At 61.8% G+C, this 115,343-nt stretch carries 102 protein-coding genes, 2 tRNA genes and 3 pseudogenes (2 of these 107 running past the window's edge); 44 read left to right on the forward strand and 63 right to left on the reverse strand.

Annotated features, from left to right (window positions below; genetic code table 11):
* Both CI41S_RS13505 and CI41S_RS13510 read left to right on the forward strand, forming a co-directional pair.
* A protein-coding gene (locus tag CI41S_RS13505) for a glycosyltransferase family 4 protein (RefSeq protein ID WP_139859581.1) crosses the window boundary here: on the forward strand, positions 1-539 show its 3' portion. It extends 652 nt beyond the left edge of the window; only the last 539 of its 1,191 coding nucleotides appear in the window; its start codon lies off the left edge, out of view; the stop codon is at positions 537-539.
* Positions 540-555: 16 nt separating this feature from the next.
* Positions 556-2,112 carry a glucosamine inositolphosphorylceramide transferase family protein gene (locus tag CI41S_RS13510; RefSeq protein ID WP_139859584.1) on the forward strand — a complete coding sequence of 519 codons (1,557 nt, stop codon included), beginning with the start codon at positions 556-558 and terminating at the stop codon, positions 2,110-2,112.
* Between the two features lie 11 nt (positions 2,113-2,123).
* Here the strand turns inward: CI41S_RS13510 and CI41S_RS13515 are convergent, their stop codons facing one another.
* The 13 genes from CI41S_RS13515 to CI41S_RS13575 form a co-directional block, all read right to left on the reverse strand.
* Positions 2,124-2,849, reverse strand: coding sequence for a hypothetical protein (locus tag CI41S_RS13515; protein WP_139859587.1), 726 nt, complete (start codon positions 2,847-2,849; stop codon positions 2,124-2,126).
* Between the two features lie 7 nt (positions 2,850-2,856).
* Positions 2,857-4,056, reverse strand: a complete 1,200-nt coding sequence (locus CI41S_RS13520; RefSeq protein WP_139482184.1) for an ABC transporter substrate-binding protein — start codon at positions 4,054-4,056, stop codon at positions 2,857-2,859.
* A 53-nt stretch (positions 4,057-4,109) separates the two neighbouring features.
* Positions 4,110-4,811 carry an SDR family NAD(P)-dependent oxidoreductase gene (locus tag CI41S_RS13525; RefSeq protein WP_139859590.1) on the reverse strand — a complete coding sequence of 234 codons (702 nt, stop codon included), beginning with the start codon at positions 4,809-4,811 and terminating at the stop codon, positions 4,110-4,112.
* A gap of 36 nt (positions 4,812-4,847) precedes the next feature.
* Entirely contained in the window at positions 4,848-5,654 is an 807-nt protein-coding gene (locus CI41S_RS13530; protein ID WP_139859593.1) for a glutathione S-transferase family protein, read from the reverse strand.
* 24 nt (positions 5,655-5,678) lie between these two features.
* Positions 5,679-6,839, reverse strand: a complete 1,161-nt coding sequence (locus CI41S_RS13535; protein ID WP_139859596.1) for an iron-containing alcohol dehydrogenase — start codon at positions 6,837-6,839, stop codon at positions 5,679-5,681.
* 46 nt (positions 6,840-6,885) lie between these two features.
* Positions 6,886-7,653: an enoyl-CoA hydratase-related protein gene (locus CI41S_RS13540; RefSeq protein WP_139859598.1), complete on the reverse strand. Its 768-nt coding sequence runs from the start codon at positions 7,651-7,653 to the stop codon at positions 6,886-6,888.
* Positions 7,654-7,664: 11 nt separating this feature from the next.
* Entirely contained in the window at positions 7,665-8,675 is a 1,011-nt protein-coding gene (locus CI41S_RS13545) for an NAD(P)H-dependent flavin oxidoreductase (RefSeq protein WP_139859601.1), read from the reverse strand.
* A 23-nt stretch (positions 8,676-8,698) separates the two neighbouring features.
* Complete coding sequence (locus tag CI41S_RS13550; RefSeq protein ID WP_139859604.1) at positions 8,699-9,889, reverse strand: acetyl-CoA C-acyltransferase; 1,191 nt, start codon at positions 9,887-9,889, stop codon at positions 8,699-8,701.
* A gap of 15 nt (positions 9,890-9,904) precedes the next feature.
* Positions 9,905-11,035, reverse strand: a complete 1,131-nt coding sequence (locus tag CI41S_RS13555; RefSeq protein WP_139482191.1) for an acyl-CoA dehydrogenase family protein — start codon at positions 11,033-11,035, stop codon at positions 9,905-9,907.
* Positions 11,036-11,112: 77 nt separating this feature from the next.
* On the reverse strand, positions 11,113-12,294 hold the full coding sequence (locus CI41S_RS13560) for an acyl-CoA dehydrogenase family protein (RefSeq protein ID WP_139859607.1): 1,182 nt from the start codon (positions 12,292-12,294) through the stop codon (positions 11,113-11,115).
* Between the two features lie 12 nt (positions 12,295-12,306).
* Positions 12,307-13,044: an SDR family oxidoreductase gene (locus tag CI41S_RS13565; protein WP_139859610.1), complete on the reverse strand. Its 738-nt coding sequence runs from the start codon at positions 13,042-13,044 to the stop codon at positions 12,307-12,309.
* Positions 13,045-13,092: 48 nt separating this feature from the next.
* Complete coding sequence (locus CI41S_RS13570) at positions 13,093-14,637, reverse strand: class I adenylate-forming enzyme family protein (RefSeq protein WP_172628043.1); 1,545 nt, start codon at positions 14,635-14,637, stop codon at positions 13,093-13,095.
* 66 nt (positions 14,638-14,703) lie between these two features.
* Positions 14,704-15,342 carry a 2-hydroxychromene-2-carboxylate isomerase gene (locus CI41S_RS13575; protein WP_139859613.1) on the reverse strand — a complete coding sequence of 213 codons (639 nt, stop codon included), beginning with the start codon at positions 15,340-15,342 and terminating at the stop codon, positions 14,704-14,706.
* Positions 15,343-15,539: 197 nt separating this feature from the next.
* Here CI41S_RS13575 and CI41S_RS13580 point away from each other — a divergent pair, with 197 nt between their 5' ends.
* Positions 15,540-16,052, forward strand: a complete 513-nt coding sequence (locus tag CI41S_RS13580) for a winged helix-turn-helix transcriptional regulator (RefSeq protein ID WP_139859616.1) — start codon at positions 15,540-15,542, stop codon at positions 16,050-16,052.
* Positions 16,053-16,062: 10 nt separating this feature from the next.
* Here the strand turns inward: CI41S_RS13580 and CI41S_RS13585 are convergent, their stop codons facing one another.
* The 4 genes from CI41S_RS13585 to CI41S_RS13600 form a co-directional block, all read right to left on the reverse strand.
* Complete coding sequence (locus tag CI41S_RS13585; RefSeq protein WP_139859619.1) at positions 16,063-17,064, reverse strand: L,D-transpeptidase family protein; 1,002 nt, start codon at positions 17,062-17,064, stop codon at positions 16,063-16,065.
* Between the two features lie 111 nt (positions 17,065-17,175).
* Positions 17,176-18,051 (reverse strand): PhzF family phenazine biosynthesis protein, encoded by an 876-nt coding sequence (locus CI41S_RS13590; protein ID WP_139859622.1) that lies wholly within the window; start codon positions 18,049-18,051, stop codon positions 17,176-17,178.
* A gap of 45 nt (positions 18,052-18,096) precedes the next feature.
* Positions 18,097-19,143 carry an alpha/beta fold hydrolase gene (locus CI41S_RS13595; RefSeq protein ID WP_139859625.1) on the reverse strand — a complete coding sequence of 349 codons (1,047 nt, stop codon included), beginning with the start codon at positions 19,141-19,143 and terminating at the stop codon, positions 18,097-18,099.
* 111 nt (positions 19,144-19,254) lie between these two features.
* Complete coding sequence (locus CI41S_RS13600) at positions 19,255-21,576, reverse strand: molybdopterin guanine dinucleotide-containing S/N-oxide reductase (protein WP_139859627.1); 2,322 nt, start codon at positions 21,574-21,576, stop codon at positions 19,255-19,257.
* A 530-nt stretch (positions 21,577-22,106) separates the two neighbouring features.
* Here CI41S_RS13600 and CI41S_RS13605 point away from each other — a divergent pair.
* The 5 genes from CI41S_RS13605 to CI41S_RS13625 all read left to right on the forward strand — a co-directional run bounded on the left by CI41S_RS13605 (position 22,107) and on the right by CI41S_RS13625 (position 24,269).
* A complete protein-coding gene (locus CI41S_RS13605) occupies positions 22,107-22,778 on the forward strand; it encodes a hypothetical protein (RefSeq protein ID WP_139859629.1) in 672 nt (223 codons plus the stop codon).
* The gene (locus CI41S_RS13610; protein WP_244626503.1) at positions 22,775-23,041 is read left to right on the forward strand and encodes an HGGxSTG domain-containing protein; all 267 of its coding nucleotides are present in this window, start codon (positions 22,775-22,777) and stop codon (positions 23,039-23,041) included. The genes CI41S_RS13605 and CI41S_RS13610 overlap by 4 nt, the downstream gene beginning before the upstream one ends.
* A gap of 115 nt (positions 23,042-23,156) precedes the next feature.
* Positions 23,157-23,606: a hypothetical protein gene (locus CI41S_RS13615; RefSeq protein WP_139859631.1), complete on the forward strand. Its 450-nt coding sequence runs from the start codon at positions 23,157-23,159 to the stop codon at positions 23,604-23,606.
* Between the two features lie 208 nt (positions 23,607-23,814).
* Positions 23,815-24,045, forward strand: coding sequence for a hypothetical protein (locus CI41S_RS13620; protein WP_139859634.1), 231 nt, complete (start codon positions 23,815-23,817; stop codon positions 24,043-24,045).
* Positions 24,039-24,269, forward strand: coding sequence for a hypothetical protein (locus CI41S_RS13625; protein WP_139859636.1), 231 nt, complete (start codon positions 24,039-24,041; stop codon positions 24,267-24,269). Before CI41S_RS13620 ends, CI41S_RS13625 begins: the two co-directional genes overlap by 7 nt.
* Positions 24,270-24,757: 488 nt before the next feature.
* On the opposite strand, the gene CI41S_RS43430 is transcribed toward CI41S_RS13625, so the two are convergent.
* Positions 24,758-25,270: a hypothetical protein gene (locus CI41S_RS43430; RefSeq protein ID WP_172628025.1), complete on the reverse strand. Its 513-nt coding sequence runs from the start codon at positions 25,268-25,270 to the stop codon at positions 24,758-24,760.
* Between CI41S_RS43430 and CI41S_RS13640 the strand changes: the two genes are divergently transcribed.
* Positions 25,251-26,693: an apiosidase-like domain-containing protein gene (locus CI41S_RS13640; RefSeq protein ID WP_172628026.1), complete on the forward strand. Its 1,443-nt coding sequence runs from the start codon at positions 25,251-25,253 to the stop codon at positions 26,691-26,693. The genes CI41S_RS43430 and CI41S_RS13640 overlap by 20 nt on opposite strands.
* 205 nt (positions 26,694-26,898) lie before the next feature.
* On the forward strand, positions 26,899-27,294 hold the full coding sequence (locus CI41S_RS13645; protein WP_244626504.1) for a hypothetical protein: 396 nt from the start codon (positions 26,899-26,901) through the stop codon (positions 27,292-27,294).
* 91 nt (positions 27,295-27,385) lie between these two features.
* Here CI41S_RS13645 and CI41S_RS13650 read toward each other — a convergent pair whose 3' ends face one another.
* Positions 27,386-27,934, reverse strand: coding sequence for a hypothetical protein (locus CI41S_RS13650; protein WP_139482209.1), 549 nt, complete (start codon positions 27,932-27,934; stop codon positions 27,386-27,388).
* Between the two features lie 408 nt (positions 27,935-28,342).
* Here CI41S_RS13650 and fabF point away from each other — a divergent pair, with 408 nt between their 5' ends.
* Together fabF and CI41S_RS13660 are read left to right on the forward strand one after the other, a co-directional pair.
* Positions 28,343-29,605, forward strand: a complete 1,263-nt coding sequence (gene fabF, locus CI41S_RS13655) for a beta-ketoacyl-ACP synthase II (protein WP_139859642.1) — start codon at positions 28,343-28,345, stop codon at positions 29,603-29,605.
* A gap of 214 nt (positions 29,606-29,819) precedes the next feature.
* Positions 29,820-29,999 (forward strand): hypothetical protein, encoded by a 180-nt coding sequence (locus CI41S_RS13660; RefSeq protein ID WP_139482212.1) that lies wholly within the window; start codon positions 29,820-29,822, stop codon positions 29,997-29,999.
* A gap of 354 nt (positions 30,000-30,353) precedes the next feature.
* Here CI41S_RS13660 and CI41S_RS13665 read toward each other — a convergent pair whose 3' ends face one another.
* The 3 genes from CI41S_RS13665 to CI41S_RS43435 all read right to left on the reverse strand — a co-directional run bounded on the left by CI41S_RS13665 (position 30,354) and on the right by CI41S_RS43435 (position 35,467).
* Positions 30,354-32,129: an adenylate/guanylate cyclase domain-containing protein gene (locus CI41S_RS13665; protein ID WP_139859644.1), complete on the reverse strand. Its 1,776-nt coding sequence runs from the start codon at positions 32,127-32,129 to the stop codon at positions 30,354-30,356.
* A 261-nt stretch (positions 32,130-32,390) separates the two neighbouring features.
* Positions 32,391-35,174 (reverse strand): UPF0182 family membrane protein, encoded by a 2,784-nt coding sequence (locus tag CI41S_RS13670; RefSeq protein WP_139859647.1) that lies wholly within the window; start codon positions 35,172-35,174, stop codon positions 32,391-32,393.
* A 217-nt stretch (positions 35,175-35,391) separates the two neighbouring features.
* Positions 35,392-35,467: transfer RNA gene (locus tag CI41S_RS43435), tRNA-Glu, on the reverse strand.
* Between the two features lie 115 nt (positions 35,468-35,582).
* Here CI41S_RS43435 and CI41S_RS13675 point away from each other — a divergent pair.
* The gene (locus CI41S_RS13675) at positions 35,583-36,992 is read left to right on the forward strand and encodes a tyrosine-type recombinase/integrase (protein WP_139482215.1); all 1,410 of its coding nucleotides are present in this window, start codon (positions 35,583-35,585) and stop codon (positions 36,990-36,992) included.
* A gap of 10 nt (positions 36,993-37,002) precedes the next feature.
* Positions 37,003-37,529: pseudogene (locus CI41S_RS13680) on the forward strand (oligosaccharide flippase family protein); the annotation flags it as partial.
* A gap of 1,145 nt (positions 37,530-38,674) precedes the next feature.
* Here the strand turns inward: CI41S_RS13680 and CI41S_RS13690 are convergent.
* Entirely contained in the window at positions 38,675-39,652 is a 978-nt protein-coding gene (locus CI41S_RS13690; protein WP_139859649.1) for a hypothetical protein, read from the reverse strand.
* A 387-nt stretch (positions 39,653-40,039) separates the two neighbouring features.
* On the opposite strand from CI41S_RS13690, the gene CI41S_RS13695 reads away from it, so the two are divergent.
* The gene (locus tag CI41S_RS13695) at positions 40,040-40,606 is read left to right on the forward strand and encodes an ACP S-malonyltransferase (protein WP_244622230.1); all 567 of its coding nucleotides are present in this window, start codon (positions 40,040-40,042) and stop codon (positions 40,604-40,606) included.
* 418 nt (positions 40,607-41,024) lie between these two features.
* Here CI41S_RS13695 and CI41S_RS13700 read toward each other — a convergent pair whose 3' ends face one another.
* The 3 genes from CI41S_RS13700 to CI41S_RS13710 are packed head-to-tail and all read right to left on the reverse strand — an operon-like array spanning position 41,025 to position 45,284.
* On the reverse strand, positions 41,025-43,829 hold the full coding sequence (locus CI41S_RS13700; protein WP_139482218.1) for a helix-hairpin-helix domain-containing protein: 2,805 nt from the start codon (positions 43,827-43,829) through the stop codon (positions 41,025-41,027).
* Positions 43,804-44,604: a PP2C family serine/threonine-protein phosphatase gene (locus CI41S_RS13705; RefSeq protein WP_139482219.1), complete on the reverse strand. Its 801-nt coding sequence runs from the start codon at positions 44,602-44,604 to the stop codon at positions 43,804-43,806. The genes CI41S_RS13700 and CI41S_RS13705 overlap by 26 nt, the downstream gene beginning before the upstream one ends.
* Entirely contained in the window at positions 44,601-45,284 is a 684-nt protein-coding gene (locus CI41S_RS13710; protein ID WP_139482220.1) for a vWA domain-containing protein, read from the reverse strand. Before CI41S_RS13710 ends, CI41S_RS13705 begins: the two co-directional genes overlap by 4 nt.
* Before the next feature lie 618 nt (positions 45,285-45,902).
* Between CI41S_RS13710 and CI41S_RS13715 the strand changes: the two genes are divergently transcribed.
* Positions 45,903-46,097 (forward strand): hypothetical protein, encoded by a 195-nt coding sequence (locus CI41S_RS13715; RefSeq protein WP_139482221.1) that lies wholly within the window; start codon positions 45,903-45,905, stop codon positions 46,095-46,097.
* A 172-nt stretch (positions 46,098-46,269) separates the two neighbouring features.
* Here the strand turns inward: CI41S_RS13715 and CI41S_RS13720 are convergent, their stop codons facing one another.
* From CI41S_RS13720 to CI41S_RS13730, 4 genes are all read right to left on the reverse strand, one after another.
* Positions 46,270-47,421 (reverse strand): glycoside hydrolase family 88 protein, encoded by a 1,152-nt coding sequence (locus CI41S_RS13720; protein WP_139859651.1) that lies wholly within the window; start codon positions 47,419-47,421, stop codon positions 46,270-46,272.
* A 67-nt stretch (positions 47,422-47,488) separates the two neighbouring features.
* Positions 47,489-48,709: an MFS transporter gene (locus tag CI41S_RS13725; protein ID WP_139859653.1), complete on the reverse strand. Its 1,221-nt coding sequence runs from the start codon at positions 48,707-48,709 to the stop codon at positions 47,489-47,491.
* Complete coding sequence (locus CI41S_RS43440; protein ID WP_172626791.1) at positions 48,622-48,834, reverse strand: hypothetical protein; 213 nt, start codon at positions 48,832-48,834, stop codon at positions 48,622-48,624. Before CI41S_RS43440 ends, CI41S_RS13725 begins: the two co-directional genes overlap by 88 nt.
* Positions 48,835-48,955: 121 nt before the next feature.
* Positions 48,956-49,741: an enoyl-CoA hydratase-related protein gene (locus CI41S_RS13730; RefSeq protein ID WP_139482224.1), complete on the reverse strand. Its 786-nt coding sequence runs from the start codon at positions 49,739-49,741 to the stop codon at positions 48,956-48,958.
* Between the two features lie 146 nt (positions 49,742-49,887).
* Here CI41S_RS13730 and CI41S_RS13735 point away from each other — a divergent pair, with 146 nt between their 5' ends.
* Complete coding sequence (locus CI41S_RS13735; protein WP_139482225.1) at positions 49,888-50,073, forward strand: hypothetical protein; 186 nt, start codon at positions 49,888-49,890, stop codon at positions 50,071-50,073.
* A 934-nt stretch (positions 50,074-51,007) separates the two neighbouring features.
* Here the strand turns inward: CI41S_RS13735 and CI41S_RS13740 are convergent.
* Together CI41S_RS13740 and CI41S_RS13745 are read right to left on the reverse strand one after the other, a co-directional pair.
* A complete protein-coding gene (locus CI41S_RS13740; RefSeq protein WP_139482226.1) occupies positions 51,008-51,190 on the reverse strand; it encodes a hypothetical protein in 183 nt (60 codons plus the stop codon).
* Between the two features lie 156 nt (positions 51,191-51,346).
* Positions 51,347-53,332: a methyl-accepting chemotaxis protein gene (locus CI41S_RS13745; RefSeq protein WP_139482227.1), complete on the reverse strand. Its 1,986-nt coding sequence runs from the start codon at positions 53,330-53,332 to the stop codon at positions 51,347-51,349.
* 650 nt (positions 53,333-53,982) lie between these two features.
* Here CI41S_RS13745 and CI41S_RS13750 point away from each other — a divergent pair.
* A complete protein-coding gene (locus CI41S_RS13750) occupies positions 53,983-54,180 on the forward strand; it encodes a hypothetical protein (RefSeq protein WP_139482228.1) in 198 nt (65 codons plus the stop codon).
* 172 nt (positions 54,181-54,352) lie between these two features.
* On the opposite strand, the gene CI41S_RS13755 is transcribed toward CI41S_RS13750, so the two are convergent.
* From CI41S_RS13755 to CI41S_RS13805, 11 genes are all read right to left on the reverse strand, one after another.
* On the reverse strand, positions 54,353-59,035 hold the full coding sequence (locus CI41S_RS13755; protein ID WP_139859655.1) for a hypothetical protein: 4,683 nt from the start codon (positions 59,033-59,035) through the stop codon (positions 54,353-54,355).
* A 194-nt stretch (positions 59,036-59,229) separates the two neighbouring features.
* Positions 59,230-61,701 (reverse strand): AAA family ATPase, encoded by a 2,472-nt coding sequence (locus CI41S_RS13760; protein WP_139859657.1) that lies wholly within the window; start codon positions 61,699-61,701, stop codon positions 59,230-59,232.
* Positions 61,698-61,940, reverse strand: a complete 243-nt coding sequence (locus CI41S_RS13765; RefSeq protein ID WP_139482232.1) for a hypothetical protein — start codon at positions 61,938-61,940, stop codon at positions 61,698-61,700. The genes CI41S_RS13760 and CI41S_RS13765 overlap by 4 nt, the downstream gene beginning before the upstream one ends.
* Positions 61,941-62,709: 769 nt before the next feature.
* A complete protein-coding gene (locus CI41S_RS13770; RefSeq protein ID WP_139482233.1) occupies positions 62,710-64,023 on the reverse strand; it encodes a DUF2130 domain-containing protein in 1,314 nt (437 codons plus the stop codon).
* Positions 64,024-64,464: 441 nt separating this feature from the next.
* Positions 64,465-64,674: a KTSC domain-containing protein gene (locus CI41S_RS44315; RefSeq protein ID WP_172626801.1), complete on the reverse strand. Its 210-nt coding sequence runs from the start codon at positions 64,672-64,674 to the stop codon at positions 64,465-64,467.
* Positions 64,671-66,590, reverse strand: coding sequence for an ATP-binding protein (locus tag CI41S_RS13775; protein ID WP_172626802.1), 1,920 nt, complete (start codon positions 66,588-66,590; stop codon positions 64,671-64,673). Before CI41S_RS13775 ends, CI41S_RS44315 begins: the two co-directional genes overlap by 4 nt.
* 5 nt (positions 66,591-66,595) lie before the next feature.
* Positions 66,596-67,693 (reverse strand): SIR2 family protein, encoded by a 1,098-nt coding sequence (locus CI41S_RS13780; RefSeq protein WP_172626803.1) that lies wholly within the window; start codon positions 67,691-67,693, stop codon positions 66,596-66,598.
* Positions 67,694-67,932: 239 nt separating this feature from the next.
* Positions 67,933-69,261, reverse strand: a complete 1,329-nt coding sequence (locus tag CI41S_RS13785; protein WP_244626505.1) for an alpha/beta hydrolase — start codon at positions 69,259-69,261, stop codon at positions 67,933-67,935.
* Positions 69,262-69,272: 11 nt separating this feature from the next.
* Positions 69,273-70,328 carry a S1 family peptidase gene (locus tag CI41S_RS44320; protein ID WP_244622232.1) on the reverse strand — a complete coding sequence of 352 codons (1,056 nt, stop codon included), beginning with the start codon at positions 70,326-70,328 and terminating at the stop codon, positions 69,273-69,275.
* Positions 70,329-70,438: 110 nt separating this feature from the next.
* Positions 70,439-71,014, reverse strand: a complete 576-nt coding sequence (locus tag CI41S_RS13800; protein ID WP_244622233.1) for a M12 family metallopeptidase — start codon at positions 71,012-71,014, stop codon at positions 70,439-70,441.
* A 102-nt stretch (positions 71,015-71,116) separates the two neighbouring features.
* Positions 71,117-72,229 carry a hypothetical protein gene (locus tag CI41S_RS13805; protein WP_172626804.1) on the reverse strand — a complete coding sequence of 371 codons (1,113 nt, stop codon included), beginning with the start codon at positions 72,227-72,229 and terminating at the stop codon, positions 71,117-71,119.
* A gap of 237 nt (positions 72,230-72,466) precedes the next feature.
* Between CI41S_RS13805 and CI41S_RS13810 the strand changes: the two genes are divergently transcribed.
* The 3 genes from CI41S_RS13810 (at position 72,467) to CI41S_RS13820 (ending at position 75,275) form a co-directional block, all read left to right on the forward strand.
* Entirely contained in the window at positions 72,467-73,801 is a 1,335-nt protein-coding gene (locus CI41S_RS13810) for a carbon-nitrogen hydrolase family protein (protein WP_139859659.1), read from the forward strand.
* Positions 73,802-73,876: 75 nt separating this feature from the next.
* Positions 73,877-74,842 carry a helix-turn-helix domain-containing protein gene (locus CI41S_RS13815; protein WP_139482239.1) on the forward strand — a complete coding sequence of 322 codons (966 nt, stop codon included), beginning with the start codon at positions 73,877-73,879 and terminating at the stop codon, positions 74,840-74,842.
* Complete coding sequence (locus CI41S_RS13820) at positions 74,832-75,275, forward strand: hypothetical protein (protein WP_139482240.1); 444 nt, start codon at positions 74,832-74,834, stop codon at positions 75,273-75,275. Before CI41S_RS13815 ends, CI41S_RS13820 begins: the two co-directional genes overlap by 11 nt.
* A gap of 111 nt (positions 75,276-75,386) precedes the next feature.
* On the opposite strand, the gene CI41S_RS13825 is transcribed toward CI41S_RS13820, so the two are convergent.
* Entirely contained in the window at positions 75,387-75,779 is a 393-nt protein-coding gene (locus tag CI41S_RS13825) for a hypothetical protein (protein WP_139859661.1), read from the reverse strand.
* A gap of 502 nt (positions 75,780-76,281) precedes the next feature.
* On the opposite strand from CI41S_RS13825, the gene CI41S_RS13830 reads away from it, so the two are divergent.
* Complete coding sequence (locus CI41S_RS13830; RefSeq protein ID WP_139859663.1) at positions 76,282-77,652, forward strand: hypothetical protein; 1,371 nt, start codon at positions 76,282-76,284, stop codon at positions 77,650-77,652.
* Entirely contained in the window at positions 77,649-78,749 is a 1,101-nt protein-coding gene (locus CI41S_RS13835; protein ID WP_139482243.1) for a hypothetical protein, read from the forward strand. The genes CI41S_RS13830 and CI41S_RS13835 overlap by 4 nt, the downstream gene beginning before the upstream one ends.
* Before the next feature lie 550 nt (positions 78,750-79,299).
* Here the strand turns inward: CI41S_RS13835 and CI41S_RS13840 are convergent.
* Complete coding sequence (locus CI41S_RS13840; protein WP_139482244.1) at positions 79,300-80,826, reverse strand: Fic family protein; 1,527 nt, start codon at positions 80,824-80,826, stop codon at positions 79,300-79,302.
* Between the two features lie 283 nt (positions 80,827-81,109).
* Here CI41S_RS13840 and CI41S_RS13845 point away from each other — a divergent pair, with 283 nt between their 5' ends.
* The 4 genes from CI41S_RS13845 (at position 81,110) to CI41S_RS13860 (ending at position 83,935) form a co-directional block, all read left to right on the forward strand.
* Positions 81,110-81,691, forward strand: coding sequence for a hypothetical protein (locus CI41S_RS13845; protein ID WP_139482245.1), 582 nt, complete (start codon positions 81,110-81,112; stop codon positions 81,689-81,691).
* The gene (locus tag CI41S_RS13850) at positions 81,691-82,038 is read left to right on the forward strand and encodes a hypothetical protein (protein ID WP_139859665.1); all 348 of its coding nucleotides are present in this window, start codon (positions 81,691-81,693) and stop codon (positions 82,036-82,038) included. The genes CI41S_RS13845 and CI41S_RS13850 overlap by 1 nt, the downstream gene beginning before the upstream one ends.
* Positions 82,039-82,166: 128 nt before the next feature.
* Positions 82,167-83,153 carry a hypothetical protein gene (locus tag CI41S_RS13855; protein WP_139482247.1) on the forward strand — a complete coding sequence of 329 codons (987 nt, stop codon included), beginning with the start codon at positions 82,167-82,169 and terminating at the stop codon, positions 83,151-83,153.
* A gap of 5 nt (positions 83,154-83,158) precedes the next feature.
* The gene (locus CI41S_RS13860; protein ID WP_139859670.1) at positions 83,159-83,935 is read left to right on the forward strand and encodes a hypothetical protein; all 777 of its coding nucleotides are present in this window, start codon (positions 83,159-83,161) and stop codon (positions 83,933-83,935) included.
* 385 nt (positions 83,936-84,320) lie between these two features.
* On the opposite strand, the gene CI41S_RS43450 is transcribed toward CI41S_RS13860, so the two are convergent.
* Entirely contained in the window at positions 84,321-84,470 is a 150-nt protein-coding gene (locus CI41S_RS43450) for a hypothetical protein (protein ID WP_172626805.1), read from the reverse strand.
* A 784-nt stretch (positions 84,471-85,254) separates the two neighbouring features.
* Here CI41S_RS43450 and CI41S_RS13865 point away from each other — a divergent pair.
* The 4 genes from CI41S_RS13865 to CI41S_RS13880 all read left to right on the forward strand — a co-directional run bounded on the left by CI41S_RS13865 (position 85,255) and on the right by CI41S_RS13880 (position 88,230).
* Complete coding sequence (locus tag CI41S_RS13865) at positions 85,255-85,752, forward strand: hypothetical protein (RefSeq protein ID WP_139482249.1); 498 nt, start codon at positions 85,255-85,257, stop codon at positions 85,750-85,752.
* Positions 85,753-86,083: 331 nt separating this feature from the next.
* Positions 86,084-86,530, forward strand: coding sequence for a hypothetical protein (locus tag CI41S_RS13870; RefSeq protein ID WP_139482250.1), 447 nt, complete (start codon positions 86,084-86,086; stop codon positions 86,528-86,530).
* 129 nt (positions 86,531-86,659) lie between these two features.
* A complete protein-coding gene (locus tag CI41S_RS43455; RefSeq protein WP_172626807.1) occupies positions 86,660-86,875 on the forward strand; it encodes a hypothetical protein in 216 nt (71 codons plus the stop codon).
* 113 nt (positions 86,876-86,988) lie between these two features.
* Positions 86,989-88,230, forward strand: coding sequence for an alpha-amylase family protein (locus CI41S_RS13880; RefSeq protein WP_139482252.1), 1,242 nt, complete (start codon positions 86,989-86,991; stop codon positions 88,228-88,230).
* Here CI41S_RS13880 and CI41S_RS45305 read toward each other — a convergent pair.
* The 3 genes and pseudogenes from CI41S_RS45305 to CI41S_RS45310 form a co-directional block, all read right to left on the reverse strand.
* Positions 88,201-88,263: pseudogene (locus CI41S_RS45305) on the reverse strand (hypothetical protein); the annotation flags it as partial. The gene CI41S_RS13880 and the pseudogene CI41S_RS45305 sit on opposite strands and share 30 nt — an antisense overlap.
* A 242-nt stretch (positions 88,264-88,505) precedes the next feature.
* A complete protein-coding gene (locus CI41S_RS13885; protein ID WP_172626816.1) occupies positions 88,506-88,697 on the reverse strand; it encodes a hypothetical protein in 192 nt (63 codons plus the stop codon).
* 264 nt (positions 88,698-88,961) lie between these two features.
* Positions 88,962-89,300 (reverse strand): helix-turn-helix domain-containing protein, encoded by a 339-nt coding sequence (locus CI41S_RS45310; protein WP_139482254.1) that lies wholly within the window; start codon positions 89,298-89,300, stop codon positions 88,962-88,964.
* Positions 89,301-90,531: 1,231 nt separating this feature from the next.
* Between CI41S_RS45310 and CI41S_RS13895 the strand changes: the two are divergent.
* Positions 90,532-91,539 (forward strand): annotated as a pseudogene (locus CI41S_RS13895) (recombinase family protein); the annotation flags it as partial.
* Here CI41S_RS13895 and CI41S_RS44325 read toward each other — a convergent pair.
* The 5 genes from CI41S_RS44325 to mnmA form a co-directional block, all read right to left on the reverse strand.
* Entirely contained in the window at positions 91,432-92,004 is a 573-nt protein-coding gene (locus tag CI41S_RS44325; protein ID WP_244622234.1) for a hypothetical protein, read from the reverse strand. The pseudogene CI41S_RS13895 and the gene CI41S_RS44325 sit on opposite strands and share 108 nt — an antisense overlap.
* 104 nt (positions 92,005-92,108) lie before the next feature.
* Positions 92,109-92,185, reverse strand: a tRNA-Met gene (locus tag CI41S_RS13900).
* A gap of 115 nt (positions 92,186-92,300) precedes the next feature.
* Positions 92,301-92,666 (reverse strand): hypothetical protein, encoded by a 366-nt coding sequence (locus tag CI41S_RS13905; RefSeq protein ID WP_139482255.1) that lies wholly within the window; start codon positions 92,664-92,666, stop codon positions 92,301-92,303.
* A 53-nt stretch (positions 92,667-92,719) separates the two neighbouring features.
* The gene (locus tag CI41S_RS13910; RefSeq protein WP_139482256.1) at positions 92,720-93,358 is read right to left on the reverse strand and encodes a class I SAM-dependent methyltransferase; all 639 of its coding nucleotides are present in this window, start codon (positions 93,356-93,358) and stop codon (positions 92,720-92,722) included.
* A 24-nt stretch (positions 93,359-93,382) separates the two neighbouring features.
* Positions 93,383-94,567 (reverse strand): tRNA 2-thiouridine(34) synthase MnmA, encoded by a 1,185-nt coding sequence (gene mnmA, locus CI41S_RS13915; RefSeq protein ID WP_139859673.1) that lies wholly within the window; start codon positions 94,565-94,567, stop codon positions 93,383-93,385.
* Positions 94,568-94,936: 369 nt separating this feature from the next.
* On the opposite strand from mnmA, the gene CI41S_RS13920 reads away from it, so the two are divergent.
* Together CI41S_RS13920 and CI41S_RS13925 are read left to right on the forward strand one after the other, a co-directional pair.
* Entirely contained in the window at positions 94,937-96,565 is a 1,629-nt protein-coding gene (locus CI41S_RS13920; protein ID WP_139859675.1) for a flagellar hook-length control protein FliK, read from the forward strand.
* A gap of 10 nt (positions 96,566-96,575) precedes the next feature.
* Positions 96,576-97,280: a flagellar hook assembly protein FlgD gene (locus CI41S_RS13925; RefSeq protein WP_139859677.1), complete on the forward strand. Its 705-nt coding sequence runs from the start codon at positions 96,576-96,578 to the stop codon at positions 97,278-97,280.
* A gap of 837 nt (positions 97,281-98,117) precedes the next feature.
* Here the strand turns inward: CI41S_RS13925 and CI41S_RS13930 are convergent.
* The gene (locus tag CI41S_RS13930) at positions 98,118-98,519 is read right to left on the reverse strand and encodes a hypothetical protein (RefSeq protein WP_139859679.1); all 402 of its coding nucleotides are present in this window, start codon (positions 98,517-98,519) and stop codon (positions 98,118-98,120) included.
* Positions 98,520-98,679: 160 nt separating this feature from the next.
* The gene (locus tag CI41S_RS13935; RefSeq protein ID WP_139859681.1) at positions 98,680-100,221 is read right to left on the reverse strand and encodes a calcium-binding protein; all 1,542 of its coding nucleotides are present in this window, start codon (positions 100,219-100,221) and stop codon (positions 98,680-98,682) included.
* On the opposite strand from CI41S_RS13935, the gene CI41S_RS13940 reads away from it, so the two are divergent.
* Positions 100,213-100,542 carry a hypothetical protein gene (locus CI41S_RS13940; RefSeq protein ID WP_139859683.1) on the forward strand — a complete coding sequence of 110 codons (330 nt, stop codon included), beginning with the start codon at positions 100,213-100,215 and terminating at the stop codon, positions 100,540-100,542. The genes CI41S_RS13935 and CI41S_RS13940 overlap by 9 nt on opposite strands.
* A 149-nt stretch (positions 100,543-100,691) precedes the next feature.
* On the opposite strand, the gene CI41S_RS13945 is transcribed toward CI41S_RS13940, so the two are convergent.
* Genes CI41S_RS13945 through mdcA form a run of 3 tightly spaced genes read right to left on the reverse strand, consistent with a single transcriptional unit; the run spans position 100,692 to position 104,409 of the window.
* On the reverse strand, positions 100,692-101,471 hold the full coding sequence (locus CI41S_RS13945; RefSeq protein WP_139859685.1) for an alpha/beta fold hydrolase: 780 nt from the start codon (positions 101,469-101,471) through the stop codon (positions 100,692-100,694).
* Between the two features lie 38 nt (positions 101,472-101,509).
* Positions 101,510-102,766, reverse strand: a complete 1,257-nt coding sequence (locus CI41S_RS13950) for a malonyl-CoA decarboxylase (protein ID WP_244626506.1) — start codon at positions 102,764-102,766, stop codon at positions 101,510-101,512.
* Positions 102,767-102,777: 11 nt separating this feature from the next.
* Positions 102,778-104,409, reverse strand: coding sequence for a malonate decarboxylase subunit alpha (gene mdcA / locus CI41S_RS13955; protein ID WP_172628028.1), 1,632 nt, complete (start codon positions 104,407-104,409; stop codon positions 102,778-102,780).
* A gap of 106 nt (positions 104,410-104,515) precedes the next feature.
* Here mdcA and CI41S_RS13960 point away from each other — a divergent pair, with 106 nt between their 5' ends.
* The 7 genes from CI41S_RS13960 (at position 104,516) to flbD (ending at position 111,398) form a co-directional block, all read left to right on the forward strand.
* Positions 104,516-105,376: a LysR substrate-binding domain-containing protein gene (locus tag CI41S_RS13960; RefSeq protein WP_139482265.1), complete on the forward strand. Its 861-nt coding sequence runs from the start codon at positions 104,516-104,518 to the stop codon at positions 105,374-105,376.
* 420 nt (positions 105,377-105,796) lie between these two features.
* On the forward strand, positions 105,797-106,072 hold the full coding sequence (gene sciP / locus CI41S_RS13965; RefSeq protein ID WP_002714638.1) for a CtrA inhibitor SciP: 276 nt from the start codon (positions 105,797-105,799) through the stop codon (positions 106,070-106,072).
* Between the two features lie 180 nt (positions 106,073-106,252).
* Complete coding sequence (gene fliF, locus CI41S_RS13970; RefSeq protein ID WP_139859693.1) at positions 106,253-107,878, forward strand: flagellar basal-body MS-ring/collar protein FliF; 1,626 nt, start codon at positions 106,253-106,255, stop codon at positions 107,876-107,878.
* Between the two features lies 1 nt (position 107,879).
* A complete protein-coding gene (fliG, locus tag CI41S_RS13975) occupies positions 107,880-108,965 on the forward strand; it encodes a flagellar motor switch protein FliG (protein ID WP_139486294.1) in 1,086 nt (361 codons plus the stop codon).
* Entirely contained in the window at positions 108,965-109,588 is a 624-nt protein-coding gene (locus CI41S_RS13980) for a FliH/SctL family protein (RefSeq protein ID WP_139859695.1), read from the forward strand. The genes fliG and CI41S_RS13980 overlap by 1 nt, the downstream gene beginning before the upstream one ends.
* 20 nt (positions 109,589-109,608) lie before the next feature.
* Positions 109,609-109,959 (forward strand): flagellar motor switch protein FliN, encoded by a 351-nt coding sequence (gene fliN, locus CI41S_RS13985; protein ID WP_139486296.1) that lies wholly within the window; start codon positions 109,609-109,611, stop codon positions 109,957-109,959.
* Between the two features lie 53 nt (positions 109,960-110,012).
* Entirely contained in the window at positions 110,013-111,398 is a 1,386-nt protein-coding gene (flbD, locus tag CI41S_RS13990) for a sigma-54-dependent transcriptional regulator FlbD (RefSeq protein ID WP_139859697.1), read from the forward strand.
* Between the two features lie 42 nt (positions 111,399-111,440).
* On the opposite strand, the gene CI41S_RS43460 is transcribed toward flbD, so the two are convergent.
* The gene (locus CI41S_RS43460) at positions 111,441-111,596 is read right to left on the reverse strand and encodes a hypothetical protein (protein WP_172628029.1); all 156 of its coding nucleotides are present in this window, start codon (positions 111,594-111,596) and stop codon (positions 111,441-111,443) included.
* A gap of 186 nt (positions 111,597-111,782) precedes the next feature.
* On the opposite strand from CI41S_RS43460, the gene CI41S_RS13995 reads away from it, so the two are divergent.
* The gene (locus CI41S_RS13995; protein ID WP_139486298.1) at positions 111,783-112,166 is read left to right on the forward strand and encodes a hypothetical protein; all 384 of its coding nucleotides are present in this window, start codon (positions 111,783-111,785) and stop codon (positions 112,164-112,166) included.
* An 85-nt stretch (positions 112,167-112,251) separates the two neighbouring features.
* Here the strand turns inward: CI41S_RS13995 and CI41S_RS14000 are convergent, their stop codons facing one another.
* Both CI41S_RS14000 and CI41S_RS44005 read right to left on the reverse strand, forming a co-directional pair.
* On the reverse strand, positions 112,252-112,746 hold the full coding sequence (locus tag CI41S_RS14000) for a septal ring lytic transglycosylase RlpA family protein (RefSeq protein WP_172628030.1): 495 nt from the start codon (positions 112,744-112,746) through the stop codon (positions 112,252-112,254).
* A 277-nt stretch (positions 112,747-113,023) separates the two neighbouring features.
* A complete protein-coding gene (locus CI41S_RS44005; protein ID WP_175607152.1) occupies positions 113,024-113,389 on the reverse strand; it encodes a hypothetical protein in 366 nt (121 codons plus the stop codon).
* A gap of 308 nt (positions 113,390-113,697) precedes the next feature.
* Between CI41S_RS44005 and CI41S_RS14010 the strand changes: the two genes are divergently transcribed.
* On the forward strand, positions 113,698-114,744 hold the full coding sequence (locus CI41S_RS14010) for an AraC family transcriptional regulator (protein ID WP_244622494.1): 1,047 nt from the start codon (positions 113,698-113,700) through the stop codon (positions 114,742-114,744).
* A 230-nt stretch (positions 114,745-114,974) separates the two neighbouring features.
* Here the strand turns inward: CI41S_RS14010 and CI41S_RS14015 are convergent, their stop codons facing one another.
* On the reverse strand, positions 114,975-115,343 hold the 3' portion of the coding sequence (locus CI41S_RS14015) for a flavin reductase family protein (RefSeq protein WP_139486300.1). It continues 222 nt past the right edge of the window; only the last 369 of its 591 coding nucleotides appear in the window; the start codon falls outside the window, past its right edge; its stop codon occupies positions 114,975-114,977.

Raw genomic sequence — 115,343 nt, forward strand, 5'->3', positions numbered from 1 at the left:
TGCTCGGCTGCGCCGCGCGGCTGCACCCGCACAAGCAGCTCGATGCGGCGATCCGCCTGCTGGCCAACGAGCCGTCGTGGCAGCTTGCGCTCGCAGGCCAGGGCGCGGACGAGCCGCGGCTGCGGGCGCTGGCGGATCAGCTCAAGGTCTCCGGCCGGCTGCATTTCATCGGCGAGATTCCGCCGCGGCAGATGGCGGACTTTCTCGCCTGCCTCGACGTGTTCGTGTTTCCGACCCAGGCCGAGACCTTCGGCCTCGCCGCCGTCGAGGCCGCCAGCGCCGGCATTCCCTGCGTCGTCAACGACCTCCCCGTCCTCCGCGAGGTGCTGTCGTTCGAGGGCAAGCCGACCGCGATCTTTGTCGATGCATCCGACCAGGCCGCGTTTTCGGCGGCGGTTGCCAAAGTTCTGACCGATCAAACGTTGCGCGACGCGTTGCGACAAAGCGCCAAGGGGCTGCGATCGCGCTATTCGCTCGACGGCATGATTGAGGAATACGTCCAGATTCTCGACGCCGCCGTGACAAGGGGCGCGCAATAGACGGGGTGGGCCGGACATGATCATCCAATTTCGTTGCGAACGCGACCACGCGCGGCGCTGGATGTGCCGCGAGACGCTGCACGTCAACGGCGAGGACATTCCCGTTCAGATCGCCTGGACCGCAACCACGGAGCCGCGGCCTGCCGGCCTGGAGGCGCTGTTTGCGCTCGAGCGCGTGGTGTTGCGCAAGGGCAAGGCCGGTGGCGCCGACATGGTCAAGGCGCTCCCGGAGCAGTCGCAGGCAAGGCTCGGCGACGCAGACGTCGTGGTGGATTTCACCACCGCCGAGCGGGACCGGGACAGCGCCGCAAAGCTCTATCTCCGCCCGAGATTCAATGGCGTCGCGGGCGAAAACGCGGCACTCGCGGCGATCCTCGCCGGCAACCTGCCGGTGATCGAAATCGTCAACGAGCGCGACGGCACGGTGATCGACCGCGGTCATCCGTCTGCGGAGGTTGCCGCCGGCCTGAGCGGCGGGCTCGACACGGTGATGGCGCGAACCCTGAGCATGCTGGCGGCGGCCGTGTCGGGCGCGCCGAGACTGGTGCCGCAGCTGGCCTATTCGATGGGCGCTCCGCGCAAGCCCGCGCCCTATGTGCTCCGCGGCGTGGCAACGTCAATCGCGAAGGAAATCTATCGCCTGTGCTGCTATGCCCCGCATTGGCACGTCGGCTGGCGCTACAACGACAACTCCGACATCTGGCAGACGCGCGATCTAAGCGGACCAGCCTGGAACGTGCTCGCCGATCCCGGAAACCACTTCTATGCCGATCCCGTCCCGGTGACATGGCAGGGCAGAACTGTCGTGTTCTTCGAAGACCTCGACCACCGCGTCGGCAAGGGCATCATCTCAGCGATCGAGTTCGACGGCAAAGGCCCGATCGGTGACGTGTTTGCCGTGCTGGAAGAGCCCTGGCATCTGTCCTACCCGTTCCTAATCGAGCAGAACGGCGAATTGTGGATGATCCCAGAGAGCACCGGGCATCGCGACGTCCCGGTCTACAAATGCGTCCGCTTTCCGGACAAATGGGAGCGGCACGCGACGCTGCTCTCCGGGCTCGAGCTCGCCGACGTCACGATCACGCAACACAACGGCCTCTATTACATGTTCGGCGCCTGGCGCGACGGCACCGGCGGCTACTCCGATACGCTGGCGATCTACTACGCCGAGCAGCTGTTCGGCCCCTGGCAGCCGCATGCCAGCAATCCGATCCTGATGGATCGCGCGACGACGCGGCCGGCCGGGAATTTCGTCACCATCGATGGCCGGCTGTGGCGGCCGGTGCAGGACTGCACCAACGGCTATGGCGCAGCGCTTGGCCTTGCCGAAATTCTCGAACTGTCGCCGACGACATACCGCCAGACGGTGCGCCATCTGCTCAAGCCCGGACCGCTATGGACCGGACGGAAGCTGCACACGCTCAACCGGTGCGGCACGCTCGAGGTGATCGACGGCTCGCGGGTTCAGCCGAAGACCACGGCCTTGCTGAACAGGTTTCGCTCGTCCGGCAAGTCGTCGCAGCCGGAATGGCGCGGCGCGATCGCGAAACCCGTAGCCGAGCGCCAGCACTAGCACACCCACGGTCACGCCTGCGAAAACGCGACCTCGCTGAAATCGATCGCGACCATCAGCATGTCGGTGATCGGCCTGCGATTCGGGCCGCGGGTGTAGGCACGCCGCACGCTCGGCAGCCGAATGCCGCCCGCCTCGATGTAGCCCGACGTCAGCTGCGCCGCCGGAAAGCCTCCTGCGATGCTCACGCTGTAGTCGTGACGGCGCAGCATCATGTCCGGACCGAAGAAGAAGTCCTGCGTCATGCAATGCGTCTCGATCCAGCCCGGGAAATAGGCGCGCAGCACGCGCCAGGTTTCCTCGCCCTCGCGCCAGGCCTCTAGCTCCTCGACCCGGACGCCGTCCATAGCCAGCACGAACGGCGTGGTCAGGTAGGTCCATACCGCCTCGCCGTTGAAATAGGCGCGGTGCAGCGGATCCCAGGGCGTGTGCATCTGGTGACCGGCAAACGAATCGCGCGGCGCGCGGCGCTCCGCCACCAACGTGCCGTCGAGCTTCTCGATCGCCACCCGGTCCTGGGTGAACATCGTGCGCTGGTCGGCCGCGCCGAACGGGGTGATCGACGCCCGCTCCTCGTGCAGCCACACCGTCATGCGCCGCGGCGAGCGATCCTGCAGCAGGCCCTTCAGGGCGAAGAAGCCGCCGCCGGTGACGATGGTCGCCTCCACCTTCGCATATCGCCGCCAGCGTTCCAGCCCGCCATGCGCCTCGAGAACTTCGCCAAGCAGCCCGCTCATGACCGCCTCACTTCGCGTCGGCGCTCTGCACGCCGCCGAACTGCTCCCAGGAGCTTCCGGTCCAGCGCTGCAGCTGCAGCTGGGTGTAGGCCATGCTGTTGTCGGGGCCGGTGTTGATGGTGATGCCCGGCATCAGCGTCGGCAGCGTGAGCCCCTTGATGTTGCGCGCCTGCTTCACGATGTTCTCGCGCGACAAATCGTTGCCGCATTGCTTCAGCACCTGTTCGAGGATCTGGCCCTGGTGCGTGCCGAACAGATAGTTGCTGTCGCCGATGTCGGCCCCGGGAAGATACTTCTCGAAATGCGCGCGATACCATTTGACGCCGGGATCGTCGGCCCATTTCTTGTCGTTGGGATCCTTGGCAATGGTCGCCACGACGACGCCCACCGCCTTGTCGGCGCCGGCCGGCACGATGGTCGAAGAGACGGAGCTCGACACGTAGTTGAGGACGGTGAGCGGCGTCCAGCCGATCTCGCTCGCCTTCTTGATCGCCTGTGCCGCGAATTTCGGCGTGCCAGCGATCAGGAACGCCTGGGCGCCCGATGCCTTCAGCTGCACCACGCGGGAATCGATGGTCGGCTCGGTGACCTCGTAGGGCGACGTCACCACCTTCTTGTCGAAGTCGGCCTTCAGCGTCTCCTTGAACGCGGTGACGAAATCGCGGCCGAGATCGTCGTTCTGATAGAGGATCGCAATCTTGGCGTCGGGCGCGGTCTGCGCGATGTATTTTGCGTAGATCTTGCCTTCGGTGTTGTAGCTTGGCAGCCCGGTAGTGGTCGTCGGGAACTCGGCGAAATTCGTGAACTTGGTGGCGCCGCTGACCACGAAGAGATCCGGCACCTTCTTGGCCGTGATGTACTTGATCGTCGCGCCGATGCCGGGCGTGCCGAGCTGGCTGAACATGAACGCCACCTCGTCGCTCTCGATCAGCTTCCTGACCTGCTCGACCGCTTTCGGCGGCGTGTAGGCGTCGTCATAGGTGATGAGGTTGATCTTGCGGCCGTTGATGCCGCCGCGGTCATTGATCGAATTGACATAGGCGATGAGGCCGCGGCCGGTGTTGCTGAGCGGCGACGCGGGGCCGCTGAACGGGAAGACCGCCCCGATCTTGATCTCCGATTCCGTGACGCCAGGCGTTTCGGCGCGCGCCGGAGCCGCGACAAGCGATGCAAGCAATGCAACCGATACTGCAAACTGCTTCAACATGAAATTTTCCTCCCGTGTTATGATTTGATCGGTTCTCGCGTCCTCGGCCGCGGCTACCAGGCCTCTCCGAACGGCCGGATCTCGACATTGAACGACCACGCGCTGCGGTCCTGATGCACGACGTGCCAGATCTCGCTGGCGATCGCGGCCGGCTTGATGAAGAAGTCGTCCGGCCGGTCCGGCCAGCGCTTCCGGGTCCATTCCAGATCGATCACGGCGTCGATCACGACATAGGCGACATGAACGCCCTGCGGCCCGAGATCGCGCGCCATCGCCTCGGCGAGAATGCGCTGCGCCGCCTTGGTCGGCGCAAAGCCGGCGAAGCCGGCCTTGCCGCGCAACGCCGAGGTGTTGCCGGTCGCGACGATGGCGCCCTTGCCGGCGCTGATCATCGCCGGGGTGAATCGCCGGGCGAGATGCAGCAGCCCCATCGTGTTGACCTGAAAATTGCGATTGAGAAGCTGCGGGTCGATCTCCCGGAAGGTGCCGAACCCGCCGCCGACCGCGTTGTGGATCACGACCGCGGGACTGCCGAGATCGCGCTCCACTGCTGATGCCGCCGCCTCGATCTGCGCCAGATCGGACACGTCGCAGCGATAGGCCTTCGCGCCCGGCAGCTGCTTCTCGAGCGCGGCCAGCCGTTCCTCGTTCCTGGCAAGCATGGCGACGCGGTAGCCGCCTTCAGCAAATTTTCTCGCCAGCGCCGAACCCGTGCCGGGGCCGACGCCAGTGATCAGACAGACAGGCGCGGTCATGCGATCAGCCCTCCAAATTGTCAGTCATACCCATGCTCAGGCAGCGGCTTTCGACAGCAGCTTCTCGACGTATGGCTTGAGGTCCGGCGAAAAATGCGCGTGCGCGACCAGCCGGTCGAAGTGCGCAAAGGTCAGCGGATATTCAGCCCGCACGCCCGGGTGCAGGATTTTGCCGAGCCCCTGCGCGCGTAATTGCTCGGACCGGGCATGCTCGTTCATGAACAGCGCGAGTTCAGCGGCAAAGCAGATATCGGCGATCGAGATGCCGTCGCCGACCAGCGCGCGCCGCTGCGGCGACAGCGCCTGTTCGATACCGGAAGCGTAGATTGCGAACGCGTCCCTGGCGCGCCCATGAATGGCCGTATCGACCGTGCCGCCCGACAGCGCCAGCAGGTAGATCTGCGAGTCCCGGGCGAACACCAGGCTGACATCGAGAAAGCTGTCGATCCTGGACGCCTCATAGGCGTCGCGGCCGTAAAGCGGGAATTTTGCCGCACCGAGCCGCGCCACCGTCCGCATGATGCTGTTGGACTCGAAGATCCCGACCTTGCCATCGGGCCCGAATGCCGCGGGCACGTTGCCGAACGGCTGCGCCGCCATGAACGCGTCGGTCTTGAACAGCTGGGCGCCGGTCAGCCCGACCCGGCCGGTGCGCGCGAGCGACGCCAGCGATGCGCGTTCGTCCTCGGTCAGCGGGCGGGCATCATAGTCCCACAGCCAGTCGCGCAGCTCCTTGCCGGACGCCCCGCGGACCTCGACATCGACGCCGCAGAAACGTGCGGCGATCGTCGCCTTCCAGACGCGCGGGTTCGGCAGGTACGAGAATATCCGCAGGTCAGCCATCGGACTTGCTCCGGATACGAACGGTCAGGCCGCGAGCTTGAGGATCTTGACCACGTCGGCCGGCTCGCGGATCGGCTGCGGATTGGCCCGGGTGAAGATCGACAGCATCGCGTTCTTGCCGATCAGCTCAAACCGATCCTCGCCGACGCCGACATCGGCCAGCCGCCGCGGCAGGCCGAGCTCGGCGATGAAAGCGGCAAACGTCTCGCCGGCGTCGCGCCCCGGCGCACCGAGCGCGGCGGCGACCGATTTCTGCGCGGCTTCCGTCGCGGGCCGGTTGTATTTCAGCACGCTCGGCATCATCACCGCCGTGCAGAAATAGTGCGGCACGTCGCAGGTGCCGCCGAGCACGTGGCCGATGGCGTGGCTGGCGCCCATCGGCACCCGCGACTGCAGCCCGAACGCCGACAGCCACGAGCCGAGCTGGCAGCTCAGCCGTGCGTCCTCGTCGCCGGGATTGGCCTTGGTGCGCAGCAGGCCGTCATGCAAATAGCGCAGCCCCTGCTGGCAGACCGCATCGACCAGCACGTTGGGACGGCTGGAGCAGATCGCCTCGATGCCGTGATCCATCGCCCGCGTGCCGGAGCCGAGCCAGAGTTTTTCTGGCGTATATTTCGTGATCGCGGGATCGAGGATGATGGCGCGCGGCATCATCATCGGGTGATTGAAGATCTGCTTCAGCTTGCGGCTGGTGTCGGTGACCAGCGCGCCGGAATTGTACTCGCCGCCCGAGAGCGTGCTCGGGATCGCGATCATCCGCACTTTTGGCGTCCGGAACGGCCCGAAGCGGCGATCCGGCGTGGTCTCGAAACCGTCGAGTCCGGCCGGCTCGAAGATCTCGTTCTCCATGCACATCAGCACGATCTTCGCGGCATCGACCACCGAGCCGCCGCCGATCGCGACCACCAGATCGGCCTTGGCCTCGCTGGCCTGCCGCGCGATCTGCGTCACCACATCCCGCGTGGTGTGCTGCGGCACGCCGTCGAAGGTCGCGGCATGACGATCGCCGAGCGCCTTGCGGATCTTCTCGATCTCGTCGGTCGTGGTGTTCAGCGTCCGGCTGGCGATCAGATAGACGCGCTTGGCGCCGAGCCGCTCGGCCTCCTCGCGCAGCGCTTCGGCTGCCGGCCTGCCGTAGATCACGGATTCCATGGTGGGATACTGATGACTGCCGACGACGCCCATGCGCTTGCTCCCTCGATCTGTCCGTGATCCACGCGGCCGATGCGGCCTACAGTTTTGAAAAGTCCGGCTGCCGCCGCTCCGCGAAGGCGGCGAACGCCTCGCGGGCCTCCGGCGTCGTCAGCCGTTGCTTGAACAGCACGCCCTCTTCCGCAATCTGCGCGGCGATCCGCTGATGCTCGCGCATCAGCTTCTTGGTCAGGCTGAGCGAGCCGGCCGGACGCTTGGTCAGCGCGATGGCGGCGTCATGCGCCTTCTTGCGCAGGTCGGCCTGGGGCACCACGGCGTTGGCGAGGCCGGATGCCAGCGCGCCTGCGGCATCCATCGGCTCGCCGAGCGCGAACATCGCATAGGCGCGCGCATGCCCGATCCGCAAAGGCAGCAGCCAGCTCGACGCCGCTTCGGGAACCAGTGCCAGATTGACAAACGGCGTGATCAGCCGCGCGTTATCGGCGAGATAGACGAGGTCGCAATGCAGCAGCATCGTGGTGCCGACGCCGACGGCATTGCCCTGCACCGCGGCGACGATCGGCTTGCCAACCTTGCTGATGGTGTCGATGAAGCGATGCGCCGGGCTGTCGACGGTGCCCTCGCCGCGCGCCTGGCTGGCGAAGTCGGCGAGATCGTTGCCGGCGGTAAAGCTGTCGCCGTCGCCCTGGAACAGGATGACGCGGACCGACGGATCCGCCTCCGCCTTGCTAAGCGCGTCGGACATCGCGTTGTACATGGCGCCGGTCAGCGCGTTCTTCTTCTCCGGCCGCTGCATGGTCACCGTCAGCACGCCGCCGGCGATCTCGGTCTTGACATGTTCGGTCATGACATCCTCCTTCAGGCCACCGCGCGGGCCGGGCTGGTTTCAAATTGGCCGTCGAGGAAGCCGGTCAGCCGCTGGCGGATGATCTGCTCGGCTTCGCTCATGATGCGGTCGATCAGCTCCTTGACGGTCGGGATGTCGTTGATCAGGCCGACCACCATGCCGCAGCTCCAGGCACCGGCATCCATCTCGCCGTCGATCATCACCTTCGGGTAGACGCCGGCGACTTGCTCGTGAATGTCCTCGATCTTCAGCTTGGCGCCCTTCTCGCGCTCGATCTCGAGCAGCTCGTCGACGCCCTTGTTCTTCAGCACGCGCTCGGTGTTGCGCAGAGCGCGCATCACGAGGCGAGTGTCGAGCTCGTTGGCCTCGACCAGCGCCTTCTTCACATTGGGATGAACCGGCGCTTCCTTGGTGGCGATGAAGCGGGTGCCCATGTTCATGCCGGCCGCGCCCATCGACAGCGCCGCGACCAGGCTGCGTGCATCCGCCATGCCGCCCGAGGCGACGAACGGGATCGTCAGCTCGTCCGCGGCACGCGGCAGCAGGATCATGTTGGGGATATCGTCCTCGCCGGGATGTCCGCCGCACTCGAAGCCGTCGACGCTGACCGCGTCGCAGCCGATCTTCTCGGCCTTCAGCGAATGCCGCACCGAGGTGCATTTGTGGATCACCTTGATGCCGGCGGCCTTCAGCGCCGGCATGTACTGCTCCGGGCTGCGGCCCGCGGTCTCCACCGCCTTGACGCCGCCCTCGCGGATCGCGGCGATATATTCCGGATAGGGCGGCGCGGTGAAGCTCGGCAGGAAGGTGAGGTTCACGCCGAACGGCTTGTCGGTCATGTCGCGGCAGCGCGCGATTTCCTTGGCCAGCAGCGCCGGCGTCTTCTGGGTCAGGCCGGTGATGATGCCGAGTCCGCCGGCATTGGACACCGCGGCGGCCATCTCGGCAAAGCCGACGTAATGCATGCCGCCCTGGATGATCGGGTGCTGAATGCCGAACAGTTCAGTGATCGCTGTCTTCACAAGTTTCTCCCTGCGTTTTCCGGTCAGTGGACGATTTCGAACAGGCCGGCGGCGCCCATGCCGCCGCCGATGCACATGGTGACAACGCCGTACTTCGCCTTGCGCCGGCGGCCCTCGATCAGCAGGTGGCCGGTGAGCCGCGCGCCGGTCATGCCGTAGGGGTGGCCGATCGCGATCGAGCCGCCGTTGACGTTGAGCTTCTCGGGATCGATGCCGAGCTTGTCGCGGCAATAGATCACCTGCACCGCATAGGCCTCGTTGAGCTCCCAGAGGTCGATGTCGTCGATCTTGAGATTGTGCCGCTTCAAGAGGCGCGGGATCGCGGCGACCGGGCCGACGCCCATCTCGTCGGGCTCGACGCCGGCGGCGACAAAGCCGCGGAAGATGCCGAGCGGCTTGATGCCCTTCTGCGCGGCGATCCGGTCGCTCATGATCACGCAGGCCGAGGCCCCGTCGGAGAGCTGGCTGGCATTGCCGGCGCTGATGGTCTTGCCCTCGAACACCGGCTTGATCTTTGCCAATCCTTCGGCGGTGGTGTCGGGGCGCGGGCCTTCATCCTTCGACAAGGTCACCTGCTGGAAGGAAACCTCCTTGGTGTCCTTGTTGACCACGGCCATCTTGGTCGTGAACGGCACGATCTCGTCGTTGAAGCGGCCGCCCTGCAGCGCGGCGCCGACGCGGCGCTGGCATTCGAGGCTGTATTCGTCCTGCTTGTCGCGGCCGATCTTGTAGCGCTCGGCGACGACCTCCGCCGTCTCCAGCATCGACATGTACATCTCCGGCTTCATCGCCATCAGCTCGTCGTCGACGGCGTGGAACCGGTTCATGTGCTCGTTCTGCACCAGGCTGATCGACTCGATGCCGCCGCCGATCGCGATCTCGACGCCATCCAGCATCACTGAGCGCGCGGCGACCGCGATCGCCTGCAGGCCGGAGGCGCATTGCCGGTCGATGGTGGTGCCGGCGACCGTCACCGGCAAACCGGCGCGGATCGCGCCCTTGCGCGCGACGTTCATCACCATGGTGCCCTGCTGCATCGCGCAGCCCATCACCACGTCCTCAACCTCGCCGGGCGCGATGCCGGCGCGCTTCACGGCTTCAGCCATGACGTGGCCGGCCAGCGTCGGCCCCTCGGTGTTGTTGAGCGCGCCGCGATAGGCCTTGCCGACGCCGGTGCGCGCGGTGGAGACGATGACTGCTTCGGGTGATGACATGCTTGCCTCTCTGTCTCAGGCGGCCGCCTCGAGCTGCGCGAAGCGCAGCACGTGGTAGGCGGGATCGCCGAACTGGATGTTGATGGATGAAATCCGCTTGAAGTAGTGGCCGACATTGAGTTCGTCGGTCATGCCCATGCCGCCGTGCAACTGTACCGCCTGGTCGGCGACGAACTTGCCGGAATAGCCGATCTTCGACTTTGCGCCCGAGGCCAGCCGCGAGACGCCGGCGTCCGCGCCGCTGAGGCTCAGCGAGAGGTGCTGCATCAGCGACAGCGCCTCCTGATGCGCGATGAACATGTCGACCATCCGGTGCTGCAGCACCTGGAAGCTGCCGATCGTGGTGCCGAACTGCTTTCGTGTCTTGGAGTATTCCAGCGTCGCCGAATTCAGCTCGCCGATCGCGCCGACCGCCTCCGCACAGAGTGCGCCGATGGCACGGTCGCGGCAGGACTCGAGCGCGGCAACGCCCTCGCCTTCCCGGCCCAGCAGCTGGCCGCGGACGCCGCGCAGCTTGAGCTCGGCGGCGCGGCGGCCGTCGATGGTCTTGAAGCTCTGCAGATCGAGATTGGCGGCGCGGCGATCCACCACGAACAGGCTGACGCCGCCGCGATCGTGGCGATGGCCCGAGGTCCGCGCGGAAACGATCAGATGGTCCGCCCAGGGCGCTGCCAGCACCGCGGTCTTTTCGCCGGTGAGGACATAATCGTTGCCGTCGCGGCGCGCCGACGTGGTGACGGTGGCGAGATCGAAGCGCGAGCCTTTTTCGGTCCAGGCCAGCGCCCAGAGTTTTGTGCCCGCAGCGATGTCCGGGATCAGCGCCTGCTTCTGTGCGTCGGTGCCTACCTGCTCGATCAGGCCGCCGGCAACCACAACGGTCTCGACAAAGGGCTCGACGACGAGATGACGGCCGAACTCCTGCATGATGATCATGGTCGACAGCGGTCCGCCGCCGAGCCCGCCGACCTCCTCGCCAAACGGCGCGGCAAGCAGGCCGAGCTCCGCGAACGCGGCCCATTGCTTGCGGCTAAAACCCTCCTCGCTGGCGACGATCTTGCGGCGGGCGTCGAAATCATACTGGTCGCGCAGCAGACGCTGCACGCTGGATCGCAACAATTCCTGCTCTTCCGTGAACTGGATATCCATTCGATCCTCGTTGCCTGTAGTTCTTGTTTGAGCATGATCTCTTCGGAAAACCGCTTCACACTTTTCCGGATCATGCTCTAGAGACCAAGCACCGCCTTGGCGATGATGTTGCGCTGGATCTCGTTGGATCCGCCGTAGATCGAGAGCTTTCGCGAGTTGAGATATTTTTCCGATGCCGTGTGGCCGTAGTCCGGCCCCGGCATGAAATGGTTGGCGCTGACCGGGTGCTCGCGGATCGCCAGCCCGTAATTGCCGATCGCGCGGTGCGTGAGCTCGGTGATATCCTGAAAAATCTCGGTGCCGCGGATCTTGAACAGCGAGGCCGCCGGCCCCGGATCGATGCCGCGGGCCATCTGGGCGACGACGCGCAGCTCGGTCGCCTCCAGCGCCAGCACGTCGAGTTCGACGCGGGCGATGTCGCGGATGAATTCGAGATGCGCCGGATCGTCCTCCGGGATCTCGGCCTTCACGATCCTCTTCAGCCGCTCGATATAGCGCGTGGAGCGGCCGATGCCGGCCATGCTGGTGCGCTCATTGCCGAGCAGGAATTTGGCGTAGGTCCAGCCCTTATTTTCCTCGCCGATCAGGTTCTCGGCGGGGACGCGGACGTTCTCGAGGAAGACGTCGTTGACCTCATGCGAGCCGTCGATGGTGATGATCGGGCGCACCGTGACGCCCGGCGACTTCATGTCGATCAGCAGGAACGAGATGCCGGATTGCGGCTTAGCCGCGGGATCGGTGCGGACCAGACAAAAAATCCAGTCGGCATGCTGCGCCAGCGTGGTCCAGGTCTTGTGGCCGTTGACGATGTAATGGTCACCGTCGCGCACCGCCTTGGTGCGAACGGTGGCGAGATCGGAGCCGGAGCCCGGCTCCGAATAACCCTGGCACCACCAGTCCTCGCCCGAGAGAATGCGGGGCAGGAACTTGTTCTTCTGCGCGTCGCTGCCGAAGGTGTAGATGACCGGGCCGACCATGGTGACGCTGAACGCCAGCGGCGGCATGGTGCCGGCGCGGGTCGTCTCCTGCTCGAAGATGAAGCGGCGGGTGATCGACCAGCCCGGCCCGCCATATTCCTTGGGCCAGAGCGGCGCGATCCAGCCCCTCTTGTGCAGGATGCGATGCCACAGCAACATCTGCTCCTTGGAGAGATCGGTCTCCGGATTGGGGACGCGCATCTCCGCCGGATAATTGTCCTTGATGAAGGCGCGAACCTCGTCGCGAAACGCCGCATCTTCAGGGGATAGCGCGAGCTCCATTTGCCGTGCTCCCTACCACTTCTCGCCGAACGGCCGGATCTCGAGCTCGAAGGTCCAGGCGCTCTTTGGCTGCTGGTAGAGCTGCCAGTATGACGCCGCGACCGAGGCCGGCGGCATCAGCAGATCCGGATCGTCGAGCGCGTTGGGACCGAGCGCCTCGACGCGGCGCTGCCGCACCCATTCGGTGTCGACGCCGGCATCGATGATCAGATGCGCGACATGGATGTTCTTCGGTCCGAGCTCGCGCGCCATCGCCTGCGCCACCGCGCGCAAACCGAATTTGGCGCTGGCAAACGCGGCATAGCCGCTGCCACCGCGCAGCGACGCGGTCGCGCCGGTGAAGAAGATGTTGCCGCCGCCGCGCGGCAGCATCAGCCGCGCCGCCTCGCGCCCGGCGAGGAAGCCGGAGTAGCAGGCCATCTCCCAGACCTTGCGGAACACCCGCTCGGTGGTCTCCAGGATCGGGAAGTTGACGTTGGCGCCGATGTTGAAGATGCAGACTTCCAGCGGCGCATGCTTGTCGGCGTCGTTGAGGAAGGAGATGATCTCTTCCTCCTTGCGCGCGTCGAGCGAACGGGCGTGGATTTCGCCGCCGAGAGCTTCGACTTCCTTGACCAGCGGCGCCAGCTTGTCGCCGTTGCGGCGGCCGGCGAAGATCGTGAAGCCCTCGGAGGCGAACTTCTTGGCGATTTCGCCGCCGATGAAATCGCCGGCACCAATGACGGCGACCGTCCTGTTTCTCTTCTGCATGGTGTTCTCCGGCTTTGTGTTTGAGTGAACTGATCTGCGAACGCGGCGTCAGCTTTGGCTGCGCAGCGACTCCGCCAGCTTGTGCTTCAGCAGCTTGCCCGTCGACGTCGCGGGCAGCGCGTCCATCAGAATAATCTCGGACGGCCGCTTGTACGAGGTGAGTTGCGGTGCGACATGGGCCATCAAGTCCTGCACCGTGGCGGTCGAGCCCTTGATCAGCTGCACGAAGGCGACGACTTCCTCATTGCCCTCGACCGGCCGCCCGACCACGGCGCATTGCACCACGGCATCGTGCGTGCTCAGCACCGCCTCGATCTCGGCCGGGTAGACGTTGAAGCCGGAACGGATGATCATCTCCTTGGTCCGCCCGACGATGTACATCGCACCGTTCTCGAAGCGGGCGAGATCCCCGGTGTTGAACCAGCCGTCGGGATCGATCGCCTTGGCGGTCAGGTCGGGCGCGCGGTAGTAGCCGCGCATCACGTTGGGGCCGCGGACATGAAGCTCGCCGACCTCGCCATCCGCGACAGGCTTGCCGTCCTGGCTGACCAGCTTGGCCTCCAGGCCCGGCATGATGGTGCCGACCGCATGGTCGGCCCGGGGATTGTCGGGCCGGACGCCGGAAATTCCCGGCGAGCATTCGGTGATGCCGTAGCCGTTGAGAAGGGGCAGGCCGAGCTCCTGCTCGACGCGCGATTTGAGCTCGATATCGAGCGGCGCGCCCGCCACCGAGATCACGCGCAGCTTGCCGCGATCGAGCTTCGGCAGGCCGGCAGTGCGGCGGTACTCGAGCAGGCGCTGATAGGTCGCCGGCACGCCGTTGAGAATGGTGATGCCTTCGTCCGCCATCGCCTTCACCAGCGCGGCGGGATCGTATTTTGCGACCAGGCGCACGGTGGCGCCGACCATCAGGGTCATGGTGAGCAGCGAGATGCCGACGATGTGCGAGATCGGCAGCACGCAATATTGCACGTCATCGGCCGTCATCTTGCGGAAGGCGGCGGTGCCGCGGGCGCTGAACAGGAGATTGCGGTGCGTCAGCATCACGCCCTTCGGGGTACCCGTGGTGCCGGACGTGTAGATGAGAACCGCAACCTGCCTGGCGCCGTCGGCCTCGACCGGCTCGGCCACGGTCGCAATGTTCAGGCTGGTGACCGCGATGCCGCGCAGCGGCCCGACATCCTGCACGGTCGCCTCATAGCGCGTGGCATGGGCGGCCGCCTCCTGCGAGACTTCGGCGGTCAGGAACACGCGGCGGGTGCCGCTGTGATCCTTGATCTGATCGATTTCGCGCGGCGACAGCCGCGGATTGACCACGATCGCCCAGGCGTCGAGCCGGCTCGCGGCAAACAGCAGGCAGGACAGCGGAACGGAATTTTCGCTGACGATCATCATGCGGTCGCCGGGCCGGATGCCGAGCGCGCGCAGGGCTTCGGTGACACGGCCCACGACCTGATCGAGCTCGCGATAGGTGAGCCACATCTTGTCGTCGACCAGCGCCATACGATCCGGTGTCGCTCCGACGTAGTGGTCCATCACCTCGTGGAGGCGGTTCGGCAGACCTTCCACACTTCCTTCTTCCACCTGCGTCATCGCCAGCACGGGAACCTCCCTCGAACTGCCCTTTGGGCTTGATTGTCGTCTTGAAGCGTTCCTTGCTCAGGCGGTCTTGCGCCGCCCTGCCGCAAGCTGCGCCACGATCTCTTCCTCGACCTCGCGCAGGCGATCCTTGCCGAAGAAGATCTCGTCGCCGACGAAGAAGGTCGGCGAGCCGAACGAGCCGCGCGCCACCGCAGCGCTGGTGTTGTCGATCAGCTTCTTCTTGACCTCATCCTGCTGGGCGCGGGCGATGATGCGGTCGATATCGAGGCCGGAGGACAGGAACGCCTCGCGGAACACCTGCGGGTCGTCCATCTTCTTGGGCTCGACCCACATGTGGTGATAGGCGGCGCGGAAATACGGTTCGAACAGTCCCTCGAACTCGGCAGCGACCACGCCGCGCATCAGCATCAACGTGTTGACCGGGAAGAACGGGTTCTGCTTGAACTTTGTGATGTTGTAGCGCCGCAGGAAGCGCTCGGTCTCGAGCGCATTGTATTCGGGCTTGTTCTTGATGCCGCGCAGCGACTCGCCCGGCGACATATTGCCGGTCGCCTTGTAGACGCCGCCGAGCAGCACCGGGCCGTAGGCGAATTTCACGCCGGTGCGCTTTTCGATCTCCGGCAAGGCGAGTTCGGCGAGATAGGCGTTGGGGCTTCCAAAATCGAAATGGAACTCGACCTTGAGCGGAGCAGCCATCAAAACGCCCTTCCCTGCGCTTGGCGGCCGTTGCTCGGCCACCCGGTTGATCGTGGCCCGGACCTTAAGTTCTATTTTAGAACTGTCAATATGATATTTGTCATGTAACTAGCTATCTGAAGGCATCCTGTTGAAATGACGTCAGTTCTGTTTTAGAATTTTATTTGTACTGTCGTGGCAGATCGCTGGAGACGCCGATGAAATGGGATGCCCTTGAAGAGGAGCCGTGCTCGCTGGCCCGCACCGTGGCCGTGATCGGCGACCGCTGGAGCCTCTTGATCCTGCGCGAATGTTTCCTGCGCATCCGCAGGTTCGACGACTTCCAGGCGTCGCTCGGCATCACCCGCCATCTGCTCGCCGACCGGCTCAAGAAGCTGGTGCGCTTCGGCGTGCTGCGCAAGATTCCGTATCAGGAATCGCCGAAGCGCTACGAATACATCCTGACGCAGAAGGGCCTCGACCTCTACCCGGTGATCATGTCGATCGTGCACTGGGGCGACACCCACATGGTCGACGCCCGCGGCCGGCCGATGCTGCACGAACACAAGAACTGCCACAAGATGTTCGACCCCGTGATGGTCTGCTCGGAATGCGGCGAGCCGCTGAGCGCGAAGGCGGTCCACGTCCATCGCGGCCCGGGCGCACGGCAATCCTCGCCGGTGCATGCCAAGGCGCAGGAGCGCGGCAAGCGCGTCGCCGAGCCGGGCTAGGCAATCGGCTTCATCGCGGGCCGTCCACGAACGCAACCGGGATGCCCTTCGCGATGTGCTTCGCGACGCGTTCGGCGTCCCAGTTGGTGAGACGCACGCAGCCGTGCGATTCCGCCTTGGAGATCCTGTCCGGCGCAGCCGTGCCGTGAATGCCGTAGCCTTCGGCCGAAAGATTGATCCAGACCGAGCCGACCGGATTGTTGGGGCCGGGCTTGATGGTGAAGGGCCTGCGCGAGTGGACGCCCTTGAAGTGATAGTTCGGGTTGTAGCGATAGGTCGGATTGCGATGGATCTCGGTGACCTTCAGGGTGCCGGTGGGAGACGGCTTGTCCTTGCTGCCGACCGTCGCCGGGTAGAAGCCGATCAGCGCGTTCGACTTGTCGTATAGCTTGACGACCTGCCGGCTCTTGTCGATCTCGACGCGGTCGGCCTTTGCGGGAGCGCTGCCCGGCGCTCCGCCGCCGGTATCGATCACGACGATGGTCGCGCCGGCCCGATCGAAGCGTTGTCCCGGGTTGAGGCTGGCCAGCAACGCTTCGCTCATGTGAAATCGCTCGGCCAGCTTTTCGCGCGGGCTGGTAAAGCCGAGATGCGGGAGGTCCTTCATCGCCTCCATTTTGGCAGGCAGCTTGTGCAGGAAGGGGCCGGCGAGATCCTGTTCGGTGATGGTGTAGCTGGTTGTCGCCGGCCGGTTGTCCGCCCGCAGCGCCGTCCAGACCTCATCGGTCGGCGCATCGCCGCTCGGCAACTCGCGGGCTTCGGCGTAGGCGCGAAGCGCTTTCTTGGCATTCTCGCCGAACTTGCCGTCGATCTCACCGGGAGAAAAGTGCGCCCGGTCGAGCAGCACCTGCAGCCGCACCCCTGCCGGCGTCGGTTTTTCGTTGGACAGGGTTTTGCTCGACGGCTCGGCCGCGTCGATCGCAGCCGCATTGATCTCGGCGCCGAACGCGCGACCGGCCGCCAGGACGACGGCCAGGGTGATACCAACATTGCACACGGCTCTGAGCGACATCGGGCCGCCTTTCACATTGCCGACGCTCTCCTTCACGACTGTATGCAATGAAGAGAACGGCCAAGTGAACGCGCGGTTCCTGTGTTGGGCCGGCGCGCGAGCCGAACTGGCTCAGTGCGACGGCGCGGTCATCAATGCGACGTTGCCGCCGAGCAGGCAGCCGACCGGGCGGCCGCCGGCAAAGCCGATGCGGACGCGGATCTCCGACAGCCGCCCCATCGCACGGCCCTGCAGGATACGAATCTCGCCGTCGTTGGCATCGACCAGACCGTAGTCGAGCAGGCCGAACGCCAGCGCCGCCGCCGCAATCCCGGTGGCCGCATCCTCCCGATACCCCGATGAGCGCGGAAACTGCCGCGCCTCGAACAGCCGCGCGGCGCGGTCGATCACGGCGAACGGGTAAAGCCCGGTCGATCCGATCCTGCCGCAGACCGCCTCGACGGCCTCGACCGCGGGATCGAGCGCGTTCAGCGCGTCCGGGGAACGCATCGGGATCAAGGTCTTGACCCGCGACGTGACGGCGTTGGCGGGCGCTGCCTCGCCGATCGCATCCGGGCGGGCTGCGAGGGCGCGCAGCACGTCGTCGCGTTGCGCGGCGGTGAGCGGAACGACCTTGCCGGCCGGCTGGGTGATCTCGACCCGCGGCTCGCCGCCGCGATCGCGGCTGATGAAGCCGGTGACCGGACCGCTGCGCGTCGAGATCCGGATCGTATCGCCGGGCAATCGTCCCTGCCGTGCCAGCAACCACAGAGCACCGATGGTCGCGTGGCCGCACATTTCCATTTCGTGGTTCGGAACGAAGAAGCGAAACGTGGCGTCGAAATCGTCGCTCTCCGCCGGCAACACGAAGCCGGACTCGTGGCCATGACGGCGGGCGACGTCCTGCATCTCGGACGCGCTCATGCCGCTTGCATCCACCACGATCGGACAGGGATTGCCGCCCGCCCCATCTACCGTGAACACGCTGACCAGTTCGGCTGTCGTCATGATGGTATCCTCGCGCAATCAGCGGCTACACTGCCCAAGCCGCCGCTACTTGACCAGCGTCTTGCCGGTCTCGGGGTGCTGCAGCCAATCGAGCAGCGCCGCGTGGAAGCGCGCCGGCGCCTGGATCTGCGGGGAATGGCCGAGGTCGGGGAATTCGATCAGCTGCGAATGCGGAATCCGCTTGACGGCTTCCTTGCCGAGCACGGGATAGTTGCCGAGCGTCTTGCGGATCTCCGGCGGCGCGGTGTCCTTGGCGATCGCCGTGGTGTCCTTGTCGCCGATCACGAGCAGCGTCGGCGGCTTGATCTGCTCGAATTCATAGAACACCGGCTGGGTCGCGATCATGTCGTAGAGCCGCGCCGAGCTCGACGCCACGGCGTCGCGGTCCGGGCCGCGATACATTCCGGCCAGCATCTGCACCCAGGTCTCGTAGGACGGATCCCAGGTGTCGGCATAGTACGTGGCGCGCTCATAGGCGCGGATGCTGTCGGCGGTGACGCGGGTCTCGCGCTGCATCCAGCCGTCGAGGCTGAGCCACGGCACACCCCTGGCCTTCCAGTCCTCCAGCCCGATCGGATCGACCAGCACCAGGCGATCGGTGGCCTCCGGATACATCAGCGCGTAGCGCATCGCCAGCATGCCGCCGGTGGAATGGCCGACCATGATCGCGCGCTCGATGCCGAGCGAAGCCAGCAGCGCGCGGCTGTTGCCGGCGAGCTGCTGGAAGGTGAACTGGTAGCGTTCCGGCTTGCTCGACTTGCAGAAGCCGATCTGATCCATCGCAATGACGCGGTAGCCGGCGCCGCTGAGCGCCTTGATGGTGCCGTCCCAGGTCGCGGCACAAAAATTCTTGCCGTGCAGCAGCACCGCGGTCTGCCCGTTCGGCGCCGCCGGCTTGACGTCGAGATAGGCCATCTCGAGCTCCTGCCCCTGCGAGCTGAAGCGATAATGCGCGACGGGATAGGGATATTCAAAACCCTGCAGCTCCGGTCCATAGGCTGGCTCTTCGCTCGCCGACTGCGCGAAGGCGTTAGAGGCGCCGAGCGTGACGCTCGCGGCAACGGCAATATGAAACAGAGTTTTCAGGTGCATCTTGCAAGGTCCGAGCGCGAGGGATGATCTGGCGATGCCGTAGCCGAACGCAGGGACGCCATCCAGCGCCCCCGCGATGATTTGTTCGTGATCCGGCGGCCGGACGCGCCGTTACACCGGATCGAAGGCGCGGATCGGCGGCAGGTTGCCGCTAAAACGCTCGACCTCGACCACCGTGAGCTGGCCGGTGCAGCCCTGCGCGAAGGACGAGGTGCCGATGTCGCGGGTCAGCACGTTGGGATTGCCGTGCACGCAGAGCGGCGCCTCCTCCTCGGGATCCATCGGGTCGTACCAGGCGCCGGTCGGCAGCTGCACGACGCCGGGCGCGATGCCGTCGGTGACGTGCACCGCGGCGAGGCAGGCGCCGCGGGCGTTGAACAGGCGGATGATGTCGCCGTCCTTGATGCCGCGCGGCTCGGCATCGCGCGGGTTCATGCGCGCGACCTCGCGGCCGCGATGTTTTGCTGCAAGCGAATGGCCGCCGAAATCGAGCTGGCTGTGCAGCCGCGTCACCGGCTGGTTGGCGACCAGGAAGCACGGCGTGCCTGGTTTTGGCATGTCGGTCTTCGCGAGCCAGACCGGATGGCCGGGACAATCGGCATCGCCATGGTCGGCGATCTTCTGCGAAAAAATCTCGATCCGTCCGCTCGGCGTCGGCAACGGCCGCGCCACCGGATCCTCGCGAAAACGGCGCAGCGTGCCGCCGTCGTCGGGCTGCTGCGGCACGATCAGGCTGCCGCGCGCCCAGAATTCCTCAAAACTCGGCGCTTCCAGCCCCTGCGCGGCGAGCGATTTTCGGGTCGGCTCATAGAGATGCGCCAGCCATTCGCGCGAGGTGCGGCCTTCGGTGAAGGGCTCGCGGGCGCCGAGACGCTCGGCGAGATCGGCGAAGATCTCGTAATCGTCACGCGCGAGGCCGAACGGCTCGGCGATCCGGTGCATCGCGACCATCAAGGGATCGTTGGTGGAATAGCCGATGTCCTCGCGCTCCAGCGTCATCGTCGAGGGCAGCACGATGTCGGCGTGGCGCGCGGTGGCGGTCCAGGCGAGCTCGTGCACCACGAACGTATCGAGCCGCGCAAACGCCTTGCGCAGGCGGTTGATGTCCTGGTGGTGGTGGAACGGATTGCCGCCGGCCCAGTAGACCAGGCGGATATCCGGATAGGTGCGCGTCTCGCCGTTGTAGCGATAGCTGGTGCCGGGATTGAGCAGCATGTCGGTGATGCGCGCCACCGGAATGAAATCGGCGACGCCGTTGCGGCCCTGCGCCAGCGTCGGCCCCGCCACCGCGTTGACGCGGCGGCCGTAATAGCCGATGGCGCCGAGCGAATAGGCGTAGCCGCCGCCGGGCAGGCCGATCTGGCCGAGCGCGGCCGCCAGCACCATGCCCATCCACACCGGCTGCTCGCCATGCTCGGCGCGCTGCAGCGAATGCGACACGGTGATCAGCGCGCGCCGCCCGGCGAGCCGGCGCGCCAGCGTGCGGATGGTGCCGGCGTCGATGCCGCAGATCGCGGCGGCCCATTCCGCGCTCTTCGGCTGCGCATCCGCCTCGCCGGTGAGATAGCGCAAAAACACCGGCCAGCCCTCGGTGTAGCGATCGAGAAAAGCCTGGTCGTGCAGGCCTTCGCTGACCAGGGTGTGGACGATGCCGAGCATCAGCGCGGTGTCGGTGCCGGGCACCGCCGTCAGCCATTCGGCGCCAGCCTCCGCGGGCAGATCGTCGCGCAGCGGGCTGACCAGCACGAATTCGCAGCCGCGCCGGCGCGCCGCGGCCATGGCGCCGCGCTCGACATGCTTGCTGATCGAGCCGCCGGCCACCATCGAGTTCTTCAGCGCCATGCCGCCGAACGCCAGCACGATCTCGGTCTGTTCAGCGATCTGCTCCCAGGTGACGTTGCGCTTGGTGATCTCCTCATAGCCGGCGAGGATCTGCGGCAGCAGCACCGAGGACGCGCCGGAGGAATAGGTGTTGACCGAGCGCACATAGCCGCCGAGCGCGATGTTGAGGAAGCGGTGCACCTGGCTCTGCGCGTGATGGAAGCGCCCCGCGCTGGACCAGCCATAGGAGCCGCCGAACACGGCCTGCGGGCCGATGCTGTCGCGAATCCGCGTCAGCTCGCCGCCGAGCAGGTCGAGCGCCTGCTCCCAGCTCACCGAGACGAACTCGTCGCGGCCGCGGCGGTCGTCGGGCCCGGGGCCGCGTTCGAGCCAGCCGCGGCGGATCGCCGGCTGCGCGATGCGGGCCTGATGGCGCAGCGCGCCGGGAAAATTGTCGATGATGCGGTTCGGATCGGGATCGGCGGCATAGGGCCTGACCTCGAGACCGGCCTTGCCGAGCCGCGCCGAAAACACGCCCCAATGCGAGGTGTGCGGCCTGAAACCGTCGGACAGATCGAGGCCGGGATCGGGGTGGCCAATCGTATCGCTCATCGCATTTCCTTCATCCGCGGGCCGGCAGCCGGGCCGCCTTTGTCGCAACACCCTCGCCAGTATAATGATCCAATCGGCGCTGTCGCCCGCTTCAGGGTTGCCGGAAACGCAGGCGGCCGTGCGCAGGAACTCGCTGTCGCAGGGGCGCGCGGCCAATATGGCGAAAACAACCCCATGCAAAGTAGCCGGCGGCGGCCGGCGCACGACAGGGCGCTGTCCGACACGGCGCTTGACACGTCGGGCAAGTCAGGGGTATTTTTTCAAAATTCCGAAATCGTGCACACTCACTCGCCCGCACTCAGCGGGATGACGTCGGTTGAATCAGCCGGGCGGCAAATTCGCCGCACCTCTCCCGCTTGCGGGGGGAGCGCAAGTTTCTTCGCGGATACAATTCAACCTGATCTCATCGTGCTCCGGCGGGCGCGCGTTTGCGATCGCGGCCGAACATCCTCCCCAGCATTGAAACCGCACCGGCGCGCCCAAGCGAACGATCGCCTGCGCACGCCCGGCGCATTCCAGGGACTATCGACATGACCACCGCACCTGACATCACCGTGCCGACGATGGCCGCCGCACCCGGCCAGACCCAGGAGACCAAAACTCCCACAACGCCGCGGCTCAAACTCTCGCCGCATGGTTTCCACATCGACCATCCCGACCCGGAACGCGGCGAAGCGCTGATGATGAACGCGCTGGGGGTTACCGATCGCGACGCGATGGAAGGCATTCTCCGCCAATTGGTGAGGGCCAGCGTGAGCGGCGGGCGGGCGAACGCGGTCAACCTCGCCTTCATGCTGTCGATGGTGAAGAGCATTCGCCCGCGGGATGCCGTCGAGGCGATGCTGGTGGCGCAGATGGTGTCGGTGCATGTGATGGCGATGCGCTGCGCCCATCACCTTGCGCATGCGAGAGACCTCCCCCAGCACGACAGCGCCGCGCGCGCCCTCGGCCGGCTCGCCCGCACCTTCCCCGCCCAGATCGAGGCGCTGAACCGCTACCGCAGCCGGGGCGAGCCTGCCATCACCGTGCAGAACGTCTCGGTCGCCGACGGCGGCAACGCCATCGTCGGCAACGTCACGCAGCATGCGAACGTGATCGTCTCCGACCAGCCCCCGCCCTCCGCCGCGCGGCGCGCGCCGAAGCCCGCGCGCGGCCAGCGACGGCGGAATTCCACCAAGGCCAGGCGGAAAGCCCAGCCGTGAGCGATCACATCAGACATACCGGCCCAATGCTGGCGAGCCCGCGCTGCGGCGCCAAAACCCGCAGCGGCACCGCCTGCCGCGCGCCGGCCGTGCACGGCAAGCGGCGCTGCCGCATGCACGGCGGCGCCGAAGGCTCCGGCGCGCCACGCAGAAACCGGAACGCGCGCAAGCATGGGCTGTACACCGGGGGCGCGATCAAGGAGCGGCGGGAGATAGGGGTGCTATTGGCGGAGGCGCGGAGGATGTTGGAGCGGATGAAGTGATCGACAGGACGCAGTATGCTGCATGCGCGAGCGGTTGAGCCGCAGAAATCGTTGTAGGATTGCCAACAACGGCTGATTTAGTGCATAAGACGATGCTCGCAGCACAGGTGCCGTCATGATGAGAAGAGCCTCCGAGCCTGATCTATTGGAGACGGGGATCTACACAATCCCCGAGGTCGCTGAGCTCGTGCAGGCCCCTCAAGATGTCGTCCGAATTTGGATCGAAGGACATACTGGCAAACAGGTCGCGGTCATCGACAATCAGCTTGGCCGGGTTGCCGGCAAGGTAGCCGTCAGCTTCACCAACCTGATGGAGTTGCGGTTCGTAGCCACGTTCGCGAACGCGGGTGTCGGGCTGCGTGAAATCCGCAAGATCATGGATGAGGTCAGAGAAACGCTCGAGCACCCTCATCCATTTGCCACTCACACTGTCTTTAAGACCGATGGCAAGAAGATCGTTGCGGAGATCGCTAAACGAAATGGCGTGAGCATCTACGACCTCCGAACAAAGAACTACGAAATGCTTGCAGTCGTCATGAAGTCATTGAAGAACGATGTCGAGTAGCTGCCCCCCACGGCATGCTATCATGGGTTGCGCAGCCTGCAAGGTCCAAACCTGGGCGGGCCACGCGAGCGACATGCAGGGACGGACCATCCCCGGATATCGCTGCGTTGATCCGGGCTACGCTTGCTCGAGCTCCCCTCATCTCCGCCCTTGACTCATCGTTCTCTATTCGTTCTTATGGCACCTCACCGCCAATTCAGAGCGAACCATGCCAACACTCGACTATCTCCGTTCGGAGATCGAGCGCATGCGCGTGCAGGTCGGCCGCCAGCGCAAGGAAATCCTGACCCTGCAGCGGGCCGGCATCCCGACCGGCTCGGCTGAAGAGCTGCTGCAGCGGATGCTGGACAAGATCGACACCCTCTGCGCCGAGCGCGACCGGATGAAGGCCGCGCTGCCGAAGCCGAAGGGCAAGATGCTGGGAGGCCGCTCCTGGTGACGCAACGACCGCAATGGTTCTCCGACTGGGATGATCCACCGCCGTTCATCAAGGCGCTGGCGGAGGTGCGCGCGCTCTCGACCCGGGAAGGTTGGTGCTTCTTCCACGTCCAGGCCATCCAGGTCGCCATCGACCAATACGCCGAAGCCGCGCTGGGCAACCGCGGGTTCTTCCTGAACAAGCCCTACGGCATCGGGCCGATCAGGAAGGGCGACATCCCGTAGGAACGGGGCAGGTCCGCGATCGTTGTCGACTCCGGAAGCACGGCTAAACTGCCCGTCGTTGGTCCCCCTCCAGCGGCGGGCTTTTTGTGAATTGCGTATGAAGTACCGAAAGCCCGGCAGGCAACGTGGGTGAGCCGGCGTTCTATGCCGACATCGAATACCGGGACATCACGTCCGAAGGTTTACTTCGAGCGAGTTCTTTCAAGGGGCTTGTTCGGAAGTGATCCGGTCGGCGGACTCTCCACCCACGCCGGCGTATCGTTCTCCTCGCCCATACCATCGCAGGATATGCAGCGAAGGTCGGTGCGTTGGTCGAGAGCCATAACGGCCTTGAGTGGCTTCCCGCAGCGCGGACATCTGGTGAGATCCATCTGTCCCTCCTCTTTTCGCCGTCCAACCGCTCAGAGGAACAAAAGTTCCTACGCGACGTTGGGTGGATTTTTAGGGAGGACTTGAATGGAAATGATCGTCGAGCGCGTCGTTCGCACTTATGGGATGATGGTAACGCTCAGCCCGCAGGAAGAGGACTTGGTCCGGCAGCGGGTTCTGAAATTTGTGGAAGGGAAGACAGGTGATGAGAACACCATCGCTGTCGAGGCGATCAAGTTCTTGAGGGGACCTAAGCCGTCCCGGACGCGACGGCCCAAGGTGTAGGTCCGAACTGCCCGGTTTGCCACGGCCTCGGCCGAGTCTGTGAGAACCATCCGCATCTCGCCTGGACGAAAGATCCGCACGGCTGCATGTGCGGCGCCGGCATGCTGTGCCAATCCCCGGATGTCGCTGCGCTCATCCGGGCTACGCTCGCCTGGGATCAGGATGTTGGTGTCAATATCCGTTATTCGCCGAGGCAACGTGATAAGATCTGCGACATGTTCCGAAGAACAGTAGGCTTGAGCGTCGAGACCTGCGATGTCTTTTTGGATCAGGTGCTCCACAAGTGCGACACGGAAATGCTTTGCGCATTCGGTAGCCGCAGCGCTGTTGGCGACGGCCGTATCCATCACGGCGGTGCCTCGTGCGCCGGCGCAACAAGGTCCGGCGGACATCGGAATAGTTGGATCTCCTGAACGCCCCGTCTATCCGCTCAAGGCAAGCGCCAACAACCGCTATCTCGTCGACCAGAACAATACTCCATTCCTGATGGTCGGAGACTCTCCGCAATATTTGAGCACCAATTTGTCGCAAGAAGAAGCTGCGGCATTCATGGCCAATCGTCGAAGCTATGGCATCAACACGCTCTGGATCAATCTGCTTTGCATTTGCGAGGAGGCAAAGACGTTTGATGGAATTGTGCCGTTCCTTGTTCCGGGCGACATTGCAACGCCAAATCCTGCGTATTTTCAGCGCATCGACGATATGCTCCGTGTCGCGGCCGACCACGGCATGGTTGTACTCCTGGATCCCATCGAGACCATCAGTTGGCTGGATGTCCTGCGGAAAAACGGCAAGTCCAAAGCGTTCGAGTACGGACAGTATCTCGGAAATCGCTACAAGGACTTTCTCAACATCATCTGGATGCACGGCAACGATTTTCAGTCATGGCGAAATGCTGCCGACGACGATCTGGTTCAGGCCGTCGCACGCGGGATCAGAAGCATGGATGCGATCCACATCCATACGGTCGAGCTCAATACTGCGACCAGCGGCTCTTTGGAAGACCCGTCATGGGCGCCGCTTATCGAGCTTGATGCGGCATACACGTACTTTCCCACCTACGCGCAGGTTCTGACCGAATACAATCGACCGAACTTCAAGCCGATCTTCATGGTGGAGGCGAATTACGAGTTCGAGAATGTCGGTCCCGATCCCGAGGGCGGCTCTCCGCAAAACCTGCGGCGGCAGGAATACTGGACGATGCTGAGCGGCGCCGCGGGGCAACTCTATGGCAGCGCCCACTCATGGAAGCTCGAGAGGGGATGGGAAGCGAACCTGGATACACAAGGTGTGCTCCAGCTCAGCTACATGAAAAACCTCTTCGTCTCGCGACAATGGCACGACCTGGTCCCCGATCAAACCCACGCCGTGGTGACTGCCGGTTATGGCCGCGTTTCCTGCCTGGTCGGAAAATTCGTGGCTGGAGTCAGCAAAGACCCCGACGCGCTCTGGACAAAGGTGTTCGGCAGCATCCGGAAGTATTTTGGCGTCGGATCCATCACGGGCAATAGCTGCGCGACGGCTGCCCGAACCTCCGATGGCTCGCTGGTGCTGGTTTACATGCCGACGATCCGGGCGATCACGGTCGATATGTCGAAGCTGGCGGGCACGACGACGGCCCGCTGGTACGATCCCACAAGCGGTGAGTACGCGGACGTGAAAGAGTCCCCGTTCGCCAATGAGGGGAGCAGAGTGTTCATGCCTTCAGGAGCCAATAAATCCGGCGATGGCGATTGGGTCCTCGTCCTCGAAGCAAGAACCCCGCCCTGAAGTGCAATCACCGGGGACTACGGTGAGGCTGCACTTGATTTCCATTCTCAAAATAGTCCGCGCGCCAGCTGAGCCGGTTAAAGCGGTTCAGGGGGTGACCACAACGTGAGGCGCGATGACCATGATGCAAGGTGCGGCACCATGCACCAATTGAGTGCACTGTCACCGTAATTCCGGAGGACGACACGGGCGAGGCGGGACGAGCATGACGCTAGCAACGGCACCCCGTGTTCTTGCGGAGGCGCGCCTGGCAGGCAATTTGCGATGTGCGCGTGAACAGTTCGGCGCCAGGTTGCGGGTGTGCCGAACTCAGACACGCGGAGCACGCAAAATGAGTTTGCATCGTCGTTTTGGAACAGTTCGCGGCAGCACCACTGTCGAGTCGAAGATCAGCAAGATGCTGTCCGACCTTGTCCTGGCCTGCCAACAGATCGAGGCCGACATCGCGGCCGAGGAACAGCGCACGGGAATTTTCGATCGATCGGACGCAAGATATCCGATTTTGGCGAGGTCGCTGAACGAGCGGCACGGCAATCTCAAGGGCACCATCGCCACGCTTGAAAAGCGTGTCATGGAGAAATCCCGGCTCGACGCAGCATAGTCCGATCAAGCCGCGGGTCAGCTGCCTTTGGCGCGCTTGCCTGCGCCTTTGCGCGACCATTTTTGGCGAGGGCGGCAATCGCCGTCATTCGTCACCGTAATTCCGGGATGACGGGGCCGGGAATATAAAGCGGCTTGCCGTCGCGGCCGAAGGGAAAGACGGCGTCGATGCCGTCGACGCTTACATCGCCGAATATCCGCTCCACGGTCGCAAAGTCCCGGTGCGGCGCGAAGCCGATCGATCGCGACCAGGCGGCAAGATCGCGCAGCAGCTTGCGCGCGTAGCCCGGATCGACCGACATCATGGGGGACATGGCACTCATCGTGTTCACGTAGAACTGGAAATATTCGCCTTCCACGAATTCGAATGTCACGTCCTTGATGCCGAGACAGAACGTGTCGAGCAGGTAAGAACTCAACGCGACGTGATGCGGCGTAGCGCCGCGCGCAAGCACCAAGGTGCCGATGCCGCCTTCGAACAGGGCTTCGGTGAGAAGGCAGCCTTGAATGGGCAAGGCCGCAGCCCGCCGCACGCGCGCGGGCAGGCTTGCTTCCAGTTCCTCAGCCCGGCGCTTCTGCGCGACCACCTGCTTCCGCCGCTGCGCCTTCCGGGCCCGCTTCTGCGCGATATTGGTCGCCATGGCCACTCTCCACTGATTCGAACGTCCCGATGATAAACGGAAGGCGACCGGTGGTGCCGGATATCCAATGAATTATTCCGCCGCATGACGCACGTTACGGTGACAGTACACCTAATTTCCAGCGCCCGCACTGGGTGACGCGGTGTGGCTAGTCGGGTTGATGATACCGGCGAGGCGGGACAAGTATGGTGCAACTCATGGCATCGGGCCTCAATTGCGTGCACCGTTACCGTAATTGCCGGCCGCGAGATTGATCAGCCAGTCGAACACCCGGCGAGCGCGTGACGCGCCGCCTTGACGGCGGACCGGTCGGCATCATAGATGACGATCATCATATCTTGAACCACGCTCGAAACCTTGACCGTTTCGAGCACCGGCCACGCCGGTCAAGACGCGACAGGAAGCATCATGCGCCGAATTGTTGTGACGGGCCTCGGGACGGTGTCCCCGCTCGGCTGTGGCACCGAACTGGCCTGGTCGCGGCTGCTGGCGGGGCGGTCCGGGCTTGGCGCGTTGCCGGACTGGGCGGCGGCGCTGCCGGCGCGCGTCGCCGGCATGGTGCCTGGCAAGGCCGGGGATGCCGAGGGCGGGTTCGATCCCGATGCCGCGGCGCCGCGCAAGGACCACAAGAAGATGGACCGGTTCATCCTGTTCGCGCTGCTCGCAGCGAGCGAGGCCGTGACGCAGGCGGGCTGGCTGCCGGCCGAGGCACGCGAGCAGGCGCGCACCGCGACCGTGATCGCATCCGGCATCGGCGGGTTTCCCGCGATCGCGGAGGCGGTGCGCACCGCGGAGCGGAGCGGCGTGCGCCGGCTGTCGCCCTTCACCATTCCGTCGTTTCTCGCCAATCTCGCGGCCGGGCACATCACCATCCGCTACGGCTTCAAGGGCCCGCTCGGCGCGCCGGTGACCGCCTGCGCGGCGAGCGTGCAGGCGATCGGCGACGGCGCGCGCCTGATCAGGTCCGGCGAGGCCGACGTCGCGGTGTGCGGCGGCGCGGAGGCCTGCATCGATCCGGTGAGCCTCGGCGGCTTCGCGGCCGCGCGGGCGCTGTCGACATCCTTCAACGACACGCCGGCCCGGGCGTCGCGGCCGTTCGACCGCGACCGCGATGGTTTTGTGATGGGCGAAGGCGCAGGTGTCGTCGTGATCGAGGAGCTCAACCATGCCTTGCTACGCGGCGCCAAGCCGATCGCCGAGCTCGTCGGCTACGGCACGACGGCGGACGCCTATCACATCACCGCCGGCCCGGACGACGGCGATGGCGCCCGCCGCGCGATGGAGACGGCGCTGCAGCAGGCCGCCCTGCGGCCCGACGAGATCCAGCATCTCAACGCGCATTCGACCTCGACGCCGGTCGGCGATCTCGGCGAACTGGAGGCGATCAAGCGCGTGTTCGGGCGCGAGGGCAACATCGCCGTCAGCGCGACCAAGTCGGCGACGGGACATCTGCTCGGCGCGGCCGGCGGCGTCGAGGCGATCTTCACGATCCTCGCGCTGCGCGACCAGGTCGCGCCGCCGACGCTCAATCTGGACAATGCCGATCCGGCCGCTGATGGCATCGACCTGGTGGCGGGCGTTGCACGGCGCATGGCGATCGAGCACGCGATCTCGAACGGTTTTGGCTTTGGCGGCGTCAACGCCAGCCTGGTGTTTCGACGCTGGTCCTAAACCGGGCGGCGGTCTGAAGGCCGGCCCGACGACGATTTCGAATAGATCGAAAAACGGCTCGCGGTGGCGCTCGATGTTGCGGCTGCGAATTCCCGCACTGCAACATGGCGACCCAAGGGTTGGAAAATGGAAACAAGCCTGCCCGGTTGCCAGAAACGCAATTTCGAGTATGGTTTGCGCCCCCTCCTTTAGTATCAGTTCAGGGACGCCCGCCATGCCTCTTCTCCAAGCCAAGCTGGAACGATTTGAGACCCTCGCTGCTGAGTGCGAGTTGATCGCCGGCCGGGCGCTGGATGGAGGCAAACGCGAACTCTATCTGCGGCTGGGTGCGCACTATCGCGCGCTGGCGACCGATATGCAGGCGGTGATCGCGTCGGTCGACGCTGCCGCGTAGCAGACGCTGGCGCCGACAAGGTCGGTCAGCTTTCGACCAAACCTTATCGGTGGGGGCTTGAGGCTGTTGCGACTCCACCCATTGCCGCGTTGTCAACACTGTGGCGCGTTGCGGACCGTTGGCGGAAAAGTCGAAGCAGCAATGGATCCGATCCGCCCAAAAGCCGGCAATACGGCTGCGACAGATCTCGAACAATATGCAATTGACGGCAAACGTCGACGCGTAACCCCCATGTCCGCCCCCCGCTGCAACGTGCAGCTACAGGTTGTCAAGCGCCCGTTGCCGGGGGCCCCGGATTGCCGTGGCGTTTTGGGTCGCGGAGCGCGCAACGGGGGACGAGGGGATACGCCGGGCTCATTCGGGCAACCCTGCTTTCCGAAGACCTTCCACCATCAGCTTCGAATTTGACTGCCCGCCCCGAGCCACGAATGCCCCTATCGTGAAGGCGGGATCGAGCTCAAGCAGACGCGCCGCCGCCTCACGCGCTTCAGCGTCGCGTCCGAGAAGGGCGAAGGCGGCCGCGAGACAGCGGTGAGCCAGCGAGTAGGAGGGGTTTTGCCGCAAGGCTTTCTTGCCTGCGACGATGGCCTCGCCGAAGCGATGAAGCTCGATAAAGGCAAACCCCATCCCGGTAAACGTCCGGTGCAGCAGCGGATCGATCGGGCTCATGCGAATGGCACGTTCAAAGCTCTGGACCGCTTCCTCCGGCAGTCCCGCAACTCGATAGACGTGACCTCGCGAGCTCCATGCCCGAAATGAATTCGGGTTGAGCGCGACCGCCCGGTCGACCATTTCGATCTCACTTTCACTATCGCCGACCATGAACGCCGAGGTCAGGGCAGCCAACGCCATCGTGTCCGGATCATCATCGTCGATGCTCAATGCCAGGCGAACAAGCCGAACTGCTTCCTTCTTGTCGAACTGAGGATCGACTGCATAGCCCCAAACGACGTTTTGCATGTGAGCGGCACTTGCCAGCGCCGCGACCAAGCCGAACCGAGGGTCCAACTCCAAGGCGCGATGCGCCAGCCTCATCGTCTCGGCCAACCCTTCGCGGGTCGATCGGTAAAACTGCTGCATGGCCCGGAGAAACAGATCATAGGCGGTGAGGTTTTCCGGCCGCCGCCGCGCCGCCATCACGATTTCGGTTTGCAGCAATTTTGGCTGAATGGCGGAGACAACTGCGACGGTCACTTCGTCCTGAAGAGCGAAAACGTCGGTCAGGTCGCGCTCGAACCTGTTCGCCCAGAGATGCGCGCCCGTGACCGCATCGATCAACTGCCCTGTGATCCGAACTTTCCCCGACGCCTTGCGGACAGACCCCTCGAGAACGTAACGCACGCCGAGCCTGCGTCCGACCTCCTTTACATCGACGGCTTTGCCTTTGAATGTGAAGCTCGAGTTGCGAGCGATGACGAACAGCCATTTGAACCGCGAAAGTGCGGTGATGATCTCCTCCACCATTCCGTCGGCAAAGTACTCCTGATCGGGATCACCGGACATGTTCTCGAACGGCAGAACGGCGATGGAAGGCTTGTCGGGCATCGGAGGCGGGCTGTCGGTGTCGGCAACACGCGTGGGAGCCATCTCTCGCGCGTCACCCGGCGCAACCACCTGATAGGCCCTGATCGGCTCCTGAATGTTCCTCATCTGTTGAACACCGAGGTCCATAAAGGTCATCGGCAGGACCTTGCGCACCTGATCGTACGTCGCGCCCGAGATCAGGACGCTTCCAGGTTCCGCCATTGTCTGCAACCGCGCGGCAATGTTGACGCCGTCGCCGAACAGGTCGCCGGCGCGTACCATCACGTCACCGATGTGCACACCGATGCGAAAATTGACGTGGCGGTCGGGAGCAAGGCCGGCGTTAGCTTCGGCCAAGGCGGTTTGCGCAGCAACGGCGCACTGCACGGCGTCGACCGCACTCCCGAACTCCGCCAGGACGCTGTCGCCAGCCGTGTTCGCGATGCGACCCCTGTGGTCCGCAATGAGCCGGTCGAGGATCGCGCGCCGTTCGGTCAGCCGTTTGAGCGTACCGACCTCGTCTGTGCCCATCAGGCGGCTATAGCCCTCCACGTCTGCCGCGAAGACGGCGACGAGCTTTCGGCTGACCTCGCCAAGATCGGACATTCGGTGCCCCGATGCCACCAGTCTGCGGCGGTCATCATTCCGCAAGCTGGAACACAGGGCAAGGTCGGCCGCCGAAGGGCAGCGAGGAAGCGAAGATGGATCACGCTGGTGTCGCCGCGAGCTAGTGCGACCCGGACAATGGCGACTGAAGCCGCTTGGCGCGCCACCCAGAATAAAACTGCGAACTCTTATGTCATTGAAATCGCGATATGATCTTGAGCAGAGCCCAATCGTGGCGCCGCGTTCGTGATGGGGTGGACACTAATGGCCGACGGGACGTCGGTTCATTTCCTCCAAGAGCTCGCGCATTGCGTCGAACTGCGTGCCAAAGCCTTTCCAATCGCCGGAGCGCAATCGTTCAACGGCCTGATTGTAGCGATCGAGCGCCTCCCTTGCCTGACTTGTCGACGGGCCTGTAACAGGCATTTCCCCATTTGTGCTCGAGACCGGCCGCGCCCCGCCAGGCTCGATGAACAACGCGGACAAGGCTTCGCCGAGCGTCTCCTTCATCACCACATGTTCACCATAGGCTGCGATCACACGCTTTAGTTCTGGCAGGTGTCCGTGCTCCGCGCGCAAATAGAGCGGCGATACATATAGGATCGAGTTCTCGATCGGGATCACAAGCAAGTTCGCGCCGCGTATCACCCGCGAACCCATCTGATTCCACAGCGTGATTTGTTGCGATATCTCGGTACTCTGGTTGATCCGCGCCTCGATCTGGAACGGCCCGTAGACGAGCTTCTCCTTGGGAAATTCGTAGACGATCAGCTTGCCGTAGTCGGGCGCGTCACAGCGCGCGGCGAGCCACGCGATCATATTGTCGCGGCGGCTGGGCACCATGGGAAGCATGAGAAAGAACTCGGCCTGCGGCTCTTCGGGCAGCCGCATGACGATGTAGTACGGCGCCATCGTTGCAATGCCGCCGCCGCCTGGCTGGCGCGGGAATTGCCACAGATCCTCGCGGTTATAGAAAACGTCGGCGGCCTCCATATGGTAGGTCTGATAGAGCCGCGCCTGGATCAGGAACAGGTCCTCCGGATATCGAATGTGCTTCTGCAAGTCCGAAGGCATCGCCTCGAACGACTTGAACAAGCTCGGAAAGATACGCTGATAGGTCGCCGCGACCGGGTCACCGGTGTCAATGAGGTAAAAATCGACGGTCCCATTATAGGCATCGATGATGACCTTCACCGAATTGCGAATGTAGTTGAGATCGAAATCCTGCGCTGGCTGCGAAGCGGGGAAATAGGAACTCACCGTGTAGGCGTCCTGCATCCAGAACATCCGCCCATTGCTGATGACCAGATAAGGATCGTGATCGAGCCTGAGGAACGGAGCGATCGTTTGTACCCTTTCCCCGATATTGCGGCGGATCATGATCCGACTGTCGGTGGTGATGTAGTTCGAGAGCAGCAGGTTCGGGTCATTGAAATAGTAGGCAAACAGGCCTCTCCACACCGCCGCTCCTATCGGAATGCCACCCGTGCCGTCATAAGCCGCGTAGACATTGTCTTTTCCCTTCGGATGGTCGAACTCAGCTGTGCTCCCCTTGACGATGACGTAGTCGTTGCTCTGTTCGCTGTAGTAGATGCGCGGCTCGTGGATTTTGGGGCCTCCATCCGCAACGGGCGGGATATCCCGCAAATAGAGGAGCGGCAGTCCTTCAGCGCTCTTGCGCGTGACCGGGCTCATCACCGCACCATTGCCATGAGTAAACAGCACGTGGCGGTTGACCCATGTCTGGGCGTTCGGCGGCAGCAGGGAGGGCCGCAGTTCGCGTGCCGAGAGCATCACACTTTGGTAGGAGCCGTCGAGCCAGTAGCGATCGACGTCAAGATCATGAAATTTGTAGTAAGTGCGGATCTCCTGCAGCTGCGCGTAGGTGTCCGACAGAGGCAGCCAGTCCCACAGCCTGATGTTATCGATTGTCGCCTTGTTGGCGTCGAGCGTCTTGGAGGTAAGCTTCTGTTCGGCAGCAAAGGGCCTGGCTGAGATCTTGTCCAGATTGTAGGCCTGCCGGGTGAGCGCAATGTTGCGCTCGATGTAGGGCTTCTCCAGATCCAACTCGCTTGGTTTGACGAAGAATTGCCAGACCAGAACGGGGACTACGCCGGACAGCACGAAAGTGCCGATGACGACGAGCAGGAACGCGGCGACAGGAAGCCGGTAGCTGCGCGTCCGCAAGTTCGCCCACGTGGCGAGAGCCGCGACGATCGAAAGTCCGATCATCAGCCACAGGGCCGGCAGCCCCACATGGACATCGGTGTAACTTGCGCCGACGACCACGCCGTTGTCGCCGTAGAGCAGCAGATAGCGATCGAGACTATAGGACCAGGCCTTCACCGCGAAGAAAAGACCGAGCAGCGCCGAGCCGTGGCCAATCGCTGTCGGCGACATTGAACGGTGTTGAGAGTCGTATTCGATATCGCCGTGAGCCCAGTAGATCGTTCCGGCGACAAGCGCACTCAGAGCGAGCGTGAGCATCATCCAGTTCTTGATCAGGATATAGGCGGGCAACGAGAACAGATAGAAGCCGATATCCTTGCTGTAGAGCGGCTCGTCAGCGCCATATGGTACCTGATAGAGAAACCGCAGGAAGGTGCCCCAGTTGCCCACTTCGGCCACTGCGACGAGAAGGGCGAGCAGGACAGCCCCGCCTGCGATAATCGAGCGCCACGGCAAGCGATCGCGCCACTGTGCCAGCGGATCCGGCGGCGCGCTGCCCGCGGCCTGCCACACCGCAGCCGCCGCAAGCTGTGTCGACCGCTTGCCGGCGGCACGCAGCGCGAGCCACCAGTTCACCCAAAGTACGAGAGCAGTTGCTGTCCAGATCGCGACAAAGACGGCGGCTTTGGCGCCGATCGTCATCCAGAAGACCTGCAGATAGCCGACCGACGAAAACCATAGCCAGTCGACCAGGAAATCGCTCGCGAGCCCGAGCAGGATCAGGCAAATCGTAATGACGACAGCCGCAACGGTCAGCCCGACCACGCCACTTAGCCGTGGTGCCTTGCGTTGGGGTCCGGCAATCCGGATCGTCATGCGCCTGATCATAGCGGAAATGACGGGCGTCCGCCGCTTGATTCGGGCCGGGATTGCACCCACGGCGAGGGACGCAACTGGGCGAAGCCCCGGCGCGCGCGGAACAACGCAAAGCGGAAAGCTCGGCGATGCTGCCGTCGCAATCAGTCAGCCATCGCCCGAGATAGTGCTGCGGCTGCGGAGCCGTATCGTACAATGTGGTGGTAGAGCGCAGATTTGGCGCTCCCTAGGGGAATCGAACCCCTGTTTCAGCCTTGAGAGGGCTGAAAGTTTCTTCTCGGCCGGTTCACACTTGTTCGCCACAATCTAGTGTTATCAATCGCTTAGATGAATCTTGTCCGTCACCGTTCGGCCTCGTACGCTGGTGCTTATTCGACGGATATTCGACGACTTTTGGGGACGGGTGCCGTGACGAAAACACTGACAGAGGCTCAGATCACGACTGCTAAGGCGCGCGCCCGGCTGGAGTTTGGCGCACATTGGCGCCGCCTCGATGCCGAGGCGCACCTAGGCTATCGCAGGGGCAAGCGGAGCGGCGTATGGTTCGTACGTTGGCGTAATCACCATGACGGAGCCAACTACAAGCAGGCGCCGGTCGGCGTCGCCAACGACGTCAACGACAAGCCTGCCGAAGGAACGCTGACTTTCGAGCAGGCGGTGGCGCAAGCGCGGGAACACGTCATCCGGTCCAGAATTGAAGCGGCCGCCCAAGCTGCTGGACCCGCCCCCTCCGTTCGGACGGCTGTAGAGACGTATATCAGGGAGCGGAATGCCCGTGACAGCCGTAGGGCTGGCCGCGAGGTTCGATCCGATGCTGGTCACCGCTTGCGGCGCTACGTTCTTGGTCAAGAAGAGCGCGGTAGCCGGGAAGCCGTTGAGGCTGCCTCTCTCGCCGTAGTCCAATTGCACGCGCTACAGGAAGATCATCTGTTCACGTGGCGAGAGGACCTTCCTGCAGAATTGAAGGCCACAACAAAGCAGCGGCTCATAAACGACCTGAAGGCAGCGCTGAATGCAGCATGGCCACGCTTGACGGTGGACCAAAAGAAGCTGAATCCAACATTCCTCTCGATTGTGAAAGACGGGTTTAGGGCTGAGCGCATCGATGACGATGACGAGATATCTGTCGCTCGAGACAATCAAATCCTCACGGACGCGCAGATCAGCACGTTGCTTCGAGCCGCATGCGAGATCGACAACGAGCACGGATTCGAAGGCGATCTATATCGCATTGTCGTGTGCCTTGCAGCAACGGGCGCGCGATTTGCGCAGGCAAGGCGCATGCGCGTTAGTGATGCACAACGAAAAGAGCGACGCTTGATGGTGCCAGGTTCCTACAAGGGACGAGGCGGCAACGGCGGCTCCGTACCGGTTCCGGTGGGCGAAGATATCATCGAAGTCCTCTTACCGGGAATCTTAGATCGTCCAAGAGACGCGCCGTTATTCGAGCGATGGAGCTATGAGCAGGAAGCAGGTGGCATCGTTTGGAGAAAGTCAGAGCGCGGTCCATGGAAGACGGCAGAACTTACTCGTCCGTGGCATGCCATCCGAGAACGCGCAGGGCTGCCGGAAGCCATTCCTTATGCGCTACGACATTCCAGCATCGTCCGCGGCTTGCGAAACCTACTCCCAATTCAGCACGTTGCTAAACTGCACAACACTTCTGTGAAAATGATCGAGCGGCACTACGCGAAATATATCTCGACAGCCTTGGAAGATCTCGCTCGAGCAGCAGTTGTACCGCTCGTCCCTCGGCCCGCTGAAAATGCGGCCGGCGCAGATGACAGCAAGAAGAAGCTATTGCTATCTAGCGCATAATTCTGCCGGCCTGGCTGGCGGCCGCTGGGTGGTGCTGGCTGTGTCCAGCACGGTGGCACTGCTGCTCGCCGGCGTGATCCACCTCGCCTCGCCGTGGATCGATCCGCACGCGGTGGTGCCGCTCTATATCGGCTGCCTGACGCTGCCGCCCTTCGTCCTCGCCAACACGCTGGACGGCATCTCGCGCGAGCATGACTGGATGCAACTCGGCCTGATGCCGCAATTCATCGTGCGGCAGGGCCTGATCATCGCGCTCACCGCCGGCGCGCTGGCGCTCGGCCTCAATCTCGGCGCCACCGTTGCGATGATCGCCAGCGCCGCCGCGGTGTACATCGCGGCGATCGGCCAGATGATCGTGCTGAACCGCCGCCTTGCCGCCCATGTCGGACCGGGCGAGAAGAGCTACGACGTAAAGGGCTGGTTCGCGGTCTCGCTGCCGATCATGCTGGTCGAGAGCTTCTATCTCCTGCTCGGCTACACCGACGTGCTGATGAGCAGCAGTTTCGCTCGTCCGAGGAAGTCGGCATCTACTTCGCCGCCGCGGCCCCAAGCCCGGAGCGCAATCGCTGCTTTTCCGGGCTGATACACAATTGAATCAAGAGCTATTTCACGATCGATGCGATAGGCGCGCTGTCGTCAGCCTCCGCACCTGTTTGGGTGACTGTCATCAGGAGCCGCGAACCTATCCACGGTCGGCTGGTGTCGTATTGACGCCAACCAGAGTCAGCAGAGATTGCACAATGACTAGCCGACGGCGACCGACGGTCGTCGTGGCAACTCGACCATCGCCGATTAATTCATAAATCTTGGTCCGCCCGAGACCGGTCACTTCACAAGCCTCCGCGACGATGCAGGTCAACCGCTGCGCAAGCGGAAGGCGTCGACCTTGATGACAGGGCATCGACTTATCTGCCGCCGCCTCGCGTTCAATTTGGACACTGCGTTCGAGCTCCGGACCAAGCCGTATCAAGGTTACGCCTCCCCCACAATCGAAGGAGCTACCCTGAGGCGTGCCGCCTTCCACGTCAACGGAAGCGGAAGCGCAGACCGGAGAGCCTTAGCGAACGTCAGGAAGCATCGGAAAACTCTCGGCCACAAAGGGCAACGCAGAATTTTTCACAACCGATATCGATGTACAGTTCGATTCCCGCCAGGGCACCAACCAGGTTGTTCGAGCCCGTTTTAAAACGTCCGCGACCGTCCGCTCAGTGCTCGGAAGCCCCTGAAAAATAAGCTCTGCGTACATCGGTGTTCGCCAGCGTTTGTTCTCATCCGATCCCAGCCGACCGATTTGTTGGTATTTTTGTTGGTATCGTGTTGGTATCGGGAGAACAAACGTTCACGGTGACTTTCGCTATTCCGAACGAGGGAATTGAGCTGATGGCCGCAAGAACGGTGGCGCGCGCGCCAACCCCAAACGAAGGGATCTTATTGTGCCCTTGCTTGTCGGCGCATGCAAACAAGGTATGACGCTAGTGCTGGCGATCGCGAAGTTCCTGCCCCCTGATCGAGAAGTCGTGGTTCTGGACGCGTTCACAAACGGCCCGAATGACCTGGCGGATGTTCGGATCATCGAGGAGATACTTCGACGACTCAGTTTTCTCTTCTTGCCGAAGCCAAAGCGAGCATAGCTTGCGGGCCAATATATCATTGGCCGACTCTGACGTTGAATCTGGACCTGACTAACTGCGCGGCAATAGAAGGGTTGTCCGGCACGCCTGTGTCTCTTCGTCGAAGATCATGGATCGATCTACGCGCATATACGCCGACATAGCATAACTAAGCTCGGCTTCGTCCCAGTCGCGGAATATCCGGAGCTGATCGCTCGCCGGCAGGTATCCGGAAAAGGACTTTACATGGAGCTGATCCACCTGGATTCGCTCTTCATTTTCAACCGTCAGGTAGAAGTGAGTCGCGTCTCTAAGAGCGGCTTGGTAGTGCACCCGTGCCGCAACTTCCCTGAACTGGATCTCCGACAGCTCCCTGCCCACCAATTCGAAAGGCCCTTTCGAACCGACATGCATCTGGAAGCCGCCATCGTTGACAAACATGGCGCCCAGTTGGCCAACCCTTATCGCAATCGATTGTCCTGCGACGTTTGTCGAGAGATCGAACTCATGATCCTTCCTGTATTCTGATATTCTGTAAGAATAGAACGAGAAAGGAAAATCACCATGAAGACAAGTGAATGAGGTCGGCTTTCTCGCGCTTTGCAACACGAAATGACACTGGCGTAGGTCATCGATAAAACCTGGATCGACGATTGACCCGCGGTGCGGCTGTGAACGGTCAAACAGCAGGCTTGTTTCTTTGACGAGCAGCCCGATCAATATCTTGGAAAGCCAACGCGCCGGGGCGAGCCTCTCGTCTAGGCGCATTAGATCGCCACGGTGGAAGAGCGGCTGAACGGCACTTTCGATGCTCGACAAAAAACCGGTATTGCAGTCGATGCAGCATGGGACTGTCAAATTTCGATACGGAATGTACGTTCCATTTAGCAGAGTCAGTCGCTCGTCGAAGAGGTGGCATTCATTCTGAAGCCACTTAGGAATTACGTGCTCGCCATTGCCGCTACTGGATGCGCCGCCGCAGGCAAAACACCTCTTTGCAGAAATACTGGCTTCCGAGACGGCTCGATCAGTTAGCTCCAAGACTTTCATCGGGGTACTTTACTATCACTCAAGCTCGATCGGGGACCCGATTGCCATGGCTGCTCGCTTCTAGCACGGGTCTAGGCTAAGTCGGAGAATAGCGTTTCAGAAGGGCGGGCGTCGCCCCGCTTGCGGGCGTTTCATGTGGCGGCTGGTGGTGCGGTGGCCGCCGTAAAGGATTTTTGCTCTCTTTTGGCCGACCCCGGCGACGCATACTCCCGGATCTCAAGGGAGTTTGAACCGATGGGGAGGAAAGATCTTCGGTTAACGAAGTTGCCCGAGCAGCGGCCGGATACGCCAACGTGCCACCTGTCGAGCTTGTGGCCTTCGTCGTACGCTGGAACCGGGGGCTTAGGCAATGGAAAGCCACGCCCTTGGCGAGTTGCCGGCATTTCCGTGTCGAGCGTCGAACGGGTTGGCCGCCTCGGCTATGTCCGCGGGCTCGACCGGATCATGCTCGACCGGCTGCTCGAAAAACACCACTGCGAGATCGCGATCAGGAATCCGGACCTTCTGTTCGTGATCGGCGGCGCAGAACCTGACGTGATCGCGCTCTGCGATGAGGCCGCAACAGCGGGAGCGCGCACTGGCCTTCTCGCCGTGAAAATCGCTTCGCACACCTCGCGGCTCGCGCAGGCCTGCGCTCCGTTGCACCAGGCGCTCGATGCTAGCAAACGTTTCCCCATCTCAGCCCAGCGCATCCTGCTCGCGGGAGGCGATGGCGAACGCATCTTCACTGCAAGCCGTGCAACAGCGAAGCTCGCACGCCAGGTCGCGCACCCCATCGACTGGGCAGCTACGCTGACAGCGCTCTCCGAGCTTGGGATCACGAGGGTGCTGGACCTCGGACCAGGACATGCGCTTGCCGAGATGGCGCAGGCCTTCCTGCCGTCGATCCGTTGCTACGCAGCCGACGGGTTCCACACGATCGAAGACCTGCGAAACTGGGTTGCGCATGAATAGCGTAACTCCCTCAGTCGCGGGTCGCGCTCCGTATGGGGCAGGCCCCAATTGATGGCCGGCGCAGTTTCAGAATCTCGATACCGCGAATGGCAAGAATTCCTCAACGCTGCCCCGATAGCATCGCCGCGATGGTGATGAAAAATATGCTACCAACGATCAACAGAACGATCTTTCGCCTTAGAGACCGCTGAGCGTCCAACCGCTGCGTGCACGATGGACAGAGTGTTCGCAGGCCAAAATAGCTTCTGATTGAGGGGACCTTGACGCCGACAAGAGCGGCCAAGGCGACCAGGAACGCTGATGGTGGGATGCTAAACAATCCCGCCACGCTCGTCCCCGTCCTGACGTTTCTACGCGCGCCCTGTCCTTTTGCCAAACCGGTTCCACAAAGATAGCAGCTCGCCATTCCCAAACCTCGCTAGCCACATCGATAGTATTTTGCATTACCCTTCGCGCTCGACCAGGACAGAGACTTCCCGGAAATGGCAAAACTGATGGTCGCTGGCCACCGATCCTGTCCAACTTGACAATGACCTCGCACCGTCCAGCCAGACCTGTTGGGAAGAAAGGCGTCGAAGGTACATGCCCCTGCCTCGGTCCGAGCCTCTTGTGTCGAAATCGTGAGTTGCGTGCCTTGCGTACACGCCGGGTCAGTGGACCACCCACCAAGAAATGAGCGATTACGCGCGATTGCCTGAGGCGACCGCAATATCTGAGCTGTCGTGGCGTCCAGGCGAGTGTCAGCCGCCAGATGGTTGATAATCTTGAAATCACGAAGCGCACTGAGGGCGATCGTGTTCGAAGGTACGTCGCTTGGCCCGATGTACCCCAAGTCTCTCAGCCTGCCGACCGACGGATCTGGCGCGGCCGTCCCCGGCCCTGTTTGGGCGTCACTTATGGCGGTCTCGGCTGGCGGTTGATGTGGAGGCTTTATCTCGCGAAGAGGATCCAGCGGTGGAACGGCCGGAACGGCGCTTATCGCGGCGGCCGTGTTTTGTGGCCACGGTGATAGTGTCTCGGGTCGAGATGTCTGCTGCACGGACGATGAAGCCAGCTTCGACATAGTTGTTTGTTCGGCCAGCTTACCGGACAAACTCACATTGGATTGGCCGCTGCTCGATGCGGTTGCGACATTGGGAGGAACCGACGGCGACACGCTCGCCGCGGGTCGAGAAGGTGGATTTGAGGGCACCGTGGCCGCACTGGGTCCGCTGCTGTTCGCACCGGCGACAATGAACGTCGCAAAGCATGCCACCCCGAAAACCCAGCGACGGGCGACGACATCACCAAACACGCGTACTTTTTCGTCAGCTTCCGCCTGCTTGTATTCGACCCAGATCGCCCGCGCCCGATTGGTGAGGTCTGCCCGTGACCGCTGAATTTCCGCCGCCACTGTCCTGATGGCAATCAGATCGGCCTTCAGGGCGGTCTCGAGTGCAAGACGCCTCTGGCCAATGTCGGACTTCACTTGAGCGACCTCGCCCGGACTGATCGGCTGAGCGGGATTGAAAACGAAACGCTGTTCAAGTGCAGAGCGCCATGACAGGAGGACTGCGGCGGTCGCGGGACCGAAGCCAGAAATGCTTTCGATCCGCTGTCTTGAGATATCCGCCGCGGTATGAATTCCATTTGACCGCAACGTCGCTTTCCTGCCGCTACCGACCCCCTTTATCGTGGCGCTCACCAGGCTGAACCGCTCAAGGAAGTACTTGAGCTGCAGCTCTCGCTGCCGCCGGCTTAGATCCGCCAGGCGGCGTGCCTCCTCGCCTGGAAGATCATTGTATTCGCGAATTCTCTGTTCGGATTGCCGTCTCGCTGTATTGAAGCGCGATACATCCCCCTCGGTCCTGTAGCGCTGATCAACTTGGTCCCAGGCCTGCTTGAGTTGATGAGAGCGAGGGCTGTTGGCATGCAGCTGTTTGGGGCTCCTCAGAGCAAAATAGGCCGACGCGCCGAGAGCGGCCAACCCGATCACAGGCGGAACATATCCCAACCGCAAGATGGCCGCAGCAGCAATACCGCAAGCAGTCGAAAGCAAGAACTGTCCCGCAGAACTGTCTAAAGCACCCTTGTTCTGATTGACCGGCGCGCTCTGAACGACCGGCATTGCTGAATCAAGGGCCGGCGCGTTTCCCGGATCAGCCACACCGCGTATCGCTGCAATGAGCTGGCCAAGGTCGACAGGCGTGGCTGTGTTGACGATCAGAGGAGATGGAAATGCAACAAATCCAGGTATCGCCTTCTCAAGCCCGCACCACGGGCAATTCGGAGCTGCTGAGAAGTGGAAGTGCCCAGCCTTCGCAGCACACTTGACCAACTGCGACTCGGCGCGTTGCAGCAGCGCGATCCAGTCAGCCGCCTTGGGCCGGCAGCCATGGGCTCCGCCCGGGCCAAAGCACATCTCGAACGCGGACGCCATCTCGCGTGGGATATAGGAGAGCGTCGGCGCAAATGGTGGCGGCTCAGTTTGAGTTCGTGACTTTTCCGTCGAATATGCAAAGCGATACTCAGCGATCGCCCGCTCTTCGGGCATGTCCCCTCGACCGAGATACCGACCCGAAAATGGATGGCGGCCTAGAAACAACAGACTGAAGATGGCCACGCTCAATCCAAACGCGTCGTGGTTCGGTGTTCTATGAATATTTTCGAGCGACTTCCCCTGCAGTTCTGGAGGCGTGTAATCAGGCACGCCTACTGCGCAGAGAAACGTTCGCCCTTCTCTTGAAAACTGAAATGAGTCGCAGTCGATCAAAGTTGCGGTGGCGTCTGCACCAACGAGGATACCGGAGTGATTCAGGTCTCCGATGACGCAACCGGCCGCGTGCACTGCGGCCACTGCTTTTGCGATGTTCAGCGCGGTACGAACCAGCAGCCTATAGTCAGCATCTGGAAACTCATTGCGTCGGCTTGCCGGGGAATACAGTTGATGAATCGGCTTTTGCTTGCCAATTCGCAGCATGGTAAAGCCAGCGAATATGCCGGCGCCCTCGAACAATGGAGCGATGGGAAACGCCGCGTTGGATACCTTGTTCTGCATCCCGCTAGCGACCATTGCCGCGATCTTGTCTTGTCGCTCCCGAGCCTTGTCAGGGTGATATATTTTGGCCACGAGATCGGGCTTGCCAACGATCTCGAACACAGCCCCCTCGCCGCCGCGTCCCAAGAGCTTACCGAGGGGTACCGAGGCCCGGTGCTGATCAAAGATGTTCTTGAGGCGCGACATCGGAAATACGACGTGCAAGTACAAGGGTTTTGTCATCATCAGTCTTGTCGCAGACCGACGGACCATTCAAATAGTTACATAAGTGACGCGACAAAACGCGGTTCTTTCCAACCCCTCCGGGTTTGAAACTGGAAAACATCTGGTTGAAAAACGGAGGAAACGCGCTCTGCGTCGAGAAATTCAGAACAAGATGCTCGATCCCGTCTGTGAATACCGCGAGTTCAGAGAGCGAGCCATCGATCTCGCTCAACTGAAATGAGGGCTCGGGATCGTCGGTTACGAAGTAGGTCGTTGATGCGTATTCGCCGTGCGAGGGCCAGCTCGCTACGGTCCATTCCGCAGAATTCGTCTTACGATAGACGGCCGCACCGTCGCCGACATGGAGGACCTTGGCGTTGGTATCACCGACGATACAGCCAACCAGCGTTGCGGCAAAGTCGCGCGGGACCAGACCTTCAGCTTTTGAAGCGCTCTCGATGCGCCCTCGCATGTCATCGAGCCAATCGCACGCAATCTCGCGGGAAAGGCCGGCTAGCGTTCCACCGGCATGCAGATAACTTCTGACATTCCGGCAAAAAGCGCGGACGATGATGCGAGAGCCAATCGAAGATCGCTGCGCCGAGCCTGCACCATCGGAGCAAACCACGACCAATGCAGACTCGTTCCTGCCAACGACAAAAATGCTCGCACTCGAGTCGTCACAACCACGACCAAGCCGAATATGTGAAGTCCCAGTCGCGCTGGCTGAAACCCATTCCCAGTCGGGTCTGGTCATCCCGCCGTGGCCCAGCCGTCAGGAGCCGTCGGATTCTGCAGCGGCACCTGGTCGCCCGGATTGGATTTGGAGACAGATGAAAGCGAGGCCGATAGCCACTGGAAGAACTCCTTGAATTGCAGCCCCTTCAGTTTCAATGGCTCACGAACGGCGAGCGTACGCAACGTACCGAAATCGGCGCCTTCGACGCCGACGGCATAAAACATGAACGATTTCGCGGCCTCTCCCTCATGGACGAGTTGGGTCGCGCGGCTAACTGAGTCGGTCGGTGATCCGTCCGTGATCAGAAATACCCACGGACGGTAGTGCTTGACACCGGCCGATCGATAGGTGGCCTTTCTCTCCCGCAACATATCGAGCGCCCTCTCGATGGCCTCCCCCATCGGAGTTGCCCCTGCACTTTCGATCCTTGGCGGGTAAAAATTATGGACGGTTGCAAAGTCCGACTCGACCTTGACAGGGCCAAACGTGATGACCGCCACCTCAACCCTCTTGGCGGCCAGGCTGTCCGACGACAGTTCGGACCGAAACGCCTGAAGGCCATCGTTCAGCTGCTCAATGGGTGCGCCGCTCATCGAACCGGAGTTGTCAAGAATGAGGATAACCGGACACCGATTTTCCGGATTATCAACGAATTCCGCCGCATTGAACGGCTGTTGCGCAAAATCACCCTCTGACATGCCTGCCCCTCAAATAATTTCGATAAAAAGCGCAAGCATATCTATACAACGTGGCTGATTTTACAACTAAAAGAAGTACCGAGCTTGCTCCCTTCGACTAAATGGGGAGCCAGGCATTGCGGTGATGATCCGGTCAGATTGGCCACTGTCGCTGCGGGCCCTCATTTTACCTTCGACAGGCAAAAAGCCGTTTGAAAATTCCAATTCCTCGAGACCCTCAGGCGCGGCCTATCGGGCAACCTGCGGCTGCACGGCCGAAGCCGCCGGGTTCTCGGCTCAGCTATGATTCTGCGAATTTCGAAACGCGGTCCGTGACGTGACGTCGCTTGCACCAGGTCGGCCATGATCCCGCGCAAAGACAGATCGTCCCGGCTAATATTCCGAAGAGATCCGCCCTACTGCGTACGGACCGTTCGTTTTGGTCAGCGCCAGAGCCAACAGAATTCAAGCCTTTTGTGGGTTCATGTTATCTGCGCTTAGTACGCCCAGCGTCGAACAGGAGTCGCGTTCGATCACGCGCCATTCAGCGTGCGGCCAGAGCGCTCGCGATTTCCTCTACCAGACATCTCTTCGCCAAGAAGCCGTGCTACAGGCCGCTCCTAAATCAAAGGAGCCACCATGGCGAAGAAGAAGAAAGCGACAGAGAAACGCTTAAAGCGGCGAGAATGGAGCAAGGCAGATGTCAGGGAGCTCAAAAGTCACTCCAAAGCGCGTACGCCCGTCTTAAAAATAGCCAAGCTGACTAAGCGCACAGTGGGTGCTCTGCGCCAGAAGGCGTTGCACCTTGGAATTGGGCTGGGCCACCAGCGATAGTAGACGCGGGCGGACATTAGGCCGCCCGCGCGATCGTATCTAAGGCCGTTCGAAGACATTGCTGCTGAAAGCGCATAGACGCTGATGACCCGCTGACGCGACCAACACAGCACGATTGTTGGCGGGGATCTCGCCGCCAAATGGGCGATCGGGCGAACATAGGTCGGATGGGTTAGATCCGTCCCACGGTCACGAGGCCGGTAAAAACTGCAAGGCACTCAAACAAGAAGTAACTACTAAATATCAGTTCTGCATCGGGCGCCGTGTCGATGTCCCGCGCCAAGGCTTTCCGGGTGAAGCATCCTCCGGTGAGCATTCCGATGGGACGCTGGTCGCCTGAGCTGGTGGGCGTCAGGTAGCCCGAGACCAGCTGGGTTGCGGTACGTTCTGCGAACTCTCGATACTTGGCGCCGTCGGTGGGTCCGAGTGCGGACGCAAGTCGCAAGGACGCTGCTGCAGCGATCGCAGTGGCCGCAGTGTCCCTGCTGGTACTCGGAATTGCTGGATCGTCAAAATCCCAGTACGCAACCAGGTCCGCCGGGACGTGGTCGATCCACCAGTCCAGCACGCGCACTGCATATTCGCGCCACAAGGGCTGCTTCGGACGAACCATCGCTGCATGAGCGGTGTATAGCATCGCCCAAGCCTGCGCACGTCCCCAGGTGCTTACGTCGCTGTACCCCTTATGCGTGTGCGTTCTCAGCACCTTACCGGTTTGCGGGTCGAGTGTGGATGATTGGATAACTGAGTTATCGGGTCGCACATGGATGTCCAATACTCTCCGCATGTGAGCGTTTGCGACGTCCTCCAGGTGCGAGTCTGCCAGCTGGTCCGCGGCCCAATAAAGCAGGCCCGTGGCTTGGAGGGAGTCGATGCTGCTTTCGGCTGTACCGACAGCGTTAGCCTCCTCCGCATCCTGGCCCAATGGGATTAAGCCCAGTTTCGGGTCGAACATCTGCCCAAGCGACCGCGCTGCCGTAAGCGCTGCATTGCGTGCCATTTCATCCCCGAAGAGGATGCTTCCAACTGCACCACCGTGGTAGAACCCAAAACCCTTGAATGCAGTGCGAAGCTGGGCTCGAGGCAGCATTCGGGTCAAGGCATCACGCGCGTCGGATATAGGGAAGCGCTTCGGATCGGCGAGATGGGCGAGCCAGAGTTCGCCGACGAAGGCTCCGCCGGTCCAATCACCATCCGACGTGAACATCCATGTTCCATCCGCGGCGCGAGCCCAGTGTGGGAGGCCAGCTTTAGAAGCATCCCGCGTTTGCGCAATGCGCGTCAGCATGCGCTCGCGCGCAGCGAAAAAGTCGTTGCTCGACATGTTTTCTCCTATGATGCCTGTTTTGGCTCGAGGCAAATCCGGAATTGTGCAGCGACAGAGCTTTACGTCAGTCGCCGATGTAGACGTGACCACGCTTCTTTGCGACGTGATAAACGACCACGCTCAGCACGGCGACCACAGATCCATAGACGGGAAACATCCACGCCATCTGCGCATGCTGTAACCACACCAGCAAACAGGGTGACGTCCCACCAAACAGTGATACGCCGAGCGCATACCCGACAGCGATACCTGTCGTACGCACCGCGCGCGGCATGAGGGTCGTTGCGATGAAGTTGTAGAGAGCCATGTTGAAGCCGACGAGCGCGCCTCCGAACACCATAACAAAGAAGAACGTGGAAATGCTCTTCTCGGAATAGATCAGCGTGAGGAAGAAGCAGGCGGCGAGGAGCAGCCGGAGCAGCGTGAACGCGCGCGAGGGGCGGATCTTGTCTGCGAAGGCGCCCACGAAGGGTGCCGTGACGATCCAAATTACGCCCATTAGGGTCGTAATGCCGTACACCCAGGTGCTGTTCTCCTTGAACACGCCGTTCGCCAGATTGGGCAAACCAGCATTCCAAGCGTAGTTTGCGATCTGGACCGCTCCAACGACCAGGATGACGGCGAGCAACGAAAGCCGCACGCTCCAGAGCGTCTTCCACACGTCACCCGTGGTCTCCTGAGTGCGGGACAGTTCGTCGCTATGCATGACGTGCCTGATCAATCTTTCTGGCAGCTTGCTGCGCAAATAGATGATCAGCAGGCCGAGCGCCCCGCCGACCGCAAAGGGCAGCCTCCAGGCCCATTCGTGCATCGTCTCGGAAGCCACCGAGGCACTTACGAGAAAAGCAACGAGGCTGGATGCGAAAACACCGAGTTGGATAAACGTGCCACTGATCAGGCCGAGGTATCGTCCCTCCTCACGTGGCGGTGCAAGTTCGATCGCAATGGCGTTGGCGATCCCCGCCTCGGCGCCGGTGGCGAGCCCCTGGATGAGCCGAACGAGCAGCAATATTGCGGCCGCCGCAACGCCAAGCTCCTTGTAACCAGGCAACACTGAAATCAGTAGCGAGCACAATGCCATCGCGGTGACGGAGATCATCATCACCCGCTTGTGGCTGATACGATCGGCAATGGGACCAAGTATCGCTGCTCCTACCGGTCGTGCGAAGAAGCCAGCGCCGTACACGGCAAGTGCGGCTAGCAGCGAGGTCGTCGGGTCACTGGAGGAAAGAAGAGGGGCGACAGAAAAGAAGCCATCATCCCGTAGACCGTCCAATCGTACCATTCCAGGGCAACGCCACCGCCCAAAGCTATGGTCATGCTTTTGGTGGCAACTTGCTTTTCGTGCGGCGTGCCTGACGCCATGGTTTGCGGTGCTGCTGGAGCGAGGGGTTCAACAATGGTCGTCATTCATTTCCTCCGGTTTTGTCATTATGAAAACGTTTACATTCTGGCTCGATCGCGCCGCTTTGCCCGTTGCCGCGATGCGGACGACCGCTAAGTCATGAGAGGATCTGAGTTCGGCGCCCCGTCAACGTCCGGAGAACACTGGTGGTCGCTTTTCCAGGAAGGCAGCCATGCCTTCCTTTTGATCGTCGGTGGTGAATGCGTATCGGATCGCGCGGCGCTCAATTGCCAAGCCGGCCGACAGTGGCGTTTCGTAGGCCGCCTGAATTGATTCCTTGGCTAGCCGCGCAGCGACTGGCGCACGAGTCGAGATTGTGCGCGCTATCGCGAGCGCGCGCCCGAGCACCTCGGACGCCGGCAGCATTTCGGATGCAAGTCCCGCAGCTACCGCCCGTTCCGCGCTGATTGGCTCACCTGTCAACACCATCTGCGTGGCCAGGGACCTGCCAACGATCCGCGTCAACCGTTGGGTAGCGCCGTCTCCAGGCATGATTCCAATGGTGATTTCCGGCTGCGCGAGCACGCTGTCTTCGGCCACCAGCAGGATGTCAGCGAGCATCGCAAGCTCGAGGCCGCCGCCCAGGCACACGCCTCGAACGGCCACAATGAGCGGCTTGGGGAAGCCGGCGATGATATCCCAAGCATCCTGCCGTGTCGGATCGCTCAGCGCCTCGAAGCCGCGCTGTTGCATCTCCTTGATGTCAGCACCAGCGGAGAAAGCATGTTCATCGCCACTGAGAACTACGCACCGCACAGCCTCATCGGAACGAGCTGCGCGAAGCGCATCAGCCAGCTGACCCAGCAGGGCCGCATTCAGTGCATTTCTTTGTCGTGGTCGATTGAGCCGTAGCAGGAATATGGCAGGATCTGGCCTCTCAACGACGATGAGGGACTGCGTGGCGTGGTTCATATCGTTCCTCGAAAACAACCCGAAGAGCCTTACATGTACCCGGAGGCTAGGCGCCGAGGGTCTTCTTCGGAAGGAAGCGTTGCATATTTGCGCGTGCCGTCTCGTGGAGGATGTCCCGAGCAAAGTAGCGATTAGCCAAGTCATCCATGACTTCTGCCCTCGCGGTTACCGAAGTGGAGAAGAACTGCTTCGTGGTCAGCACGGCATGGGGCGGCAAACCGATCGACGAGCTCAGTATCGATTTCAGGACATACATCGTCACGCCGATGGACAAGAAACGGCTGCGGTTTGTGGAATCCTTCTTCGAGTCCGCTCAAGGCCCATGGAGTTGATGACTCTCATTGGCTTAATAAAACAGCAAAGCTACTGACAGGCTTCCTGCTCTTGGCGCTGTTGCCAGCGATCACCGCAATTCGGGCAACCCAGCTGCGTTGATCGCAGGTTTTTCCGCCCGCTCAGCATAAGGCGCTGCGAGAATTCGGCTTGGTGGCACCAACCTAGCTAGGGTGAGCGCATTCGGCGGCCTCACTGCGTGCTGGAGGCTGCAAGCGTGGGCACCGATACCTTGCTCGGTCAATTCGCGCCAAGCCTCACGACCAGCAGGTCGGCTACTATCAACCTCCACAGCGTGGCAACAGATTCCGCACATCCTCCACCAGCCCGGGCATCGTCTGCTCAGCAGTGGCACGACCGGTCGCGAGCCTCGGTGTGCGTCTTGATCACTTCGATGACTTTGAGCGAGTTGTCGCCCGGGAACGCCACCCACCCAGTCAACAACGGCAGATTGAATGGCGAGGCACTTCCCTATGCCTGGAGTGCTGGCGTTCGTCCGGCACGACAAGACGGCAACTAGCTCCCACCTTCTCGAGAGCCTCGCGCATCAAGACAATGAACACCCGGGATCCCGCCCTCGGGCAGGAGGGGGGCCTTCCCCGTTCCGGCGTGCGCCAATGGCGCATCGCCTTAACAGAAAATGGCACCCGGAGAGCGCGAGCATAGCGACCCGAAGGGCGCGCGGGTCCGAGTGCAGCGACGAGACCGGTTTAATAGCGGTACCCGGGAACGGGGCAGTGATAGCGACGCCGGCATACGCCATGACGGCGGGCCCCTTTCCCGAGTGCCCCCGGCGAGGAGCTCCATAGATCTTTGCGCGAGGGATCGAACCCGCATGGCCGAGACGCTGCGCGGCTCGGTTCAGGAGAGCCCGTTGCGGCATCGGCCGCACGCGCCAAGCGGAAGAAGTGTCCCAGGCTTGAATCGGAGGATCTAGATGTCCTCACGCGCATGCGTCTGCGCGTCATAGATCCTGACCTGAAGCTTGGGAAAGCGTCTCTTCAGTTCTTCTCCGCCGGCCCTGGCGCCCTCTTTGGTAACAAACTCGGTTTTCAATAGACCGTCGACTTCAAGCGCGAAGCCTGAAGTCGGCATCTTGCGGGCGGCAGCAACCATCTTGTTTCGTCTCATATTGGATTCAGCGCAAAGACTGCTTAGCCTGTGTCGGCGGGAAGCTGCCAGACACAACAGCCGTTGTGGATCACCAAGAGCGGCTGTAGGCAATTCGCATGCGGGTCCGGATGAGAGCTTTTCGGTCTCGGCCTCCCCAACCTACGCCGCCTGGATCCTGGCCAGGAAGTCGTCCAGCTCACGCTTCAGCCGAGTGCCTTCTTCAGACAGCAGTTCGGCTGACCTTAGCACGCCCACCGACGCCTCTCCGGTCAGCCTGGCGCCCTTGGTGACCTCACCGGCGCTTGCTGCCACCAGCGTCGTCCTGGCTGCTGCTTCCTGCACATTGAGTGCGATGCTTTGGCTGGTCGTCTCCTGCTTTCCGATCGCCTCCACCACGGTCCCCGCAATCTCCGAGATGCGTCCGATGAGGCCGCCAATTTCAGCAATAGTCCCAACCGAATCGCGTGTCGCAGCCTGTATCCCGCCGATGTGTTCGCTGATCTCAGCGGTGGCATGGGCGGTCTGCGTCGCGAGAGATTTCACTTCCTGCGCGACGACTGCGAATCCCTTGCCGAAGCCTCCGGCGCGTGCAGCCTCGATGGTGGCGTTCAGCGCGAGCAGATTTGTCTGCCGCGCGATCGCGGCGATCAGCTGAACGACGCCGCCTATCCGCTCGGCTGCGACGGCCAAACCGGATATTCGCTGGTCGCTCAGTTGCGCCATACGGACCGCGTCGTGGGACATACTGGCCACCTGGCCGACCTGCCGGCCGATGGTGGCGATGGTTCCCGCCATTTCGCCGGTTGCGTCCGCGAGGCGCTGAACATTGGCGGAGGTTTCCTCCGATGAAGATGCAACCTCGACGGAGAGTTGCCTGCCCCGATCGGCCGTGCCGGTCAGGCTGCGCGCGGACGCTTCGAGCTCTGATGATGCGGATGAGACGGCGCCGATAATCTGGCCCACGGCGCTTTCGAACTCACAGGCGAGCCGCGCAATATCGGCCCTGCGCTGCTCGGCGGCGATACGATCCAGTTCGGCGCTCGCATCGACGTCGGCCCGCGCCTTCTGGCGGGCCTTCAGTTTGAACATTTCGACCGCTTCGGCCATCTCGCCGAGCTCATCCTTTCGGCCAAGTCCCGGCAAAACCACATCGAATCTCCCCTCGCCGAGCTGGCGCATGGCTGCCGTCATCGAAGCCACTGTTTTGGCGATGCGCTGGCCGAACAGGAGTGCGGTGAGCCCCACAAGAACCGTTGAAAGTCCGATCACCCAGATGAGCGTCTGCCGGATCTCTTCAGCACGGACTTCAGCAACCTGCGAACGCGCCCCGGCGGCGGCCATGATCTTCACGAGCGCTGGACGGACACGGTCGTAGATCTGTCCAAGATCGTCCACCTGGTCGTTCAGCGCTTGCTGCGTGACCATGAACGCAACAAAACTCGACTTGTATGCGCGGATCAGTTCGAGGATCCGGGATTTCGCCTCCTCTGGCAGGTTGGCCTGAGCAAGCGCGGTTTCGAATACCGATTCCTGATCGACCAGCTGATCGCCATATTTGTCCTCGCCGCGCAGGATGAAATCCTTCTCGTGCCGGCGCATCATCAACATCAAGGTGGTCAGGCGCGGCTGGTTCAGCTCCTTCAGCCGCTGCTCGACGTCGTGAACGGCATTGCGCAGCTTGCCCTGAAATCCCTCATTCTCATTGAAGCCGAGATTGCGCTGGGCGGAGACAACGTTATGAAAGCGCGTTGCATACAGACCGATCACCGAGCGCAGGGACGTCACCTGCTTGAGCGGGTCGCCATCGGGCAACATCGTCACAAATGTTTCAACGTAACCGAGGTCTGCGAGCTGCCGTTCATAATTGTCGGCATGGTTCCTGATCAAGACATCACTTGGTTTGCGGAGGAAGTCGTTTGCGATTTGTCGCGCCTCCAGGAAACTCTGTGACAGTGATGCGACATGATCCTTGAATTTGTTGCTGTCGTTGGATTCGCTCTGAACAAGGCGCGCGTAATTCAGAGCGCCGGCGCAGATCATGCCGGTGACAACGACCCCGGAAATCCCAAGCAGTGCCATTTGGCTGCGCAACCCCATGCGGAAACGCCTCGATGGCCTGCCGTTCCTCGTCACAACTTCGCTCATGTTACCCCTTGAAAGAGTTCGTGCCCCGGTGGCCGTGTTGGTGAACACGGCGCCGACAGACGTAGGTCAGTATTGGCTAGACGGGAGTTGTTGACCTGGTTCGCTCGGTCGATGATGACCGGCTCAATAGGTCAGATTGATTTCGAAAATCTGAACTCGCACTGTACGTTCTGATCGACGTGAACGACGAGCAATCTCCGGCTATTGCAACAGCATGCCCGCGATGTGCGGCTCATCGATCATCTTTGCAGAAAAGATGCGAGCCTGAGACAAAATCCGCCGTGAAACGGCGCAAGACATCGATACCGCTATCATGCGCTCACGCAGTTGGCGGCCCATACCCAAAGCGTCACAATGTGGGGCTGATAGATCTTCACTTGCGTTGGCCTGGTTTTGACGGAAGCGAAACCCAATCGAATCATTTTATGGTCGTGCCTTGTGCAAGGCTCGCCTTGCATCTATTCACTGCGATCACGCACCTTGCTCTCCGCTCAGTATTACAAGCAGCGCCTTCCACGCTGCTCTCGTACGCTGCGTACAAAGCTGATGCGCTATAGACGCATTTGGTTTCTCGAGGCCGCCCTCGTGGAAAGACTTCACTCCAGAAAGACACCGAAAGGAATAATCAACCTTCGGATACGGGTCTCACGATGATCAGCGAAAGCTTGGCCGCCCTACGCACGCACCGCAACCGGATCTACCGTTATCGCCGCCTGCTTGAAACAGACCTCGCCGTGCTCGATCGCCAGTTTATCGAGCGACGCCTGTGTGAGGAACAACGTGCTTTCGATGCTTTGGTCTCAGCCAGCTTTCCCTTCATTATCGATATTTCCGACCCGAGTTGGTAGGCTGCCATGCGCCTCAAATCTGCACCCGCGTCGGTAGGACCCGCTGCAATGAAGTTGAGATTGAAAGAATGGCGCCGGTCCGACGGGAATTCAACCACACCCGAGAGACCTCGCATCGCTCGAAGGAAGTATCGCTGCATGATTGGTGCGCTTGACTACCCCGCGGCAACACCTAGTTGACTCTGCTCCCGTTCGCCCATGGCCCGATTCCTTCCACGATGTCGTGATCAAGGAACTTCCTGTCGCCTTTCTCGAAGACCTTGTCCATCGCTCGCTTAAGCTCTGCTCTGTTGAGCTGCATATGTGCAAGCTTGGATGCGAAGAAGCTGTCACTCTCATCCCGCCGCTTCACGACAGTACGCATCCAGCTCCATGCGCGCGCGTCAGCCGAGCACAGAAACAGGACCCAAGCCGCATAGGCCTTAACCGGATCCTGAGCTGTGAGATAGGCCTGCCACCAGTGGTGGGCGCAGGCTTCACGCCAGCGAAGCCGGGCGGCCTTGCGGCGAAGATCGGCACTATCTGTGCGCATCCGGCCTTCAGGCCAGGCCTCGGGGACAGGAAGCGTATGACTGGTGGCGAGTCCGCCCAGCAGCGCGCCACGTCGCTGACGCCACGCCAACGGCGATGCGCGATCCGCAGCAGCCATATCGGCGATCCAGGCCGACTTGCCGTTGTACGCTGCCGCAGCAGCTATATCGGAGAGCTTCCGGTCCGAATGGCAAAACGGCAGACTCAGAAGTTCACAGCGAAGCTCCGCTACAGGTTCCGAATCAGGAACGCGAAATACGATGTGCAACAACTCGTCGAGCCCAGCTGGCCCAACGTAGCGCGTTGCCACGGTCGTGCGCAATGCGCGCCACAGCTCGGTACCGCGACTGGGATCTCGAATGAGCAGCGCCTCACAGAGTGCAAGAAACGCCGTTTCGGCAAGATGCACGCGCCTGCGGAAATCCGTGTTGATCTCACGCGAACCTTCGAGCCAGCGATCGATCATGTCGGAGGCATGCTCGATCACAGGATCGAGATCGACGGCGTCGACGCCGGTGAGATAGAGGCTGGCGCCTGATTGCCTGGCTTGCTCGATGCGTGCTGTTGCGGTCTCTGCCGCGCGTTCATAAGCCTTGATGCGCGCATCGATATCGAGCGCAGCGCTGCCCGAGGCAGCCGGGTTGTTTCGTTCTTCGGGACCTGGCCTTGGCTCCGCGGAAATGAAAAACGGTGCGAACCTCTCCTCCGTACGGTCGATCGTGAGTATCGACCCCGGATCCGGTTCGGCGAGATTGTTGGCTGCCAACACAAGACCGAAGATCTCGGCAGCAAGACGCACCTCAGCGGGATCAGCGCCACGTAAGCGCGCCGCTTCGAGCAACCGCCACGGCGCAAGCCGCGGCGCCAATTGGTCAAATGGCAGAGCCGGTTCGGCTCTGATGAGTGCGCCGGTGCCATAGTGGTTGATCCAGATATCAGCCGATGGAGCCCAGCTCCAAGCCTTTGCAGCGAGATAGCGACCAAAGCGAGCGGCATCGGCCAAGGTCAGCATGCGAAACAGCACACCGTCCAGCTCATGATCGGGTTCGCCGATCAAACCTGTCAGCCACGACCAGGCGCTGTCGTTGAAGCCGCCCGGGTGAGCCGATAAAAGCAGCACGAGATCATGCCGCGGCTTGGCAGGCGCCGTGCCATACCGCTCAATGAGAGCATCAACGTCCGCGGAGGACGGCGTTCGCACGAGCTCCGCAAGATCGGAAGGGATGAATTTGAGATCGGCCGAGATTACCCTATCGAACTGACTTTGCGCATCATCGAGGGACTGCAGTTCGATCTTGAGCAACTCGCTGGCCGCGAACGTGTCATTATTCTCGTCCTCTTCGTGGGCGCTGAGGCGCAAGGTCTGCGCTGCGGACGCCTCCGCCGCCCCCGTCAAGATGAACGCCTCGCTGGCGTTAACCGCGCTCCAATAGCGTGACTCGGACGGACACGACGCGAAGCTTTCCATCTTGCGGCGTAGCAACGCGGCCAGAATGTCCGGCGCGCATCGTGCGAGCGCCGGCCGAAGCGCTTCGAAGAACAATTCTTCAGCGGTGCGCCCCATCGCCCGGTGGAGCTTCGTCACGTCGAACCCGGCAGCTGCAAGACGCAATTCCTCGATGAAGTCAAGCGGCGGCTGAAAGGTTGGATCAAGCCAAAGCTCGCTTGTACGCTGCAGGCGCACGTGAAGAGATAGCGCCTTATCCCCAAGCGCAATGCCGGCGTGCCGCCGTTCAAGGGCAAAGAAACTCCGGACCGGGTTTGGTAGATAATCTTTCTCATAAGTGTAGTGCCGGTCGATGCCGGGGTCGAGTCTGGCGGCGCCTTCCTCGTCGGCTTCCAGCCCGGTAAGCCAGAGCAGGAGAGCAGCGGCCCTTGCAGGCAGCTGTGGATGAATACCGGGTTCGGGCACGCGCGAACGGATATTCTCAGACAGGCCGCGGATGGCAACAGCTGTAGGCTCAGGATCGACCTCATTCAAATAGCAAAGCCATTTCAGGCCTTGCCAGCCATCCGCGCGTCCGCGGACCGCCGAAGCGAGCGCTATGGCTTCGAGGCATGGCAGGATGTTCGATAGCGGGAACCCTTCGACAATCGCGGGCGCCGCAGCCTGCAGCCTGCCATCGTCGCGGTCGACCAGACGAAGCGTGACGCCCAGCACCGTCAATGGACCGGACGCATCGTTTCCGACACGGCCGCGATAACGTTCCGCTCGACGCCGCTCGGAATCGGCGTTCGCGTCCGGCCTGTTGTCGATTTCGCGCGATACAATGGAGAACCAGGCACGGACTCGCGCCACGATCGCGGTCAATTGCGGGCCGTTCTCGCGCGGGATAGCGCGAAGTGCGTTGACAGCCCACATCCGAGCGGATGCCTGTGCATGCGCATCCGACTGTTCTACCGCGTCGAGAAGCGCGTCGGGTATACTGGGTGCCAGGCCGGCGAGCTCTCGGCGGTGGCCGTCGGTGACGTTCTGGGTTTGCAGCCACGCCGTAACCAGAACGCCTGGAATGGAGGTTGTGAAGGGTCCGCCGCGCTCGACGAGGATCGATACTGCCGCCCTGAGAATTTCGGCGCGCTGATCAAGACCGGCGATCGGGTCCAGCCATTGCGTGACCTCGGCTTCGGCCGCCGCAAAGGTCGCACCGCCCATTGTATCGAGATGCGCAAGTAGCGCGGCCCCGAGCGCGTGAGCGACGACGGTCGGACTGAGCTGCATGGCGCCCGACGGCCCCGGCCGTACGAAGCGTCCGTCAATGATGTCGCTCAGCCGAGCATATACCTCCCGCTCGGAAAGATCGGGCCGGCTTGCCGTTTCGCCGAGGCTCTTGAGTGAGAACTCCTGAATACCGCCGCGGTAGCGCCCGGCGATTTCGGCGAGCCACGCACGCCAGTCATTTTCGCTGAAGGATTTGCCGGCGCGATCTCCGAAGGTGTCGCGCCCATATTCCCATAGCAGGCGATGGACTGTGACCTGGCCTGCCTCCACGAGCCGATCGCGAAAGCGGATGACAAGCTTGAACAAGCGCGGCGTGCGCGCAAGTTCAATGAGGTCGGGATGCAATTCTGCCTGCGTGAGGTTTTCGAAGGCGAGCATCTGATCGAGTTCGCCGCCCGCTGTGGTATCATAGACGTCGACGACCACAGGCACCGCTGCAACCACAAGCCCGCGAAGACTCGAGAGCTTGTCTTCAAAGTGATGCCTGCGCGTGCTCAGCATCACACGCACCCGCCCCTCGAAGGCCAATCCCTGGACAGCCTTGAGCAGCGTCAACCACGGAACCGAGGGCTCCTGATTGAGGCCGTCGAACAGTACGGTGAGAACCGGTCCCTCTTCCCTCGGCCGTTTGAGCAGGTAGTTAAGCCGACGCAACCAATGCTCGGGATCGCGCGCGCCGGTAAGCTCACAAAGACGCTCAGCCAAAAAACGCCTGAGGGTCGATTCCGAGGTCGCGGCCAGACTGGCAAGCGCGGAAGAGGGAACAATGAGGACAATCGGCAGTTCGCGCATCCGGTCAGTCAGCCAGTCGAGCGCGGCCCAGGTCTTGCCGACTCCGTCCCAACCGATGATCGCCGCCGGCGCGTCGCTAACTGCAGGACCCCGCCACCAGGCATCCAGCGCATCGTGAACCCGTTGACGCCGCACCCTCTTTGACTGAGCACCTCCTGCCGCATCCTGCCCCAATTCGGCATTCGAAACACGATGCGAGGTCCAGACGCCCTGCAGCTTGCGCTGCGATGCGGATCGCAGGCTTTCGAAGCCAAGCGACCAGACCTGCAGATTTCGGCGCAGGGTGGCTATGGCCTCGCCCATGGCGGATTGCAGGGCTTGCGCGTGATTGGCCGCTTCCTCCGAGAACTCGGCTTTGACGAGGTCGGGCCCAAACGCGCACAGGGCAGCGAGCGGCGCGGCCTCGTGGTCCTTCCAGTCGATGATCAGAACGGGAATGCCAAGCCGTTCGCCCTTTTGCACCAGGTCTTGGGCGAGTTGCTCGGGAACGCTGCGCGTGGCAATCAGAACCCACGCCTCCAGCGCCTCGTCGCGTGCCAGGGCATGATCGATTTCGCCGAGGAGTTCGCGATCGCTCAGGCTGGTATCATCGGCATATTTCTTACATTCCAGCCGGAACCGGCGATCCTGCTGGCCGACCGCGCCCGCGTCGCCACCGTGTTGGAAGCCCGACTTGGCCACCGCAATCGAGACGCCGAGCAAGCGGCCCACAAGCCCTGCCGCGAGATTTTCCAGCTTGTGGGGACTCCTTTCGGCCTGAAGCGCAGATTTCAGTTTACTCTGATGGGACAGCTCGTCGGGAGTCGGTGACATGACAATCGCCTACAACGAATTGGACTGCGATAGGGGTACTGTATCGCGCCAGTGGCGCAACGAAACTCCTGCTCCGGGGCCCGCTCGATCGAAGGCAGCTCGTCCTCGCGGCGAGGACGCGCTGAATCTCCTGGACCGCCGATTTGACGAGCTCGACCACCTAATCTTGCACCCGGGCCCGAAGCGCCGCCCCCTCAAATCTTTTGACTAAGAGACCGGTAGTAGCGGTACTGATTCGAGCCTGCCGGATGCTGAAATTGAAAGCAAAGGGCGAAATTCTCTATCGCTTGCATCACGCCTTTCAGGGACGGTGCCGTGAAGGCGTGGGTCTGACCCGTCGACCAGTGCGAGAGATAGTTGCTCACGATGGTTGCCACCGCGGTACCAAGGCCGGCGAGTTGGGCGGGCTCCAGGACCAGGCGGCCAGCCGCATCGTGGAGGTCGACGGCTGCCTTGATGGCGTCGATCAGGTTCTTCGCCATGTGCCTGTCATCATTGAAGGCAATGCCGATTGGCACGGGAATGCCCACCCGCGAGATGACCTCCTCGAGCTTGAACTCGAGGTACTGCCTGATCCGGGGAGCAGCATCGTCAGTGTTGCCCGTATCAAGAAAAGCGTGAGTCGCATCGCGGATCTTATGGATTGCGCCCGACTGCGGCAGGACCGAGGTTCGCGCGGTCCCCTGAATGCACTGATGCCACCAGCCGCCTTCGTTGGCATTCGTGTTGAACAGCTTCTCCAGGACCTTGTCGTGGCTCAGCAGAATGACCTGGGGGCCATCAGGGACGCCGGGGCGCGCAAATTGTCCTTTGATCACGTTCATCAGATGGAACTGATGCCCGGAGTCAAAGCTCGACGTTACGTCGTCGAGGATCAGAAACCTGGCGCCCCCGCCATAGAGGGAGGCGGCCGCCAAATAGACGCTGATCGCAAAGGCGTTACGATAGCTTTCGGAGAGGACGGCTTGGGCCGAGATGTCAGGTAGCGTCCAGAACTGAGCAAGCGAGATGGAAAGATCCTCGCTCCCGGCGCGTTTCCTCAGGGCTGGCACGACATCTGTGTACATGATCGCTGCAAAGATATCGCGCGTAATGGGTTCGATCGCGGCCAGCCGGCGCGCGCTCGCGGCGGACTCGGCCCTGGCGAAGCATGAGCTCGCCGTGTCAAGGAAGCTCTTGACCCGGGCAATTCGCGCAAGTTCCGCAGCGACGGTCGCTTGTTCTCCCAAGGCAGCGCGCAGGTCGGACAAATTGCTCTGCAGACGGCGTGCAGCCTCAGCCTTCTCCACGACGGCTGTGAGCTTCTCGGGAAGGCCCTTCTCCAGGGCGACTTTGCTGTCGGTGAGCTGCTTGACCTGGGCGACTGCACGATCAGTCAGCGTCTTCAGCCATTCCGTCACTGCGCGCGCGCGCCCCCCATCGAGGGCGCCCTTCAATCCAACATCCTTTGCGTCGGCGAGCTGGGCTTGCTCATCTGCCTGGTGACCCAATCGTTCCAACTCGTCGAGCTGATTCCAGCCTTTTTCGGTCCACTCTCGAGCCAGATCGGCAGAGGCAGTCTCCACGGCCTCAAAGGCCGCGATCTTGTGGCGAACGTGATCGAGGACCGAAACAGCATCAGATCGATCACATGTCGGACAGACGCACTTATCCGCCCAATCGTCATCGGCGAGGATAGCTTCGCTAACGCCATAGAGCTGGCGAAACAGATCGCCTTGAGTGAGTTTCAAGGCGGTGTCACGAGCCTCGGCCAACTCCACCAGGCGCTTGGCATCCGCTTCGCTCGGCGCGGCCTTGACAGCTTCCGACCACCTCGCCTCCTCACGCAGGATCTTCGCGAGTTCTGCTCTGGCCTCACCACCTTCGGCGGCTTTCGCTGCATCTACGCAACTCGAAGGATCGATCTCCTCGAAGGTCTTGCCCTCGCATAGCGGCTTGAGCAGTTCGATACCACTGAGGGCGGAATGCGCCTTCGCGAGCATCGTCGCCTCAGCCTCTGCCGGATCGTACTCGTCACCGACGAGCGCCGTGAAGGCCTCCCTGATGTTGCTCCGGGCACGCTGGACAGACACGACCGCGCTGCTCTGCCTGGCTTCCTTGGCCGCCACGCCGAAGTGATTGTTGAAGGCCTTCGTATTTGTAAGCGAGGCCAACCCCTGACGTAATGACGAATATCGCTTCAGGCCCAGCAGCCCGGCGAACGATCGGCCGCGCTTCTGCGGCGCAAGATCGATAAAGTCCTGAAATGTCTTCCCATCGAGAAGAACGAACTCGCGATTGAGGTCCGCCAGAATCGCATTTCCGTCTGCACCTGGACTAGCCGTAACGGTTCGCCCGCCTGCGCCGTTGCGCCGGACAGTCACATCGACCTCGGCGCCGCCACCCGCAGGCGCAAGGGTCAGGGTGATCGTTCCCACACCACCGGCATGGAAGCGGTTAAGATAGTAGGACGGACCTTTTTCGGCCGCGGGCAGATCATCGAGCTTGGGAACGCGACCGGTAATCGCGTAGACCACCGCATCAAATATCGATGTTTTCCCGACACCATTCGGCGCGGAGATGGAGTTGACACAGTCGGGCTTGAGCTTGAGAACAAGGGGAGCACCCTCGTTGTTGATGCCGCGAAAGCCTTCGATGGAGATCTTCTGAAGATACCAGCCACTCATTCTGCAGCGCCTTCCTCAGAGGGGGTCTCCTGGGATTCAATTGGCGCGCCCGCTACGTATAGCGCATCCAGGAGCGTACCCTGATCGAGGGCGATTTCCAGGCTGAGCTTTGAAAGCGCGCCCGACAGGACGTCCGCCAGAGGATCGTCGATCTGTTTGAGCGCGACCGAGAGCGCCGAGATATTCTGATCGACCGTTTTGCTGTCATCGATCTCGAAAACAATTTCACTACTGGTCAATATATATCCCTCAGACAATCATCTTCCGTCATCTCTCGTCGATAACGGAACCGCAAGACTTCGTTACCGCTGTCTCGCGCACGTAAGCGAGTACGGGCTGGACGTTCAACACGAGTAGCGCGTTAGTAACGCCGCAAACAGCGCGTCTTTGGTACTTTCCGTACGGAATTCTGCGCGACCTCTTCAATCTTGGGAGCACATCCCGGCGCCCCGTCGTCACCATTCCGTCATGCGTCAATTCGCGGAAAACGTCGCGCTGCCATCTTGGAATTACGAGCGCGGTCGAGCCCCGCGCAGTGCTCCGCTTGAATAACGGCGACGCTTGTCTCGGCCGGCGCGATGCGACCGCCCGGAGACGGCAAGGCCTATTTTCCAGGCCTGACGATCTGGATGTCGAGCTTGCACGCGCTGGTCTTGAACTCCAGGAAAAACGGGCCTACTGAATTCGCCCAGCGCTTCAAACATCATCGGCTCACCGGTGGATCGCGTTCCCTGGAAAATATATCGACCCTGTGCTGTCTCCAGCGGCCGCTTTTTCCGCATTCGCCGTCAGGCACCCGTAATTCTTGTCGTAACAAGCGCGGACGCTGGCATTTACGTCAGGCAGTTTTCCGGCGCATGCGAACTGCCAGGCTATCTCATCCCAAGCCGAAGTGATCTCAGGCAGGAATTGCTGCGGGACCAAGACGAGTAAGCCAAGCCCTCAGACCAGTTGCCCTGAGGCAACCCAAAATGCGACACAAACTGGCGTTCGTATCCAATCGGCTGATCATCCAGCCTTCCGCTCGGGTTCAATCCGGCTTTCCAGCAGCGGCATGTCGAGGCTCGGAATCTCCGGCATAGCCTTACCAGCGATTGCCTGCAGGTCCCCGACCATGCCAACGGTAGAGTCAATTACGGACAGAATCTGTGTCTCGCGCTTCGCCCATTGGCGGCCCATGAATTTGCGTTCCTTATCGAGGTCCTCTCGCATGTCGTTGAACTTCTCAACCACGGCTTCCACCCGCTGCCGAAACTTTGTGCCGGTCAAATATTGATAAACCTGTTCCATCTTGGTTTGCTGGCCTTGCTGGACCATGCGGGAATTACTGACATCGATAAGTGCCTGACGAAGAGCAACAGCTACCGGTACGGCGCAGCGAGGATGCGCTACCCAGACTCCGTCGATCAGATCGAAATGCTCAACATGTTTCGGGAGCGCTTGCGATACAATGAGTGCCACATCGGCGGCACTACGCCGTTGGTCCTCGCGTAGCTTCGCAAGCCATCCATCGCTCCACGCCTTGGTGCGCTTGGATTCCCAGAGTATCACCCCGGCAGGTTGGCCGATGGTGCCATTGACCTGCTGTACCAGGTCGGCGCCAAGTTCACCTTTGCCGACCGGCTCAATCACATCGGCGGGAAAGCGGCCGCGAAGCACACCTTCGAGCTCGAGTTCGAGAACCTCCCCCTGAGACTGCTGTGATCCCTGTTCAGCCTTCCGCTTGAGCTCTTCGATGGTGCGCGTCATGGATTCAATCGTTTGGTCCTTCTCCGCAACCCGCAGCCGCGCAGCATCGTCGGCCTCCTGCCTGGCCCGTAAGCGGATCTGTTCGACGGACGCTTGCACTCGCTTTTCCACAGTCAAATCAAGTTCGCGCTTTTCCTCGTCGAGTGCGCGCTGCTTGCGCATCAGCTCGGCCTGGGCCTGCTGCGCTTCGGCGAGCTTGGCATTATTCGCTTCAAGCGCCTGGCGAAGTTCTAACGCTTCCGCGGCGCGCGCCGTCAATTCGGCTGCTGCGGCTTCGCGCGCCTTCTTGGCTTCGGCGGCCACCAACTGCCCACGCTCCGCTGCAAGCCGCTTTGCGATCTGGTCGTCGATTTGCTCACGATCCCTCAGGAGCTGCTCGCGTTCTGCGCGCAGAGACTCGGCCCTATTGGCGATCTCGGCATCTTTGGTCGCCAACAACTCCTGGAAATGCCGTCGTGTTTGTGCAAGCAAAGGGGCGGCAAGGGATTCCGTCAACCGAATCTCGTGATCGCAGTTCGGGCAACGCAAGGTGGGCTCATGCGCGGCGCCGACCGCGACTGCTCTGAAGTTCATGACCCCACCTCTTTGGACATCGCTATATTGCCGGACAAGACGTGATCCGGCCAAGTTTGCCAAGTTTGCGATCCCGGTTTACCGTGATTTCCACATTCCAGTCGAACCGTCTTGACATCCGGATCGGATTTTCCACTGAAACCGGGCTCAAAGGACGTGCTTTGGGAGCGGTCTGACGGGGCGCCCCCCGGAATGTCCGGCCTCGAGAGCTTCCTCATGAAGGGACCTCGAAGTGCCAGGGGTCTGCAGTTGGCTTGGGCTTGAACTTATCAATCCTTCACTTGGTCGAGCGCAGTTTATCGCCAAATCGCTTATGGCCCTTTGTGAGCCGGCGACCGCCTGACAGGATCGACAGGCTGGCCTGACAGGCCGCCTGCTCCCGAGATGCCGACACACATGACCATGGGGCGAGCCATGCGGGGTGAGGCCTCTGTCCTGTTGTCACACACGGGCATAGCGGTATCGCCCCTTCAGGTTAGCGTTCATAAAGCCTCCGACCGAGGAAGCTCGCATAAGCTCTTCATAGATCTGCTGCGGCACCTCAAAATACTGATAAACTGAACCGGTCTTGAACAGAACCTCAAGAATGCGACTATCTGGATCGTAACCGATCTCAGCCACGTTCGAAGAAGTCACCTGATCTCGTCTCACTTCGTATCTCCTGTCTCAGAAACGTCTGCTTCAATTGCCTCAACAAAAACATTGGGCGGCCGCGGATTCTGGCGCCGCCACAGCTCGACCGCCTCGGAATAGTTTGCCGGATCCAACTTTTGATTCCAGCCGCCCGGTCCTTCGTAGCCCTCGGCTTCCGATCCAGCGACGACCACTTTCGGGTCAGAACTGTCGGGCCGTCGATTGGCACTCGGCGGATTAATGAGCGTACGGATAGGCAGATTCACCGCCTCGCCAATGATGACAGCCTCCCCGGTTCGAAGGATGGGGAGCATTGCAAAGAGACCATCCAGATTGTCGGAAGCAGCACCCTTCACATGATTACGGTCTTCAGCGTTACTTAGGCGCAGTGCGAACAGGGTCCCGCACTGCGAGAGAATAGTTTGATCAATTTCCGCTGGCCGCTGGCTGACGAGCATCATGCCTATCCCGTATTTGCGCCCCTCCTTCGCAATCCTGCGAACCGCCGTTGAGGCAATCTGCTTTTCGTTCAAATAGACATGCGCCTCTTCGAGGACGACGAGCAACGGACGCTCTCGTCCGCCCTCTGGGATGCTTCGTGCCCAGTACAGGGCATCGTAAGCGATGCGCAGAACCGCCCCGACCAGCTCCGACTGGATAGAGGGTGGAATATTCGACAGATCGAGAATGGTGACCGGACTGCGGTCGCCAAGCCAATCCGCCAGCAATGTATCGAGATCTTGCTCAGTCTTGCCGTTCTCCGCCGGGCAGTACGGCCCTGGCCGCAACAAGAAATCAAATCGCGGGTCGCGAATCTTGGAGCCAAGCGCATCTATCTGCCGGCTGATCGATAGTGGCGACCGGCTCAGCCTTATCTTCTCAGCATCACCCTTGATGTCCTTTGCGGCGCGGAACCGGGGTGGTATTCCTCTTATCGCGCTCCCCTCCTGCACCGGCTTGTTCGTCGCCGGATCAAGCTCCAGCGCCCATGTGTCTCGTGATTGAGCTTGTCCGTCGCGCTCGACGTGGGTTGATCGCATGTCACAATGCATATCGAACCAAAGCTTGTGAATGCTGAATGGAACGGGTGTATCAACGCTTAGGGTATCCGCATCAACACCGGGAGCCGGTCGAGCCTTCAGCCCTTCGAGCTTAAGCGCCATGATACGATCGATGATCGCTCCGCGATCGCCGGGGTTTTCAATCGTACCAAGCGTTATTGGTAACAACTCGTCGAGAGTCATCGCCCAGTAAGGGATATAGAGAGGTCGCTCTCCTTTCCTGATATCGGGATTGATACGAAAGATTGCGGCTCTATCCTGTAGCGCCTTACCATACTCTCCGTGGATATCGATGACCAGGATGCGCGCCGACGGATAGCGGCGGCGATCCGATAGCGCAGCCAGCAAGCCTGCAACCGTTGTCGATTTTCCCGAACCAGTCGTCCCGAGTACAGCACTGTGTCGCGTAACGAGCTTATCAATCTCTATGAGAGCTGGAATGCTGCTGGCGCTCGCAAGCTGCCCGACTTGCACAAAGCGATAGTCGTTAGGCCGACCATAGATCGTCCTGAGATCGGTTTCGGTGACCAGATGAGCGGTGTCACCGACTGTAGGAAACTGAGAGATTCCTCTATCAAACCGAGCGCCAGGCTGACCTTCCCCGACAAGCTGAATGGTCATCCACCTATTGCCGTGGATTTCCACATCCGCCAGCCGCTCGGGTACCGCACTCGCACCAACGTGTGAAATTACGGCATAAAGATTCACGAACCCCAGCGGAATTCGAACAAAGCCACCGACCTGTCCAACACGGTAGCTTTGTCCTTCAATGAAGCTCAATCCAGAAACCGTCTCGCTTCCAAGCTTTACCCGAACTGTCGCCCCGCTTACGTCTTCCACTGTTCCCAATAATGTAGGATCTGTTCGAGCCATTGCAGTTACCTCGGTTCACCCACAGTGCTGGAAACGAGGCGCAGGAAATCTCCAAATTTTGCAAAGTTGCCAACCTCAAATTCGCAAGGACGAGGCGCGTCTGAGTCTGTTCCCGCGACTTCCGCACCGACCGTGAATACTTCGGCCAGGGCGGCTGCGTCTCGGGCCGGCGTCATGATCCAACCGCCCTCCCGCCGTCTGATGACGGCCCGGTCCTTTGCCATGACAGACAGATTTGAATTCTCCGTCGCAAGCTTCACTGCGGCGGGGTAGCGCGAGAGAGCGTCGTATTGGACAGCGAAACACGCGGCCGACGGATTGGAGCGCAGGCAATCGATCAGAGCCTCGTTGATGTGCTCGTCTCCAAATGAATATCCCAGGATGAAGAGGGCAACGGGGCGTTCGCCCCGCTTCAGAAATGTTTTCAGCCGATCCGCCATTACCAGATAAGGCATTCGCCGGCTTTCGTCGTACTTCAGGTGCGAGGGATGAATGAGGAGCTCATCACCGGCGTCTTCGCGGTCGGTTCGCACCACAACCTTTGAGGCTCTGTTGAAACGCCAGTTGATGGAGCCGTGCAGCTTCCACAAACGAGCCCATCTCTGGGGCACCTCACCGTCCTCAATCGCCTTTTGATCAAAGAAGGGACGAGACGAGCCTACAAATCCATCAAAGTACGGCACCTGCTGATGTTCGAGGGCTTCTTCAAGGAGCATGTCGTAGTTTGTTGTAAAGAGCTCAGTCGATGGGGAGCGATGGCGCCCCACGTATTCCGCTAGCGAATGATACGGCGTCCAATCAAGCGGAAGAGATCGCTTCACTCTCGCTCCGATAGACTTGCAGATATGCCGGTCGAGCGCTGCCAGCTCATCAGCCGAAAGCCCCCTAACGCCCACCTTTCCGGCCACTTCGCGAAATTGCCGCACACGATTGAGCATTAGCTCAACGTTAGGCGATTCAATCTCGTCCTCCTTGAATAGCTCCAGGAGCTTTGAATACGCCTCTTTCGCGTCGTCCGTCGCGATTAGAACTTCGTGAATGTGGGCGGTGAGACCTCGAATGTCGGGGATAATTGACGACATCCCCTTATCGCCGTCGACCATCACTGCGCACGGGCAGCCCGCCCCCAAGAAGAACCCAATCGGGAGCTTGTCTGCTGCGAGCGTTTGCCGGAGCTGAGATACACACTGATGGGCATCGTGCCCGAATGCCATTGTCTTGCTTCCTATGTCTCGAACCAATTTTGTTCTTGCAATAATTGTCTAATACTTAGATTGCAACCGTTAAGAACGACACGTCACCCCGCTGAACGATCTCTCGCAAGCCGACCACGCGATAATTCTCAATAAGGATACATCCAATAGGTCGTGTTGAGCTCGTCAGGCATGGAGCGCAGGGTGGGCGTGCGCTGGGGAGGTTTAAGGTGCGCCGTGGAAGAGATGATCCGGCCTATGTCGTCGAGGACTGCGCGGCTGGTTGAGTATGTACTGTGGTTCAGAGCGAACATGTCGCTGCCGATGGCGGAAACATCGATCGTTTCAATGCCGGGCACGAGAGTCGGCCCTTTTCCGGTCACGAGGCCCATTCTGGATTTGGATTGCGCCTTCTTCATAGAGGCGAGCAAGGCGCGATCGGTGGAAGATGCGTAAAGGGTTACGGCGCCGGCTGCTGACTTGATCTGGTTCGCCCGCTCCAAATAAAGATCGCGGTCTACGTCCGGAGCTGCGAATATCAGTTCAGTAACCCCGAGCGTCGTCTGGCTCAGCGCAGCCTGCTGCAACGCGGCCAGGACCACCTCGCTGCCCAGGCTGTGGGCAATTACGATGATCCTTGAGACCTTCCCCTCTTTCTTGATCAGCTGGAGGAGATCGAACAGACCGTCCGGCGCATAGAGCGCGCTCTCGCGGTCGTAGTCATAGTCGAGCAGTCCGCCCTTGGACGGCCAGGAATACATCATGACGCGACCCTTGTAGTTGGCGTCAAATGCGATTTGCGCCGCCTTGAAAGCAGCATCCGGGAAGGCAACGTTATAGCCATGCACGAAGAGCATCAGGCTGTCGGCCGGATTGGCGATAGCGGAGGCAAACTCTTCGCGAGAGAGACGATTCAGCTTCTGAATTCGGAAGTGCTTTCCATCATCCTCCGCCTCCTTGCGCAGTCCAAACCAGCTCGTCCCGGGCGTTTCCACCTCGCCCATCTTGTGAACGATGGGAATGCTCACCGTCACGTAGCCGAAGGTGTTGGCAGGAGCCCGGCCATAGGAGATCTGGCTCAACTCCAGAGCGGGCCCGCCCGTCACCACGCGATTCGTCGCGAAGTAGACCGGCACCAGGCCCTTGATCTTGTTGGCCGCCACCTCTCCTCCCGGAGCAGGAGGCGCTTCCTCACTTGCCTCACCGGTTGCCGGTCGGTGGGCATGGTGACGGTACCGCGCACCATAGTGGTAGTAGCCCGGACCATGGCGGTAGCCGTATCCCTTGAAAGCGCTCCCATGTTTCTGATGCGTTTTGTTAACCTGCGGCTCGGCCGGCTGCGCGGTTGGACCTTGGTGCGCGCAAGCAGTTGCGAGCGCGCAGAACAGAACAATGAGGATTGTCCGCAGCCATTGAAAGGGATGGGCGAGCCGACCCGGCCCGCCTTGAGCCTCATCTGGCGATGTCAGCATGACCATTGATCCGACACCTACTTTGCAAGGGTCTGAGAAAGATTGACGGTCGCGCCCAGCCATCCGCGGTACCTGTCCACGGCAGGTCCGCTGGTGAGCTTGTAGGTGAAGCGGGCCTGCGCCCCGCCGTCGCCTATCGCGCAAGCGATATTGCCGGCACCGTTTGCTGTCTCGACGTGCCATGAGCAACCTGTGATGCGGTAGCCCGGTTCAGCCGGGAAGGTGTCGGCGTAATCCGCGGAATGCTCGGCAAATACGACCGGGTGATCGTCCTTGGTCTTGTCGACCGTATACGAGCGCTCTAGCTGCTTCGGCTCAACGAGCTGCGAGACCGGAATGTTTACGATGAGACGCCGGTCTTCCGGCAAGATCGCACCGGCAAGGATTTCGGGGATCTTCATGCCGGCGTTCGCTTGCGTTTGCACATGCGTGGAATTCAGCTTGCTCCAGTTCTCAAACGAGATCGTGGTATCGACCCACTTCGTCCAGCAAACGGATGGCTGGGGAATGGCGCTGATCATTCCGTAGAGGGGGCTTGCGGTAATGACGGTGGCGGGGATGATAAAGTTGACGCCAGAGACTTGCGCGTCGTTCCACTTGACGATGCCTCCGACCGCAATTCCCAGCAATGCGCCGAACTCGTTGAATGCGGGCCCCCCGCTGTTGCCGACGTTCATGACCGTATCGGTCTGCCATCGGCCAGTGGGGTTGGACTGGTTGCTTATCAGACCGCTCGATATGCTGAGATCCAGATCGAGAGGATAGCCGAGCAGATACAGCTGCGTCCCCATCGGCGCCTGCTGGTTGTCGTCGATCACCGGCATCGGACACCGTGAGGTGCCCCCGCTGTCGCCGGCGGGCTGCGACAATTCGAGGAGCGCCAGGTCCCTGGCATCGTCGCGATGAACCGCAGTGACCTTGATCGGGTTTGCGTTGCGCGACCCGAGCCGGGCATTGATCTCCAGGGTCTTGTAGTTCTCCTCGCGTCCGATCACATGGCTGTTGGTCAGCACGAGATGATCGCCGATGAGCAGCCCGGAGCCGCCGCCGACTTCCCGCTTGCCGTTAAACATGACGCCAACGTACTGGACGTGAACCGTCCTGACGTTGTACCGCGCGGCTATCTGCACCGCGGCGCGGTCCGCCTGCGCGGGATCGCACATCGCAGCAAGAAGGCCGACTGTCAGGAGGGATAGAACGTTCTGACGGCGGCGATATCGAGTGGGCTTAATTGTCCGTTTCCGTTCCATGCGGGATTACAATAGTTCATGATGGAATTGGGGTCGTACTTGGTGACTTTATAATCGCCGACCGAGCCTGAAGCCTTTTCGTTCCGGCACTGCTCCGGGGCGTCGTCGCGATTCTGTTCGTGCGTGAAGCCAAGCGCATGTCCGAATTCGTGGACTGCAACGGCGCGAATGCAAAATTCCCGTCTGCCGCGACAGCCCGTGCTCCAATGATTGAAACTGAAATTGAGCGTCATGCCGGAAGGCCTGGCATCCAGGTATTTCCCGACGACTTCAGTGTGAGCCCCCTCATCGGCGACCCGCACGTGTAAGCCGGGCGCGCCGTCCGTGCAGGACGGCCAGGTCTTTGCGAACCAGACGCCGCCTTGCGCCGCAGTCTCCCAGGTCTCCGCCACGGCTTTTCGCACGAGGTCGGCGTACTTGCGGTCCTGCGGCCGCAGGTTTTCCCAGCAGACCGGGATCTCCTTGATGTCCCACTTGGAGCCGCGGATCACCGTGCCGAACAGCTCCATTTCGGACACTCCCGAGGGGAGCGCAGGTTGCGCATTCGCGCCCCAGCACGACAGGAGCGCGAGCAGCAGAACGAGTCTGGATAGCCAGAGGCGAAACATTTTCTACTGCGACGGGGTCGGGGACGGCGGGAAGACAGGCACAGGCGCGACAATAAAGCCATTTGTTCGAGGCCCGGCGCCTGGGCGACGGCCGGCCGCTCCGCCACCTCCGGGGAATTCCTGAGACTTCTCTCCTCCCGGCAGCGGCGTGGTGTACATGGGGTTGTCCTTTGATCCGAGCGGCGGCGTCTTCTCCGCATAGCCTGCGGAGCCGGATTTCGCTCCATTGGCCAGGACCGCATTCGGACCATTGATATAGATTCCGAGATTGCTGAACTGCTGTGAGGAAGCAGAAGCCTGGACCGCAGCCGGGGTCCAACGTGTGGAAGTCAGGGAGTACTTTGCCTCGGCTCCGCCTGTGACCTGGATCGAAAACGTGTACGTCATCTGCGCCGGCTCGGCTTTCTCCGAAGGCATTGCCGGTGACAGATCGTTGGCTGCGATGAGAATGGCATTGTCCCGCAACCAGGCCGCCAGCGGCTTGGAGGCATCGACAGTAATGCGCTTATAGGCGGTTCGCTCCGGATACTTGTTCTCTGCGAGCGCTTCCAGCTCAGTCAAATCGGCAGGCGTTCCGCGATAGCAGCCGCGCTCGTACAATGCCGGCCCCGCGGCCCGCGGCGACGTATCCGACGCAAGCTGGGCATTCTGTTTTAAGAGGAATGACCAGATCAGGTCATAGGTGTCCTGGGCCGAAGCGGTGGGGCCGACATGGGTCACGTCGTTACTGGTCGCGGACAGAATACGCTTGTAATCGAATGCCGTACCGGATCCGAGCCCGCCCGTATCGGTTACCTTCAACTCCAGAAAGAACGTGCCGTACAGAAACGGATCGATGTCGAAATAGGCGTACCTGTTGAAGGCCTCTTCAGGCCGGGTCTTGGAGATCTTCAGATACTGCGTCCGCCTCTCGCGCTCGATCTGGTAGAAGGTCACCACCTCACACCTGATCGACTTGAGGAAATACGGCAGCTCACCGGCAGTGATCACACCTGTCTGCGGATCATGCACGTAGTACAGGCTGGTGCACCCGCCCATCGCAAGGCAAACGCCAACGCAAGCCGCGGCTCGGCTGAAATTCCACATAGACTCGCCCCCTTCCGCGTCGCTGAGCACGCGCGGATTTTCCCGCCCAGATAGAAAAGGGTCTTCTGACGCTCGTCAATAGCATCCCGACGACAATGCAGCTTTTCGTTGCTATTTCAGGTTTGCGCGCAGATTTTCCCTGGCGTGCAGCGCCAATTGGGACACACAGTTGTGCGGAACGACGAAGATCGGTGAGCAGCGACTCGAACCGGTTGCAAGTGCGTCAGCTGACGACTATGGATGGTGCATATTTCTGATTGATTTGGAATGAAGCGTTTGCCCAGGCCCGTGGACAGCCAAACCGAGGATGCGGCCTTCGATACCTGGAAAGAAGCAGCGCGCCAACTTTCCCGGCGACAGGCATCCATCAGGAATGCGGGACGAGACGAGCTCAGGCATGCTCTCATCGATCTCGATGCACTATTTCATAAGGCCCCGGGAAGTGTTGGCAAGGCGTACCGGAATCTTACGGAAAAACGAATCGAAACCGCCCGCGAGATCTTCACCGAGGCTATTGGAGACGGCCGTATCCTGTGGTCGTTGACCGATCAGACACCTGAACTCTCTGCCGTCACGCTGGGCGGCCTCATACGGGAAATCGACCGGGTGCTCGCAGAGCGGCGCTCCCAGTGGCCGATCGCGCCGAGCCATTGGCACCTCGAGAAGCTTGGATGCTGGTTCATCCCGCGGCAGGGCGTGAGCGCCTTACGCACCGCCCGACGGGGACAAGCCTACTCGAAGCGGGGCATGCTGTTTCACCGGATATTGCCTGACGTCATTCAGGGGTACCCGGTCCACGTGGTTGATAACCGGACTCTGCACAGCAAAGCCGCGGACGCGAGGAAGTGGCGGATGGGAGCTTGCCTGTTTGAGGCATTGGAGCCCGTGCCTGAGTTCTCGGTCATCGATGACGAGAAACGGTTCATTGTCATCGGCATCAAGGCTTCTTCCGCCGAGGGCACGATCTCGACCCAGATCACGGATGCCCTGAGAGAGAATTGCATCGCAATTGTCTGGCCCGAGCTGACCGTGCCGCCGGACTTGCGCGAGAAGATCGTCAGGCTCGTTCGGGATCGTGACGTCATGGACGAGCTCGAGGCGCCCGAACTTCTCATTCCAGGGACCTGGCACGAAACAAACGGTCAGGGGATCGTCAACCGCGCCCGGATCTACGACGGGTATGGAGAGGAACGTCTGGTCTACGACAAGATCGCTCCTTACGGCGACGACGATTGGGGCACCGAAAACATCATTGCGGGACGTCGCATATGCGTGCTTGCAACGGAAGGCGCCCTGATCGGAATCGCCGTCTGCCTCGACTTCTGTGACGTAGGTTCTAGTCCTTTCGGCAGTCTCGACGTTGACGTGATGCTGGTGCCCTCGATGGGTAACGATCGAACCATGCAAGGTCATCAGACGACCGCGACCCAAGTCGAAGTGAAGTTCGGGACGCGAAGCTTCGTGGTGCAACATCCGACCGGTGCGAGTTCGAAAGATGGTCGACTTGGTACAATATTACCTCTCCTCAAGGAACCCAACTCCGTTCCCGCGGCGAGCCTGGGTCAAAAAACCGTATGGAAGGGTTACGACTGGCCGGTTTGACACCTAGATTCCGGTCCTCAAATCAGAGTAAAGCGTTGTAAAGCGTCCTTAACCGTCATGATGTAGACCGCTCCCATGTTGGACTCGGCACTGGAAAAGATAGAGACCGGCGAAGTCAGCGCGCGCGAGGCGAGGGCCACCATTTCGGCGCTTCTCAAGGAAGGGTCCGAAAAGGGGCTCGAACGCCTTTACGCGGCCCTCGGTGCCTGGCTTTGGAACTCACTCGAGGGCCGCCGTCGCGACGGTGAGCTCCGGGAGTGGTTCGACATCCTGCGACGAACGAGCGCGACGCTTGCGCCGAAGAATGCCGCCTACGCCGAGCGCTTCAGAGCGTTCTATGACCTTCTTCAGATGTCCATCAACACCTCAAAGGTGATCCGGCCAAGCGAGGTCATGCATCGCCAGCACGTGGTCCCGATTCTGAAGTTGCTCCGGGACGCTCCGACACATCAGCTGGAGAAGATGGCGATTGCCAGGAAGTTGGATCTGAGAGACGCCAATCTCAGCCGGGTTCTCCATCTGATGACAAACGCGCGGTTGGTGGAACGGACAACCGAGGGAAAATTCGCGCAATTTGCCTTGACGAGAGAGGGGCGGCTCGCATTGGAGAAGCGCGAAGCCAAGGAGCACGACAAGCAGAGGCTTGTCGCTCTCACTCCGCGTGAAATTTTGCCGACTATCGCCCACCCTGCTCACGGAGCAGGGGGCGCGGATCTGTACGTTCGTGCTTTCGTTGACGCAATACAGGGACCCGGCCACGGCTCGGGCACGCTCGGATTATTATCTGCGGGAGACCAAGTTGGTTTTCGGCGAGCGGTTGAGGAATGGCTGCAACATCTCCATGGGCCTTCGCCTGCCGTTCCCGGCTACATGAAGGTCAGAGCGAAGAGCTCGTATCACGGATCGATGGTCGTCATCGTGCCGACGAAGAAGACCGACATGCAGGGCTACATACCGATCGAGACTGACACATCCAAGTCAACCTCCTTCCCTGCGGGCATGCTGCAGCTTCATGAAGAGGAAACTGATCATGCCGAATGAGGATCTTGGAGTTTCCAATATGTCCGATGTGGCTATCGATCCCGACTCGGTCGTGTTGTACGGGAATTCCCTCGTCGACCGTGTGACCTATGTGTCTGCTACCTTTAGCTCGCTGATCATGAGCATGGGGAAGGTTGCAGGGGATGGACGTGAAGTGCTGGTCCCTCTGGTCGAGGTCAAGTTCGAGGGACCCGCAGCCCATGATGAGAGTGCGTCCAAGACGTTCTTTTCGGAGATGATGCCGCTTGAGAATATCGCTTTCATTCTGGAGGACATCTCCAGCGATCTCACGACCGTTTGCCGTCACCTGAGCGAGGTAAGCGCGGGGCCGGTCAAACCTGATATCAAACGGCTGAGCGAAACGAGACGATTTTTGGCCGAAGCAAAGGGCAACCTCGAAAAGTGTCTGGGCGACCTGGAAAGGATTGCCTGAGGGCTATCAGCTTCGGCCGACGATGAGGATCCTTGTCGATTTCGTTTGCGGCAAGAGAGATCCTCCTCAAACCGCTTCACACTTATCCGGATCATGCTCCAGCCCGGCGAATTAACCGGGCATTAAAGGGCCACCACTCCGACGTCTTTCCAGGATGGCGGCTCCGCTTAGGACGGCCGCGCGCGGCACCTGCAACCGCGCCACCAGCGAGACCAGCACCGCCGGCGGCAACCCGCGCGCCCGCCTGAACTTCGAGGGATTGGTGATGAATATCGGCAACGCTTCGCCGAGCGCGCCCTCAAAGGTGGATAGTCCTGTCGCCATCGGGCCGAGAGTTTCACGGGCTTCCTTCAAAGCTTTCTGGAAGGCTTCCGTATCAGCCACACGCTCACGGAGCAGCGCAATCCTCTCAGAGGTCAGCGTGTCGTCGGCCCCGCACAATGGGCAATCGATGGAATGCTCTGCCTCATGCACGGAAGGCAGGGCGAGCGCCTCGCGGAACAAGTTGGCAACCGGCCCGTACGAAGCCTGATCAAACTCCGCAGTTTCATCCGGCGTCGCCTTCCCAGATCACGACCCAAAGCTGTATACTCCATACCTTATATCGCGACGAGCTTGATCACAGTGCGAGGCTCAACCGCCGCAACTGCGCAACTACGTGTACATTTCCAAGGGAAAGCTGGATGTCTATCTTCCCCACGCCCTTAAGGGATCGGCCATTTTCTTGACCCTTCCGAACTGGCCGCTGCTGAGAAACAGGTGGTCGACATCAAACTTCGAGACCATATGGCGGCCATGTCGAGACGCCCGCGCAGACCGCTTAGCAAAGACTGGCCGATCCGCTAGGCCCTACACCATGCTTAACCCGCAAATAGTTTCTGCCATTCGAACGCACAGCATAGCCGACTTTCACCAAGAAGGTTCCTGGCGTATCCTGAGAGACCTGAAGATATGGACGAGGATGCTCCGGGCCGATCTGCGTCACTGAATGTGGAGACGTGCTATCATGAACAGGCGTAGGTTTCTGCAAGGTCTTTCCGGTACGACAGCCTATCCGTTTCTGCTTCAGGCCCCATTAGCACTACTCTCTGGTCCTGCCCGTGCTGTAGAGCCGATTACTATCATTGTTGCTGCCATAGGCATCATCAAAGCGATCGCAGATGCGAATCGAGGCGATGGCGGCCTCGGAGCCAGTATCTCAGCGATCAACGGTAAGGTGGAGCTCGCCATCCACCAGCTCGCAGTCATACAGAAGACACTGGAGTTTATGATCACCCAGGTCGCGCAGCTGCGCGAAGACCTCTTCAATGCTCTTGGTGAGCAATACGCCTATCAGCTCCACAATGAAGTAGTCGCGTCGATAGGCAAGATCGAAGATATTCGGCGGGAGGCCAAGCTGAAGGCCGTGGACCTTGCCGCAGATAATCCCGCGCGCGGCGATTTTCCTGCGAGGCTACTCGCAGCTTACGAAATCTTCGATCTCGCCAGAAGGAAGCTCTGGGCGTACCCGCAAGGCGTCTCGACGCTTTGCTCGACCACGTGTTCCTCAATGGCGGCCATCGATAGCATCGCGTTCGCGTACGGCATCGCTTCAGATGCGCGCATGGCAATAAACCTGCGCCGCCATTTGTCGTGGCTGGACCGCATGGCGGACCCAGACACACCTTATTCCGTAGCAACAGCGCTTGTAGAAGCGCGTGCAAATGAGGCCTCGATCGTAGAGCGAACCAAAAAGGACGCTCAAAAGCTCGATGCGCCGAGCATGATAGCCGATAAATTATACACGGCCTCGCCGGCAGAGCTTTGCGTCGTATCTCACATGGATGTTCAGTATTTTAACGAGATCCACTACCAATCATGGGATCGAGCGGGCCAGACGACATCGGTTCTGGTCGCAACCTTTCTCCGCGATGTCACGGATCGAGCTGGCGCGAAATTTCTCACCAATTCAAGGGTGCAGGAATACTCGGTTGCACACTACAAACCCGACGGTTCGCTGTTCGACATGAAATCGAAGCCGCGAGCTCAACAAATAGACCGGGCTCAATGCGTCGTTCGAGATCTACCCGAGTATGCCATCGATCCGGTCCATACCAAGCGAAACAACACCGATACGACCAATCCGGCAACGGCCTGGAAAACGATCTCGCCGCTTGTGTTCGACAAAGCGAGAAACTCAAATCCACTTTGGCGTTCCTGGACAGATCCGCCCAATTGGAAAGCCGCACAGCTCATCCTGGACGGCATCAATCTCGAGCGGCTTAAACAAGAGCACGCGAAAACCTGCCTCTTACACGTCACTGAGCATCGCGAATTTGTCCGGAAGATCAGCAAGCAATTTCCTGAAGTCGACGACTTGAAGGAGGTGCCCAAATGAGCCGACTTCCCAAAGCCACGCGATGCCTGCTTCTATATTTCACGACTGCGCTGGTCGGTCTTACAAGCGCGCATTCGCAAGATGGTGGCCCGTTCGTCCCCCTACAAAAAGAACCATACCTCCCGCCCGGCGCACCTACCCGACCCGCAACGGCAAAAAATTGGGCCGATTTCATTTCGGGCGGGCTCGTTTACCTGAATGACTATGGCCTCTCTCGAAAGATCGCCGCGAAACTTGAAGACCTTAAGCCGAAAATATTGAATGATCTGCCGTATTCAAAAGGCGGAGTCTTAGTCGTTGTGCGGTTGGAAACACAACAGAACGACGCGGGGGCATTTCGGAATCTCATCGCCGATCGCCTGGACTATGTAGGCTTGGGCGCGAGTCCAGCCGATGCGGAATTGTCGAGGATCGCAAGGGGAGACAACGACCCGTTCTATGTCGTCTCCCAAGGCAGGCAACTCGACTACGATAACAGCGTCGCCTATTGGTTTCGAAGAGACAAAGACGGAGAACTCGTGGCGGGCGAACAGTCGCTGGCGTCGCTGAGGCAGCAAACCCTTTCACTCTATGCAGACCGAGAGCTCAACAATTTCGACTGGAAGGTCGCGCGCAACAATGAAATCGAACGGTTGGTTACAGCATTCAGGGAAGTCAACGTGCGTGCCGCGGCGAACCAACAGGTAGACACCCTTGCGGAAAGTCGCAGACGGACACTGGAAGAACTCAAAGACTTGAATCGACAATTACAAGACGCACTTGATCGGGCTGCGAAAGCCGCTGAGACGGCGAAAATACTTCAGATCCTCTACATCGGCGCCCAGTTCGCCGACTTTTCTTCTAAGGCGTCGGAAGGCTTCGCACCGAAAGACCAAGAAGCAATAAAAGGCCAGACGACCCGAGAAGGCGTCTTTTCAGAACTCGACCGTATGAACAAGGAATCGATGTCGAAGGGAAATACGTTACGCGAAGAAATCCGCGTGAAGACGAATGTGGTCAATGGAATTGAAACGCAAATAATCACCATTTTTCGGGAGAATGCCGTTCCGACAGAGAACATCCCGCCGAATCAACTCAACGTTCCACCTCCCCGTTAGAGAGCAAAATCGAACCGTTACCTCTGAGGAGCGCACGCATGTATCTCAATAAACATGAAGATGCTGTCCGCCGATAGCTGGTTCTGATCGGCGACGTGAAGGATGCAAGCGAGCTGGAGCAGGCCGCAGTTGCATTTCACAAGGAAGAGATGGAGAAGAGTACCTTCCCAAGTACGATTTCGGGCCACTGAGGGGGCAGCGATGCTCATGCGCTTTAGGCATAAAGTTCGCTGCATACCTTTTGGCCAGCTATCGGCATGTCGTCCATCTCTTGCGAGAAGGCGCTTCGCTGAACCCTCACGGAAGTGGCCCTGCGAAGGCAGCGAGCTGGTGCAAATGACAGGCAACATCCTGATCGGCGCAAGTGCCGTGTTTTCTGAAGTAGTGGCGATTTTGCCGTGCTGGAGAGGATAAAACTGGGGAACACGTCGCTTAAAATCCCGCTGGATTCCGAACCAGGTTTCGGAAACTGGTCGGTTCAGGGCTGCCCGGCGACGCTCCACGGTCTACTTGATCGGCTTAATCCGGTCTGCATCAGGCATTGAGCCATCTATTGAAAGCTGTTCGCGTAAAGCTGCTCGATTTGCTCGATCTCCTGCGGGGTCAATTGAGCGAACTCGTTTTCCTTGGCCCGCTTCGAAAGGTTACCCTGGTTTTGCCTGAGGAAGCCAAACAGGTTGTTCAGCGTTCGCTCGGGCATGTCGATGATATTTTCGACCCCGGACCGGAACGAATCGAAGTTGCGGAGGAAATTCGTCTCGTTTGGGAGGTCCTGTTCAATCGTCCGCCGCACGCATTCGTAGAGGAATTCCGCATGGGGCGTTGCGTCGAAGAACCGATAAAAATCGGCAGTGTCGTTCAGGACCTTCACATTGCCCTTCTGCGTTGCTTCCCACTGGACGTAGGGAAGCAATCTGCTTGAGTAGCTTTCCAGGACGCCCTTGTATTCCGTGATCCTGTCGAGGATTGCCGACGATACCGGGAAATGAAGTTCCGGCGGATTGAAGCCGCGCCGCGCAAGCACATGGTGCATCAGGTAACGATGTATGCGGCCATTGCCATCTTCAAACGGGTGTATGTAGACGAAACCAAACGCCAACACCGCTGCGGCGACAACCGGATCAAGTTCGTCCTCGGCGCTGTGATCGAACGCGATCAGACCCGCCATAAGGGATGCGATATCTTCGTGCCGCGCGCTGATATGATCGGGGATGGGCCGCTGCGTATCGCGGTCATGCTCGCCGACAAAACCGCCCTCCTGGCGGAAGCCCATCTTCACGAATCGTTCGTCGCCGATAACGATGCCCTGCAACCGCAGAAACTCTTGCGCGTCGAGCGGCGCCCGCCCTGCCTCGCCGATGGCACGGCCCCACCGCTGGATGCGGTCCTGCGGTGGCCTCTCGCCCTCGATCACGTAACTGGACTTTGAATCCTTAAGCAGAAGAAACGCGGCTGTCCGGGCGAGCAAATCCTTCGGGACTTCGCTGATGACGGCGCGCGCGCGCGCCTTCCAATCCTGCGCAATGAATTCCTTCAGCGCGGGCGTCCTAAACACGAGCGGACAGAATTCCGGCGTGCCCGGCAGATTGTTGCGAACGCGGTGCCGGGTTGAGTTCTGCCCCGCCGCGCCGAACTGGAGATCGGTATCGACGGCCTCCACATACGAAACCTTATCCGCGGATGGCAGCTGCAACTCCCGGTCAAGCAGCCACTCATACAGAAACCAGATGCGGCGCGTGTAGAGGCCGGTTGGCTTTTGGCGCACAAGTTCGGCGATATCGCCTTCCTTTACCGTAAGGAAAAGCCGCTTCAGAACGGCGAGGTCGAGCCCTTCATACTTGAGTGCGAAAGTCAGATGCCCCTCAAGAGATGCATCAGGCGCGTGGCGCGGCGTGTAGATTCGCCAGCCACCCTGCTCGATGATGCGGTGCTTGGACCCAATGGCCGATAGTATCCGGGGGATCGGAACGGGCAGCTTGTAAGCGTGAATCAAGGCGGCATAGCCAGCCGGGGAAGCCGGCTCTGGCAGCCGCCGGTCATGAAAAACACTCACCGCTCCTGAAAATTGCACGCTCAAATCAAACTCCCTGAAAAATCATCTCCGGCCTGATTTCCCTTCACTCCGGGCACGAACGCCGAAATTCCATTATAATCCGTGAAAAACAATCCCTCAAAGCATTTTTCGTGAAAAGTGATCTCCGGGCGAAGCGGATCAGCCTGCCTCAAAATCGCTGGCTATCAAAATGACGGCTGCGAAAAGAAAATATCTCGCTGAGTCAGTAGCTTGAAAGAAATCTGGCCGCGAAACTTGACTCAAGTCTGCTGAATCTCATATTACTCACATATAAGGAGTGAGATGCATGAGATACCCTTACATCAACATGCGGGAGCTGACGGGAATCGACGTTCTCTCCAGCGCCTCGGACGGCAGGGCTGGATTTAAAGCCATGCTCGAAAAGATCCAGACGGACCCGGCATCTCCAACACCGCTGGTTATCGACTTTGCCGGCATCACCGTGGCGACCGCCAGCTATCTGCGCGAGGCAATCTTCAATCTCAAAACCTTCCTCCGCGGCTCCAATTCGAAATTCTACCCGGTTGTGGCGAACGCGAATGCGGTCGTGCTGGACGAACTGGCGGTTATCGCGGACGCAAGAAAAGAAAACCTGTTGGCAGCAGATGTTTCTCCCGCGGGCGCGGTGGAAAATCAGCATATCATTGGCCAGCTTGATCCGAAGCAGGCATCGACGTTTGAGCGCGTTACCGGCCTTGGTCGTACGACCGCTGGCGATTTGAACCGCATGTTTGGCGAAGCGGACGGAGTAACCGCTCCTACGGTCTGGAATAACCGCCTTGCATCGCTGGCGGCAGCGGGCCTGATCCTCGAATTCACGCAGGGTCGCGCGAAGTTTTATCAACCTTTGTTCACGGAGGCCAGTTGATGGGAGCCGAAGAACTTCAGAAACGTCGGCCCTCGCACGACAAGTACATCGATCGTCAGCGGGTTGCGCTTGCCACACTCGATCTCTTTACCCGTTTCCCTGAAGACCAGCCCCGCTCATTTATCGCGGTGATGGAAAAGGGCATTAGTCCGTCTGTCGGCAGCGACCACATCCTGCAGGCGGACAAAGGCAAACTCCTGGGCTGTGTAGGAAACTCGGTGCAATTCTCCGCTCCGAACGCACCGTCTGACATCCTCAAGGCGCTCTCTGCGGGCGCTGGCATTGCGGTCGGCGAGATCATCCGCGTCAATCCGCTCTCGAACACGGTCGAGGTGAAGATCAAATGATTTCAGCTCAACCCGACACGCGTAGCAATGAGACCATAGTAGATGCACTAACCCATGATCCGCAGGCATATTCGCTATCACTCGGATGTCACGGCTGCCACCATTTCGCAGCCTGTGGCGGATTATGTGTGAAGGACTCCCTTTTTGATTGCCTCGGCCTCTGCTGCAACAAGCCGGACAAATGCACCCGGGTGTGCAGAAACGCGCCGAGCGTCCGCTTCGCCGATCAGTTGCGCGAGATCGATGGCTTCGATTTCGACAGCGTACCGCGCGCGGCACTCGTCAGGCATCAGATTAGCGACGATATTGTACCGCTCGTATACCATGGAAGCAGCCGCGTCGGACAGCTCTCCGGCTCGACATTCGCCCTGCGCCTGCCGGATGTGGTCAGCTTTCGTGGAAGGAGGCTTAAGTTCCAAGACCGCGCAACGCTCTGCGCTGCATACCATATCCCCGAGGACGCTCGGATTATACTCAGCGGCGTCCATCAGGATCACCGCATTGAACCATGGTGGACGCTTGGGTCAGATCGCATTCATGTTATCAAGCAAATGCGCGATATCGGCATCGACATGGTCACCACGCCAAACTTCAGCGTGGTGCTGGATCAGCCGCGCACTGATGATATGCATGCGCTGAAGCGTATTCTCATCGTCTTCGAAGAGTTTGCCCGGGGCGGCATTCCTTGTGCTCTTCATTCCCATGGCCGGACCGAGCGTGACTTCGAACGCTGGGGCGCGGAGATCGCAACCCGCACCGAAATCGAGACATTGTCGTATGAATTTACGACCGGCCCAGGACGCCGCCGGCGCCGTGGCTGGCATCTTGAACAACTTGCCGGTCTTGCGGCTGCTGCAGGTCGAGACATCGATATCGTCGTGCGCGGCGATCCCGAAGTGATCGACTTCCTGCGCGGACACTTCCGCAAGGTAGTTTATCTCGAAACCACTGCTTTCATGAAGACGCTGAAACGCCAGCGTGCCGAGCGCGACGGCAATGACGCGCTGCGCTGGCTACCAAGCCCGACTGAGCCGGGCGATCCGCTTGACGGCCTTTTCTTTCATAACCTGCGAGAACGGGTGACTTTGCTGCGTGCTCTTCACTATGCCGGATAGGTGGGTTGAGACGCGTGGTCCATGAACTGTCATTCGATCTTGCCAACGATATCGCTCTGGCGCTGGCCGGCGGAGTGGATTTTTCGAAAGATCTGCAGGTTCAAGCCCGCGACTTTGGTCCACTGGCCGAACTTCATCATGCTGGAATAATATTCAACCGGCATGGCTGGCTCAAAGTCGGAAGACATGCCGAACTTCTTCGGGCCATGGCCACCGGCAAGAAGTGGTTCTCCGCGTCCGGCGCTCAGGGGTTTGTCACTCTGACGGAAATCCTGGCTCAGCATAGTAATTGGACCGAGTTCGCGATGCGGGGCAAGAAAGCCGCCGTGGAAGCGGGATTCGCGCCCGCTTCGGCGGGCCAGTTGTTCGGGGCAATTGGGGAGCTACGCGGAAATATTGAAGAGCACAGCGAGAATATCGCGTCCGGCTATATGGCTTTTGACGCCTTGCACGGACATTTCGAATTCGTCGTCGCCGACTCCGGAATTGGAGTCCTCAAGAGCCTGCGGACTCATCCTCACTTTCATTATATCGCCGACGCCGGAACGGCGCTCAACCTGGCGCTGACCGAAGGCGTATCTCGTCACTATGACGACAAGGACCGAGGCAGAGGATTTAGGACCATCTTTATCGGACTTGCGAACAAGAGCGAGCACCTTCGTTTCTGTTCCGGCGACCATGCGAGGGAGTTCAGGCGGTCCCCCGACATGCGGGTGATCGCAGAAACGCGCCAGAAGGCCGCATCACCAGGCTTCTTTTGCTCAGTCCGATGCACGGCCTAGCCATGGATGCGAGCACGAACGCAGGCTTCGTCAACGTTCCGCAAGGGCCTCCATTGCGTCATTCGTCCTCATCTGACCCGCGGCTCGTTTCACCTGGTGACATAGGCGTTCCGTCCGGCCTCAGGCGGACGCTCAGGTAGTAAACGCCGCTGTTTGGACCCGGATTGAACGCAAGCTGAATGCGGCTGCGAAGAGTGCCGTCGGCCATTTCCAACAAGCGGCGAACCACTGCATTCATCGCGGATGGGGTTGGCCATCCTAAGGTCTGGGCCTCATGAACGCTGTCCGTGACACCAAGTTTGACTGTCGCATTCGATGCAACATTCTCTTCGCCAGTAAGGGAGTGAAGAACCCAGCGGGCAGCATGCCACTGGAGGTCTATAAGTCAGTAAACATCCTGCAGAGCTTCCTCTGGTGGATCGAAATGCTCGCTCGACCAGTCGATGACAGTCTGATCGGAAACGCCATGCAGCGAGGCCGCTTCTTGCGCCGAGAGATCTGTCGACCGAAGAAGTAGACTATAGAGGCTGACCATCGAAGGATTATCCAGCAATATGTCAAATCAAATGGACCAGTCAAAAGCTCGCAATTACTTAATTCTACCGCTTCGCGAGCCGCGGTCAAAGGTGCATCCGGCAAGATAAGAAAGCATCAAGAACAAGCGGACCGGTGCTCATTAAGGTTGATGCCCTTCTAGGCGTGAAGATGGAACGACTATGGGTGAACGCAACCCGCCCGGTCGTGAGGGCCTTCTTATCATGCAGGTAATAAAGGGCGGCGCCCTTGAAGGACCCTCCCCGCTTAGCGACCCGGGGGATCATTCGTCAATGAGATCCATCACGACTTTCTCGATTGCCGCGACGGCCTTCAGGAGCTGCGGTGGCGCTTCGCCCGGCTGGTTGAGGTTTATCCCGATGCGACGCGCGGCGGCCCGTATGAGTTTGTGAAGATCTTTGTCTGTTTGGCATGTGTCCGTCTCCTTGTTAGCCCCGAGGGGCGGTTGTAGACGGGCAAGGCCGTAAGGGCCGGTAGCGTCATATGGCCGGCTCGGTCGCTCGGTGCGGCCGGCCCATTGACGCGACGAACCGGCCCTTCGGCCTATGCGCCAAGTCTCGCCCCTCTGGGCCGGAGACGGTGCGGCTGTGCGGGAGGACGATCACGAAGTTGAGAGGACCTAACAGGCCGGCGCGCTCTGGAAACAGGTGGCAGGCCCCCCGACCAAGGTATGCTCGATCCTTTGATCGAAAACCGTTCGGACGGAAGCAGGACCATCCGGATATGTTAAGATCGTCGCCTCGATCAATCGTAGAGGTGGCAGAATGAGCTTCAACGGGTTTTTCGATGGGATCGAACCTGAGCCCCAGCTGGCTGCGAAGCACGGTCCGTTTCACGGCATCATCCGGCTCAATTTCAACGTCATGCGGGAGAACGCCTTCTACCTAGCCTACGGCTTTAAGGTGCCGACGACCTGCATGGTCGTCGTCGACGTGCTCCTAAACATGGAGCTGCTGCAGGAAGAAACCAACGCGGCCAACCTGAAGAAGCGGGTGGGTGCGGTGATCGAACGGAAGAATGGCGCCGCCCTCGAGGCGATCAAGCTAACGCTGCATAAACAAATGATCGCCTATCAGCAGGTCGGCACGAAAAAGATCTTCGGCATGTCGGTAGCTCAGAAGACGCTCTCCGAGACGGTCAGCCGGCACATGCAGCCGATTGCTGACGTGCTTCTGGCACAGATGGCAAACCCGAGAGACCCGGTGGCGGGCAGCGCGCTTGTGGACCCCAAGGTCTACTTCAATGCAATCTCACAATACTGAACGGAGGTCACGAATGAAAAAGATGATGTGTATCGCAACGACCGCGTTTGCATTGTTGACTGCATCGCCGCCGGCGCTGCTGGTTGCGAGCACGTCGGCTTCGGCCGGATGGGGCGATGGCGTGGTGAAGTAAATTCCGAAAGTCACGATGGCTGAAATTACGGCCCCGCGAGAGCGGGGCCGTTTTCGTTCAAAAACCGATCTTAGCACGGACCAGAGACAGGAGGCGGGGCTCATTTCATAACCGACGCGATAAGCCACGACATCGGCGTCGATGGCGCCCCGGCATTCTCAGCGAGATGTTGGGGACAGCTTTCCCAGGAGGAAAGAAATGGACTCCATCATTAAGAAATTGCTGCTCGGCGCGACCGCAGTCGGTCTGACGATGGCGGCAGTGTCGGCTCCGGCGTACGCGGCCGGCGACATGAGCGGCATCCACGCCTTCTTCAATGACGACAGAAATCAGTTCGTGGACTTCTGGCTGAATAACAACGGCCGGGTGACGATCAAAGCAAGCAACGGTCGTCCGTGGTCGCCGATGTGGGTCACGGTCCACGCCACGTTCATGTCGGGCGGCCAAGTTCTCGGCCGGAAAGACTATCACGTCTACGCCAGTTCGCCGGTGCCCGGCGGCGGCGGCAGCGAGAAGTGGTTTCTGTACGGCAACCCCGGCTTCTCCGGCGTGACGTCCGTGGTCGTCACCACGAATAAGGAAAAGCCGTGGGGCAAGCCTGAGGGCGGCTGGGAGATCGAAATCTCCGGCTCGACCAAATTCTGATTCTTGTCGGGTCGTCCAAGGAAGGGGCGTTCGCGCGACCGCGAACGCCCCTTATACGTTGACGCAACGAAGACCTCAGGCGAACAGGTCGGCGCCGGCCTGGGTGAGCTTGACGTAGGTGCCACTCTCGTGGAGCTAGAGCCCGCCGCGATCGAGCGCGAACTCGAGGCCAGCGCGGTACTCTGCCGGCGTGCCGCAATGCTCAAAAAGGAATGGGCCCTTGATGCGTTCGATGTGGATGCGGCCGTCCTGGACGGCGCCAACCGCGTTGGCAGTCTCCATCAGCTTGCGGGCGGCAGCTTCCGGCTCGGCAAAGGGGCGGGAGCCACAATTATCATTACGTGACACGCGACGACAGTCGGTCTTAATATGCTCTCTTTCGTTGCTGGCTTGGGCGCTGTCGACCTCGTTTGTGATCCCAGGCACCGGTTTCAACGGATTTCGACGGACCACGAGTGATGAGCTGGATCGAGCATGCCGTCTGGTGGCACATCTATCCGCTGGGCTTTGTGGACGCGGAACGCGAGACTCGCCTGCGCGGCAGCATCGAGCACCGTTTTGGCAAACCGGTCGCTTGGCTAGACTACGCGGTGAATCTTGGCGCTTCCGGCCTCTTGCTGGGACCGATTTTCGCATCTTCCACCCACGGCTATGACACGATCGACCACCTCACGATAGATCCGCGGCTGGGGAACCAGGCGGATTTCGATGCCTTCATCGACGCCGCGCATCAGCGCGGTCTGCGCGTTGTTCTCGACGGGATATTTAATCACGTCGGTCGTGACTTCCCGATCTTCCAACGTGCTATTGCGGGCGGCCCCGGCTCTAGGGAGGCCTCGTGGTTTCGACTGACCTGGCCGTCAGACTGGGGTCCGGGCAAGGAGCCCGACTACGCGACGTTCGAAGGCCACCGCCAGCTTGTCGCCCTGAATCATGATGAAGCCGAGGTGCTCCAATACGTGACGCACATCATGAACCATTGGCTCGACCGTGGCGTCGATGGCTGGCGTCTCGACGCCGCTTATGCCGTGCCAAGGCTCTTCTGGAAGAAGGTCATGGGTCCGGTCCGCGAACAGCATCCGGACGCATACATGGTCGGCGAAGTGATCCACGGCGACTACGTCGGCTTTGTTCAAGAGGCCGGTGTGGACGCTGTCACGCAATATGAGTTGTGGAAAGCAATCTGGAGCGCACTAAACGATCGGAATTTTTTCGAGCTGGCTTGGGCCCTGAATCGACACAATGAGGTGCTTGACACCTTCGTGCCGCAAACGTTTGTCGGCAATCATGACGTCACGCGCATCGCGAGCCGATTGATTGATGAGAGGCATCTGGCCCACGCGCTCGTTATCCTCATGACCTGCGGCGGAACGCCGTCTATCTATGCCGGTGATGAACAGGCCTTCCGCGGAGTGAAGGAGCACCGCGCGGGAGGCGATGATGCTATCCGTCCGGCGTTTCCTGCCACGCCGGTCGATCTGGCGTCATTTGGCTGGCCGACTTATCGTCTTCATCAAGAGCTCATTGGATTGAGGTTGCTCGCTGCGATGCTCCGGAATTTCTGCTGCGCTTCATGCGCCGCGCTGCTCCGTCCAAAACAACACCATGGGTATGTTGAGGACCTTAGAGATATCGAGCAGCGTGCTCGCGGTCATGCGGTTCAAGGCCTTCTCGGATTTCTGAATCTGCTGGCAGCTTAGTCCGATGGCTATTCTAAGCCGTTCTTGCGTCATCCGGCGGATGATCCTGGCGGGAAGGTTTCGCCAATGATCTTGTCGATTTTGCTAGCCCTGCATTCCATCTGGCCTCGATCCAGATCGGAACACGCCAGAACCGCGCCATGAACTCGACGTCTTCGGGGCCGCACGCGGAGGTGTAGATTGCGGTCGTGCTGATCCGCGAGTAGCCAAGCCAGCTTTGGACTCGGTGCTGGTCGAGAAGAACACTTCATTGAAGAGCGTCATGACGCCGCCTTCTAGCGCCGGTGACCGAGCCGGATTCCCAGCTTGAGCGCTTTTTGCCGGAGTGAGCCTTCGGAGCGTTTTGTGAGCTTCGCAATATTTACAACGGGCGTCTTCGCTTTCGAATGAGCGCGCAGCTCCTTCACGTCGGCTTTTGTGTATTCGCGACGCACAGGTTTCTTCTTCGTAGCCGTCTTCTTTGCCATCTTCGCCAATTTTAGCTCCTCGATTCGAGAGTGGGCGTACTAGCATAGCCGCAATGAGTCACAACTCAGTTGACTGATGTGTGCCTCTCTCAACAGAGGCGGCTGATAAACCTATGCCGCCGAATTCTGGCAGGAGCGCCGTGCGGATGATGCGGTGGTGGGCGGACGAGTTCGACTCGCTAAGGGAGCACGGTCGTTTCATCAAAATGAGTGCCCTAGGAAAAGCGCGTTCAAAGTGGGGTTGCTCCCTTAAGTCGCACGTCATTAGTTCGACATGTTGGTGTCAAGGAGGGCCAGAAGTGAGCGCACCACTACTAGTCGCCGACGTCCGATCGTTGTCGTGACGATACGCCCAGCTCCTATCAACTCGTAAAGCTTCGTGCGTCCCAAGCCGGTCACTTCGCATGCATCGTCAATCGTGCAGGTGAGCCGCTGCGTGAATGGTATCGTGCTCGGTTCTGCGGCATTCGGAGCGGATAGGCTGACTTGTGACTGTTGTCCGCCAGTTTTCTCTCGTCGATTGTATCTCACATGGCCCTCTATTCGCACAAGGCTCGACAGGACAAGAGTTGATTGTGCGACGAGCAACGTCAATGCGAACATCCGAGGGCGCTCGCGTACGACAGCGCGCGTCAGCGGCCGTTTGAATATTTCCGGACATCAAGGGCGACGAGGAAATTTTTTCGCGAATGCGCCAGCCACAGTGAGGCATCGCACCGAGGCTAGTCTGCTAATGTCGGCAGCAAATTCCACAAGCGTTCGCCGCTGTTCACCAGCGTCTTATTCAACCATTATTCAACGAATGTGGCTGGTGGCTACCTAAGTGCCTGAATTTGCTGGCGCTCCCTAGGGGAATCGAACCCCTGTTTCAGCCTTAAGAGGACGAGGGCAAACACAGGCCGTGACCTCTCGAAATGTCGCACCCCAATTGAAGGTGCGTCAGTGCGTCTCAGAGTGTTTGCCGAAGCAAGAAAAATCAACTGCCGCGTTTGCGATAGCGCAGTCTCTGATCACAATCGAGTCATCGCACGCTCGCAGTTTGCACGCTGCGACTTTCCTCCCGCCGCTTCTACGAGAGAAATTTCGGGCCAGATGGTGAGCAGTAAAAAGCCCTTGAAATAGGGCTTGGTGCTTGGTTGCGGGGGGAAGATAAACGGTCTGGGCGCAGCTTCGACTGCCGTCTAATGATAACGAAATCAATGGCGAGACAGGGCCTCGTTTGGACCGCGATGGACTTTCGCTCCAATACGCGAGTTGAAGACGCGACCGACAAGCTGTCGTCCTTTTCCTTCGCTGTCGCATCCAATCGTACGATGAGTCATAGCATTCATTCCATTCTGGCCTCGCCTGAGCATGATGCTCGGAATGATCAACGCTTCCGGCATTTGCCCGATAGGTAACAGAACAAGAGCGTATGCCGCGGCTATGGCGACGTTGCAGAGCTCGCCGGCGAAGCATTGATTGAGGGGCAACGGATGCTGGTCGCCGGAAACATGGATACGATGAGGTGACCGCGTTCGCCACCATGGCCGCCATCATTGATCGCGAGCCACCGGCCTCTGCTGTCTTCTTGATCGGCATCGACTGTGAAGCCATCATTGCCCGCGTGGTCGGCGACGCCGCGGCGCTCGCCAACGAAAGCCTCACGGCACCTCTTAATGTCAAAACGATCGAGGACGAGCCCGGCCTCCGATGACCAACTCGCCGTGCAAGTTATCCGCGGAAAGGCCTGGCGCGGCCGCTTTGGCCGTTGCGCGCGCCCTTGCATTACTGCACGCAAGGCAGGATCATGCGGCGGAGCTCGTCCGCCGAGCCGAGTTGGAGGCAACGGCAAATGATCCGCGCAGCCATTTACGCCCGCTTCTCGTCCGATCGTCAGAACGATAGATCCGTCGACGATCAGATCGCTTCCTGCCGCGAGCTCTGTGCACGCGAAGGCTTTACGGTCGTGCTGACCTTCTGCGATCGCGAGATCTCCGGTGCCTCGACCGTCAATCGTCCCGGCTTCCAGAACTTGATGCGAGCAGCAGAGGCCCTCCACTTCGATGTCATCGTCGCCGAGGACGTTGATCGCATTTCGCGCGACCAGGGCGATTGGCATACCGCACGCAAGCGGCTCGACTTCCTCGGCATCGCAATCCACACGGCGAGCGGCAAGGTGGGTAAGCTCGATGGCGCGCTGCGCGCGCTCATGGGCGAGATGTTTCTCGAGAACCTGGTCGTCCACACCCGCCGCGGCCTCGAGAGCGTGATCCGCGACGGCCGCCACGCTGGGGGCCGCGCCTACGGCTATCGGGCGATCGCAGGCAAACCAGGCGAGCTCGAGATCGACCAGGCTGAAGCCGAGATCGTGCGGAGGATCTTCTGCGAGTTTGTCGAGGGCAAGACGCCGCGCGAGATCGCCGCGGGCCTCAATGCCGACGGTGTCAAACCGCCCCGCGGTAAGAATTGGAACGCGTCGACGATCAACGGCAATGCCGCACGCGGCCATGGTATGCTGATCAACGAGCTTTATGCGGGCCGTATCGTCTGGAACAAGGTCCGCATGATCAAGGATCCCGCGACCGGAAGGCGCGTGCCTCGCCCGAACCGCAAAGACCAATATCGCAGCGTCGACGCGCCGCACTTGGCGATCGTTGACGACGCGACGTTCAAGGCCGCACAGGTGATCAAGGCTGGCCGCAGTCACCAGGGCGCCTCGCACTCGCGCAAGGCTGTCCGGCCCTTGTCAGGCCTACTGCGCTGTGGATCCTGCGGCGCTGGCATGTCGGCGATCGGCGCACAGAGGAAAGGGAAGCCTCATCGCATGCAGTGCTCGGCATTCCGCGAGAGCGGCATATGCAGCAACGGCCGCAAGGTTTCGCGCCCGGCTATCGAGACCCTCGTGTTTGAAGGCTTGCGCGAGGAGCTCGCCAATCCTGAGGCAATCGCCGAATATGTCCGCACCTACAACGCCGAGCGCCGGCGCTTGGCCAAGCAGAGTGGCGATCGCGAGAAGCATCTGCAGCGCCGCAACGGTGAACTCGACCGCGAGATCGATCGCCTTATCACGAACATTGCGAAGGGCGCGGATTTCGACACGTACAACCCGAAGGTCAATGACCTCGCGGCAGAACGGAAGCGCGTCAAGGCCGAGCTCGCACAGATTGCGGCTACTTCCGAGATTGTCACCGTGCACCCGGCGGCGATCGAGCGCTACCTCGCCGATATCGGGCGCCTGGCTGAGGTCGCCGCAGAGGCCGCGGAACTCGACGAGCCCGGGCTCGTCGCAACGCTGCGCCAGCTGGTCCAAGCCGTCGTGGTTCATGCGCCGCCGGGGACCGACGAACTAGCGATCGAGATCAAGGCATCCTTGTCGGAATTGACGTTGCCCGGACCGTTGCTGAAACGTTCGAACGGGAGGGTGACCGTTGGTAGCGGGGGAGGGACTCGAACCCCCGACCCCAGGATTATGATTCCCGTGCTCTAACCAGCTGAGCTACCCCGCCACGGCATCGCGGCCGGCGGCAGATGGCCGCGGGCGCGAACGCGCGGGATATAATGAGGTGCGGATGCGCCTGTCAAGCAAACCCGGCCCTGCCGGCAACTTATTGGCGGCAGGGGCTATTTCGGCCGGATCGACTGGTCGCCGCCGGGACTGCCGGGCGGCGGGATCACCGGCGTGGTGCCACCCTCCGGGGTCGGCGCCCGCATCTCGGGATCGACGCCGGCCGGCGGGCACAGCACGCCGTCGGATTTGGCGAGCTTGTCGCCGAGCGACTGGCCGCTCTGGCCGGTGGTGGTTCCATCCGGCGCCTTGGTGCCGGGCTGCGGGGGCTGCTGCATCGGCGCGCAGTTCGCGGCGCGCGTCGGCGATGGCGGCGCGGTCTGTGCCGGCGGCGTCGCGGGCGTCGGCGGCGCCTGGGCTACGGCCAAAACCGGCAGCGTCATCAGGGCGCAGGACAGCGCGAGTGTGCGAGTGATCTGCATGGCAAACCAACGACGCTGATGCGCCGATGTTCCCGCGCATCACCGCGAGAGCTTCACGTCTTGCGGAAGCGGATCAGCGAGAAGTGCCCCATCGGCGGCATCGGCCGCCGTTCCGCGAGACTGACGCCGCCATGCCGCGCCGCCCAATCGGTCAGCCGCGCCCACGGAAATTCCGGGCGCCAGCCGAGCCGCCGCGCCAGCGGCGCGAAGGCGAGCTCGAAGGCGCGGCGCGGTCCGCTCTCGGCGCCGATGTGGTTGACCAGGATCAATTCGCCGCCGGGCTTCAGCACCCGGACAAAATCGTCCAGCGTCGCCTCGGGATCCGGCACCGCGGTGATGACATATTGCGCGACCACGGCATCGAAGAACGCGTCGGGGAAGGCGAGGTTCTTGGCGTCCATCACCGCCAGCGTCTCGACATTGGAGAGACCCAGCGCACGGACGCGCTGCTGCGCGCGCCGCAGCATCGGCTCGGAAATATCGACGCCGCAAAGCTTCGTGGTGCGCGCATATTCCGACAGCGACAGCCCGGTGCCGACGCCGACATCAAGCACGCGGCCGCCGATCCGGTCGGCCTCCGCGATCGTGGACTGCCGGCCCTGATCGAACACCTTGCCGAATACCAGATCGTAAACCGGCGCCCAGCGGCCATACGCCTTTTCGACCCCTTCGCGGTCGATGTCCCCAGCCATCCCCTGCCCCGACGCCTCTTTTTTCTAGCCGCGAACCGCTTCCAGCGCATCGCGTGGCGCAGCCCGCGCGACGCGGCTTGCGCTCGCGCTCCTGATAAAACCGCCGCCGAGCACGCGCGCCTGTCCTGACGGCGCGTCGTAGAACACGCAGGCCTGGCCTGGCGACACGCCCTCTTCGCCGACGACGAGCTCGACCTCGTAGCCGCCGTCGGCGGCGCGCAGCCAAGCCGGCTGCGGCGCGCGGGTCGAGCGCACCCGAACATAGATCTCGATGCCGTCGCCGATCACGCGATCGAGCGCACCATCGCCGATCCAGTTGACGTCGCGCAGCGCGATGCGGTCCATCCGCAGCGCCTCGCGCGGCCCGACCACGACGCGGCGCGTCGCCGCATCGAGCTTGACCACATAGAGCGGGCTACCCGCGGCGATGCCGAGGCCCTTGCGCTGGCCGACGGTGAAATGAACGATGCCCTGGTGCTGGCCGATCACGTGGCCGTCGAGATCGACGATCTCGCCCGGCGCGATCGCGCTGGGCTTCAGCCGGCCGATGATGTCGGTGTAGCGGCCGGTCGGCACGAAGCAGATGTCCTGGCTGTCCTGCTTGTCGGCAACCTCGAGGCCGAAGCGCCGCGCCAGCTCGCGGGTCTGCGGCTTGGTCATGTCGCCGAGCGGGAAGCGCAGGAAATCGAGCTGCTCGCGCGTGGTCGCGAACAGGAAATAGCTCTGGTCGCGGTCGGCATCCGCCGCGCAGACCAGCGAGCGCGATCCGTCGCCGAGCCGCCGCGAGGCGACATAGTGGCCGGTGGCAAGCGCCTGCGCGCCCAGCTCGCGAGCGGTCGCCAGCAGATCGCGGAACTTGACCGAACGGTTGCACTCGATGCACGGCACCGGCGTTTCGCCGAGCGCGTAGCTATCGGCGAAATTGTCGATCACCGATTCCTTGAAGCGGCTCTCATAGTCGAGCACGTAATGCGGAACGCCGATCCGCTCGGCGACGTTGCGCGCGTCGTGGATGTCGCGGCCGGCGCAGCAGGCGCCCTTGCGATGGGTCGCGGCGCCATGGTCGTAGAGCTGCAGCGTGATCCCGACCACGTCATAGCCCTGCGACTTCAACAGCGCAGCCGTCACCGACGAGTCGACGCCGCCGGACATGGCGACGACGATCCGTGTATCCTCAGGGCGGCCTTCGAGATCCAGACTGTTGAGCATCCTAGCGGTCATCGATCAGTGTCGCGGCGAGCTTGCGGCCTCCCGCGACGAAATTTGAAAAAGCCTTTGTCCAGAGAGCCCTGGAACACGTCCAAGAACACGTCCAAGGCCGGATCGGCCGGTTCGGGACGCGCTGCGGGCTCTCTTTAATATAGGGCCGATTCGAGCGAGGCAATCAGGCGGAAGCGACGAGGTGCCGCGCGCGGACGGCAAATCTTGCCGCCGGGCAAAAACGAGACCGCCGGGAACCCACTCGGGAACCGCATTCCGTCGCGGCAAGCGACTGAAATTACTAGACAATATTTGACCTTGGGGATTGGCCCGGTCCTTGCTGACCTTGAGGCCGGAAGTCTCATTGCGAGGTTGGTTGTGGTCACGTCGGAAGCATTGGCAAGCCTGTCCCTTCAGAGCGCCCCACAGCGCTCGTCCCGGCCGGACCCGAGCGAGCGGCCCGGGAACGACAGCTTTGCCGCGTTGGTCGACAGCAATGCCGCGCCCCGGAGCGACAATCGCCCATACGACACGCCACCGCCGCCGCGCCGCTCCGACGATTCCGCGCCGCCAACCACCGACACGCGCGCGCGCGACACCGCGCTCGCCCCCGATCGAACCTCGCGCGATCCCGCCAGCGCGCCTGACGACAGCAAGGTCGCAGCCGACGGCGATGCGCCGCGCAAGACCAAATCGAAATCCGACGAGTCGAAGTCGGATGATTCGAAGCCGGCCGGCGATAGCAAAGCCACCGACGATCAGTCGGCCGCTGCGCCAGCCGCCGCGCAGCCGGACACGTCCAGAACGATCACGGCGACTGCCCCCGCCGTGCCGCTTCCCGTCGCCGCCACACCGACCGATCCTGCGGTGACCGCTGTTTCCTCCGACAAGCCCGCCGCGCCGCTGGCGATCGCCGCTGCGGCGATTGCTGCCAGCGCGGCCGTCGCCGGCACCGGCGCCCCGGCCGGCGCCGACACCGCAATGGCAGCGACCACTACCGCGAATGCCGCCAACGTCGCCAAGGCGGCGGGCGTCAAGACCACGGCGCAGGTCGTGACCAGTGCCGACGCTGCGACGGCCGAGCCCGCTGCTCAGGGAACAGTTCAGACGACCACTCAAGGCACCGCGGCAGCGACTGCGACCGGCGATGCAATGCTCGCCGCGACGGTCGCAACTGGAATTCATCCCGGCAAGGTGACGGCGCAGGCTACATCGCAAGCAGCAGCGAAGGGCAGCACCGTCGCAACGCCTGCCGATCCGGACGCCGCGACGCCATCCGGCAACGCCGCCGCGACGGCGCCAACAACGATCGTTCCCGCCGCTGCCCAGCCCGCGGCGGTAGCCGTCAAGCCGAAGACGGCAGACGGCGCCGCCGATGCGATCAAGCCCGACGCCGGCGGCAACGCAGCGGCTCCCGCGCCCGCGACGCCCGCGGGCGGCCACGCGGCCGCGCAGGCTCAGCTCACGACGCCCGATCCCAGCGCGCAGGCAGCCAACACCATCCAGCCGCAACTGCCGACCAACCAGGCAACGCCTGCCGCGACCGCGCAGCTGACCGTAACCAACGCGGCACAGGCCGCGACCGTGCCGCTCAGCGGGCTTGCGGTGCAGATCGCAGCCTCCGCCAAGAGCGGCAAGAGCCGCTTCGAGATCCGGCTCGATCCCGCTGAGCTCGGCCGCATCGATGTCCGCATCGACGTCGACCGCAACGGCCAGGTGACCTCGCATCTCACCGTCGAGCGTCCGGAAACGCTGCAGATGCTGCGCCAGGACGCCAACCAGCTGCAGCGCGCGCTCGACAATGCCGGCCTCTCGACCGGCAACAGCGGCCTGCAGTTCAGCCTGCGCGACCAGTCGCAGTCGGGCCAGAACAACAACGGCCAGCAACCCAATCCGAATGCCCACCGCCTGATCGTCAGCGAGGAAGAGAACGTCCCCGCTGCCGTGGCGGGCCGCTCCTACGGACGCGCAACCGGCGCCATCGGCGGCGTCGACATCAGAGTGTGAGGAGTTTGCCATGTCAGTCGATGCAACCATGCCGACGCCGGTCGTCTCCGCACCGGCCCCCAGCAACGGATCGAGCTCCAGCAGCAGCAACAGCTCGTCGACCTCGACGCAGGGCATTGCCGACAATTTCCAGACCTTCCTGACGCTGCTGACGACGCAGCTGCAGAACCAGAACCCGCTGGATCCGCTCGACACCAACCAGTTCACCCAGCAGCTCGTGCAGTTCGCCGGCGTCGAGCAGCAGCTGAAGTCGAACGAGCAGCTGAAGTCGCTGATCGAGATCGAGAAGAGCGCGCAGTCGACCCAGGCGCTGGTCTATGTCGGCAACACGGTGGCGGTCGACGGCAGCAAGGCGCAGTTCGACAAGTCGGCGACCTGGAATTTGAACGCGCCGGCGAACACCAGCGCGACCATCAGCATCACCAACGCGTCCGGCCAGCTCGCCTATTCCGGCAATTTCACCATGAGCCAGGGTAATTCCAGCTTCGTCTGGGACGGCAAGGGCAATGACGGCGCGCAGTGGCCGCCGGGCACCTACACGCTGACCGCGACGGGTAAGGACTCCAAGGGCAACGACATCGCGATCTCGACCGAGGTGCAGGGCGTGGTCGATTCGGTCGACCTCACCGCCTCGCCGCCGCTGCTCTCGATCGGCGGCCAGACCTACACCACCGACAAGATCAAGCGCGTGGTGCGCCCGTCGACCAGCAGCTGATTGCCGCGGTACCGTCATCCTGAGGTGCGAGCTCTTGCGAGCCTCGAAGGATCGACGGCCACCAGCCGGGCCGATTCATCCTTCGAGGCTCGCCTTGCGGTGCAAATGCACCGCAAGGCGAGCCCTCAAGATGACGGTGTTGGTGCCGATCGGTTTCACGCTTCAAACAACTTGTTCGGTGTCATCACCCGCGCAGGCGGGTGATCCAGTATTCCAGAGACGGTGGTGATTGAGCCGATGGGCCGCGGCGTACTGGATCGCCCGGTCGAGCCGGGCGATGACGGTTGTGGGTGGGGACGCAGCTTCGCATTCTCGCGACATGATTTGTCCGAGCTTTGCTTTTCGTTCCGCCCTCTCACTTGCAGAGGGCGCAGGGAAAGCCGGGTGCCGATTGCACCCATGGGCCCGGTGCAACAAAAAAGCACCGGGGTAGGACCACAGGTGTAACCGGAAACAACCCGGCTTTCCCTGCGCGATGGGTTACGGCTTATACGTGCTCTCCCCGGCGAGACTGGGCTTTTTTGTCACCGCTTTCGCAAAAACGCTTTCGCGTTTTGCGAGAGGACACCTGCCACTAGGGCGTCAGGCCTGCACGACTTCGCCGTCCGCCTCGCATGCTGTCGTCACGGACATGCGAAACGTCCACCGCATCTCACCGCGACGCTATGACGATGGCCAGCGCCCCTCGATCGGGTGAGACGGGTAAACCCTACACTGAGTTGCCCTTCCGAAAAAGCGAAATATTTTTGCGCGGAGGGATTGACGGGGCGAGCAACTCACTTTTAGAGCGAAGCCTTCTCGTCATTCCGGGGCGCGCAACGATATCCGTCCTACGCCTCACCGCTTTGCTGGCGGGCCGCTCTTGTTGCCGGGCAATCCCTTGATGTTCGACGGGTCCTGCTGTCGCACATGCATGTTCTGCGAATTGGATCCCACCGTGCCCTTCGCCGGTCCACTCTTACTGCCGGGCGCACCGCTAATTCCGGTTCCGGAATTTTGTGCACTCGGGGACGTTGCGGCGTCCGCGGAGCCGGCGGCGTTATCGGGGCGGCCAGGCGGCTTGGCACTGGCCCCCGGCCTTTCCTGGTTGCCGACATAGCCTGACTCGCCGGAGTTCCGGGTCTTGACGCCCTTGTCGGCGTCATTCTGCAGATTTTGGCCGTGCGCCGGTTGCAGCATGGCCACTGGGCCGATCGCGGTAACGCCGGCGATCAGGAGGGCGATGGTACTGGTCCGCATAAGCTTCCTCCTCAGTCTGCCTCAACGGACTCAACACATCGGCCGGAAATCGTTTCCTCCCCAATCGAGAAATCCGAGGATCACGGCGCGCGCCGGCGATGCCGCGTTCCTGTTCCCTTCATCCGTCTTGCCGGATCAGCCGGAACGAAACGCCCGCGTTTCAGGCGATCAGAAAATCGTGTGCCGAAACCGCCGGATGCGTGGTGGTGCCGAGCGTTGCGAACTGAACCGCGGCGGCGCCGTCGCTGCCATCGGCATCGTAGGACAGGGCGCCGCTGTTGGGGTCGTAGATGAAGCGCGTGGCGGCGGTCTCCGCGGCGGTGGACAAAGCGAATGCCGCATCTTCCAGCGCCCCGGGTGCGACCCCGGCAAAAATCGCATGATCCAGCACAATCCTGTCGGTGCCTGAGGTGAAGTCGGTGATCGTGTCGACGTTGTTGCCGCCGGCGATCGACGTCGTGAACACGAACAGGTCGGCGCCGGCACCGCCGGTCAGGGTGTCGGTACCGGCCAGACCGTTGAGAAAATCATCACCGCCGTTGCCGACCTCGACATTGCTGCCGTCATTGCCGATGCCGGTGTGGCCAACCGAACCCACGAAGGTAAGATTTTCGACATTGGGCGCCAGCACATAGGCCGACAGCGACGTCATCACCTGATCGGTGCCCTCGCCTGCGACCTCGTAGACGCTGTCGAGATTGGATTGAACGAGGTAGGTGTCGTCACCCGTACCGCCCTGAAAGGTGTTGGCGATGCTGGCATCGATGAAGGTGTCGTTGCCGTCGCCGCCGATCAGATAGTCGGTGCCGGCGCCGCCGGTCAGGACATTGTCGAGGCTGTTGCCGATGCCGACAAAGTCGTTGCTGCCGGCATGGGTCAGGTTCTCGACGTTTGGATCGAGATGCCAGATCGCGAGGGCGGTGGTCACCGTGTCGACGCCCTCGCCCGCGTTCTCGATCACTATGTCGCCGGCATTATCGACGATGTAGCTGTCGTTGCCGGCGCCGCCGATCAGCGTGTCGGCGCCAAGACCGCCATCGAGCGTGTCGTTGCCGCTGTTGCCGGTGATGACGTTGGCAAGCTCGTTGCCGATCCCGGTGTGATTGCCCGCGCCGATGAAGATCAGGTTCTCGACATTGGCCGAGAGGTGATAGGACGCCAGGAACGTCTGCACCTCATCGGTGCCCTCATTGGCGAACTCGAACACGGTTTCGGCGTTGGATTGGACGGCGTAGATATCGTCACCGGTGCCGCCCTGCAGGGTGTTGAGGCCGCTGCCATCGATCAGCGTATCGTTGCCGCCGAGGCCGATCAGATAGTCGTCGCCGAAGCCGCCGTGCAGGACGTTGTTGTCATCGTTGCCGATGCCGGTAAACGCCGAACCGCCGGTATGCGTCACGTTCTCGACATTGGCGCCGAGATGATAGGTCCCGAGCGCGGTGGTGATCGTGTCGATGCCGGCATTGGCCTGCTCCAGCACCACATCGCCGGCATTGTTGATGGTGTAGCTGTCGTTGCCGGCGCCGCCGTCGAACAAATCGGCACCGGCCGTTCCCGTGTAGGTGCCGTCGACCGCAGGCGTAACATTGACGAACACGACCATGTTGCCGGTATCGACACCGTCGGTGAACGTGAAGTTCAGGGTCACCACTTCAACGGATGCATCACTAGTGACCGGGGCGAGATATGTCAGGTGCTGCATGTCGTCTTCAAACAGATTCTGCGCACCCACGCCGACCGCCGCGCTGTCGAGCATGACCGTGCCGGCCTGGTGGCCGGCCGACGGCTGAACCGCGATGAGCTGGAAGACGGCGGTCGTGCTCGCCGGATCGACCGGAAGCGTCAGATTCAGGGGCGCGTTATTCGGATCCGAGATCGGAGCGGCCATCGCACCGGATTCGACCGATACGTTGGTCTCGGGCAGAACGACGGGAAAAAGAGCGGTGCCGCTGTCGAAAAAGGTAAAGCTGAGCACATCGCTGCTATCCGGATCGACGCGCATTCCCACACAAACCTGAAATAATTTACTCGAACTTAACCAAAGCCAGTATGCGAATTCCTTTATTGGGACAAGCCGAGCGCGGCGGCATCTCGGCGTTAAGGTTTATGCCGGTGGCCGGGTAGTTGCCGGCTCCGGGGCGGCCGTCGCAGACCGCCCCGATTTTCCGAGCACTATTTCGCCGCGCCCGCGGCATCGAGGATCAGCTTTGCGATCGCGCCGGGCTGCGAGATCAGCCCGAGATGGCTCGCCTTCACCTCGATCGTGGTGGCGCCCATCCGCTTGGCCATGAAGCGCTCGAGATCCGGATTGATGGTGCGGTCCTCGGTCGAGACCGCATAAAAGCTCGGCTTGCTGCGCCAGGCGGCGTGGGTGGTCTTGCCGGTCAACAGCGCCTTGTGGAACGGCTGCTGCACGGCATAGAGCACCTTTGCCTTGGCTTCCGGGATGTCGCCGGCGAAGTCGCGCAAAAAGGCTTCTTCGGTCAGCCGGCCTTCGTCGCCATCGAACACGATGCCGGCGCTCGCCGGCGGCGTCGGGTAAGTCTTCGCCAGCGCGGTGTAGTCCTCGCCCGCATCGGGCGCGCGCGCGGCGACATAGGCCAGCGCCGAGACATTCGGATGCACGCCGGCCTCGGTGACGATCATGCCGGAGAAGGAATGGCCGACCAGCACCGTCGGGCCGTCCTGGCGATCGAGCACGCGCTGCGCCGAGGCGACCGCGTCGGGCAGCGTGGTCAGCGGGTTCTGCACCGACGTCACGTTGAGGCCGGCGGCCTGCAGCAGCGGAATGACCTCGGTCCAGCACGAGCCGTCGGCAAACAGGCCGTGCACCAGCACGACGTTGCGTGCCTTCACCGGCGGCGTGGTGGCGGCCATGCTGCGTGTGGAGATCAGCGAGGCCGCCGCGCCGGCAAGCAGGGCGGAGGCAAAGGTGCGTCTGTTCATCATCATGACATTTACTCCATCGTTTCTTTGGCGGGGGTGAGTGACTACAGAAGGGCGTCCACCTGCGGTGAACGTACGATCTCTCCTTCGCGCGCGAAGGCCTCGTGGTTACGCTCGATGCTGTCGTGATCATAAAGATAATTGACCATGATGCCGAAGGATTCCTGCATCGCACGATCGGCGGTGTTGCCGAGCCAGTTGATGCGCTCCAGCCGCGCGCCGTTGCCGAGATGGAAGCGCGCCACGGGATCGATGCGATTGCCTGACGCCGGCGAGCGCGTCAGATACTGCGCGCAGCGCTTCATCAGGAACGGGCGCAGCCGCTCGCTGGTCGACGCATCGCGCCACCAGCTATCGCGATCAAGCTCGCGCAGCATCGCGGCGTCCTCTGCCGCCGCAGGCTGCTGGCCGAGCCAGCGCCGAAAGCCCGGGATCGGCGACAGCGTCGAGAAGCGCTTCAATTGCGGAAACTCGGCCTGCAATTCCTCGACCACCTGCTTGATCAGGAAATTGCCGAACGACACGCCGCGCAGCCCGTCCTGGCAGTTCGAGATCGAATAGAAGATCGCGGTGTCGGCGTGTGCCGCCCTGCTCCGCGCGGCCTCTGCATCGGTGTCCTGCACCAGGAGCGGCGGCACGGCGGTGGCGAGCCCTTCGACCAGCGCGACCTCGACAAAGATCAGGGGCTCGCCGGGCAGCGCGGGATGGAAGAAGGCAAAGCAGCGACGGTCGGGCGCGAGGCGGCGTCGCAGATCGTCCCAGCCCTTGATCGCATGCACCGCCTCATAGGCGATCAGCTTCTCGAGCACCGCGGCCGGCGAGTCCCAGTCGATGCGGCGCAGCTCGAGAAAGCCGCGATTGAACCAGGATGCGAACAGATGCTTGAGATCGGCATCGAGCAGTTTCAGCTCGGGTTCGGTGGCAAAACGCTTCGCGATCTCGCTGCGCATCGCGATCAGCGAGGCGGTGCCGCCCGGCGCCATGTTCATCCGGCGCAGCACCTCCTGCCGCGGCGGATCAGCGGCCTGCGCCAGCGCCGCGGCGGTTGCCGCCGTGCTGTCGGCGAGGTAGCGCTGCGCCGCATCGCGCAGCGCCGCCGCGTCGGGTTGGAAGTGGGCCGCCAGATAGCGTTGAAAGCCGTGGCGGCTGTCGGCGTCGAGCCGGCGCATGGTCTGCTGCAATTCGCGCGCGATCAGCGCACCGGAGGCTTCGCCGCGCTCCGACAGCAGCGCCGCGGCAAGCTGCCTGGCGCTATCGAGCGAGGCTGGTGTTGCGTTTGATGTTTGCTCTGCATGGGTCATGACAACCTCCATCATTTCCGGAATTTGGCGGGCGGCGTGTAGAGGCCGCCGGACGCGGTGACGAGATCGTCAATGCTCTTGGCGGCGAGCCAGTCGCGGGTCGCGGTCGCGGCGTCGATGCCGAGATCGGAGGGCCGCATCACGATGCCGCGGCGGCGCAGCGCCTCGGTCATGTCCGTGTTCTGCCGCTTGCCGAACTCGGTGTCGCCGGCCACCGCGCGCAGCGCGGCCTCGCGCTCCTCCAGCGAGCGGCAACGCAGCAGGTTGCAGACGCCGTGCTCGGTGATGACGTGGGTGACGTCGTCGCCATGGATCATCACCGGCGGCAGCGCGAAGCCGGCCGCGGCGGCGAGATCGAACGCGTCGAGACGCTCGACAAAGCTCGGCGCGCCGTTCGGCTGACGGGTCTGCACCATCTGCACCACGAGCTTGCGGCCGCGCAGGCGCTCGCCGGCTTCCTCGCCGGCGCGCAGCCAGGCCGGACTGTCGTGACGCCGGCCGTGCGGGTCGGCCCCCATGTTCGGCGCGCCGCCAAAACCGGTGATGCGGCCCTTGGTGGCGGTGGAGCTGTTGCCCTGCGGGTCGATCTGCAGCGTGCCGCCGATGAAGAGATCGCAGGCATATTGGCCGGCGACCTGGGCCAGCGCGCGGTTGGAGCGCAGATTGCCGTCGGCGCCGACCGGAAACACGCTTGGGCGGCTCGCGACATAGCGCTCCATGCCGAGCTCAGAGCCGAAGCAATAGACATTGTCGACGAAGCCGGCCTCGATCGCGGGGATCAGCGTCGGATGCGGATTGAGCACGAAGTTGCGCGCGACCTTGCCCTTCAGCCCGCGCTGGGCGGCGAAGGTCGGCAGGATCAATTCGATCGCGGCGGTGGCGTAGCCGATGCCGTGGTTGAGGCGGGTCACCTGATAGGGTTCGTAGACCGCGGCGACCGCCATCATCGCCATCAGGACGTTCTCGTCCCTGATCTTGGCGGGATCGCGCGTGAACAGCGGATCGATCGCATATGGTTTTGGACCGGGCACCACGACATCGACCCAGCCGGCGGGGATGTCGACGCGCGGCAGGTGGTCGACCACCTCGTTGACTTGCGCCACCACCACGCCGCCGCGGAACGCCGCGGCTTCGGCGATGGTCGGCGTGTCCTCGGTGTTGGGACCGGTATAGAGATTGCCGTCGCGGTCGGCCTTGTCGGCCACGATCAGCGCGACCTGCGGCGTGAGGTCGACCAGCATCCGCGCGTACAGCTCGAGATAGGTGTGGATCGCGCCGACCTTGAGCGCCTTGGCGGCGACCAGTTCGGCGAGCCGGCGGCTCTGCGGACCGGCAAAGGAGAAGTCGAGCCGGTTGGCGATGCCGCGCTCGAACACGGCGAGATGATCCGGCAGCGCCAGCACCGACTGCACCATGTGCAGATCGTGAACCCGCGCCGGATCGACCTTTGCCAGGCACGCCGCCAAAAAGTCGGCCTGCTTCTGGTTGTCGCCTTCGAGCGCGACGCGGTCGCCGGGGGCGATCACAGCTTCGAGCAGTTCGGTGGCGCGGTTGGGCGGGCAGACTTTCGTGCTCGCGCCGAGGACGGCTTTCGCGCGCGCCAGGCGCGCTGCGCGATCGGTGGGGTGTGTGGTCTCCGACATGATGAGCCTCGTTTCGCTTCGTGATCTGACGCGAAGGTAGGAGGCTGGCATTGATAAGAGAAACGATATTCTATAATATGATTGATTATGAAATTGGATCAATCCGATGCTCGAGCTTGAACTCCTGCGGGCCTTCGTCGCGGTGGCGGATTGCGGCGGCTTTCATCGCGCGGCCGAGCAGCTGAATTTGACCCAGTCGACGATCAGCCAGCAGATCAAGCGGCTCGAGCTCGAAACCAAACGGCCGCTGTTCCGCCGCACCACGCGCAGCGTCGCGTTGACCGACGAGGGCGAGATGCTGCTCGGCGACGCGCGCCGCCTGCTGCAGCTCGAGGAGGCGGCGCGGCAGCGGCTGATGGCGCCGCGGCTGTCGGGATCGGTGCGGCTCGGCGTGGTCGAGGAAGTCGCCGGCGGTTCGCTGCCCTCGGCGCTCGGCCGCTTCTCGGCGCTGCATCGCGGCGTCAAGCTCGAGGTGCAGATCGGGGTCAGCGCCGAGCTGATCGAGCAGCTCGACGCCGGACGGCTCGACCTCGTATTCGCGAAGCGGCCGCTCGGCACCTCGAAGGGAAAGCTGGTGTGGCGGGAGCCAATGGTGTGGGCGGCGGCCGAGACCTTTGATTTCGTGCGCGGCGCGCCGCTGCCGCTGGCGCTGTATCGCGAACGCTCGGTGTCGCGCGATGCGGCATTGGCGGCGCTGCGCGACGGCGAGCTCACTTGGGAGATCGTCTACACCAGTCCGAGCCTGACCGGCGTCCGCGCCGCCGCGGTCGCGGGCCTTGCTATCACGCCGCTGCCGCTGAGCGCGGTCACCGCGGGGCTGCGCGTGCTCGGCGCGGGCGACGGCCTGCCGCCGCTGCCGGATCTCGAATTCGCAATCTACGAAAAGCGCCGGCCGGACAAGGCCGCGGAAGCGCTGGCGACTGCACTGCTCGCGCTGGCGCGCGGCCCGCTGCGGCCGACGATTTGAGTGCGTGGGGTGCGCAGGATTGCAGGACCGACGTCTTCACCAATCATCTCGTCTGGGGCTCACCCCTCTCCCCAACCCTCCCCCGCAAGGGGGGAGGGAGCCTGACCAGCGTGCTCACCTTACTGCCGATTGTTGCTCATTCATTTCCGAGATTCATCAGGGGCACTGGTGAGGCAGGCACCGGCGGAAGGGTTCCCTCCCCCCTTGCGGGGGAGGGTTAGGGAGAGGGGTACCGCTTGCTCCGCTGCCTGACGAAGGCCGCGCGCGACGCGCTCCGCGGCTGCTCACGCCTCTCAAAGGAGCTTGTTCCCGGCCATTCCAACGAGAATCGTATTGAACCCTTGGGCTTAGCCAAATTTTAAGCCGGCAGGCGTAGGTTCGACGCTGTGAGTTCAGTGGTCGAGAGTTTGTGAGTACGCCATGACAGAACCCCATCGCCCGAGGGTGAAGTACGTCATCGGGCCTGACGGCAGCCCGTTGACGATTGCAGATTTGCCGGCGCCCGGCACCAAGCGCTGGGTGATCCGGCGCAAGGCCGAAGTGGTAGCCGCGGTCCGCGGCGGCCTGCTTTCCCTCGAGGAAGCCTGCAGCCGCTACACGCTGACCGTCGACGAATTCCTTTCCTGGCAGTTCTCGATCGACCAGCACGGTCTGGCCGGGCTGCGCACCACACGGATCCAGCAGTATCGGCAATAAATCTCGCCCCAAAGGCGGCATTTGAACAAAACCGGCTTCGTTTCGCGAAGCCGGCTTTTTTCATGTCCGCATTTTGCCGCGGTCCTTAATGGTCGTTAACCAGATGGAAACCATACCCTAGGCAATATTTGCCCAGTCGGACCCGCTCTTCCCTTGGGGCCGAATCCCTGGGGGCGGTGCGTGCAAGGTCTGGTTGCTTTCCTGAGAGATCTTGGTGCGGCCCGCCTTGCGGCCATGGTGGCGGTCACCGCCGCCCTGATCGGCTTCTTCGCCTTCGTCATCATGCGCGTCACCACGCCGCAGATGACGACGCTGTTCACCGACCTGTCGACCGAGGATTCCTCTGGAATCATCAAGGAGCTGGAGCGCCAAGCGATCCCGTTCGAGCTGCGCAATGACGGCGCCGCGATCATGGTGCCGAAGGACAAGGTGACGCGGCTGCGCATGAAGCTCGCCGAGGGCGGCATGCCCAAAGGCGGCGGCGTCGGCTACGAGATCTTCGACAAATCGGACGCGCTGGGCACCACGAGCTTCGTCCAGAACATCAATCATCTGCGCGCGCTGGAGGGCGAGCTCGCCCGCACCATCCGCGCCATCGACCGCGTCCAGGCCGCGCGCGTCCATCTGGTGCTGCCGGAGAAGCCGCTGTTCTCGCGCGAGACGCCGGAGCCGTCGGCCTCGATCGTGCTCCGGGTGCGCGGCGCGCTGGAGGCGCAGCAGATCCGCGCCATCCGCCATGTCGTCGCCTCCGCCGTCAACGGGCTGAAGCCGCAGCGGGTCTCGATCGTCGACGAGGCCGGGCAGTTGCTCGCCGACGGCGCGCAATCCGATGCCGACGCCGCGGTCGGCGACGAGCGCCGCGCCGCCTTCGAGAAGCGGATGCGCAAGCAGGTCGAGGACATCGTCTCCTCGGTGGTCGGCGCCGGCCGCGCCCGCGCCCAGCTCTCCGCCGACTTCGACTACAACAAGATCACCCAGACCTCGGACAAGTTCGATCCCGAAGGGCGGGTGCTGCGCTCGACCCAGACCCGCGAGGAATCGAGCCTCACCGCCGACAATAGCGGCCAGGTCACGGTCAACAACGAGCTGCCGGGCAACCAGAACCAGGACAACGCCGCACGCGCCCGCGACCAGAGCAAGAAGAGCGAGGAAACCAACAATTACGAGATTTCCCGCACCACCAAGACCGAGGTGACCGAGGCCGGCCGCGTCAACCGCATCTCGGTCGCGGTGCTGGTCGACGGCGCCTATGCCAAGAACGAAAAAGGCGAGATGGTCTACCAGGACCGCAGCAAGGAGCAGCTCGACCGCATCGCCGCTTTGGTTCGTTCCGCGATCGGCTTCGACCAGAAGCGCGGCGACCAGGTCGAGGTGGTCAATCTGCGCTTCGCCGAGCCGCCGGCGAGCCAGCCGATCGCCGAGCCGACCGGCCTGCTCGGAATGCTGCAATTCACCAAGGATGACGTGATGTACGTCATCGAGCTCGGCGTCATGATGATGCTCGGCCTCGTCGTGCTGTTCATGGTGATCCGCCCGCTGGTCAAGCGCATCGTCGCCGCCGACGTGATTCCCGCTCTGACCGGCGCCGCCGCGGTCCCTGTCCTCGCCGAGGCGCGCGCCGAAGCCGCCACCGGCCAGGCCCTGATCCCGAGCGGCAGCGGCGCGGCGCAGCTGATCGACGTCGCCCAGATCCAGGGCCAGGTCCATGCCCAGGCCGTGCACCGGGTCGGCGAGCTCGCCGACCGCAATCCGAACGAGACCGTCTCGATCATCCGTCAATGGCTGAGCGAGCCTCAAGAGAGCTGACATGGCCGGCGTACCGCAGACCACCAATGCCAACGACATCACTAGCGTCCTGTCGACGCTGGCGAGCCGGCAGAACGGCCGCCCCAAGGCCAAGCCGATGGCCGGCCCGAAGCGCGCGGCGATTTTGATGCTGGCGCTCGGCGAGCAGTATGGCGGCAAGATCTGGTCGATGCTCGACGACGACGAGGTGCGCGAGCTGTCGGTCCACATGTCCACCCTCGGCACCGTCGAGGCCGAGGTGGTCGAGGATTTGATGCTCGAATTCGTCTCGCGGATGTCGGCCTCCGGCGCGCTGATGGGCAATTTCGACGCCACCGAGCGGCTGCTGCAGCAGTACCTGCCGGCCGAGCGCGTCTCCGGCATCATGGACGAGATCCGCGGCCCTGCGGGGCGCAACATGTGGGAGAAACTCTCCAACGTGCAGGAAGAGGTGCTCGCCAACTATCTGAAGAACGAGTACCCGCAAACCATCGCCGTGGTGCTGTCGAAACTGAAGCCGGAGCACGCCGCGCGGGTGCTGGCGATCCTGCCCGAGGACATCGCGCTCGACGTCGTCGGCCGCATGCTGCGGATGGAAGCGGTGCAGAAGGAAGTGATCGAGCGCGTCGAGCAGACGTTGCGCACCGAATTCATGTCGAACCTGTCGCAGACCCGCCGCCGCGACGCCCATGAGGTGATGGCGGAAATCTTCAACAATTTCGACCGCCAGACCGAGACCCGCTTCATCACCTCACTCGAAGAAGAGAACCGCGAATCCGCCGAGCGCATCAAGGCGCTGATGTTCACCTTCGACGATCTGATCAAACTCGACGCCGCCTCGGCGCAGACTTTGATGCGCAATATCGACAAGGACAAGCTCGGCGTCGCGCTGAAGAGCGCCAACGAGGAGGTGCGCAGCTTCTTCCTCGGCAACATGTCCTCGCGCGCCGGCAAGATGCTGATGGACGACATGGCCGCGATGGGCCCGGTGCGGCTGCGCGACGTCGACGAGGCGCAGGCGCTGCTGGTCAACCTCGCCAAGGACATGGCCGCCCGCGGCGAAATCACGCTGACCAAGAACCGCGCCGACGACGAGCTGGTGTACTGATGGCCGCGCCCGCGAAATTCATGTTCGACACCGACTTCTCGGCACCCGACCGTGCCCGCGAGCGCGCGGCGACGCCGGTCGAGATCGCGCAGAAGATCGCCGATGCCGAGGCGCGGGCCTATCGCGCCGGCTACGATGCCGCGCTGCGCGAGGCCAAGGTCGAGAGCGACCGCCGCTCCGCGCAGGCGCTGGAGGAGATCGGAACGTCGATCCGGGGCATTGCGGCGCGCTTTGCCGGCATCGAGATGCGGATGGAGACCGAGGCGGTCGACGTCGCGGTCGCGGTCGCCCGCAAGCTCTGCACCGAGCTGGTGGCGCGCGAGCCGCTCGGCGAGATCATGGCGCTGGTCAGCGACTGCTTCTCCCATCTGGTGGCGACGCCGCATCTCGTGGTGCGCATCAACGATGCGCTGTACGACGCGGCGCGCGACAGCATCGAGCGGATGGCGGCGCAGAACGGCTTCCAGGGCCGGCTGGTGATCCTGGCCGAACCGACGATTGCAACCGGCGACTGCCGGATCGAATGGGCCGACGGCGGCGTGGTGCTGGAGCGCGCCGCCATCGAGGCGAAGATCAACGAACTGGTCGGGCGCTATCTGGCGTCCCGCGGTCAGGCTGGCTGACGGCGATTGAGGGCTGAACCATGAGCGACACCGACACCCACGTCCCGCTTCCCGATCTCAACGCGGCCGATGCGCCTACGATCGACGACATCGGCTACAACGAGGACGAAAATGCCTCGCGCATCGCCGCCGATCTCGAGGCCGTGTTCGACGTGCCGGTGCAGGTCTCGGCGGTGCTCGGCCGCTCCAAAATGGACGTCGGCGATCTCTTGAAGCTCGGGCCCGGCACCGTGCTGGAGCTCGACCGCCGCGTCGGCGAGGCGATCGACATCTATGTCAACAACCGCCTGGTGGCGCGTGGCGAAGTGGTGCTGGTGGAAGACAAGCTCGGCGTGACCATGACCGAAATCATCAAGGCGGAACGCTCTTAACAATTTGCGGCAGCGCGCACGACCGGCGCGGCGAGACGAACAGGAGATTTTTCATGCGGCTTCTCATCGTAGGCACCCTGAAGGGCCAGCTCACGACCGCCACCAAGATCGCGATGGAGAACGGCGCCACCGTCACCCACGCCGAGACCTCGGACCAGGCGATGAACGTGGTGCGCGGCGGCAAGGGCGCCGATCTCTTGCTGGTCGATGTCGGGCTCGACATCCGCGATCTCGTGATGCGGCTCGAGGCCGAGCACATCCACGTGCCGATCGTCGCCTGCGGCATCTCCAACGACGCCCGCGCCGCGGTCGCCGCGATCCACGCCGGCGCCAAGGAATACATCCCGCTGCCGCCCGATCCCGAGCTGATCGCAGCCGTGCTCGCCGCGGTCGCCAACGACGCCCGCGACCTGATCTGGCGCGACGAGGCGATGGGCCGGGTGATCAAGCTCGCGCAGCAGATCGCAGGCTCGGATGCGTCGGTGATGATCACCGGCGACTCCGGCACCGGCAAGGAGGTGCTGGCGCGCTACGTCCATTCCCGCTCGGCCCGCGCCAAGCGGCCGTTCATCTCGATCAACTGCGCGGCGATCCCGGAGCACCTGCTGGAATCCGAGCTGTTCGGCCATGAGAAGGGCGCCTTCACCGGCGCCGTCGCGCGCCGCATCGGCAAGTTCGAGGAGGCGACCGGCGGCACCCTGCTGCTCGACGAAATCTCCGAGATGGATGTCCGTTTGCAATCGAAGCTGCTGCGCGCGATCCAGGAGCGGGTGATCGACCGCGTCGGCGGCACGAGGCCCGTGCCGGTCGACATCCGGATCGTCGCGACCTCGAACCGCAATCTGTCGGAAGCGGTGCGCGCCGGCACCTTCCGCGAGGACCTGCTGTTTCGCCTCAACGTTGTCAACCTGAAGATCCCGCCGCTGCGCGATCGCCCGGCCGATATCCTCGAACTGGCGCAGCACTTCGCCAAGAAATATGCCGAGGCCAACGGCCTGCCGGTGCGGCCGCTCTCGGCGGAGGCGCGCCGCGTGCTGACCGCGAACCGCTGGCAGGGCAACGTCCGCGAGCTCGAAAACACCATCCACCGCTCGGTGCTGATGGCGCAGGGCGACGAGATCGGCCCCGACGCGATCATCACCCCGGACGGCGACCGGCTCGACCTTGCCAAGACCGCGCCCGCGGTCGCCCATGCCACGCTGGCCGCCGAGCAGGTCACCCGCGCGCTGGTCGGCCGCACCGTCGCCGACGTCGAGCGTGACCTGATCCTGGAGACGCTGAAGCATTGCCTCGGCAACCGCACCCACGCCGCCAACATTTTGGGCATCTCGATCCGCACCCTGCGCAACAAGCTGAACGAATATGCCGACGGCGGCATCCCGATCACCCCGGCCGGCAATGGCGGAGGCGACTACCAGCGCATCGCAACCGCTGGTTGAGTAACGCAAAACAGCGAGGCAGGCCCATGCGGCCGCCTCGCCTCACGAATAGTTCGGCGCGTCGGGCTTGCGGAAGATGTGGATCGGATCGCCGGGTGTGATATCGTGGCCGGTGAACATCATATACGCATAGAGCGCGAGATAGCCGACGGCGACCGCGCCGACGAGATAGAACAGCCAGGTTCCCACGCGCTTCATCGAACCGTCACGCCTCCGAAACATCGGAGGCTTCTAATCCGTCCGCCGGCAAAGCGCCACCGGCAACATGCCGCGCCTGCCGCCGCAGGCCCGCGGTGACGCCGCCGTTTCATCCCTTGAATCTTGGAACCAGTTGCCGTACTCAATCTCCCATTGTTTTAGACTTTCAAACAACTGGAGAGCGATATGGCTGTTTACGCGCAGACCAGCGGCATCCTGACCACCAATTCCGGGTCGTTCGTGGCGATACCAGGCCTTTCGATCACGATCCCGGAGGGCGTCGGCATCACCTCTATTATCATCCTGAACGTTCCGTTCCCCTACGCCCAGGGCAACGATACCCCAGGCGGCAGCTTCGGTATCACCGTCAACGGCGTGATGTCCGGGGTCGTCGCGGGCTTCACCTATAACGAGCCGACCCCGCAATCCTTCGGCCGCGTCCCGACCACATTGGTGGTCGGCATCCCGCTCGGCAACAAACCGCAGGTCATCCAGGCGGTCTGGTCCGGCGTCCGCGGCAGCACCGTCACCATCGATACGCCGGCGACCCTGACCGCGATCATGAGCTAACGCCTGGCGTCGTCAGGCCAACACGCACGCGCTGCACGGCGGCGGCTGCCCCAATCAAGGGCGGCACCGCCGCTGCAAGCAACGTTCAGCCCACCGGTCCCGGGACCCAATAGTCTCCTGCAAGCGGGCTAACTTTCACGTCGTTAATGACTCCGAGGTCCAGGCTCGGATCGAAATAGCGCATCGTTCGCTCGTTGAGGTCAATGATACGGCCGGGCCTTAACGGCCCCACGTCATTTATCTTGACGATGACCTTCTTGCCGACGGCCTCGACGAGGGCATATTTCGGCCGTGCGCCAAATTGCACCCCACCAAATTTCCGGCGCAAACTCGTTTTGATGGCAGCCGCCCAGACAGAGGGATCATAGCGTTCGCCGGAGGCTGTGCTCGGACCGCCCTCCTCCTTGCCGGGCTTGAACGGGTTGTACGTGGAAGCCGCGCCAACGATGGCATCCCCGGAGGCGGCATTGACGACGGCGCTTGAGTGAACTCCACGCTCTTCACTTCGAGCAACGGTAACAAAAACGGCAAGCGCGGCCAGGGCGCCGCAAACCGCGGCGCTCGAGCGGAACAACATCATATCTCCTGTGATTTTCTCGATCGTCCGGTTCCCGAAATCGCAAACATGGTCGAGTGAACGCGGAAGCGTTCATGACCTCGCGCCAATCCTTTGCGGATTCGAGCCGACCCCCGGCTTAGGGAACCGTCGTGTGAACCAGAGTGGTCCTCACGCAGTGCTTTGAATTGTCAGCGATTAAGACAGAGATTGCGTCAGCAACATGGCTTGGTGGAGCCTCGCGTGAGTGGCGCGTACGATATTGGCCAATGTCAAGCCTTCGCGGGCGAGCTCTTCTGCGCTAATCCTCGTGATCGGTCGGTGGGCTGAGCGGAGGGCGCGGCTCGACGTCTTTCTCCAGCCGTTCGCCGGACGCAGAGGCACGACGGACCGCCGGCGAAGGCGCGATCGGGCTGCGATCAGCACCCGGCTCGACGACAGCGTCGGCATGAGCCTTCATTAACGCATCCAGCCTCAACACCCGATCGATTTTCATCTTGACGCGGCGCGCGGCCAGCAATCCCAGGACCGCCTGGATCTTGCCCGCGAAGTTGCGATTGCCGATCGAAAACGAGTAACGCCAGGCGCCTGCGGTCTCGTCTTCCGTGATCAGGAAATGAATTGACCGGTGCGTGCCGCTCTGTTGAGCTCGTCCTGGTCCAGTCATCACGGCTTTCCAGTCGGCGTGCGCTCGGCCGCAGCAGCCTGCAGCGGCTCCCAATGCGTGACGATGTCCTTCATGAATTTTGCCCTTGCGCCGGCCAGTTGGAGCCAGCTGCCGTCGGTTCAGGGCAGTGGAGCGGCCGCGAGGCCATCGGCTAGATGATTGCCTTCGTCACGTCTTGTGATCCTGGGCCAGCTAATTGGGAGATCTTGTCAAAACGGATTGTCTCGAACCCGCGAGGTCATTTGACATAGGTCAAAATGCGATCCGGGAAGCTCTCGACGTTTGCCGAGAACACACATCGGTGCCGAATGAAGACCGTCAGACGCCCTGCAAGCACCCTGCCCTCGATACCAAGCTCTACCGGCGGGATCGCGCGTCTCGCATGTGCCCGGCTCCGGGACGAGCAGGTTGCCCTCGCCCCGATCCTGTCGGCCGCAGGCCTGACGGCCGACGACATCGCCGACAGCAAGCGTCGCATCGCCGCACGAGCGCAGATCAGAATCCTCGAGCTCGCCGCCGCGAAGTTGCAGGACGACTGCTTCGGATTCCGCCTGGCTCAGGGTTTCGAGCTTGGGGAGATCGGGCTTCTGTACTATGTCATGGCTTCATCGGAGCAGCTCGGCGACGCCCTGCACATCGGCGGACGCTACTGCGCGATCAACAACGAGGGGGTGCGGCTACGGACGTCTCTGGAGCACGGATTCGGCATTCAATTCGAGTATGTCAACATCGACAGGTCATCGGACCGTCACCACGCGGAATTTTGGTTGATTGCGCTGGTCCGTATTTGCCGCGCGCTGACCGGCGGCAGGCTGGCCCCGACGCAAATCAAATTGAGGCACTACAGACGCGAAATCCCATTGGATGTCCGATCTCAACTGGGATGCGAAATCGAATTTGCGGCTGACAGGGATGAGGTCCTGTTTCCTTCCCAGATCGGCGCGCTGCCCGTCGTGGGAGCGGATTTGCACCTCAACAAGATGCTGCTTCAATATGCCGACCAGGCGCTCGGCGACCGCGCATCACGACGGACCAGTGTGCGATCCCGCGTTGAAGATCAGATCGCCCGGTTGCTCCCGCACGGCAAAGCCAGCGCCGTGGAGATCGCGCGCCGCCTTGGCATGAGCCGGAGAACGCTTGCGCGGGCATTGTCGTCCGAGGGACTGAGTTTTTCGAATGTCCTCGAGGCGTTTCGAATTGCGCTTGCGCGCCGTTACCTCAAGGAAGCCGAACTGCCGATTTCTGAAATCGCATGGCTATTGGGCTATAGCGAGGTCAGCTCGTTCACACATGCTTTCGTCCGCTGGACCGGCGACACGCCACGGGCATATCGTGGTTCGAACAGCGATGGCTGACACACAACCTCAAACTTCTGGCAACGAATAGCAAGGCTCGGCAGAGCGTATTCCGCTAAGCGAGTGTCATGCGTCCACGCCTCATGTCACAACTCGCGGCCGGCTGTCGCCACGCATGGGCCGCGGTTCTCGGCCCCATGAACCGGGACGACTGAGTCTTCCTGTGGTCCATCATCTTGTTCCACAGTCTCCTGGTCGCACTGGTCCGGGTCGTGATCGCGAATTGAGCCCTAGCGTAGGCCTCGCGCATGGACGTGACGCGACGGCAAACTGACTTCGGCCAGCCGCACGGCGTCCTCTTCGCGGTCGATCGCGACATATTCACCGTGCCAGTAGGCCAGCGCGGCGGTGCGCTGCGAGGCGATCACCTCGAGCACGCGGCCGATCACGATCGCATGCGAATGCCGCTCGATGATCTCCTCGACCTCGCAGTCGAGCGCGGCCAGCGCGCCGACCAGGAGCGGCACGCCGGAGGCGCTTGTCGTCCATTCGGCCCCGGCAAACCGCTCCGCCCCTTTCAGGCCTCCCTTGCCGGTGAAGCGTTCGGCGATGTCGAGCTGATCGGCGGTCAGGATGTTGACGCCGAACACGCCATGGCG

It is taken from the genome of Bradyrhizobium ivorense (assembly GCF_900696085.1).
Lineage (GTDB): Bacteria > Pseudomonadota > Alphaproteobacteria > Rhizobiales > Xanthobacteraceae > Bradyrhizobium > Bradyrhizobium ivorense.

Excerpts from the sequence above, each read along its gene's own strand:
- CI41S_RS13585 (WP_139859619.1), bottom strand. The coding sequence starts at position 17,064 with ATGTCGCTCAGAGCCGTGTGCAATGTTGGTATCACCCTGGCCGTCGTC.
- CI41S_RS13745 (WP_139482227.1), bottom strand. The coding sequence starts at position 53,332 with ATGAGCGAAGTTGTGACGAGGAACGGCAGGCCATCGAGGCGTTTCCGC.
- CI41S_RS13930 (WP_139859679.1), bottom strand. The coding sequence starts at position 98,519 with ATGCGGACCAGTACCATCGCCCTCCTGATCGCCGGCGTTACCGCGATC.
- flbD (WP_139859697.1), top strand. The coding sequence starts at position 110,013 with ATGCGGCTTCTCATCGTAGGCACCCTGAAGGGCCAGCTCACGACCGCC.
- CI41S_RS13550 (WP_139859604.1), bottom strand. The coding sequence starts at position 9,889 with ATGTCATCACCCGAAGCAGTCATCGTCTCCACCGCGCGCACCGGCGTC.
- CI41S_RS13950 (WP_244626506.1), bottom strand. The coding sequence starts at position 102,766 with ATGACCCATGCAGAGCAAACATCAAACGCAACACCAGCCTCGCTCGAT.
- CI41S_RS13845 (WP_139482245.1), top strand. The coding sequence starts at position 81,110 with ATGAGATACCCTTACATCAACATGCGGGAGCTGACGGGAATCGACGTT.
- CI41S_RS13670 (WP_139859647.1), bottom strand. The coding sequence starts at position 35,174 with ATGACGATCCGGATTGCCGGACCCCAACGCAAGGCACCACGGCTAAGT.
- CI41S_RS13740 (WP_139482226.1), bottom strand. The coding sequence starts at position 51,190 with ATGGTTGCTGCCGCCCGCAAGATGCCGACTTCAGGCTTCGCGCTTGAA.
- CI41S_RS13730 (WP_139482224.1), bottom strand. The coding sequence starts at position 49,741 with ATGAACCACGCCACGCAGTCCCTCATCGTCGTTGAGAGGCCAGATCCT.
- CI41S_RS13575 (WP_139859613.1), bottom strand. The coding sequence starts at position 15,342 with ATGGCTGCTCCGCTCAAGGTCGAGTTCCATTTCGATTTTGGAAGCCCC.
- CI41S_RS13530 (WP_139859593.1), bottom strand. The coding sequence starts at position 5,654 with ATGGCTGACCTGCGGATATTCTCGTACCTGCCGAACCCGCGCGTCTGG.
- CI41S_RS13925 (WP_139859677.1), top strand. The coding sequence starts at position 96,576 with ATGTCAGTCGATGCAACCATGCCGACGCCGGTCGTCTCCGCACCGGCC.
- CI41S_RS44320 (WP_244622232.1), bottom strand. The coding sequence starts at position 70,328 with ATGTTTAACGGCAAGCGGGAAGTCGGCGGCGGCTCCGGGCTGCTCATC.
- CI41S_RS13595 (WP_139859625.1), bottom strand. The coding sequence starts at position 19,143 with ATGCACCTGAAAACTCTGTTTCATATTGCCGTTGCCGCGAGCGTCACG.
- CI41S_RS13560 (WP_139859607.1), bottom strand. The coding sequence starts at position 12,294 with ATGGAGCTCGCGCTATCCCCTGAAGATGCGGCGTTTCGCGACGAGGTT.
- CI41S_RS13725 (WP_139859653.1), bottom strand. The coding sequence starts at position 48,709 with ATGGTACGATTGGACGGTCTACGGGATGATGGCTTCTTTTCTGTCGCC.
- CI41S_RS13750 (WP_139482228.1), top strand. The coding sequence starts at position 53,983 with ATGATCAGCGAAAGCTTGGCCGCCCTACGCACGCACCGCAACCGGATC.
- CI41S_RS13645 (WP_244626504.1), top strand. The coding sequence starts at position 26,899 with ATGACGCTAGCAACGGCACCCCGTGTTCTTGCGGAGGCGCGCCTGGCA.
- sciP (WP_002714638.1), top strand. The coding sequence starts at position 105,797 with ATGACAGAACCCCATCGCCCGAGGGTGAAGTACGTCATCGGGCCTGAC.
- CI41S_RS13510 (WP_139859584.1), top strand. The coding sequence starts at position 556 with ATGATCATCCAATTTCGTTGCGAACGCGACCACGCGCGGCGCTGGATG.
- CI41S_RS43440 (WP_172626791.1), bottom strand. The coding sequence starts at position 48,834 with ATGACGACCATTGTTGAACCCCTCGCTCCAGCAGCACCGCAAACCATG.
- CI41S_RS13785 (WP_244626505.1), bottom strand. The coding sequence starts at position 69,261 with ATGGTCATGCTGACATCGCCAGATGAGGCTCAAGGCGGGCCGGGTCGG.
- fliG (WP_139486294.1), top strand. The coding sequence starts at position 107,880 with ATGGCCGGCGTACCGCAGACCACCAATGCCAACGACATCACTAGCGTC.
- CI41S_RS43450 (WP_172626805.1), bottom strand. The coding sequence starts at position 84,470 with ATGGTCAGCCTCTATAGTCTACTTCTTCGGTCGACAGATCTCTCGGCG.
- CI41S_RS13835 (WP_139482243.1), top strand. The coding sequence starts at position 77,649 with ATGAGCCGACTTCCCAAAGCCACGCGATGCCTGCTTCTATATTTCACG.
- CI41S_RS13565 (WP_139859610.1), bottom strand. The coding sequence starts at position 13,044 with ATGCAGAAGAGAAACAGGACGGTCGCCGTCATTGGTGCCGGCGATTTC.
- CI41S_RS13865 (WP_139482249.1), top strand. The coding sequence starts at position 85,255 with ATGAGCTTCAACGGGTTTTTCGATGGGATCGAACCTGAGCCCCAGCTG.
- CI41S_RS13850 (WP_139859665.1), top strand. The coding sequence starts at position 81,691 with ATGGGAGCCGAAGAACTTCAGAAACGTCGGCCCTCGCACGACAAGTAC.
- CI41S_RS13590 (WP_139859622.1), bottom strand. The coding sequence starts at position 18,051 with ATGACGACAGCCGAACTGGTCAGCGTGTTCACGGTAGATGGGGCGGGC.
- CI41S_RS13800 (WP_244622233.1), bottom strand. The coding sequence starts at position 71,014 with ATGGAGCTGTTCGGCACGGTGATCCGCGGCTCCAAGTGGGACATCAAG.
- CI41S_RS13820 (WP_139482240.1), top strand. The coding sequence starts at position 74,832 with ATGCCGAATGAGGATCTTGGAGTTTCCAATATGTCCGATGTGGCTATC.
- CI41S_RS13995 (WP_139486298.1), top strand. The coding sequence starts at position 111,783 with ATGGCTGTTTACGCGCAGACCAGCGGCATCCTGACCACCAATTCCGGG.
- CI41S_RS45310 (WP_139482254.1), bottom strand. The coding sequence starts at position 89,300 with ATGTTCGCATTGACGTTGCTCGTCGCACAATCAACTCTTGTCCTGTCG.
- CI41S_RS13690 (WP_139859649.1), bottom strand. The coding sequence starts at position 39,652 with ATGAAAGTCTTGGAGCTAACTGATCGAGCCGTCTCGGAAGCCAGTATT.
- CI41S_RS13580 (WP_139859616.1), top strand. The coding sequence starts at position 15,540 with ATGAAATGGGATGCCCTTGAAGAGGAGCCGTGCTCGCTGGCCCGCACC.
- CI41S_RS43460 (WP_172628029.1), bottom strand. The coding sequence starts at position 111,596 with ATGAAGCGCGTGGGAACCTGGCTGTTCTATCTCGTCGGCGCGGTCGCC.
- CI41S_RS13710 (WP_139482220.1), bottom strand. The coding sequence starts at position 45,284 with ATGTCAGAGGGTGATTTTGCGCAACAGCCGTTCAATGCGGCGGAATTC.
- CI41S_RS13525 (WP_139859590.1), bottom strand. The coding sequence starts at position 4,811 with ATGACCGCGCCTGTCTGTCTGATCACTGGCGTCGGCCCCGGCACGGGT.
- CI41S_RS13775 (WP_172626802.1), bottom strand. The coding sequence starts at position 66,590 with ATGGCTCGAACAGATCCTACATTATTGGGAACAGTGGAAGACGTAAGC.
- CI41S_RS13905 (WP_139482255.1), bottom strand. The coding sequence starts at position 92,666 with ATGCAGATCACTCGCACACTCGCGCTGTCCTGCGCCCTGATGACGCTG.
- CI41S_RS44325 (WP_244622234.1), bottom strand. The coding sequence starts at position 92,004 with ATGAACCACGACGGCTTGGACCAGCTGGCGCAGCGTTGCGACGAGCCC.
- CI41S_RS13705 (WP_139482219.1), bottom strand. The coding sequence starts at position 44,604 with ATGACCAGACCCGACTGGGAATGGGTTTCAGCCAGCGCGACTGGGACT.
- CI41S_RS13880 (WP_139482252.1), top strand. The coding sequence starts at position 86,989 with ATGAGCTGGATCGAGCATGCCGTCTGGTGGCACATCTATCCGCTGGGC.
- CI41S_RS13870 (WP_139482250.1), top strand. The coding sequence starts at position 86,084 with ATGGACTCCATCATTAAGAAATTGCTGCTCGGCGCGACCGCAGTCGGT.
- CI41S_RS13570 (WP_172628043.1), bottom strand. The coding sequence starts at position 14,637 with ATGACGCAGGTGGAAGAAGGAAGTGTGGAAGGTCTGCCGAACCGCCTC.
- CI41S_RS13735 (WP_139482225.1), top strand. The coding sequence starts at position 49,888 with ATGACTTCTGCCCTCGCGGTTACCGAAGTGGAGAAGAACTGCTTCGTG.
- CI41S_RS13535 (WP_139859596.1), bottom strand. The coding sequence starts at position 6,839 with ATGGGCGTCGTCGGCAGTCATCAGTATCCCACCATGGAATCCGTGATC.
- CI41S_RS13770 (WP_139482233.1), bottom strand. The coding sequence starts at position 64,023 with ATGAACTTCAGAGCAGTCGCGGTCGGCGCCGCGCATGAGCCCACCTTG.
- fabF (WP_139859642.1), top strand. The coding sequence starts at position 28,343 with ATGCGCCGAATTGTTGTGACGGGCCTCGGGACGGTGTCCCCGCTCGGC.
- fliN (WP_139486296.1), top strand. The coding sequence starts at position 109,609 with ATGAGCGACACCGACACCCACGTCCCGCTTCCCGATCTCAACGCGGCC.
- CI41S_RS13815 (WP_139482239.1), top strand. The coding sequence starts at position 73,877 with ATGTTGGACTCGGCACTGGAAAAGATAGAGACCGGCGAAGTCAGCGCG.
- CI41S_RS13555 (WP_139482191.1), bottom strand. The coding sequence starts at position 11,035 with ATGGATATCCAGTTCACGGAAGAGCAGGAATTGTTGCGATCCAGCGTG.
- mnmA (WP_139859673.1), bottom strand. The coding sequence starts at position 94,567 with ATGCTCAACAGTCTGGATCTCGAAGGCCGCCCTGAGGATACACGGATC.
- CI41S_RS13540 (WP_139859598.1), bottom strand. The coding sequence starts at position 7,653 with ATGACCGAACATGTCAAGACCGAGATCGCCGGCGGCGTGCTGACGGTG.
- CI41S_RS13935 (WP_139859681.1), bottom strand. The coding sequence starts at position 100,221 with ATGCAGCACCTGACATATCTCGCCCCGGTCACTAGTGATGCATCCGTT.
- CI41S_RS43430 (WP_172628025.1), bottom strand. The coding sequence starts at position 25,270 with ATGGATACGGCCGTCGCCAACAGCGCTGCGGCTACCGAATGCGCAAAG.
- CI41S_RS13665 (WP_139859644.1), bottom strand. The coding sequence starts at position 32,129 with ATGTCCGATCTTGGCGAGGTCAGCCGAAAGCTCGTCGCCGTCTTCGCG.
- CI41S_RS13810 (WP_139859659.1), top strand. The coding sequence starts at position 72,467 with ATGAAGCGTTTGCCCAGGCCCGTGGACAGCCAAACCGAGGATGCGGCC.
- CI41S_RS13960 (WP_139482265.1), top strand. The coding sequence starts at position 104,516 with ATGCTCGAGCTTGAACTCCTGCGGGCCTTCGTCGCGGTGGCGGATTGC.
- CI41S_RS13720 (WP_139859651.1), bottom strand. The coding sequence starts at position 47,421 with ATGTCGAGCAACGACTTTTTCGCTGCGCGCGAGCGCATGCTGACGCGC.
- CI41S_RS13885 (WP_172626816.1), bottom strand. The coding sequence starts at position 88,697 with ATGGCAAAGAAGACGGCTACGAAGAAGAAACCTGTGCGTCGCGAATAC.
- CI41S_RS13700 (WP_139482218.1), bottom strand. The coding sequence starts at position 43,829 with ATGTCGCGCCTCAAGAACATCTTTGATCAGCACCGGGCCTCGGTACCC.
- CI41S_RS13755 (WP_139859655.1), bottom strand. The coding sequence starts at position 59,035 with ATGTCACCGACTCCCGACGAGCTGTCCCATCAGAGTAAACTGAAATCT.
- CI41S_RS13910 (WP_139482256.1), bottom strand. The coding sequence starts at position 93,358 with ATGGCTGGGGACATCGACCGCGAAGGGGTCGAAAAGGCGTATGGCCGC.
- CI41S_RS13615 (WP_139859631.1), top strand. The coding sequence starts at position 23,157 with ATGATGAGAAGAGCCTCCGAGCCTGATCTATTGGAGACGGGGATCTAC.
- CI41S_RS13520 (WP_139482184.1), bottom strand. The coding sequence starts at position 4,056 with ATGTTGAAGCAGTTTGCAGTATCGGTTGCATTGCTTGCATCGCTTGTC.
- CI41S_RS13715 (WP_139482221.1), top strand. The coding sequence starts at position 45,903 with ATGGCGAAGAAGAAGAAAGCGACAGAGAAACGCTTAAAGCGGCGAGAA.
- CI41S_RS13650 (WP_139482209.1), bottom strand. The coding sequence starts at position 27,934 with ATGGCGACCAATATCGCGCAGAAGCGGGCCCGGAAGGCGCAGCGGCGG.
- CI41S_RS13660 (WP_139482212.1), top strand. The coding sequence starts at position 29,820 with ATGCCTCTTCTCCAAGCCAAGCTGGAACGATTTGAGACCCTCGCTGCT.
- CI41S_RS14000 (WP_172628030.1), bottom strand. The coding sequence starts at position 112,746 with ATGATGTTGTTCCGCTCGAGCGCCGCGGTTTGCGGCGCCCTGGCCGCG.
- CI41S_RS13830 (WP_139859663.1), top strand. The coding sequence starts at position 76,282 with ATGAACAGGCGTAGGTTTCTGCAAGGTCTTTCCGGTACGACAGCCTAT.
- mdcA (WP_172628028.1), bottom strand. The coding sequence starts at position 104,409 with ATGTCGGAGACCACACACCCCACCGATCGCGCAGCGCGCCTGGCGCGC.
- CI41S_RS14010 (WP_244622494.1), top strand. The coding sequence starts at position 113,698 with ATGAAGACCGTCAGACGCCCTGCAAGCACCCTGCCCTCGATACCAAGC.
- CI41S_RS13600 (WP_139859627.1), bottom strand. The coding sequence starts at position 21,576 with ATGAGCGATACGATTGGCCACCCCGATCCCGGCCTCGATCTGTCCGAC.
- CI41S_RS13515 (WP_139859587.1), bottom strand. The coding sequence starts at position 2,849 with ATGAGCGGGCTGCTTGGCGAAGTTCTCGAGGCGCATGGCGGGCTGGAA.
- CI41S_RS13760 (WP_139859657.1), bottom strand. The coding sequence starts at position 61,701 with ATGAGTGGCTGGTATCTTCAGAAGATCTCCATCGAAGGCTTTCGCGGC.
- CI41S_RS13980 (WP_139859695.1), top strand. The coding sequence starts at position 108,965 with ATGGCCGCGCCCGCGAAATTCATGTTCGACACCGACTTCTCGGCACCC.
- CI41S_RS13780 (WP_172626803.1), bottom strand. The coding sequence starts at position 67,693 with ATGGTCGACGGCGATAAGGGGATGTCGTCAATTATCCCCGACATTCGA.
- CI41S_RS44005 (WP_175607152.1), bottom strand. The coding sequence starts at position 113,389 with ATGACTGGACCAGGACGAGCTCAACAGAGCGGCACGCACCGGTCAATT.
- CI41S_RS13945 (WP_139859685.1), bottom strand. The coding sequence starts at position 101,471 with ATGATGATGAACAGACGCACCTTTGCCTCCGCCCTGCTTGCCGGCGCG.
- CI41S_RS13605 (WP_139859629.1), top strand. The coding sequence starts at position 22,107 with ATGACCACCGCACCTGACATCACCGTGCCGACGATGGCCGCCGCACCC.
- CI41S_RS13620 (WP_139859634.1), top strand. The coding sequence starts at position 23,815 with ATGCCAACACTCGACTATCTCCGTTCGGAGATCGAGCGCATGCGCGTG.